Below are 89,511 nucleotides of genomic sequence, written 5' to 3' on the forward strand. Positions count from 1 at the left end.
AGAACACACAAACTAAGCTTTTGACAACAATGTGGTTGAGTTACCGCGTGTGCAGTAACTCGGAATAAAAAAGCTTAGAGAACACACAAGCTAAGCTTTTGACAACAATTTGGTTGAGTTACCGCGTGCGCAGTAACTCGGTATATAAAAAGCCCAGAGAACACACAAACTAGACTTTTTGTGACAACAATTCGGTTAGCGCAAACACTCTCAATGGTGTGAAGCTGTTTAGCTTAAAAGCGCTGATGAGTTAACTTTAGAGTAATCCCTCTAAATCGACAAACGATTAAAATAAACCTGATAGATGAATTTTTTTAATCTATTCACATGTGAAGTCCTTTTTATTGCCATAACAATGCCTTAGTGATTAAATAGGGTGTTTTTTAAACATAATAATTATTTAAAATGGATTTTTATGAAACGCTTGACGCTTTACTTATCACTCATCTTTACAGCTCTAAACTTTAGCCCTTTTGGTGTGAATCTATGTCGCGCCGATGAGGGTCGTACAGTCACTCATTCTGAAATTAATTGGTCTGAACTTGCTATAAAAGATGTTGAAGCGGCTTATCAGTTATCGCTTATCAATCACCCTGGTATGCATGATGTACGTAATCCAGGCTTTGCTAAACAGCTTGAAAAAGCAAAGCAAGAAGGCTTAAAGCTGGCTGTAAAAGCGCATAGTTCACAAGGTTTTGCTGCGGCTATTGCACGTTTTAGAACTGTTCTACAAGATGGTCATGCGGGAGCGGTTGATACCTTACCAAGTGAATTAAAACCACAAAGAAGTTGGCCGGGTTTTTCAACTGTATGGCGCGGTGATGCGTTAAAAGTGTATTACAGCGAATTAGATACAGTTGCCAAGGGTGATCAGCTCGTAAGTTGTGATAATACAGCAATTAATACTTTGCTCGTTGAGCGCGTTTTTCGCTATTACGGCGAAGTTGAGCAACCCGGTAGTTGGTGGAATCATGGCTGGCGACTAACGGTTGATGATGGAAACCCGTTTTTGTCGCCACTTGAAAGCTGCACGTTTGAAAAAGCCGACGGCTCTACTTACAGCTTAAAGTTAAACTGGCGTATTAGGCCTGATAGTGTCAAAGAAAAACTTAAAAATGCTTACAACGGCGATAAGTTACCAATCGAACTTAATTGGCCTTTAAAGGATATTGCTTGGATCAGTATGCCAACGTATGCACCCAATGAGCAGCAACAAGCAGATTACCAAACGATGCTGAGCGCCATTGAACAGCAACATGATAAGTTAATGCAAGCTAAAGCTGTGGTACTTGATCTTCGCCATAATCAAGGTGGCTCATCGATGTGGAGTGAGCAAATAGCCTCAGCACTTTGGGGCAGTGAACAATTTAAATATGGCCGCTATAAGTTACACAAAAATACCCAAGTGTGGTGGCGAACTTCTAAAGGTAATACTGACTATTTTGGCGATGTAGTCGCAAGCTATGATACGGCTAGCCCTTGGTATCAATGGTTAAAGACAACCCACGAAAGTATGCTGGCGGCTTATGATAAGGGTGAACAATTTTATGTCGAGGTAGCCTCAGCAGAGCAACAAGCAATGCCAAAAAACGCCAGTCAGTTTACTACACCCGTTTATGTGATTGTGCCAGGGCAATGTGCCAGCGCTTGTCTAGATGCACTGGATAGTTTTAAGCTGTTTGCAAACACACAATTAGTTGGTGCACCAAGTAGTACAGACTCTACCTACATGGAAGTGAGGCTCGAAACCTTACCTTCAGGCTTTGCTAAAGTGATTCTGCCGATAAAGGTCTATGTAAATAGACCACGTGAAAAAGGCTTTTATTATCAACCTGATATTAAATTCAATGAACTTGAATGGACAACTCAAGCGCTTGTTAAAATGATAGCTGAGTTGTAATTAAGCTGTATCTTTAGCTAAGCGTTTGGGAGACCCAGAGGGGAGTTGAAGTGTTGACCTTGCGGGAAGAAGAGCAACACTTTTTAAATTAAATAGTGTGTTAACAGGCTAATTCAGTCACAGGCTCTTCTGCTAACCAGTTAAGGGCCGCTGTTTTTGACTTAAATACATTCATTACCATGCCTGCTCGTTTATATAAATTGCAGTAGGTATCGCTAAGCAAACTACCGCCTTCAAGCCCTTCTTTTATCACTAAAGCTGTTTTGGCCGGTGCGATGCCTTTTCGTCGAAGCTCAACAAAATACACCATTAGTTTTTCAAGCGCCCCTGGTGTTGCCATGCATGAGTTTTCAAACTCAACCAATTCAAACCATTGACCATAATCAGCGCTGAGCTTGTTGATGTAATCTTTTTGCATAAAAGAGTGCGCGTCAATAATCTCTTCGTTGAAAGGCCCAGTAGCAGTCGTTAAAAGCACATGTTCACGTTGATAAAACTCGACAAGCCCATGGGGTTTAAAATCTTTGAATGGATAATGGTTGGTTGATACTTTTTTATGCATCCGTTCAATCCCTGAATATTTATTGAGCTATTGATAATAGCAATGAAATAAATTTATTCAATCTTTAGGTTTAAATTACTGTTAAAATAATAACAAAAGTATTAGTTTTGGTTACCAAGTAGACCCCGCTTGAATGTAAATTGCGTTTTGTTCAGGGCCATGGGCTACATCTAAGCCAATACTAATTCCGTAATGTTCATCAATTAAATAGCGAAAGCCTGCACCTACAGTATCAATGGTTTCAGCTTTCGATAAGTCAGAAAAGTTATCGGCTGCCCAGCCCATACCAGTAAACACATTGAGCTTTATTTTGTGAGTGATTTTATAGCTCGCTTCTGCTTCGGTAACAAATACATCGAGACCTTGATAGCGAGTTGCAGACACACCGCGAAGGCTAATACTTGGCGGAATATAAACCGGTAAGCGCTTTTCACCACGGTTGTTAACTGAGTCATACTGCATGCGCAGGGCAAAGTTGAATTTATCGGTGTAACGCCAGTAATTTAAGGCGGTAAGCTTTAGACTGGTGTAATCAACCTTACTGCCAATAGCTTCATCATAATATAAATACTCAGCCTTGTAGTTAAAGCCTCGCTCAGGGTTTAGGGGGTTATCTCGGCTATCGTACTCAATTAATGGTCCAATACCTGACGTATTTACATCAAGTGAAAGGTGGTCTTTGATAATATCGTTTTCGAGCAGAAAATCTTCGATAGGGTTTTCGGCTAAGCTTATTTCTACTTTACGATAAATCTGTTTAAAGCCGTAAAAGAAGTTACTGTCGTCATAGCGCAACTTAAGGTTTTGAAACACCGCTGGGCCTTCAATATTCAACGACAATGGTGTGAGTAGCTTGATCTCGTCGAAGGTATAAAAATCAAGGTTTATACTCGCCCAGCCAACAATCCCTTGATAGCGAATACGGTCTTCATCCCAAAAGGTAATGTGGCCAACAGCACCGCCTTTGGTGCCATTTTTAGTGCCCATTAGGCCCACTAAACTAATGCTTTGTGGTAGGGTAGAGCCTTCTTTTTTCTTCTTTTTAGCCTTCTTTTCGTTGTCATGAAAAAAAAGGCCAACAACACCAAGCCCAGGCCCTACAGCTGGCTCTGTAATAAAAGTCGGTATGGGTAAAAATGAAATCGGTTCATCAACTTTTTGTTGTTGATTACTTAATTGCTGTTCTGCAGGTTTTATTGCATATTCATCGTAACTTGATGCAAAGCTTTGTGTGCTTAGCAAACTTGCTGTAAGCATATTTATTAGTACAACTTTTTTCACTTAATCCCTTACCTTGTTGTTTCTTGTTACTTCAAATTTTATAGCTGATAATTAAATTCGAGACGATGATCGCCATCCATAAAGTCAACGTTTTCATTCCAGTTTGCGAAATAGCGTAGATTCATACGCGGGTTAATTTGGTAACTTGCTGCAAATTCATGAGTCAAAATATGGCTTTGGTTTAGACCGTAGTAGTGATCTTTATAGTTATCGCTACCGCCGATAGTTGTTAGCCAAAATGGATTGTAGTTAAGCCAAATTTTATCGTTAATGGTTATTTTTGCGTACATACCGACTAAACCATAAGCACCCATAATGGAATAACCGCTGTCACGACTGCCGTCATCTTCTAGGGTATTTTCACCGAGTGATGCACCCACCCCAGCTAACGGGTAAAACGTAAAGCGCCCCATAGGTTTTAAAGCTTTTATAAAGCTATAAGAAACATCCATACTTTCGTCAGCGACAAGGTTGGCATTAAGGTTATAGTTAGCATCAATTTGCGTTGCGATTGTAGTGGTTAGGTCAACTGAGAAATTACGAAAGCGAAAAGAATCAATAGAATCTGTCGTTTTGCTGTCGCTTTCCCAGCCTAGCGCATCGCCATATATGCCTTTTACTTCAAAAACATTCATACCAGCAGTGGTTGCGATACCTGTATCGTATGCTTGGCCAACTTTAAAGTTGAGCCCTTTGTTTGTAACACCGACTCCTGCTTGTGTATAAACAGCCAGAGGATCTGACATATCCTGTACTTCTTTTTGCTCAGCCGCATGGCTTGAAGCAGCAATCATAAGTGCTAGTAAAGAGGGGAACCGAAGAGAAGTCATGTGTTTTCCTTACACAAAAGGTTGAATAATAAATGTTTAGTTTATTTAAGTTGAATTTAGATACTTTTGGCTTAATAAATATTCGACTTCAGCCTCTAAAGAGGCATCAATTTATTCCTTTCTAAAATAAAAATAGCATAAAAATAGTGACAAAGGCGAGCACAAAAAGCGAACAAGCCTCAGTAAATAAAACGAGGCCATAAAAAAGCACTTAAGTATTGTTTTACTATTGTTTTTCAGTTGTTTAATACAATTGTGTGATTTTTGTGTAAATTTGATTTAAATCGTTTTTGCCGTTTTTAGAGACTAGACTGGGTTGTTTTTTAATCTATACTAAAAGGTGCTTATCAAGAGCAAATGGTACTATTAATGAAAAGGGATGATTTATGAAAAAACTAATAGCGGCGGCTATTTGTGGTTTAGTTTCAACGGTAAGCTTAGCTGCAGATAAACCAAACGTATTAGCCATAATGGTTGATGACGTTGCGCCAATCTCACTCAGTGCATATTCGCATGGTATGACCTACCCAACCCCTAATATTGATCGCATTGCTAACGAAGGTGCATTGTTTACAGACCACTATGCACAACCTAGTTGTACAGCGGGTCGTGCTGCGTTTTTAATGGGGCAATTACCAATTCGAACAGGCCTAACAACGGTAGGCCAACCGGGTAACCCACTAGGTATTAAAGAAGCCGATCCTACCTTAGCTGAATTTTTAAAAGATCGCGGTTATATGACTGCGCAATTTGGTAAAAACCACTTAGGTGATTTAGATGAGCACTTACCAACAAAGCATGGCTTTGACGAATTTTACGGTAACTTGTACCACCTCAATGTATCTGAAGAGCCAGAACAAGCGGATTACCCAAAAGATCCTGAGTTTGTGAAAAAATTTGGCCCACGTGGTGTTATTGAATCTTACGCCAATGGAAAAATCATCGATACTGGCCCGCTTACTCGCAAACGTATGGAAACCTTTGACGAAGAAGTGTTAGAGCGCTCACTTAACTTTATGGAACGTGCAGTTAAAGCCAAAAAGCCATTCTTTATTTGGCATGCAACGAGCCGTATGCATGTTTACACTCACTTAAAACCAGAAAGTCGTCATTTAGCGACGGGCATTAGCTCTGAAGAAGATGTATTTGGTAGTGGCCTGATTGAACATGATGGCCATGTTGGCAAGCTGCTTGATAAACTTGATGAGCTAAAAATTGCTGATAACACCATAGTTATTTACACCAGTGATAATGGCCCTGAGCAATCAAGCTGGCCTGATGCGGGTACAACTGAGTTCCGCGGTGAAAAAATGACAACCTGGGAAGGGGGCGTGCGTGTGCCTTTCTTAGTTCGTTGGCCAAACAAAATACCTAAAGGCTTAAAGCTAAATGGTATTTCTTCACATGAAGATGTTTTCCCAACTGTTGCTGCTGCGCTAGGTGAAAAGAACTTACGAGAAAAACTTAAAAAGTCAGACAAAGTTTATATTGATGGTGAAAACAACCTAGCTTATTGGACAGGTAAGGCGAATAAGTCTGCACGTAATTATTTCTTCTATTACTATGAGTCTCAGCTTACGGCAGTTCGTTTTGGCCCATGGAAAATGCATTTTGCGACTAAACCAAATGGTTTATATTACGAAGACATGGTAACTCACAGCATGCCTAAACTATTTAACTTACGTAAAGATCCATTAGAGCACTATGATGGAGTAACAGGTTTCCACCAAATCATGCGTAAGAGCTGGTTGTTACAGCCAATCATTGCTAAGTTAAACGAACATGTACAATCTTTTGTAGAGTTCCCACCGCGTCAAGAGTCTGCATCTCTTAACGTGAATGAAGCAATCGAAAAAGCAAAATCACTAAACTATGGTCATTAATTATTAACCATAAGTTGAGTTGAAAAGGGCCTACTTGGCCCTTTTTTAATGCTTAATGATTAATGCTATTCATCATTTCCAGCTGTTTCACAAACTGCTCAATTTGCTGGTTACCCGGTACCAGACGGGCTAGATTTCTGGCATAAAACAGCGCTTGGCTGTAGTTCTCTTCTGCTACATACCACTGCGCCAAACTGTAGCTGATATCTGGGTTATTCGGTGTTAGGTTAAAAGCACGCTCAAGGGCTAATATTGCAGCTGGCATATTGCCTAAATCTTGTAATAGCAGGGCGTAGGTAAACTGATAGTTTGCATTTTCTTGTGCGAACTGCGCGGCTTTTTGTAAATGAGTAAGAGCGGTGTCTTTTTGTTTTGTGCGAATAAGGCTCATTGCCAGGGCATAATGAATATCGCCGCTTTGGGCGTTAACGTCTAAGCCTTGTTTTAAAATAGCTTGTGCTGCTTTTTCATCGCCTTGATTTCGGTATAAATCAGCTAAATTGACATAAGCGGGAGCAAAAATAGGCTCAATACTGATTGCTTGTAGGTAATGTGCTTTAGCTTGCGCGGGCTTTTGAAGTGTGAGCGCCAGATTACCTAAATTGGTATGGGAATAGCCACGCTCTGCTTGGTACTCTTGAATGCCTTTGTACTCATCAAGGGCTGAATTTAAACGTTTGCTGTCTTGCTCGTTGAGCCCCGTAGGGAACGGTTGAATTAACATACCTGCAAGTGCTCTTGCAGCTTCCGCTCTGATAGGTAAATGCTCATCATCTAAAAGCGGGTTTAATAAGCGCCAGCGCTGGTTAATATCAAAAGGCATGGCCGCTTCAATGGCTGCTTGGCGTTTTAATGGCTCGCTGTCTTTTACTGAGCGAGCAATCGCAACGACAGCGTTGTTATCAGGGCTTGCGGCTAAACGGCTTAATGCTGAAGCGCGAATAATGTCAGGAAAGCCTTTATCTTGCACGATCTTGGTCAGCATGGTTGAGGCATTAGGTAAACGGTTATCGGCGGTATAAAACGCCTCAGAAAAATGCGCAGTGCCAAGGTGTTTTGAATTTGGATGCCAGTCTTTTATTTTGCTAACCGCCCACTGCGGCGTCTTGTCTTCATGGCAGCTATTACAGGCATTTGGAGCATTTGTTTTTAATGTTAAATCTGGGCGTGGTACCCGAAAGCTGTGGTCGCGCCTTGCATCAACTTGCATATAGGTGGTGGCAGGCATATGACAATCAACACATTGGCTACCAGTACTTGCCACTTTGTGACCGTGATGTTTAGGTGTGTCGAACACCTCTTGGCTATGACATTGCGTACAGGTTTGATTGCCCGGTAGCTTTAATTTACCCGAATGAGGGTTATGACAGTTACTACAGGTAACCCCCGCATTGAACATTTTACTTTGCAAAAATGAGCCCCATACATAGTCTTCATCCCACACTTGACCATCAACATGATAAAGCTCAGGAGTGAGTAAAGAGCCTTGAAAGCTTTGTAAAAAACTATGTGGGTCTTTGCGGTCATCAAGTTGTGAGCGGCGAGCATGACAGGTTGCACACACTTGCACTTGCTCGCTTTTTACCAGTGGCTGCACACTTTGCATACTGCCATCGGCCTGTTGGGTAAACAGCGGGGTTTGCCTTTTAATATTATGAGTAAAACCCTTATCAGTAATACTGCTATCGCCATCAGCCCATTTTAAATGAGCTTGTGTATCGCCATGGCACGCTTTACAGCTCACGTTAATGCTTGAATAAGTTGAATCAAAGCTATTCGTTTTAAGGTCAAATTGCTTTTTGAAATCAGTTGAGTGGCAATCGGCACACATGTGATTCCAGTTTTGGCCTTTTTGAGACCAATGAAATAGGTCGTGTTTTTTCTGCTCCGGGTGCAGTACAAACCAGCGCTGACCGCCGTCTGCTTTACTGCGCGAGTCCCATGCAAATGGAAACAGCTGAATGTGGCCTTGACTCATATCAAACATGTATTGCTGCAATGGCTCATAGCCAAATGTATATAAAACGGGGTAGTCAGTGAGCTTGCCCTCAAGGTTTGGCATGCTTATAAATAGTTGTTGGTCTTGTTGATAAAAGCGCGCTTGCTGGCCTTGATAGTCGAGGGTTTGTTCGTTGAAATTACCAAGCACCGAAGCGGGAGTGGCTTGTTCCATAGCATGAAAATGATGGGATGTTTGCCAGTCTTCAACTTGGCTTTGATGACAGTTCACACATTGAGGTTCTGCAAATGCACTAAATGCGAAAAAGCTGCATAACAGCCAAGCCAATCTCATCACTGAATAAATCCTTTTTATTTTTACCACATGCACTTAGAGTTATATCAGTTTGTTATTGATAAGCAAAGCCAGGTAGGCAAATAGCAGCAATAAAATCAGGGATGTAAGGTGAAATAAAAACAAAAAGCCCGAGAAACTCGGGCTTAGTAAGTTATAAACTTTTTTTCGGTGGCAGCGCGACGTTAGCAAAGATAAGACCCGCTACTAATGACATGAAAATCAAAAATGTTTGCTGGCCAATATGGTCTGCATAAACGAAATCTTGGCCTTCAATAAGTGAGTTCAAGCCAATATAGGTTTTACTACCAGGTACCAATACGATCAGTCCTTGCATAGCTACAATAGAGGCGGGTGCATTGACAACGCGGTTAAACAAGTTACTAAAAACGCCCACGGCTAATGCGCCAACAAATGTGCCTAATGTGTAGTCTAGGTACATGGCTGAACCAATACTTGTGCCATACGCTATAAAGCCAGATGCAATAGACCAAACAGCATGCTTTAGCTTGGTTCTAAAAATCACGATTAGGCTGCTACATAGCATGAATATAGCTAGCCAAGCCGTCCATTTAGGTAAAGGCTCGGGTTGCACAAAGTCACTTTGGCCAAAAATAGCAAAACCAATACCAATACCAATAAAGGCGCCAAAATAGAGCTTAAACAGCAGCATGAATGAGTCCATCACCCGAGCCGTACCAGATACTAAATGTCTTGCCGCTAACTCTGCCAAACCTAGGGCTAACGCTAAGCCGGGTATAAACACAATGATGGCTGAAAGTACCACTAGCCGTATGTTAATTTGCGCATCAATATAGACACTAATAGCACAGGCTATAATCGCCGATACAATGGCTACTAATGGTTCAAGCATATGTGCAACACGTTTAGAGCGTGTTGACCAAAGTACAAATAAATACACCACTAAGGTAATAAGTGCTGACCAAAATACATCATTCCAGCTAGTACCCATCAACATGGCAAATGCACCACCTGAGGTTGCAAACGCAACGCCAGTCATAAATTTATTATATGGGTTTGGCATGGTGTAAATAATATCGAGCTGTTTATCGACTTCTTGTAGCGTCAGCTCACCATTAAGCATTTTGTTTACTAAGTCATCGGTATCTGCCAGCGAGCCTAAGTCATGATCGCCCGGATCAACACGCGCAACATGGGTGTACTCTTCTTCGTGCCCATCTGTCCAAATAACAAATGTCACTGATGTTGGCGACATAACAAAAGATGATTTCAAACCGAGGTAAGTCGCAACTTCCATTAAGTGCGCTTCTAGTCGGTATGCAGGTGTACCGTATTTATGAAGCATTTTGCCAAGCTTCACGATAAATTTTCGTTTTTCAGTAAACGTTGCGGTTTTCAAAGGCGTTTTGAACCAAAGGTTAAATTGTTCAGTTAAGGATAGACCAAAATTCAATAAGATATAGTCTAATAGCTAGGCTATATCGCTTAAATTGACCAGCGCGATTTTAGCGACAAAAGCCGCTATGTCTAGTGTTATTTACGGCAAAATTACTTATTTTTCGCTTCAATCCACTGCGCCATGTATTGGGTCGAACGCATGGTGTGATGTTTGAGCATTTGGCCGGTAAAATTTTGCTGTCTATGCTGCGCTAATGACTCACTAATGGCGGTGATTTTAGCGATTAACTGCGACTGAAGTTTTGATTTATCATAATATTTTTGCAATAACTGCTGGCCATTTTGCTGTGCCTGAGTAAATAACGCTTCATCTTGATAAAGTGCCACTGCTGCGTCTGCAAATTGCTGTGCATCTTCACAGATTGCGCCTGACCAAGGCTCATCTTGATGCATGCCTTCACTGCCAATAGGAGTTGTTACGCTCGGCGTTTGCATGATCATCGCTTCGAGTAACTTACCCTTAATACCAGCCCCAAAACGCAGTGGCGATAAACATACTCGGGCATCTTCCATCACTTGATAAGCATCATCAGCCCAGCCTTTGATCAAGAAGCCGGTTTTTGGATTGTTAATCGCTGTAGCCTTAGGTGGTGGGTAAGAGCCATAAATGTGGAGTTCGGCATCGGGTAATTGTTTGCGGATCAGCGGCCAAATCTGTTGTAAGTACAGCACTGCATCCCAGTTTGGCGCATGACGAAAATTACCAATGGTCATAAAGTGTTTACGTTCTGAAAATGCTTTGGTGCTGGTGGGGATATGCTGTAAATCAACCAAAAATGGTAGGTGGTGAAGTAGGGCGTTATCAACTTTGAAAACGTCATTGAGTAGCTGCATCTCGTAGTGCGAGATAATTAAGCTGATGTCTGAGCGTAAAATAGCGGCGATTTCTCGTTTTGCAATATCACTGTGTAAATCGCTATGGCTGAATGCTCGACCTGCTTTATGGGCGTCGTGGCGGGCATTTCTTAGGCACTGTAAATCTTCGGTATCAAGAATCTTAAGTGCGTTAGGGCAGTATTTATCGACTCGCCAACCGAACTGTTCTTCCATCATAAAGCGGTCAAGCATCACAATATCAGGGTTATACGCTTGTACGTATTCATCAAAGCTAGAGCAGTTCAATGCAATGACCTGCGTGGTAATGCCATCTTCGCTGAGATCCACCATGTGTTCGGTTTTTTGCGCAGGGCTTGCAAATTCAACTTGCCAGTTTTCTGCACGAAAGGCGCGCAGGAGTGACATCATGTGGGTGCCGGCTGCCGACGAATTAGGCTCAGGCCATACATAGCCGATCACTAACACTTTTTTCATTGACTTGAATCTCGTATTTTTAAGTTAACATCCACCAAGGTGCGAACTGGCGGTGTTGATTTATCTAATAGTTCTTTTAGCACCTGACAGGTGCGTTTACCGATTTCATCGGCATTAATGGCGATGGTTGAAAGAGATGGCAGCATTAAGCGCGAATCTTCTAGGTCATCAAAACCAATAACTTTAATGTCTTTACCCGGCTCTAGGCCGTGTTGGCGCATAGCTTCAATCGCGCCGTAAGCAATCACATCATTAAAACAGACAATGGCTTTGGTATTTGGCGCTTGTTTTATAAGGGTATTAAAGGCTTCTCGGCCACCTTGGCGGTTTGTCGGCGCCTGAATAACCGGTTTTTCGTCAGTGATATTAAATTGCTCAAGCGCAGCTAAAAAGCCACTTAAACGCTCATGGTAATCAGATATTTCTGCCGTGCCACCTAAAAAGGCAATTTCTTCTATGCCTTGCGATAAAATATGGCTGGTCGAAATATGCGTGCCTTTTTTGTTATCAGGCAAAATACACGGCGCTGCTGAAAATGGAATTTCACGCATGATATTAATAACCGGAAAACCACTATTTATTAAATCATCTTGCCACTGCTGCTGTGTGCCCGGAGCCGGACACATAATAAACGCCGATACGTTGTATTCTTTTAGGGTTTTCACCACTTGAGTTTGCCTTTCGACACACTCCGCAATATTCACCAGCATTGGCAGCATGCCAAGCTCAAAGATGTGTTTTTCGAGACCAACAGCCAGCTGAGCTGAATACGGGTTGGTTAAGTCATTTATAACCAACGCGACTAGGTTTGAGCGCTTGCTACGAAGTGCTGCAGCATCGCGGTTATACACATAGCCAAGCTTATCAATGGCAGCCAGTACTTTTTCTTTACTTTTTTTACTGACCTTATCACTGTTGGTAAGGACCAAAGACACCGTTGATTTTGAAACTTGTGCTTGTTCAGCTACATCCCAAATTGTGACTTTGCCTGTCGATTTTTTCATTTTTATTAGCAAAAAGTGGCGAATAGAGTGCTTTTATTTTAGCGTAATTTAGCTGTTTAAGTCACTGATTGGCTGCCAAAAGGGCCTAAACTCTTTATGAAATGCTGCAAACATGTTCTACTTGTTTACAGAATCGAAAATAAAAACGAAAAAGGAACGAACATGAAAGCATTTAAACTGCTTTTTGCGCTAGTTATTGGCGCAGCTGTTTGCACACCCAGTTTTGCTAATCAAGGTTATCAAACTCCATCGCCCGCACTGGCTGCTGTGGTTGATGCTAAGCTTGCACCGAGTAGTTATTTATCCAATGATGGCCAGTGGCTGGCGTTATTTGATAGAAAACGCATCGATACCTTACAAGACTTAGCCAAAGAAGAGTTGAAACTTGCGGGTATTAAGCTTAATCCTGCTAATTTTTCGCGCTCACGAGTGCGTAATAAGTTTACATCGTTAGTGCTTAAGCATGTTGAAACCGGTTCTGAAATTGTTGTATCTGGTTTGCCTAATGGCATTTTACGCTCACCAAGTTGGTCAAGCGACAGTCAATACTTGGCGTTTGTGGTTGAACAAGCATCGAGTGCTAACTTATGGGTGTATAATATAAGTACTAAGCAAGCCCGCCAGTTAAGTGATACACCACTAAATTCAGTGCTAACGCGCACGCCTTATACTTGGTTGCCAGATAGCAGCGCCATTGTAGCTAATGCAGCAGTTAATATTGGTAAAGCACGTATCAGCAACGACAGCTCGCAGGTTGTGCCAGTTATTCAGCAAAGTAGTGGTGAAAAAGCGCCTGCGCGTACTTATCAAAACTTGTTAACTAGCCCATATGATGAAGCACAATTTAAGTTTTTTGCACAAAGCCAGCTGACTTATATTCCGCTTAGTGGTCAAGGCCAACCAATTGGTCAACCGGGCTTAATTAAATCGTTTTCGGTCTCACCTGATTCAACCAATATTTTGGTTGGCATGATTGATGAGCCTTTTTCTTATCAAGTGCCTTACAGCCGATTTGCTGCGACTTGGCAAATTTGGGGAATGCGTGGCTATACGCTTGCAGAGCTTGCGAAGCAGCCTTTAGCAGATAACATTCCACAAGGCTATGACAGTGTGCGTACTGGTCGCCGCGAATTTCAATGGCGAGCAGATCAAGGCGCTGAAGTCATTTGGGCAGAAGCACAAGACGGCGGTGATATGAAAACCGACGTTCCTCATCACGATTACCTTTATAGCCTAAGAGCACCTTTTAAACGTGATGCTAAGTTATTTGCTAAAGTTGAACGCCGTTTTGACTCAATAACTTGGGGCAACGGTAATGTTGCTCTGTTATCTGAATGGCGCTTTAGCGACCGACAAGTTCGCACATTTGTTATTCAACCACGTAATGCAGATAAAAACCGTGTGCTATTTTCCGAGCGCAGTTATAACGATGCCTACAAAAATCCAGGTTACCCAATTTATGAAAAAAATGATTTGGGCGCTGATGTATTAAAAGTCGTTGGCGGGCGTTATCTTTTCTTACGCGGTAATGGTGCATCTGAAAAGGGCAATATTCCGTTTTTAGACCGTTATGATGTAAAAACCAATACCACAACACGCATTTGGCAATCAGAAGCGCCATACTATGAGCGTGTGCGTGCAATGCTTGATGATGAAGGCGAGCGTTTAATTACGATTCGCGAATCTAAAACTGAGCAACCTAACTTTTTTATTCGTGATTTAGACGATAAAACCCTGACTCAACTTACGACTTTTGAGCACCCTTACCCAGAATTTAAAGGGGTGACTAAAGAGCTAATTCGATACAAGCGTGATGATGGTGTTGAACTTAGTGGTACGCTTTATTTACCGCCGGGCTATGATTCAACTCAAGGCCCGTTACCGGTTCTAATGTGGGCTTATCCGCTTGAATATAAAGATAAAGCCGTTGCGTCACAAATGCGTGAGTCGCCGTATGAATTTACCTATATCGGTTATTGGGGGCCAATGCCTTATCTGGCAAAAGGTATTGCGGTATTTGACGATCCGAAAATGCCAATTGTGGGTGTTGATGGTAAAGAGCCAAACGACTTATTCCGTAAGCAGCTGGTGGCAAGTGCTAAGGCTGCAGTAGATGTACTTGTTGAAAAAGGGGTGGCAGATAAAGATAACATTGCCATTGCAGGTCACTCTTATGGTGCCTTTATGGTGGCGAATTTATTAGCGCACAGCGACTTATTTAAAACCGGTATTGCCCGCAGTGGTGCATACAACCGCACCCTAACGCCATTTGGTTTCCAAGGTGAAGAACGTGATTTTTGGCAAGCACAAGATGTGTACGCGGCAATGTCACCGTTTTTCCACGCTGAGAAAATCAATGAGCCTATGCTGATGATCCACGGTCAAGAAGATCCAAACTCGGGTACATTCCCAATGCAAAGTGAGCGTATGTATGCTGCATTAAAAGGCTTAGGTAAAGAAGCCCGTTTAGTGATGTTACCTTATGAGGCGCATGGCTATCGCGCTCGTAAGAGCTTGCTGCATGTACTTTGGGAGCAAGAGCAGTGGTTAGATAAATACTTACTAAGTGACGAAAAACCCGCAGAGCCAGTTGCCGCGGAAGGCGTTACTCAGTAATTTGTGAAATGGTTATATTAGGAATCCCCGCCCTTTTAGCGGGGATTTTTATATTGCCTACTTTTATATTTTTATTAAGTGATAAGCGGTTAGTCAATTAATTTAAGCCATTAAAGTGGCAGTTATAATTACAAGGATGCTCATGAATAAGTTTATAATTCTAATATTATTTTTAATATCGTCTTGCTCATTACATGCAAAACAAACCAAAAGTTTAGAATTTTCTAAAGTGCTAGATAAGGAGATCCCTTTAATTCTTGAAAAAAGCAAAGCGCGTGGTATTGCTATATCGATTGTTCAAGGGAATGAGGTGCTTGGTTCATATTCTTATGGCTATGCTGACGCTGAAAATAGAACCCCAATCACACACAAAACTTTATTCAATGTTGGCTCCATTTCTAAAGTGATTACGGCTTGGGGCGCAATGAAACTAGTTGAACAAGGTAAAGTTGAACTTGATAAACCAATTAATGATTATTTAAAAAGCTGGAAAATACCGAATTCTCAGTTTGATGCTAACAAAGTAACTTTACGTAATATTCTCTCTCATACTGCAGGGCTTTCATTAAGTGGGTACAATGGATGGAGCGCTGAAGATCCATTACCTACTCTTGTAGAGTCATTAGAAGGCGATAACACGGGTGATGGAGCCGTTAAAATTATTCATGAACCTGATACTAAATGGTCATATTCAGGTGGTGGTTACACGATAGTTCAGCTGTTAATTGAAGACCTGACTAATCAATCTTTCAGTAATTTTATGACTGAAAACGTTCTTCTACCCCTCGGAATGACAAATTCTTCGTTTGATATCAATAGTATTTCTCCGGCAAACCTGGCTAGTCCTTACGATGAGAATGGCAACAAAACAGCTATGGTGTATTTTACAGAAACTGCTGCCGCTGGCTTTATAACAACTGCAGATGATTTAGCTAAGTTTAATCAGGCAGTGCTAAAAAATGAGCAAGGTAATTATATTGGTTCAAATATTTTATCAAATCAGCTTATTGCAAATATGATTCAAGTTCAGCCTCACACAGAAGGGCGATGGAGTATGAGTTATGTCGTAGACTCTGAGAATAAGAGTCTTGGTTTTGCAGGGTTTAATAGAGGCTGGACATCATTAACTCGCTCTGTGACAGATAAAAATATTGGTTACGTAATTTTAAACAATAGTAGCGTTGGTGGAGTGAATAATGAAATTGATCAACTTCTGCTATCTGTAATTAAAGGTAGTTAAACTGAAGTGCATATAGCAAGCATCTTAGCTCTGCGTAATCGGTTTTAATTGCTCGCTTAACCAATCAATAAACACTCGGGTGCGCCTTGGTAAATGGCGCCTATTTGGGTAGACGATGTTCATAGGCATGGGTGGCAAATTATAGTCAGGTAAAACTTGGATAAGTTCACCACGACTAAGCTCGTCGAGAACACCATGACGTGGCACTTGAATAAGACCAAGCCCAGCTAAGCACGCTGCTTTATAGGCATCTGTATTGTTAACTGTAAGTTGTGATTTCATGGTGAGGGTTTGCCAATCGCCTTGTGTATCTTGGTATTCAAAGCCGGGGTCAAGTTGACCGAGTGTTTGGCTATAGCGAACAATGTAGTGCTTGGCTAAATCGCTAAGTTCTGTGATGTTGCCATAGCTTTTAATATATTCTGGGCTTACACAGTTAATCATCGGGCAGTGGCCAATTCTTTTCGCAATCAGCGATGAGTCTTCTAAATTACCGGCTCGCACTACACAATCAAAGCCTTCTTCAATTAGGTTAACTCGTCTGTCAGAACTACTCAGTTCAATCTCTAACTGCGGGTGTGCAGATAAAAAGCTGTCTAGATTCGGCAGCACTAAACGTCTGCTAATTGGCTGTGGCATATCTACTCTAAGACGCCCTGATAACGCTTCGTTTTTTTTATGAAATAGGGTTTGTAGTTCATCTATATCAGCAAGCATATCTTTGCAGCGCTGATAAAAAACCGTGCCTTCGTTAGTAAGCGTAACTCGTCTTGTTGTGCGGTTTAGAAGCCGAGCACCTAACGTATCTTCGAGTTGTTTGACCAACTGCGAAACAGATGATTTAGGCATGCTCAGTGCAAGTGCTGCAGCCGAAAAGCTTTTTTGCTCTGCAACCTGAACAAAGGTTTTCATGGCATTCAGTTCATTCATGATTGTTTGTTATTTGCGAACAGTTAATTCAATTTTACATGGTTTATCTGAATTTGCAGTGTAAATATACTGATTGCTCACAATTACTTCAAAGCAAAAGGGTCAACACGATGAGCAACAAAATTGCAGTGATCACAGGTGGTAATCGCGGATTAGGTAAAAATACAGTTTTAAGTTTGGCACGTAAGAACATTGATTGCGTATTTACTTACAGAAGCCATAAAGATGAAGCGCAGCAAGTTGTAAAGGAAGTCGCAGCGCTAGGGGCAAATGCCGTCGCCATTCAACTTGATGTGAGCGATATTTTAGGTTTTGCTGAATTCAAAAAAACACTTGAAAGTACCTTGGCAACAAAATGGCAAACATCTCGATTTGATTATTTAATTAATAACGCAGGCCATGGCAGTGATAGTGCATTTGCTGATACCAGTGAAGCTATGTTTGATAATTTGATGAATGTACATGTAAAAGGGGTGTTTTTCGTAACGCAAGCATTGCATGAGATGATCAATGATGGTGGGCGTATTATTAACTTATCTTCTGGGCTGACACGCTTTACATTACCAGGAAAAGCGGCCTACGCCACCATGAAAGGGGCCGTTGAGGTATTGACCAAATACATGGCAAAAGAACTTGCTGGTCGCAATATTGCCGTGAATGTCGTCGCTCCAGGCGCAATTGCCACTGATTTTGGTGGCGGTGCTGTTCGTGATAATGAGCATGTTGCGCAATTAGTGAGTTCATTTACAGCCATGGGACGCGTTGGCCAAGCTGATGATATTGGTCCTATGATTGCGCAGCTACTTGGTGATGAAAACCGTTGGGTGACCGGGCAGCGCATTGAAGCATCGGGCGGTATGTTTTTATAAGCCTGTTAGCAATCGCGTGTTTGTTTGCTTATTTAAGCGAATGTGATTTAATCGCTTTCTCTTTTTAAGCAATAAACATGTGATTGCATTTATGCTCGATTTAGCAGTACTCGCGGTTTTTATTCCGACCTTTTTCTTTGTTTCTATTACACCTGGTATGTGTATGACGCTCGCCATGACGTTAGGAATGAGTGTAGGTGTTAGACGTACGCTGTGGATGATGGTCGGCGAAGTGTTAGGCGTTGCTACGGTAGCCATTGCTGCGGTGATAGGGGTTGCCAGTATTATGCTTAATTACCCTGAGTTATTTGCCTTTTTAAAATACTTAGGTGGTGCGTACTTAATTTACCTAGGGGTTAATATGTGGCGCGCTAAAACCAGCTTTAAACCTAACGATGATACACAGCAACAAATTGGCCGTGGGCAATTGTTTTCGCAGGGTTATATTACTGCCATTGCAAACCCAAAAGGGTGGGCATTTATGATTTCTTTACTCCCTCCGTTTATTAATGTTGATTTGGCGGTTGCCCCACAACTTGCGGTATTAGTGAGCATTATTATGCTGAGCGAATTTATCTGTATGTTGATTTACGCAACAGGCGGTAAAAGCTTAAGGCTGTTTTTGGATAAAGGCGATAATGTGAAGTGGTTAAACCGTATTGCTGGCGCGTTAATGATGTGTGTGGGCGTTTGGCTGGCGCTAGGCTAATACTAATTTGGATGATACCCATCCGAATACGGCAAATGGGTATTATCCTTGTAGCGTCTTAATCAACTAACTCAACTTGCTTAGACACATGGTTAAAGCACAGTTTCAACGTATCAATGGCAGTTTTTGTTTTTGCCGCTAAGCTGTCTCTGGCAGGTGTTACTGCATAGACAGTGTAATTTGGCATTGCCCATTCGGGTGCAATTTCAACCAGCTCTTTCGATTTTAATAAATGCCTGACTTCTGGCTCTGGTAGCACGCCATAGCCAACACCATCACACACTAATTTAATTAAGCTTTGCATATTATTTACGGTGATCTTCGCTTTTGGTAATGGCTTGCTTGCCAGCGTTGACGGGTTAAACGCATTACTGTCGGCGTTGCTATGGGCGATACGGGCAAAGTTGCCAAGGTCATCCCAACTTGCTTTATCGAGTTTGCTAATTGCATGGTCTTTATGAGCGCATAGCTTTAACGGCCAAGTAGCTAATTTACGAGCAACGAGGTTAGAGTCAGTTAATGGGCCAATCGCAATCGCTAGGTCAGCGCCGCATTTGATCATATCAATTGGCTCATCAGTCAAAATTAACTGAATACGTAAATCATCAAACTCGTTAATTAAGCGATCTAATGGCTCGCTTAATAGGCCGCCGCCAAACCCCACAGGCGCAACTAATTTGAGCTCGCCACTGGGCTTATTTTGTAATTGTTGCAATTGCGTACTGGCCTGATCAGCTAGTGCCAGTATTTTTAAACAGCTTTGATAATACAGATGGCCCGCCTCGGTTAACGTGAGTTCGCGTGGGCTGCGGTTAAATAGGCTCAATCCGATTTCTTGTTCTAATTGCTTAATGTGTTGACTGACAGCCGATGTGGTCATCGATAACTCTGCAGCTGCACTGCTCATGTTGCCTGTTTCAACAGTACGAGAAAATACACGTAATGTTTTTATCAGCTTGGAATTCATGGTTCAGGCCTTCTTAATTCAGTTTTAAGAAATCGTAAATTGTGAAAATTGGGACTTCTCATTAGTATGCAAACGCTAATTATTATCATTTATAAACAAAAAGTCACGGAGTATTATTATGACGAGGGTTGTTTCTTCTGTTTTACCACTCACCGCTGCTGTGTTCGCAGGTCTTTCCCATTTTGCATACGCTGATGACAAAAAACAAGACATGGAAGTAATCGTTGTATCAGCTTCTGGTTACGAGCAAATGCTAAAAGAGGCGCCAGCCAGTATCAGTGTTATTGACCGTGAGCAGCTTGAAAAGCGTTTTTACCGTGATCTAACCGATGCGATGACCGATGTTCCCGGTGTGGTTGTCACAGGTGGTGGCGACAGAAAAGATATCAGTCTTCGCGGGATGGCAAGTCAATATACTTTGATTTTAATTGACGGCCAGCGCCAAACCTCACGCGAAACTCGTCCAAACAGTGATGGCCCAGGTGTAGAAGGAGCATGGACTCCACCTATTTCAGCAATTGAGCGTATCGAGGTTATTCGCGGTCCTATGTCTTCACTATATGGCTCAGATGCAATCGGTGGTGTTATCAATATTATTACCCGTAAAACACCAGAAAAATGGTACGGCGAACTGCGTTTAGACAGCACGATTCAAGAATCAAGTGACTCGGGTAATATCAACCAAGGCAGTTTCTTTACTGCGGGTGGCTTAATTCCTGAGTTATTAGGTATGCAGTTATCAGGTCAGTTTTCAAAGCGTGACGAAGACGATTTTGAAGCTGGTTTTCGTGGTAAAGAGCAAAGCAATATAAAAGCTAAGTTTATCTTAACGCCCTCTGATAGCCATGAAATTATGCTTGAAGTAGGCTCTGCAAAACAAAAACTCGACGAAACATTAGGCAAAACAGTTGCTCCTTTAGCTGAAGGTGAAAGCTGTGGTCGACGTGGTTGCCCAGAGTCATCAACCACAGAGTACGACCAAGAAAGCTACTCACTAAGTCATAATGGTTTTTATGATTTTGGTTCATCACGCAGTTACTTAAAGTACGATAAATTCGATAATACCTCTCGTGAAATGTACGTCGAAAATACTGATGCGCAAACAAGCTGGACTTTACCTTTTACCAATCATAATGCTGCATTTGGGGCGTCATATTTAAAAGAAGAGCTGGACGACTACACCAGTAACCGCATTAGTGACTTAACGCATGTTGAGAACGAGCAGTGGTCAGTATTTGCAGAAGATGAGTGGGCAGCAACCAAGCAATTTAAACTCACTACCGGTCTTCGTTATGACCATGATGGCAATTTTTCAGGCCATTTCAGCCCGCGTTTATATGGTGTGTATACAGCGACTAAATCATTGACGGTGAAAGGCGGTATCTCAACAGGCTTTAGAGCACCGAATATTCGTCAATCTACCGCAGCGTGGGGGCAAGTGAGCCGAGGTGGTAATATTTACGGTAACCCAGATTTAAGCCCTGAAAAATCAGTAAACTACGAAATGGGTATCTACTATGATGCCAGCCGTGATTTATCGCTTTCAAGCACCGTATTTTACAACGAATTTGAAGATAAAATTACCCGTATTTCGTGCCCACTCACTCAGTGTACTGATGGGCCAAACCAGTTTGGTTCAATGCCAACGACCTATGTCAATGTGGATGAAGCCGTTACGCAAGGCTTTGAGTTATCAGTATCTTACGACATTACCAGTGAGCTTGATGTCAGTGCCAACTACACCTACACCGACTCTGAGCAAAAAACCGGTGAATACAAAGGCAGCCCACTTAACCAATTACCTAAGCATATTTTACAAACTTCAGTTAATTGGCGCCCGGTTGATAAGCTAGGTACGTGGCTGCGTGTTCATTACCGCGGCGAAGAAAGCCAGCCGACAACAGGCCCGTCGCAAGACAGCTTAATTGCGCCAGATTACACCTTGGCTGATATTGGTGGTAACTACGATTTAAGCCGCAGCATTAAGTTAGGATTTGGTGTTTATAATCTGTTTGATAAAGAAATCACTGAAGATGAATACGGATATGTTGAAGATGGTCGACGTTATTGGGTTTCTCTAGGCTTTAACTTTTAAATAATTATTAAGTTATTCGTATTTGCAGGTTTAACCACTAAGTTAATTGGTGGTTAAACCTTATTTTAGTAAAACTTAGGTTGTTATCTCAACGATAGCGCCGTAGTGCTGAATGACTTGCCCTGCAATATAATTTCCTTGTTTTGCGCATTTTTCAATAGCCTGATCCTGCAGCCAAGCCGACAAAAAACCAGCATTAAATGCATCTCCTGCCGCTGTTGTATCAATGACTTTATTAATTTTATTGGTAGGATAATGCGTTGCATTTTGCTGCTCTAAAGTACTGTATTGGCAACCATTTCCACCATCTTTAATTACAAGTTCTTTAACGCCTAATTCATGAAGCCACACTTTACAAGCTGAAATATCTTTGCAACTCCAAATCATTGCTTCATCATCAAACGTTACCAAAGCCAGGTCGGCTAATTGCGCCATCCGCTTATTAATATCCTGACAGTATTGCATCGAATGCCATAACGAAGGCCTGTGATTGCTATCATAAATTATTTTTACACCTGCGCGTTTTAAGTTTGTCAGCTCGTTAAGTAATGCATAGCAATCATCTGGGGGCAAAATTGCCAAACTAATGCCTGATAAATAAATAGCATCAAACTCAGTTAATTTATTGATGATATTATAAAATTTGGGCTGCTGAACAAGGTGCTTTGCTGCAGAATTATTGCGCCAATATTGAAAAGAACGCTCGCCATGTTGGTCTGTATGAATCATATAAAGGCCAGCGTGTCTTTGCTTATCTTTGAGAACAAAGTCGCAATTTATTTGATAATCCTGCCAACGAGCTATCATAGCTTGGCTTAATGCATCTTCACCCATGGCAGTTATATAACAGACATCGACTTTTTCGCCCGCTAATTTCTTTAGGTAAATTGCGGTATTCATGGTGTCACCACCAAAGTTTTGTTGCATGGCTGTGAACAGCTCGCCAGACAATTCCACCATACACTCTCCAATAATGGCGACTTTTTTAGCCTGCATTACAGAGTGACTCCTTTTTTCCAAATGGCGACTTCACGAATATCATTAACTTCGTTACAAGTTGGCTTACCATTTACTATCTCAACTAATAAATCGACAAATTCCTGATGCACTTCAGGCATGCTTTTACCGCTGACTAGCACACCGGCATCAAAGTCTATCCAGCGCGTTTTCTTATTTGCCAGCTCTGAGTTAGTAGCAATTTTTAAAGTCGGCACAAAGCCACCATAAGGCGTACCTCGACCGGTTGTGAATAGCACAATATGACAGCCTGCAGCGGCAAGTGCGCTGGTGGCAATGGGATCATTACCCGGTGCATTAAGTAAATTTAAACCAGCGACACTTAAGCGTTCACCATACTCAAGCACAGCCTGTACTTTGCTTGTGCCAGCCTTTTGTGTACAACCCAACGACTTATCTTCTAATGTACTAATTCCGCCTTTTTTATTGCCAGGAGAAGGGTTTTCGTAAATAGGTTGATTGTGTGCTTTGTAATAACCTTTAAAGTTATTAACCATGCTGACAAGTTGATTAAAGGTTTCTTCATCTTTACAGCGAGACATGAGTAATGTCTCTGCACCAAACATCTCGGGGACTTCCGTTAGGACTGTCGTGCCTCCTTGAGCAATTAAGTAATCAGAGAAGTAGCCAAGCATGGGGTTGGCTGTGATCCCAGATAGGCCATCACTGCCTCCACACTCAAGGCCAAATTTTACTTCACTGAGCTTGCCGGTTTCTCGCTTATCGTGTTTAACGACGTTGTAGATTTGTTCAAGCAGAGCTACGCCATCTTCAATTTCATCATCAGAGTGCTGTGAAATTAAAAACTTAATTCGTGATTCGTCTATTTCACCTAAACCCGCTTTAAACGCTGCTAATTGGTTATTTTCGCAACCTAGACCAACGATTAACGCGCCACCGGCATTAGGGTGTAAGGCCATATCTTGCAATAAAACTTTTGTGGTTGCTAAATCATCGCCTAACTGAGAGCAGCCAAATTGATGTGGAAATATGTGTACGCCATCAATTTCAAGTTCAGCATGGTTACGTAAAAACTCATCTTTCATTTGTTTGATCATGCCATTCACGCAGCCAACGGTTGGGATCAACCATATCTCGTTACGAATACCAATCTCACCATTGGCACGACGATAAATATTAACCTCAGGTGATGACTCCTCGGGGGCTTGTGCAACGAACTCTGGCTGATATTGGTATGTTAATTCATCATGCAACGTTGTTTTGATGCAATGTGTGTGTACCCATGCGCCAGGATTAATATCTTCAAGTGCAAAACCAATTGGGGCGCCATATTTAATGACTCGCTCACCCTTAGCAATCGGCTTAAGCGCAACTTTATGACCCTTATCTATATCTTCTAACGTTGTAAAAGAAAAGCCTTCAAATTCGATTCTTTCATTTGCATTGATTGGCTGTAAGGCAATGGCCACATCATCAGTATTGTGAAGTCGTAATAGTCTGCTCATGGTTATGACTCCAATAAGTTAACAAGCGTTTGTTCAACTGAGCTTGATAGCATTAGGCTTAGTTGCTCAGTCACTTTATCTGTAAGGCCTGCAATTTCATTTAAGTCTTTATCCCAATGCCACTTAGCAGCTAACACAGAGCTTACTAGCTCATTGGTTGTTATTGATCCTTGCTGATGTTGTTGCCATTGCTCGTTGAATAAAGCCAACCACTTTGGATTGTCGGCTAATTCAATTTTGTCGTCATTTCGCTCGCCACGATAAAACAATATTTGCCCAGCTAAAGCTGTTGCGATGAGTAGTGGTACAGTTTCGTTATCGCTAATATATTGCTCTAATTGAGGTAACAGGCGTGTTTTGAATTTAGTCATGCTATTTAATGAAATAGACATCAGTAGGTGACATATATAAGGGTTTCTAAAGCGGTTTAAAACGTCATTAGCGAAAACCTGTAACTCTTCTTTAGGCAAGGATAGAGTAGGGATGATTTCATCAAATATCAGTTTAGTAACATATTTTTCAAGAAGAGGTGAAGCGAGAGCCTCGCCAACTGAATCAATATTTGCCATATAGGCAAGTGGAACCATAGCAGTATGCGCACCGTTCAAAATAGCCACTTTACGCTGCTTATAAGGCGCAATATCGTCAACAACCTTAATGTTTAAGTCACTGCCTTTAAGGTGTAATACATCAGCTAAATGCTGTGGTCCTTGGATCACAAATAAATGAAAGTATTCTGCTGTTACCATGAAGTTGTCGTAATAACCGCATTGTTGCTGTAAAGCTTGATGTTCATCGCGCGGAAAGCCCGTCACAATACGGTCAACGAGAGATGAACAAAAATGATTGTGCTCGTTAAGCCAGTTCACAAACTCGCTTGGTAAATCCCATAACTGACTGTACTGCAATACAATATCTTTAAGCTTTTCGCCATTATAATCAATAAGTTCACAAGGAATTATGATCATGCCACTACTACTTGCACCATTGAAGTGCTTGAAGCGGTGAAATAACCATTGCGTTAGTTTTGCTGGAAATGCTTTTGCAGGTGTATCAGATAACTTGTCCTCGGGAATGTATTCAATGCCGGCTTCTGTCGTATTCGAAAAAATGACTTTAAGGTAGCTGTTCTCAGCAAGCTTTAAATAGTTATCAAACTCTTTGTAAACAGGGATTTCTTCGTTAACGCAACTGATAATACGCTGCTCAGAAACAGCTTTGTTTTGCTCATTGATACCACGAATAATACAGGTATATAAGCCATCCTGTGTATTAAGAAGCGGCAGCGAGTCGTAGTCGATGGGTCTTATGATAGCAACACCGGCATTTAAACCTGTTTGTTCGTTAAGCTTATCTATTTGCCAATCGACAAATGCACGTAAAAAATTGCCTTCTCCAAACTGCATTATACTCGTTGGATATTTGTTTTTATTAAAGTTTTTACGATTTAAAGTTTGCATTTTTGTGCCCGCTCTTAGCATTGTTACAGTGTATTGCAGAACATAGTAGTTAATTTTGCCACCGGTGGCAAATAAGATTTGACAATTTGCTACCGGTAGTCAAAACTGGCCTTTAACAAATAAGTAATACAATTAACGTTTGTTTATAGCTTTCCATTTAAAACTCACAAAATTTTTTAAATGGATACGCAGGTCATAGCTTGGATTGCCGTGTACCTTAATGAAATATAAAGGATTATATAAGACAACATGAACACACAACTGAACACACAAAGAAGACACAACAATGCATAAAATTCTTCTGAGCACGCTATTTCTCTGCTGCTGTTTATTTTTTATCAGTGCTTGCAGTGACGACAACAAGGTTATTCGCCTAACAATGGCGCATACATTAGATACCCGTCATGTTACCCATCAAGCCATGGAGTATATGGCAGAGCGTTTAGCTTATTACTCTGATAATCAAATGGAAATTGTGATTTATCCCGCAGCACAATTAGGCACGGAAAGAGAGTTAATAGAGCTATTACAAATCGGTAGTTTGTCGATGACAAAAGTATCGTCAAGCCCACTTGAAGGCTTTGTGCCTCAAATGAAAGTATTTGGAGTGCCTTATTTATTTAACGATAGTGAGCACTTTTGGAAAGTACTCAATAGTCAGCTTGGGCAAAAATTGCTTGATGACCTAGCTGTAGCTCGCCTTAAAGGGCTTGGCTATTATGATGCGGGTAGTCGCAGCTTTTACACAACAGATGCAGCTATTAGAACGCCCGATGACTTAATAGGTAGCAAAATTAGAGTTGTAACTAGCCCAATGGCTATTGCTACTGTGCAGTCTTTAGGTGGCGCTGCCACTCCCATTGCGTGGGGTGAACTTTATTCTGCCCTGCAACAAGGTGTTGTCGATGGTGCAGAAAATAACCCGCCTAGCTATTACCTATCTCGTCATTATGAAATTGCGAAGTACTACACCCTAGATGAACACACTTTTGTGCCTGACATCGTAGTTGCTAGTCAAAAGGTTTGGCAGCAATTAACGACTCAGCAGCAACACTGGCTGAAGTTGGCAATGCAAGATTCTGTTACCTATCAACGTAGTTTGTGGCAATCAGCATCTGATCAGGCATTACAGGCCGTTGTTGATGCGGGTGTTGAGGTTATTTACCCAGATAAACAAGTGTTTCAAGAGAAAGTAGCCCCTTTTCATGCCTCATTTAAAGGCACGCCTATCGCCGCACAAATTGCGGCAATAAAAGCGATGCAGGAGGCGTTATGAAAGAGTTTAATGCGAAAATAAATCAGCTCATTGAATGGGTATTAATTGTTGCGATGTTTGCCATTGTTGCAGTCGTTAGTTGGCAGGTGTTCTCACGCTTTATTTTGCGGTCCCCTAACTCTTACACTGAAGAACTTGCTCGTTTTTTACTTATGTGGATAGGCGTTTTAGGTGCTTCGTATGCCTATCGTACCCGAGCACACTTAGGGCTTGATCTTTTCTATCAAAAGATGATTCCAACGATACGTCGTAAGTGTTCATTTTTAATTGAGTTTTCAGTACTGATTACCGCGCTCAGCCTATTAGTTTATGGAGGCGGTATGTTGATGAACTTAAGCTTTGCATTAGATCAACGTTCAGCTGCTCTTGGGATCAATATGGGGTTTATTTACGCTGCTTTGCCAATTAGTGGCGTACTCATCACATTCAATTGCATTGAAAATATCATTTATTTTTTTAGACAAACACAGGAGCAAGAATAATGGAAATGACAGCCATCTTGTTGCTTGTTTGTTTTTTCACACTGCTGCTAATCAATGTGCCGATATCGATTAGTATTGCTCTGTCGACGTTGTTAGCACTGGTTTTACACATGGATTTTACCCCAGCGGCAACGACAATTGCGCAGCAAATGATAGGGGGAATAGACAGCTTTGCACTACTGGCCATTCCGTTTTTTATTTTATCGGGTCTGATCATGGGGCAGGGGGGCATAGCTAGGCGTTTAATTGAATCTGCTATGGCTATGGTCGGTTTTTTACCGGGCGGATTAGCGCTGGTCAATGTGATGTCTTGTATGATGTTTGGCGCAATTTCTGGTTCTGCAGTGGCGGCCACATCGGCGATAGGCAGCTTTATGGTGCCAGAAATGAAAAAGCACGGTTATAGTGAAAATTTCGCCGCCGCAGTTACGGCCAGCGCAGCAACCACGGGTATGCTAATACCGCCAAGTAACATCTTAATTATTTATGCTATAGCAAGTGGCGGAGTGTCGATCGCGGCACTGTTTGTTGCTGGGTATTTACCAGGTATTTTACTGGGATTAACACTGATGTTGGTTTGTGCCATCTATTCTTTAAAAAACAACTACCCCGTAGCAGCACGTTTACCACTTGCTTTGGTTTTAGAAAAAGTGATTGCAGCCATCCCTAGTTTGCTACTCATCATAATCGTTATTGGCGGTATCATAGGAGGTGTATTCACAGCCACAGAAGCAGGGGCTGTCGCTGTATTATATGCACTGGTTTTAGCTGTTTTTGTGTATAAAGAATTATCGCTAGATGAGTTACCTAAACTACTGCTAAAAGCTTGTGAAACAACGGCAATCGTGATGCTTATTATTGCCGCTTCTAGTGCGATGTCGTGGGTTTTATCTTATTCACACATTCCGCAAATAGTGAGTCAATTTTTCTTAACCTTAAGTGATAACCCATTACTGATTTTGTTATTAATCAATCTCATTTTGATATTAGTGGGTGCCTTTATCGATATGACACCTGCAGTGCTTATATTTACTCCGATCTTTTTGCCCGTTGCAGCACAGTTTGGCATGTCACCGGTGCAATTTGGGGTAATGATAGTGCTTAATTTATCAATCGGTTTGGTATCGCCGCCGGTTGGTAGTGTATTGTTTGTCAGCTGCGCAGTAGCAAAAACTTCGCTTCATAAAATCATTAAGCCAATGCTGCCTTTGTATTGTGTGATGTTTATGGTGCTTATGTTGGTGACCTATTTACCTGCCATAAGTGAGTTTTTACCTCGCTTACTAGGGTTGATTGATTAATAAAAACAATTGCTTTGCTAGAGTTAACAGCTTTTATGGATAAAAGCTTGGTGCTACTATAGCTAAGTTAGTTATTTCGGGATCTTCTATGTCAGTGACAATTAATGATATTGCCCGCTTATCGGGGGTATCAAAACGTACCGTTTCTCGTGTAATAAATAGCTCACCTGCGGTAGGTGAAGCAACACGTGAAAAAGTGCTTGAGATAATAAAGCAAACAGGCTTCTCGCCAGATAAGCAAGCCAGGGGTTTAGCCTCAAGCCGTTCGTATTTGTTAGGGCTAATTTATGATAACCCTGATGCACTCTATATTGATGAAGTGCAACGAGGTGCATTGAGTGTCTGTGCTGAATTAGGCTACGAGTTAGTAGTACACCCAGGTTCTGCAAAACGCGAAGATTTTGTTGATGACTGCTTACGTTTTATCGCTCGTTCAAAATTAGATGGCGTCATTATCTTGCCTCCGGTATCAGAAAACAAAGAGCTCGCTGCAGCTTTAAGAGATGTTGATTGTCCTTACGTAAGGCTTGCATCAGTTGATTTGGATGACGCTGATAATATTGTTGTATCTGACGAGCGTGCAGCAATGCGTGATATGGCAGACCATTTAGTCGAATTAGGCCATCAGGACATTGGCTTTATTTCTGGCCCACAAAATTATCGTTCATCAATAGAGCGTTTAGCTGGCTTTTTAGCTGAATTGCAGGTTTATGATGTAAATTTACCCTCAGAATATATTGTTGAAGGCAAAAATAGTTACGACAGTGGTTTAGAGTGCGCTAGGGAGTTGTTAAGCAAACAACCTAGGCCAACAGCAATCGTTGCTAATAATGATGAGATGGCTGCAGCTGTGCTCCGTGTGGCTAACAACCAAGGTATTAAAGTGCCGGAACAGTTATCGGTCGCGGGGTTCGATGACAATATTCTTGCATCTCGGATCATTCCATCGCTGACAACAATACGCCGACCTGTATTTAATATGGCATGCTTAGCCGTACAAAAGTTGATTAATCGCTCTCGTGGTAATCAAGACAAACTACCTATGCCAAAAACAGTAACGCCACATTTGGTGACACGCGAATCAACATCTCGAGTTCCTGAGTAAGCACGACATTATGTCAATAATGCCGTGCTAGATGTTTATAAGTTATACGCCTTTTTAACCAACCCATAAGTCAGTTGATAAGCAAGCTGGTGGGCTGTTTCAATCGTTATTTGATGATTTGTAACAAGCTCTGCTAAGTAGCGGCAATCAACTCGACGTGCTACATCATGCCTTGCTGGAATCGATAGAAAAGCTCGCGTGTCATCATTAAAACCGACGGTATTATAGAAACCTGCGGTTTCAGTTGTTTGCTGACGAAAACGCAGCATACCTGCAGGGCTATCATGAAACCACCATGCCGGACCTAGTTTTAAACTAGGGTAATGACCAGCAAGCGGTGCCAGCTCACGACTGTAAGTCGTTTCATCTAGGGTAAACAAAATGATTTTTAACTTTGGATGATTACCATATTTACTTAAAAGAGGCTTAAGCGCATTAACATACTCTGTTTGGCTTGGAATATCTGCGCCTTTATCACGTCCAAATTGATTGAAAATTGGCTGGTTATGATTACGATGTGCACCAGGATGAATTTGCATCACAAGTTCATCTTCAATACTCATACCTGCCAGCTCCGTTAGCATTTGGCCACGAAATAGTTCTTGCTCTTGTTCTGTTGCGTTACCTGTGCGGCATTTTTTAAATAATGCTTCACATTCAGATAGTGATAAATCAGCAGTAATCGCACTTGGGTGACCATGGTCGGTTGCAGTTGCTCGACCTTCCTTTTTAAAGTAAGCGCGACGAATGCGAACTGCTTCTAAATAACCTTGCCAAGTACTGGTATCTTGATCTGTTAACTCACCAAGCTTAGCGAGATTGTCAGTAAAGTCTTCTCGGCTCGCATCCACAACATCATCAGGCCTAAATGTGGTTATAACTCGTTTGGCCATAGCTGTATCAGCCATTTCTTTATGGTGTTCAAGTGAATCTAATGCACCTTCAGTAGTTGCTATGAGCTCAATGTTAAAGCGGTCCATTAATGCTTGCGGTTTATAAGCATCTGTTGCAAGTTCAGCGGTGATTTTATCGTAGTATTGTTGTGCGTTTTCAGAGTTAAGTTTTTCTTTAAAACCAAATACATCACAAAAAACGGCATCTAACCAGTAGCCACTTGGGGTACCTGCAAATAGGTAATAGTTATCCGCAAAAATCTGCCAAGCTTTTTTTGGATCTGCATTTTTTGATCGTGTTAAATCGCCATCGATACCATGCTCAGGAATACCAAGCTCGGTTAAATCAATACCTTGACTGTAAAGCATTCTAAATACATAGTGATCTGGTTTTATAAAGAGTTCAGTGGCGTTACCAAAGTTAGGGTTTTTATTAAACCACTTTGGGTCTGTATGGCCATGTGGGCTGACTATTGGAAGATCTTTTATTTCTTCATAAAGTTCTCGGGCAACACTAACAATTGCCGGGTCACTCGAGAATAGCCTATCAGGGTGAAGTGAAAGCGGCTGTGATTTAATTGACATAAGGTTCCTCAAAATCTTGCGTTGCCAGCGGTGGCAAAATTTAAATATGTAATGACTAAACTTAATTAGCAGTGAGTAACTTAGGCACGTTAGTTGTTTTTTAATGGCCTAAGGCTGTTATTTATGCAATCAACTTTAGCAAACATTGCCACCGGTAGCAATGTTGTTACGCGTAGATAAATCTAGTCTATCTAAAATGAAAAAAGCACTGACCCTAAGGGTACAGTGCTTTATTTTCTAACTTGATGGGGAAATCAAATAAACCTTCCTTGGTTTTGCTAAACGTAGTTAGAAGCTATAGCGGAACCCTAAGCCGAATGTACGACTATAAATAGAGGCTGAGTCGTTTAGAACAGTTGGTAGTTCGTAGTATTGACGATAAACCTCATCTGTAAGGTTTGTCGCATCAAATGTCACAACTAAGTCTTCAGTGACATCGTAACTTACTTGGAAGTCTAAACTTTGTTCTGGTCGACGATAAACACCTCGTGGATGTGCGAAACGACCTGAGCCATAGCGATTTAAGAATAAGTCACGCCAAACGTAAGAGAGGCGAGTGCTGAAATTTTCTCGTTCATAAATTAATACACCGCTGTAAGAGGTATCTGAAACACCAAATACGCTTCTGTTTGTGTATCCTGTTAACTCACCTTCGTTGCTAAAAATTGGAATGTCTTGATCCGAATCTAAGAAGGTACCACTTGCTTGAAGGCCAATGCCATCTAACCACTGTGGAACAGATTCAGGGAAGTAAACTAAGCCAACTTCAACGCCTTTCAGAACACCATTGGAGGTGTTGCCAGGTTGAGAAAGTATATAATCTTCCATCTCACCTGTTTCTGGGTTTGGAAATTGAGCTTGGCGTAATGAATCAAAAACAAACCCTTCAATATCTCTGTAGAAGTAGGTCGCATACGCTGAGCTACCTTCATTAAAGTAGTATTCTAGTGAGAAGTCATAGTTCGTAGATTCAACTGGGCGTAGGCTTTGATTACCACCGCTTGCGTTGCCGTAGCCAACATTTGTAGTGTCTGGACGTAAATTAATAAAACTATTTAATTGGCCAAACTCTGGGCGGCGTAAGGTTTGTGTATAAGCAAAACGAGTAATTAAATCATCGCTTAAATGATAGCGTAGCGTTAAATTAGGTAAGAACTTTGCGCTACTATTTCGGCCAGTACTCTGTACTATGCCACCAACTTCTCCATCCCAGTGGTAAAAGTCCATGTCAGCGCCTGCGTAGGTATAGCGAAGACCAATATCACCGTCTAATCGATTACCAAAAAGTTGTGTTTCAAATTGGCTTTGCACATATGCAGCCCATGAAGTTTGGTCGATATCGAAGTTCTTTTGTAGCGTCATTCGACGCTCGCCATCGGCGCTATCGTAGAAATTAAACGTATCACGATACTCTGCACGGTTTTGCCATAAATTTTTTGCATTAAAGGCAACCCATGATCTCGGCAAATCACTTTTCCCATCAAAGAAATCACTATTTACGTAGTGCGCTTCTGAGCCTAGAGATGCTAATGGAATAGGGTTAAATCGATTAGAATCACGACTACTGCTATCAGCTGTACGTTTATCATAACGAACACCTGCTTTAGCTTTTGTAAAGATACCCCAGTCAACATAGAAGTCGAGGTCAAGCGTGAATGTTAAGCCATCACCATTATCTTCACCGCCGTTGTCGAACATGGTACTGGTGGTCCATAAGCTTGGATCGGTTAAATCAAGTGGAGTACCAAACTCTTCATCGTAAACAGTCCATGCCATGATGCCGTCTTCATGATTGAAGTCTGCCATGACAAATGGAAAACGAGTATTTGCCTGCATAGCAACAAACTCACGTTCATATTTACTTGTTTGATAGACCAACTCAGATTTTAGTGTCGCATCTTCAGATAGCGCCCATTTACCACCTAATGCAAACATGTAGCTATCAGTTTGGCTCTTAGAAAAGTCGCCGCTGGTAAATGCACCTGAGTCACCCCAAGCACGAGATTTGATGACATTTGTGCCTTCAAACAACACTGGTTGTGTCACGGTTTCTACCCGTGAAGAATCTGCGTATGAGAATAGTAGGTGGTTATTACTTTCGTTGCGGTAGCCATTGTAAAATGCTTCGAAAATATACTCTGATGTATCATTTGGTGCCCATTGAAATGACAGGTTTACTGCTGGGCGTTCACGTTTACCAGTTAGATCTGACTGATTTAGTGCGTCACGACTTAGATAGTACTCAACCTCACTGTCAGTTGCAGGGTCATACATGGTTGCCCCTGGCGTTCTGTCCATACCGTGCTCAAGGCCAGTTGGCCATGGGTAAATACGATTTAAGTTATCAGCTCTAAATGGCACGAAACCACCTGGCGCACTATTTTCATCTCGGTAGCTGGTGCTAGCAAATGAAAGGTTAATTAATGCGCCTACATCACCAACAGATGACTCCCAACGATTGCTGGCAAGCACACTTACGATAGGATCGGTTTCTTCAGATTGGTCTTGATAAACGCCACGGGCATTGACCACAACCTTTGAGCCTTCAAAATTAAATGGACGTTGGGTGCGAACATTAAGCTGACCCGCAATACCGCTCGCTAATTGGCTGGCATTTCGTGTTTTGTAGACTTTTACACTTTCAAGAAGTGCCGCAGGTATGTCTGCAACAGCAAGTTGACGCCCTGCTGCGGTGAACATTTCGCGGCCATTAATTGTTGTTGTTACATCGGTTAAGCCACGGATTGTAACAGTATTTACTTCACCCGATGCGCGGTCTGTTACCTGTACACCCGTTACACGTTGTAGCGCTTCAACAAGGTTATTATCAGGAAACTTACCAATATCTTCGGCAACAATCGCATCAACAACCTGAATTGATTGGCGCTTGATATTAACGGCTTTATTTAAGCTGCTTCGGATCCCAACAACTTCAATTATTTCAAGGGAATCATTGTTGTCATTTGCTTGAGCGTTTTGTGTTTGCTCTGCGGCGTCATCTGCTGCATAAACACATTGCCCAAAAAGGGCCATACAAATTGTGCTGGCTAATGTCGTTTTCTTAAACATTTAAAATAACCTCCAAAATTATTTTAATGCGAATCAATAACAGAAGTTATTTGATTCAGTGTTAAATCAGCATCATTAGAAAAACCTCTAATGTTCGACAAGGTGCTGATATCGTGTGTTTTTTTATTAAGTGTATTTTTCCTGCAATTTTGCCACCGGTGGCATTTTTAGCCAAATAGTTGCACCGCAAGTAAGCATGCCAGGCTTGTTGTGTTGTCTTCATCCCCCTAACCACGCTCCTAAATTTTATAACACAGAAAATTTAGATGTTTAAGTATTATTATATTCTTTTTAATATTTTGTTACATGTTTCTGCTTATTTTCTAAAATAAGTTGTTTTTTATCAGTTGTTTATTTTTTCGGTGGAATTTCGAAAAAAGAGCATGAGAATGTAGTTACATAGCAATTCGTATTATTTTTATGCTTCATAAAGAGAGGGTTCAGTTGTAGTGCAAGGTTTGATTTCTTTTTGGTGCAAGACAAAAAACAAATGACATAATTGTTAATTTATTTATTAAAATTAATGCAGTAGGTCGTTTTTTAGCGTCAAATATGATGAGTAAAACACGCGAACAAGGTGGATGAAACCTCAAAATGCTACCGGTGGCAATTGTATTATGATATGTATATACTTAATGGTAATATTAGCTTGTGTAGACTAAAAATTTTCTAAAAACATTATAATTTCAACAGTTAGAGGAACACATATGAGGAAGGATTATTTTGGCCGGCTTGAAAAAAAGCTAAGGTTAATAAGCAAACCAGCATGGTTTGAAACCAGTATATTAAGAAATGCGTTTATCGCTTGCTTGAGCTTCTTGGTTGTAGCCTGTAATAGTCAGCAAAGTGTTGACATTCAGCCCAATGATGACGCTAAAACAGACATAATGATGTTAAGTGGGACTGGCAGTGATGATGCGGTGAAATGGGACTTTTACTGTAGTGAAGGGCAAAACTGTGGTCAATGGAGCAAAATAGATGTTCCTTCTAACTGGGAGCAACAAGGCTTCGGTAACTATGATTACGGCTACATCCCAGATAAACATAGCGAACAAGGTATTTATCGTCGTGATTTTAGCCTACCTGCTGATTGGTCTGGTCGCAAAATTGAAATTGTTTTTGATGGTGTGATGACAGATGCCACTGTGTTTGTGAACCAACAACAAGTGGGGCCAACTCACCAAGGTGGTTTTTATCGATTCAGCTATGACATAACGCCATTTTTAAAAAGTGGTGAAGCTAATGAGCTAAAGGTTGTGGTAGATAAAGTTTCGGCTAACAAAAGTATTGAAGCAGCAGAACGCGCAGCAGACTATTGGGTGTTCGGTGGTATCTATCGTCAAGTCTTTTTACAGTCTTTGCCACAATCTCATATTGACTGGGTTTCATTAGATGCAAAAGCGTCTGGTGAATTTAAAATGGATGTTTATCTCGAAGGACTTGATAATTCAAATGCTTCTGCTGTTGAAGCACAAATTTTAGATTTAGATGGCAACCCAGTAAGTGAAACGTTTAATGCCAAACTTGATGGTAACAAAGTGCATTTAGCCACTAATGTTGACTCTCCTGAGCTTTGGAGTGCCGAGACGCCTAATTTATATCAAGTACGTATTGATTTAAAAGAAGGCTCTAAAACTCTACATAGTTTCGATAAAACCTTTGGCTTTAGAACTTTTGAATTACGCCCACATGACGGCTTATATTTAAATGGCGAAAAAATTATCCTTAAAGGGGTTAACCGTCACAGCTTCCGTCCAGCAACTGGACGTACTATGACTAAACAAGCCAGCATCGATGACATTAAGACGATGAAAAGCATGAACATGAATGCTGTTAGAATGTCGCATTACCCACCCGATGTGCACTTTTTAGAAGCGGCAGATCGTCTTGGTATTTATGTTATTAATGAGTTAGGCACATGGCAAAAGCCAGTTATTGATACGCCATCAGCGAGACGCCTAGTTGCTCAGCTTGTTAAACGCGACCAAGCACACCCAAGTATTTTATTCTGGGCGAACGGTAATGAAGGCGGTTTTAATACCGATGTTGATGATGATTATCACCTTTATGACATTCAAAACCGTCCAATTCTTCATCCTTGGGAGTTGTTCCGTAATATCGATACTGATCATTACCCAACTTACTCGGAACTAGTAGCTAAAAAAGCCCGTAATGAAGTATTTTTCCCAACCGAGTTCTTACATGGCTTGTATGATGGTGGCCATGGTGCAGGTTTGAGAGATTTTTGGGACTTCATGATGTCAACTCCTGTTGGTGCCGGTGGTTTCCTATGGGTGTTTGCTGATGAGGGTGTTGAGCGTACAGATCAAAATGGCCGTGTTGATACCGACTTTAACCATGCGCCAGATGGTATTGTTGGACCTTATGGTGAAAAAGAAGCGAGCTTTTTTACAATTAAAGAAATTTGGTCACCAATCCAAGTTGAAAACTTAAAGAATGGCCAGTTACTTGCCGGTTCTTTTGACGGTCAGTTGCAAGTTAAAAACCTGTATGACTTTGTTGATCTATCAACTATGTCGCTCGAATGGCGTTTATATCAGCCAGTGACAGCGTTTTCTGATAAAAAGCAACTTGTAGCGAGCAATAAAGCCACACTCCCTGCTATTAAGCCAGACTCGACAGGAACAGTACAATTGAACTTACCTGACAATTGGCAGCAAAATGGGTGGTTAGAGGTTGAATTTTTTGACCAGCAGCAGAATTCAATTTGGACAGATGCTTGGCCTATCCAGAGTGCGGCTAAACTTGCAAAATTAACTCAAGAGCAATTTGAAAATCAGGCATCAGCAACTAAACCAGCTCAAATTGTTAGTCAAAACGAATCTGAGTTAGCGGTTAAGGCTGCTGATAGAAAAATTATTTTTGATGCAACAACAGGTCTATTAAAGTCATACAGTAAGCAAGGTCAAACTGCGGCGTTGACTAATGGTCCTAGGTTACTTCGTTCTGATAACTCACTAAATAAAGGGGTTTATAATGGTATTGGTTCATGGCTAACTCATGATCCAAATGCTGAGAAAGAAGCGCAACAAGATAAAAAACCGACAGAATTAAAGTCTGAAATTATTGCTAATGATTTAGTGATTGAAGTGATGAACCCGCCAGCAGGCATTACAAAGCTAACTTGGACTGTTCACCCTGAAGGTCATTTATCAATGGATGTTGATTACTGGCTTGACGGTGAATACATCCTTCATGGCGTTGGTTTTAATTATCCGAAAAAAGCAATTGAGCATAAACGTTGGTTAGGTGATGGCCCTTACCGTGTATGGGCTAACCGCTTAGAGGGCGTAAACTACTCTGTTTGGGAAAATGATTATAATGAAGGCGTTGCTGGCGAGCGCTGGGAATTACCAGAATTTAAAGGGTACTTCTCGGATATTCAGTGGCTTACATTAAGCTCTCAGCAAAGTGAAATCACTTTCTCTACTGCAACTCCAGATCTTTATGCGCGAGTTATGCAGCCTGATGATGGTGAGCGCCCTGATAATACATTAGCACTTAAATATGATGAAGAAATTAGCTTCTTACACAGAATTAGTGCAATAGGGTCTAAGTTCCATGCAGCCCACCACCTTGGCCCACAAGGTCGACCTGTGGCAGAAAGAGGAATAAACAATATCAAGCTAACGATATACTAATTTACAAAAAGTTACTCGTTTTAGTAAAAGCGCTGCAGAAACCTGCAGCGCTTTTTTGTTTTAATACACTAAAGTGCATTAATAAAGAGTGGTTATTTAGGCTTAAAATTTATTAGTGGTGTAGCACTATAGTTATAGGTCGCTTTTTAAATAGTTCTACTACATTGAGTTAGTCATTAACTGACAGACAACAATGATAACGACTATAAAGGCGATATATGCAAAAAGTAACACAATTATGTAAACGAAAATCAGCGTCGTTTACTCCGCTCGCAGTGCTCTGTGCTGCTATTTTCTCACAGCCAAGTTTTGCAGGGAGTTGGCAGCAAAATGTCAGCATTGGCGGTTTTAATAATGTTCATATTTACACTCCTGATACGCAATCAAGCATAGGCAATGGCCATTCTTTGATGCTTGTACTGCATGGCTGCGTGCAACCCATTAATAACTACTTAACTGCGAATCTCGAAGATGCAGCCGAAGCCCATGGCATGGTAATAGCCGTTCCTGATGCTATGAATAAAGCAGGCTATAGCTGCTGGTCATATTGGCAAGGAGCAATCAATCGCAGCTCTGGCGATTATAAAAATCTGGTTAATTTAGCCAATACATTGAGCGCTGATGCAACGCGTAATATTGACCCTAAACAAGTGTATATTGCAGGCTTATCATCTGGAGCCGCAATGGCTGCACAAACGGCTTGTGTAGCGCCTGATGTATTTGCTGGGGTTGCACCAAGCGCTGGGCCAACCATCGGCACAAGTTCAAGTGGGGCAATTTCGACCTGTGAAACAGTGTCTGAAAACACCTTTGTATCCCGCTGTGAAAGCTATGCTGGCAGTTATAAAGATCATTTTGCCACACAAATAGCGGCAATTGGTCATGGTACTGCCGATACCACAGTGAATACCTGTTACAACCAGCAAAACGCAGATGGCTTTGCTGCCCTTTATGGGGTTAATCAACTTTCAGGCACAACGACAATAAGTGATGATGCAACGCGTAACGCTGAGCAGTCACTTTGGCAAGAGAATCGGGTTGCTATGCTGTGGTTTAATAATTTGGATCATTCGTGGTCGGGCGGGCAAGGTGCGTCTGGCGATTATGTGGCGGCAAACAGTATTAATTTTGCAACCTATCTCGGTGGGTACTTTGCGGCTAATAATAAACGAGTTGATCGTAATGCAGGCCCTGAAATTACTAATTTAACTGCCACAGACAGTAATAATCAGCTCACCATTACAGGCAGTGCAGTCGACCCAGAAGGCAGTGTAACCAATGTTGATATTAACGTGTATAGCCTAGTCAGTGGCGCGGCAAGCTTAATTGAATCACTGAACGTGCAAGTCGATGCGAATAATACCTTTAGCGGGGTGACAAGTGCACTCAGCGATGGACTTTATGAAGTGCGTGTCAGTGCCACAGATAATGAAGCGAAACAAGGTGATGAAGCTAATCTTACGGTACGCGTTGGACCAGAGCCTGCAGCTACAGCACCACTACTGAGTGATACTGCGGCTAGTGTAAACGGGCAGTGCGCTACAGTGACGGGAACGGTGATTGATAATAATCAAAACTTAAGTACTGTAGTGGTCAGTTTTAGCAATGGTGATGTGACAGCTACAGTGAATGGGCTTGAGTATTTTGCTGAGCAATGCAATCTAGCTGGCGGCAATAATAGCGCAGTGATCACCGCAACAGATGATACCGCGCTGACATCAACAGATAGCATTAGTTTTGTCATCGATGCTGGCGTGACAGGCGATTACAATCTTCATATCAACGAAGGCCATATTAGTTGGGGCGAAGGTTATTCTGCCTGTTATTTAGCGTTTGGAACCGCTGCCTTTACAATGCGCGAGTATTCAGCGGGTACAAATCAATGTCAGTGGATTGCTGATGATGATTCAAGTTGTGCAGGGCCATTACAAGCATGCAAAACCACCACTGAACCGACTAATGACGCAGACAACGACGGTGTGCTCGACGGCGCAGATAATTGCCCGAATGTAGCGAATGCTGATCAAGCTGATAACGATAATGACGGGATTGGTAATGTGTGTGACAGCACTCCTGATGGTGAAACGAGTGACTCTGACAGCGATGGTGTTAGTGATAGCCTAGATAACTGCCCGCTGGTGGCCAATAGTGATCAACTGGATAGTGATGCAGATGGTGTGGGTGATGCGTGTGACTCAACACCGAATGGTGATTACCAATGCAGCGAAACTACTTCAAGCAACTATGCACATGTGCAAGCAAATCGCGCAACCACGAATGGTTCTTACGCCTATGCGGTGGGTTCAGGTGATAACCTAGGTCTTTATAACACTTTTTATACCAGTATCTTAGCGCAAACTAGTGCTGGGTATTATGAATTAGGTAATTGCCCTAATTAATAGATGTGTGTCGCCCATTCGGGCGACACTTTTTTCTAAACAGCGTTTAGAACTTATAAGTCAGAGTTAGGCTACCGTTTGTTGGCGCGCCATAATAACCCACAGTTTGTAAGCTATTGATGTATTGCTCATCAGTAATATTATTAACGTTTGCCTGTACTGCAACTTGGTCATTAATATTCCAACGCGCGAAGGCGTTTAGCAGCGCGTAACTACCTTGCTTAACATTGTAATCAGTGCTTTCGATTTTAGATTGCCAACGGCCATTTAAACCAACAACCACTGCATCTGTTAATGCATAGTCTACTGTTACACCAACAACATCGCGAGGTGCCCATTTATTGGTGTCATCACCATTTTCATCTGTTACATCAATATGCGTATAAGATGCGACGATATTCATAGCGTCGGTGATTTTACCTGTGACTTCAAATTCATAGCCTTCTGATTCAATAGACACGCCTTCATAGTAATAAATGCCATCTTCTGTCAGGCCTGCGTATTGCGCAAAGTTATCTTGCTCAGCAGTAAAATAAGCAAATGTTGTCATTAGGGCATCATCAAACCAAGAAGCCTTAACACCGGTTTCAAAGTTAGTGCCTTTGGTAGGTGCTAAGTATTGGCCGTTGTAATCAGCTTGCTCTTGTGGCTGATAAATATCTGAGTAACTAGCATATAAGTTTAAATCATCATTTAACTTATAGGTAAAACCGATATATGGGCTAGTTTCGCTCTCATCATTATCGATAGATGCACCGGCATTCATGCCTGAGCGTTCAAATTCAATAGCGTTAAAACCAACCACAGTAAATAATTTATCCGTAATATTTAACTGAGCAGAGCCAAAGTAACGGGTTAGCTTTTGTTCAATATCTGAATACAGAACCGGCTTTAACCATTCAGGTTCTGGGATCGCATCTAAATCGTACGGGAACGCAGGCGTTGGTCCATAAGCCGGTGTATTTGCAAAATCAAACGGGTATTGATACATCACATCATCACTTTTTGCATGGCTTACCCCAAAGCTTGCTTGGTGCTCTTTACCAAACAATTCAAAGGCACCAAATGCTTTGATTTCAAATAAATCAGCATCTACTTCGCTGTCGTAACGACCCGGCCAACCACTTAGGCCAAGGTTAGTATCTTTATCAATGCTGCCACTGGCATAAAACAGTTTATCTTGCTCTTCAAAACCACGGAAGTTGTAGCTCGCTTGAAGTTGCCACGCGTTTGCAAAAACATAGTTGTATTCAACAAATGCAGAGGTGTTAATGGTGTCCCACATTGTCCACTCTTGGGTGGTTGTGTCGCTGACATCCCATTTAGCTTGCGTACCATCTGTGTAGTTATAAACAAGGCCGCCCCAAGTATTGCCATCGGTATCTGCATCTTGATATGAATAACCAATAGTAACCGTTGAGTTATCTGTAAGCTGACCATCTACCACTGCAGAGAAAAACTCGCGGTTGTTCTCAAGGCCATCTAGGTATGACTCTTTATCTTCTGCAGCAGCCACAAAACGAGCAGCCCAACTACCTGATTCGGTTAGTAAAAGAGAATAGTCAGCTTGTAAACGTTTAAAATCCCATGAACCAACAGAGACGCCGATCTCGCCGCCGTTTTCGTTTTTAGGGCGTTTGCGCACATAGTTAAGCGTACCCGATGCATTACCTACACCAGTGAGTAAGCCATTGGCACCACGAATAACTTCAATTTTTTCGTAGCCGTATGCTTCCATTGCGCCGGTAACGATACCCCAGTCATTCGGTAAGCCAACGCCATCGATTTGTGTATTCTTAATTTCAAAACCACGTGATGTGTAGTTGGTACGGTTAGTTTCCCATTCTTCAACATTGATACCAGGTGCTAAGCGTAAAGCATCATTAATGTTAAAAGCGGAATAATTCTTTAGTTGCTCAGCAGAAATCACACTGATTGATTGCGGCGTTTCATCAATTTCTAGCGCTAAACCTGTCGCTCCTTCACTAATACGGTTTTGTCGAATACCCACAATTTCGATTTTTTCGAGATTAGCCTCTACGTCAGTCGTTTGCTCTGCAAAACTGATTTGAGGGTAAAGTGCACAAAGAATAGCGGTTGCAATAGGCAACTGAGTGAATTTCATTTTTATCTCCGCGTGTTATTAGCAAATTTTTATAGGGTTATTGTTTTTAATAAGGAAACAATCGGCGGGTAAGTTATCACAAGTGATAATAGTTATCATCACCATTCATCTCAAAAGTGATATGTTAATACAAATAAATGTAACAAATTGTTTCAAAGAGTTTTGTCTGTATGAAAAGGCGAGTTTACTAATTGGGTATGAAAAAGGCGCCCTGAGGCGCCTAGATAATTTTATTTATTATTACTCGACATCGAGCTGCCAACGGACGCGGTTATTACTAGTAAAATAGCTAACCATTGCCACACGCTTAAAAACTCACCTAGGATTATAAAGCCAGCTAATGCTGCAATCGCTGGCTCTAAACTCATCATAATGCTAAAGCCTTGCGCTGGCATATTACGTAGTGCCACCATTTCTAAGGTATAGGGCAGTGCACTTGACATGACTGCCACTAAAATACCGAGCGGTAATACTTCCCAACTCAATAGTGCAGCGCCTTGAGAAGCAGCACCATAAGGCACAAGTACAATCGCGGCGACGCTCATACCCATGGCAACGGTCATTCCGCCTGAGCCTTGGTTTCCGGTCTTTTTGCCAAACAATATATAAAACGCCCAACACGCTCCCGCCGCAAGGGCTAAAATAACACCTACAGGGTCAAGGCTGTCTTCGCCTTTCATATCTGGGAGCAATAAAATTATGCCAGCAATGGCGCAGGCGACCCAAAATAGGTCGCGTTTTTTATGTGACGAAAGAAGAGCAACCGCAAGGGGGCCAGTAAACTCTAGCGCTACACCTATCCCTAAAGGAATACGTTCAATCGCGTAATAAAACAGAATATTCATGCCTCCTAAACTCAAGCCATAAACGATGATCGGCATACGTTGCCCAATAGGCGGAAATGCGCGCCAAGGTTTAAACACAAGGCACAAAATAGCTGCTGAAAAGCCTAAGCGCAGTGCTGTGGTGCCTTCAGGGCCAATTAAAGGGAATAATTGCTTTGCAACAGAGGCTCCAGATTGAATGGTAACCATTGCGAGGAGCACGCAAATAACAGCAATAAAAAACGGTGGAATGGTGCGCTGCATCACTGTCCTTATGAAAGTTAATAGCTCAAGTTTGCGGCGATTCTACTGATGTTTTATTGGAGAAGAAATGTTTTTCGTTAAACGGACACAGATTTTCGATAAAGCAAAATTATGGGTATCAAATTGCTTTGATACCCATACTCAGAATGCTTAAGCTCGACTTGCTTGTTCAAAGGCTGGCATGATGTTTTGCGTGGTCTGTTTTTGTTGCTGGCGTTTGCCCATTTTAAAGAAAATAGCAGCAAATACAGCAGCGACAATGTCGACCATATAACTTGAGTAAAAGAGAGTGTTAACGTCACTTGAGGCAAGTTTTAAAAGTGTAGATAACACCATTAACGCACACAGGCTCGCTAGTATGTAAAAACCAGCAGTGGTTGCCTTTTGTACAGGGTTTAAGAAGCTATATATCACAAAAACAAAAAAAGCTGCGTAATAACTGTATAGGGTTGCGTTGTTTGTGTTGCTCACAAGAGTAGGTAGCCATTTTGCAGCAACGAGTGTGAAAGCGACAGCTATCATAGACCCTAAACAAACACCAATAGTGAGCCTAGCCATAAACAAGGTACTGCGTTTATTGGGGTCTTTTTTAAAGCGTTTATCTATCCATAATAAGTTACCTGAATAGAATAAGAAGGCGCCTAGTAACCCCATAATAAAGTAGCCCCAACGACCCCAATCTCCACCATAGGTGCCAAAATGGAGTGAGAAAATACTGGCAACCATGTTACCCCACACCGCATCTTCGCCTTGCGGGTAGCTTGAGTTAACCACTTCTAGCGTGTATGGGTTCATAAATAAGTAATCGGTATCCGGGCCACGTACTACCGCATTATTGTTACTCATCATAAACACCGCAGAAGGTGATGCTGAATTTAAATTACTATAGCGAATGTGGATTGGCTCATAGCCGGGGGCATAGCTTTTCGCTGCGAGTAATTGCTCATCAATACGTGGTAAGTTCTCAATATGAAAACTTTGCGCGGCAGGTGTAGGGCGCTGAAACAATGGCTTACCATCATAAAATTGCGCTAAACCACCATAAATAAAATCATGAAACGCAAACACTACCACAGTAAATGCAATGACTAAGTGAAATGGTAAACTGGCGATACCGATAAGGTTATGGCTATCGAGCCAGAATCGACTAGGCCCTTTTTCCTTACGCAGTGCAAAAAAGGTTTTAACTAATGTCGGCAGTAAAATAATTACCCCAGAGACCAAAGCTAAAAAGTACAAAACACAGGCAATGCCAAGAATATAAACACCAGATTGGTCATGGCCAATTTCGCCTATAAAGCCTGCTGTACGGTGTAAATAATCAACTAAATCGGCAAGTTCGTTTTCGGTTTGTGCGCTGACGTTTAATGTGCCATCAGCATTTAGGTGTGCGAAGTTAAGTTGTTTATCAAGCTCCATGCCTCGGGCATTGCCTTTGATATACCACGAAAGAGGTGCATCTTGGGTATGTAAATCAAGGTTAAAGCCTTTGGCAAGTTGCTCGCCTCGCTCATTAATCGCAGTATCTACCAGCGTTTGGTAGTCATAATTAGAGCTGGTGATTTTAGGAGCTTGAATAGGTGCTGCCCATTGCTGGATTTCATGCTTGAACATGGTCAAACTGCCCGCATAAAAACCAATAAACAGCACTAAACCTGCAATGATGCCTGTCCATGTGTGTACACCTTGATAGGTGCGAAGAATATCCGATCTTACTTTCATGATGCACTCCTTAGCATAAAAAACACCCCATAAAGCAGCACAGTTAAGCTGCCAAGCACAAGCCACGCTTGTTTTGCTGAGTTGAATAAATAACTAAAACTAAAAATGGTTAGCCAAACAGGCGTGATCATCCACATGTTAAATTGCACTTTATCGCGAGCATCAATGCCTCCTGGGCCATACCAAGCAAAAAAAGCAACGAAAATAAATGAGAGTGCCAGCCCTAAAAATACACCTGCTAGGGTTTTTCCTAACCAAGTCGGCTGGCGTTTAGATGAGCTTGTCATGAATTATCCTTTTCTTTGCAGCAGGCTAGTAAAAGGGATCAGCATCAACATTAGCATGATGCTAAAGATGATGAAGAACACGGTTGCCGTGGTTGAAAACTGTTGAAGGGCAAGTATTAGTGCGCAAACGGTTAACGTAATTGAAAGTAATCGCCATTGTTTTTTGATTGGTTTTTTTAAGAATCGCTGCTGCTTTCTGGTGCAGTAGAAAATACTGACAGCGAAAACGACAAGCAGGGTAACGGTAAAAATGAGCATAAGATTATAGTTGTAGTTGATGTTAAATCTTATTGTAAATGATAACTAAACTCAATTGCAATATTATTAGGCTTGTGTTAATTTCCTAGCGCTTTTCTATCAAACTTAATTTGTTTAATTCTAATAATCTCTTACGGGGAAAGGACATTGGCTACTGCATTTAAACTTAATTCACTCACCAAAGTTATGCTTGCATCATTACTTGTTACGCAAGGCTCAGCATGGGCTGACGACGACCAAAGCAGTCGAAAATCCATGGATACCATTGTTGTTACAGGTGAAAAAACAGAGAAGTCACTTAAAGAGACCATGTCGTCAGTGGCGGTTGTTGATAAGTCTTTACTAGAAAACGGCCAACTTGCTTCGATATCTGAAGCACTGTCAGAAATGGCGAACGTCGTTGTGTTAACGGGCTCGGTGCCAGATATGCGAGGCGTATCAGGTAATGGTGGTGCAACGGGTTTTAACTCATTTAGTGGTGGCTCAAAGGCTCGTGTTTCAACCTTGATTGATGGTGTTAGCCAACCGTTTGTAGCCGATTTAACCGGTGATACGGGGCTGTGGGATGTAGAGCAAATTGAAGTTTACCGAGGGCCGCAATCAACCAGTAATGGTCGTAACAGTATTGCGGGGGCTGTCTACATGACAACAAAAGCACCTACTCAAGAATTTGAAGGGGCAGTACGTGTCGGTTATCGCAACCAAGATAGCTACCTAGATACTGCCGCAGTGGTATCAGGGGCGTTAGTTGAAGATGTATTAGCATTTCGTTTATCAACTCAATATGTTGATGGCGAAACGTTTTCAAACCCACCGGTATACGAAACAAATCCAACTGATCGTGAATTAAACAAGTTAAATACCAGCAGCACACGCGCTAAATTACTTTACACACCAAATGAAGATCTTGCTGTACAGCTAACTTATTCAACTTACAGTGAAGAAGGTAATTCGGGTCGTAAATACTTTTTAGCGGATGAGCCATTTGATTATGAGCCACTATATCAACGTATTATGGATACTGAATCTGATACCACGCAAGTAAATGTTGATTACAAAATTAACGATGATTTATCGTTAGATGTTTTAGTTGCTTACATGGATTACAAATGGGGCTTTGAGGCATACGAGCCACTTGAAAGCGCAGAATCTGACGTATCAATGGATGAGAGTAATATCACTGTAGATTCCAAACTTAACTTTGGTTTAAGCAATGATTTTTACTCAGGCTTTGTTGGTCTTGCTTACTTTGATCGTGACCAAGACTTTGAAAGTGTGGGAGCAACCAACTATTACGGCGACGATAGCAGTAAATCGACCGCTGTTTATGGTGAAACAAGCTTTAACCTAAGCCGCGAATTAACATTAACAGCGGGTCTGCGTATTGAGCGTGAAGAACAATTACGTAATTTCAATATGGCATTTCGTGGTGATATGCTCGTTGAGCAACTTGATAATTCACACACACTACGTTTACCAAAGCTCGCGATTCAATATGATATTAGTGACGAAACGACTTTATTTGCCAGTGCACGTCGTGGCTACAACGCGGGTGGTGGCGCACTCGATTTTACCGCTGAAGATTATTACTATTACGACGAAGAAACCGTTAATACCTATGAAGTAGGTTCGCGCAGCGTTTTAAATAATGGCGACATGAATATTAGTGCTAATGTGTTTTACAATAACTTCAACGGTTATCAAGCGCTAAGCTCTGAGCGTAAAATCACTAATATTGAAGATGCTCATAGCTATGGTTTAGAAGTAGAAGCCTACAGCATGCTGGGCGATCAGTGGCAGTTACATGGCGGTTTCGGTTTATTGAAAACTAAAATTGATGAATCATCAGCCTTTCCTGATGCCGTAGGCAATGATTTAAACTCTGCACCGGAGTTAACGGCAAGTTTAGGTCTGTCGCATTGGTTTACCGATAGTTTAAAAGTGAATTTAAGTGCCAATTATGTTGATGAATTTTATGGTGACTTAACAAACACAGAAGAGCGTGTTGCGGGTGATTACACTATTACGCGTTTATCGATAACTTATGATACTGAACAATGGTTGATAAGTGCCTTCATCAACAACGCCTTAGATGAAGAAGCATATACCTCACAAGAACCTGTCAGTGGTCGTTACCCACAAGGCTATGTGGCAGTGGTTAACCCGCAAACTATCGGTGCATCTGTTACTTATCGATTTTAAACTAATCGCTAGTCGCTGAGCTGGATCAGCGACTAGCTTAATTTAAAGCGATTAATTTGCCCGTTTAAGTTATTCGCCAAGTTAGCCAGCTTACTCGATGAGTCCGAAATGCTTTGCGTTTGTTGCTGCGACTTTCGACTGGTATCTTGTACTTCGTTTAAGCGCTGGGCGATTTCTTCGGTCACTTGAGATTGCTGCTCAGATGCAGAAGCTATGGTCATATTGGCATCAGAAATGGCTTTTGCTTGTACGCTAATTTCATCGAGCATAAGGCCCACTTTTTCTGAGTTTATCACCGCTTCTTTAATTTGATTATCGCTAGAGCGTATCCTCTGCGTTACAGCATTGGTTGCAGATTGCAATGAGTCAATTTTATCTTGGATCTCAAGAGTAGAGCTTTGTGTGCGACTAGCTAAAGTTCTTACCTCATCAGCTACAACGGCAAAACCTCGGCCTTGTTCACCTGCTCTTGCAGCTTCGATTGCGGCATTGAGTGCCAATAAATTAGTTTGTTCGGCTATATTACTGATAACACTTAAAATAACCGTGACTTCATTTACTGATGCTTCTAATTGGTTAAGGTCTGTTAGTGATTTGGTGAGTGTATCGGCCACTGACTCAACAGAGCTAACTCCTTGTTGTACAACCTGTAGACCTTCTTGGGTTTTCTGATTAGCTGCGGTGGCACTGCTTGCCGCTTCTGCACAGTTTTGAGAGACTTCTTTAACGGCCGTTGAGTTTTCATAGACTGAGCTTGAAATCACCTCAATCGCTTGGCTTTGAATATCATTTAGCGTTTTAGCTTGCTGTGAAATTTCATCTAGGCTTTTTGCTGCCACTTGCGCTTGCTCTGATTGATCATGTATTTCTTTAAGTAGCTGAGATAGCTTATCAACCATAATATTAAAGCTGCTCGCAAGCTGGCCTATTTCGTCATCAGCTTTGTGATCAATATAACAAGATAAATCACCTTCAGAGATACGCTTTGCTTCATCAATTAAGGCATGAGTTGCTTTAATCACTTTTTTCTCTAATTGCCAGTAACACACTATCAAGGTAGCAATAATTGTCAGGACTAAAGCTGTGCTAATTAAACTTAGAGTGACAACATGATCATGATTGCTTTTAACATCCGCAGCACTTTTTTCCTCGACTGAACTTAAAAATGCTTTTACGGGTTGCTGAATTTTCTCAACTTCGGCCATGTAAGCATCGTTGGTTAAAAGCGTAATAGCTTGTACCCATCTTTTGTGCTCGCTTGTGGTTAAGTTATTTGTATCACGGCCAAGTAAATCATTGACTAAGCTAAACGCTCTTTCTTCTGTTTCAACTAGTTTGAGTGATAAGTCGTTGGATTTTTGCAAGAGAGCTAAATCATCAGCAGCCACATTAAAGGCCTTTAAACGCTGCACATAGCTTTTCTTTTCGCCATTTAGCCAAGCTGCTTTACCTTGAATTTGGTTAACAAGCTCTTGGTATTCTTCTTTATAGCGGTTTTCTAAGGTTACAACATGTTGACGAGCAAGTTCGGTTAGATGAATCGAATTTGAAGATGAAAACTTAGCAAGGTGACTTAGCTCATAGCGCTGTTGAGCCGACTCCATACTTTCATCTTGGCCTGATTGCAAAAATAGAATAATGAGGAGTAGACCTGCTGCAAGGGTAATAGTTGCTGCAAAAACGGATCTGAGTAAAAAGCGAATAGTCAAAATATTACCCTTCTCATTGAAAGTAAATATTATTAACCATAGTACAAAAATCTAATTTCAATAAAAATTACGAGTAAGTTAATTAGAGGTCGTCATTTAAGCTTGTAATGAAGGGGCTAAAAATAACAAGGGCAGTGTTCACTGCCCTTGAATAATGCATTTATTGGTCTGCGGGATACACAACACCAAGTTGGCTTCGTGCTTCATCGAGCACCGCCATAACTTGTTTTGACAGTGTATGAGTATTAACTGATGACTCAATTTGTCCGGCATTGGCAGCTTGAATAAAGTGGCTTACTTCATGGCGCATAAAGTGTTCATCAAATGGCTCAGAGAGCTCTTCAACTGTGCCATCGTTACCGATATATTGCATACGCTTTAATAAAGAGACTGCTTCGATACGAATACGGCCTTTTTCACCTTGGATCTCAGTAAAGTTATCGCCTTGCGAGATTTTCGAATAGCTGATCACCGCTTGCTTATCAGCGTAATTTAATAATACATCGCCAGCTCCATCAACGCCGGTTTCTAGTAACACACCACTGGCTTTTACACTCTGAGGCGCGCCCCATAATCCGAGTAAAATATACAGCGGATAGATACCTAAATCGACTAATGCACCGTTAGCAAATTCTGGCAAGAAAGTATTTGGTCGCTCGCCATTTTTATATTTATCGTAACGTGATGAGTACTGACTATATTGACCAATATATTTGCGGGGTGTGCCAATTTTTGTGATGGCATTTTTTAAGCGTGCAAAGTTTGGTAAATGGGTGGTCATCATCGCTTCCATGTATAAGCGTTGATGTGTTTTTGCCGCCTGAATGATGGCTTCAAGTTCTTTACTGTTAGCAGCTGAGGGCTTTTCACCTAAAACATGTTTACCTGCTTTTAAACACATTACAGCATAGTCTTTGTGTAAGCTATTTGGTGCGGCGATGTAGACGGCATCGACTAATGGGTCTTCGCATACTTGCTCAATATTGGTAAACACTTTTGCGTCTATAGCGTCGTGCTTTGCAAGGAAAGCCTCGCCTGTTTGCTGCTCTCGAGAGCACACACCATATAAGGAGAATTGTTCAATTTGTTTAGCTGCACTCAGTAGTGTATCGCTTATAAAATTGGTACCTACAATCACAAAGTTCATGGTTACTCCTCGTTGTTTTGTGCAAGCCTCGCTTGCCAATCCTGTTCAAATTTTTCCATTTGTTTATGTTTTTTGCTTAACAAATGTTTGTCTTCATCTTCTTGCGCCATGTAAGGACCAACGCGGCATAATGCACAGTGTTTTTCACCTAAATAAGCAGGTAAAGTCAGCTTATCGGTAATGTCATTGTCAGTTTTTTCGCTAAATACATAGGTAATGCCGCTGGTATCTTTAACGTGTTTATCGCGATCTACATTGCGAATTTTATAGCCCGGGAATAAATTAATATCGAATGGCATTTGCCCTAGATATTGGCAAGTCAGCCCTTGATTTAAGCTGCCTTCAATATTCCATTCGCGGTATGGTTTTACATCTTTAGAGGTGATGTAGCAGAGCATCGGGCCGTTTTTATCTAATGCGAACTGGCTTGCGTAGTCTAGGTAGCGATGCAACAAAGCACGGTTTAAAACATTCATACCACCTTGTTGGGTATGTGCTTTAAATGCAGCTTCACCTTTAAACGCTGGTATAAGTGGAAATTGAAAAATAACCACATCGAAACAGGCGCCATCTAAGCGCTGCCACGAGTCTGGCTTTGTGACATCAAACTCGGTGAGTGTTTCAATGTTAAGTTGTTGCAAGGCGCTAAGTGCATTGTCGGCATATTTTTGTTCTATGGTGTTTGCATCATCATAAGTTGAAGCAACAAGCTTGGCAGGTTTTATATAACGAGCAACAGAGTGTGAAAATGATAAATCACCATCGCCAACCGTTAATATGCGCCAACTAGGGTCTAAAAACATGTTGCTATTTGCCTTGTGCTGGCGTTGTTTCTTGCGCGATTTCAGGGCAAAGGGCTAAGCGAGTTTTAAGCCCTTCAATGGCTATTTGCTTAAAGATTAAGTTAAAACTAATCAATACGGCAATAACGATATGAATAGGACCATGGGTAAAACCCGCATCTGTGTCAAAAAGCATTAAGCCGAATAACAAGAACATGGTAGCTAAAAATATTTCAATCAACTGATTAGAATATAGCTTTAAATTGCCTTGGTTTTTATGATCTTTTTTAATGTGAATTGCACAAAAAAATGGGATCACTTTTACCTTAAAGTGGGCGTTTTTTTCTACGTAATTTTCGCCAAGGTGGTCTAGTTTAGCGCGCAGTTGATCTATCATAGCAAGTCCTTAAAAAACTGAGCCGCGGATGTTACCGTAAACGCAAGAAAAGGGCTACTCAGGATAGATACTCATGCCAATTACAAATATGTGGCATACAAAAACCACAGACGTTAAAACAAAACGCATTTTTTGATAATCAACGTGATAGGTTTGCCACTGTGGTGAGCTTTTTTCAAATAACAGCACTAACCAAAAACTTGCTGCGAGCCAAGCCAGTATCCAAGTTGCTGGTAAAAAGCTTAAAAAGCCAATCGGTAAGATAGGAATAATCGCTTTTATAGCATCAGCATGGGTTTGCTGTCCTGCATGCCATAAATTGCCAGCCATAAAGGCTAAAATAGCGATGCTATAAAAAGTGAAAAAGTCTAAGTTGACGGCATTACTTCCTGCAATAAGTGGCCAACCTACGCAGCCTAAAAACGGTAGTAAACCTAAGTAACCAAGTTGAATGTGATTAATAAACTTTTCCATAATGACCTTTAAACCGCTTAAATTAAAAAGCAAATAGGGCGTGTTGACCTTTGTAGATTGAAATTTGTTCACTCTAGGGGCGATTTAATCGCGGCGCGAGATTTGTAACCTAGTGGGCTAAGTAAAAACCGAGCAACAAAGAGTTAATCGCCCCTAGGAAGAACCCGAAGGGCAGCGCGTGTTTGGCATTGATGCTGCGTTATCGCCTATTTATGTGGAACAACCACACTACATAGGCTCTGCCTTGCCTAAATACCAAACACACTGCTGCAAAATTAATCATAAAAGGTTAACACGCCCTAACGGCATGCTTTTATCTTTTAACTATTTTATACCAGTTAGGCGGCTAAAACGATCGCTTTATTATTGGCGTAATTCTCGACGTAGAATTTTGCCAACCGTCGATTTAGGCAATTGTTCCATAAAAATGATTGATTTAGGCACTTTATAAGCACTTAAATTTTCGCGGCAATAGTCACTCACCTGTTGCTCATCAATCTGCTCTTTTAAAGTAATGTAGGCACAGACACGCTCACCGGTTTTTTCATCTTTTGCACCAATAACAGCTGCTTCGCAGATAGCTGGGTGCTGACAAAGTACGTTTTCAACTTCGTTAGGGTACACGTTAAAGCCAGAAACAATAATCATGTCTTTTAAACGGTCTACAATTTTGTAATTACCACTTGGTAGTTTTAGACCCACATCACCGGTTTTGAAAAAACCTCGCTTCATACATTTGTCGGTTTCGTCTTGGCGCTGCCAATAACCCATCATCACCTGCGGGCCTTTAACAACAATCTCGCCAGACTCACCGTCAGCAACAGGCTCGTCGTTTTCATCCCAAATTTCCACAGTAGTGTTTGAGAGTGGGCGGCCAATACTACCAATTTCTTCTTTTTTAAAGTCGTTTAAGGTTGCAACAGGCGAAGTTTCTGATAAGCCATAGCCTTCTGTGATTGTACAACCTGTGGTGGTCATCCACGCATCAGCTGCAGCATGTGTTAAAGCTGCGCCCCCTGAAACGGTCATTTTTAGGTTTGAAAAATTAAGTAACTTAAACCCTGGGTGCATACACAAGCCAATAAATAAGGTGTTAATCCCTGAAAAGTAATTAATCTCAAATGGTTCGATTTGCTTAACTAACGCATCTAAATCACGAGGATTTGGGATCAGTACGTTTAATTGCCCCATGGCAAATAGGCCAACCATATTCACTGTAAAGGCGTAAATATGATAAAGCGGAAGCGGGCAAATACCCGTTTCTTGACCGGGCTTTAAAATATCGTCAAAGCGCTCATTCATTTGCTCGGCATTGGCTAAAATGTTGCCATGACTAAGCATCGCAGCTTTGGCAATCCCTGTGGTACCGCCGGTGTATTGTAAAACAGCAATATCGTCACGACTTGCTTGATGAGCATCAAGAGGGGCGAGTCTTTCACCTTGGCGAATGAGTTCGTTTAACGAAAATTGACCCTCTTGCAATGTTGGCTCAGCAACAGCCGCTGCAACAATAACGGTTTTGATCGACGTATCATTGATAACCGTTGCTAACTTATCGGTAAGAGCATCAAGAATAACAATGGCTTTCACATCTGCATCATTAAACTGGTGTAGCATTTCACGAGCAGTATAAAGCGGGTTGGTATTGACTACGATTAAACCAGCACGAATTGCTGCATAGGTAACGACAGGGTAATCAACAACATTAGGTAGTTGAATGGCTATTCTGTCTCCAGCAACAAGACCACTTTGTTGTTGAAACCACTGTGCCAAATAGCGAGACTGTTGTTCAACTTGGGCATAGCTGAGTGTTTTACCTGCACTGTTATAGGCAGGAAGGTCGGCATAAGTCTGACACGTATGTTCTATTAATTGCGTGAGGTTATCATGTGTGTTCATGGGGATTCCTTAGCGTGTTGTTCTTATTAATTGTTGTTTGATGAGGCGATCCATCACAGAACCCATTATCCAATTCGGTAAGTAACGACTCATGATATAGGTTAGTTTAGATTGTAAGCCTAGGATCACCATTAATTTTTGTTTATCCAAGCTGCGCAAAATGTGTTGTGCAGTATTGGCTGGGTTTGTTACGGCTTTAGATGTTTTGCTTGCGCAAATTAAGCTGATTTTTATGTTATTTGGCTTAAATTTCTTGCGTAGCTTTTTGGCTAAAATCAAAGTGTTTGGCTCTGGCGTAAATTTAGTTGCATCAATAAGGGGGGATGTAATTGCTAGGTGGCCGTTCATGCTTAAGTGTGGCGTTATTAGTGTTGCAAAGTGCTGACAAGCAATACTATTTTCTTTACTTAGTTGCACATTGGTAATGCAGCTAAAAATGGCTAAATCTGGTTTGCCTATCGCTGCGATTGCATTATTTACTTGAGTTTGCAGCGTTTCAGTATCGCAGATATGCGTAGCAAAAAACTCAATGTATTGGTAATCATCAGCAAGATCACTTAACGATTGTTTTGTTTGTTCGTTGAAATGTAAATCGAATAACGCAACATCGTCACCACGGCTAATATATTGCTTTGCCAATTCGAACCCAATGCCACTGTTGGCACCGGTAATAAACACTCTTCTTAACATTGCACGACCACTAATTAGCGAAACTAGCTAGTCAATATATATAAATTGTTAACAGAAAACTTAGCTTTAAACGACCCGTTTTTAACTTTTTGCGCCATTAACTCGAGTGTGTCTTACGATAATCTTTTGGTGGAATGCCATACCAGCGCTTAAAAGCGCGAGTAAACTCGCTGTAATTAGAAAAGCTTAAGATATCTGAGATGTTCGATAAACTGAGGCTAGATTCTGTTAAATATTGGTGTGCTAGATTACAGCGTACATCATCGACTAATTCACGAAAGGTTGTGTCATGCTTTGTTAAGTGACGCTGCAAGCTACGAGCACTCATTGATAATTTTTCGGCTATGAGGTTTACGCCAAACTCTTCGTGGAGTAAGTATTGCTTGATCAGTACTTCAACATGATCTGCAATGTTTTCACGTTTTGTGTCTTGAAGCTGCCCAAGCTGCTGGCTAAGTATAGAAAACAATTGCTTATCTGAGTTCTTAATAGGGAGTTTTAGGTATTTTCTCTCAAATACAATTGCGGTTTGTGCACAGTTAAATACTGGAATTTGGCCTAGCGCTTGGCGATAAACACTTTGGTTGTCATCGCAGCTATGGGGCAGCTCCAAACGAGACAACTTTATTTGATCATCGGTTAACTGCTTTAACAAATTGACCCCAACGCTTAAGGCTAAGTCAGCAGCATGGTAAACACTCACCTTTAAGCTAGTGCGAACTAAAAAAGATAGCTTTATATAGTCTTGGTCTACTTCAAGGAGTAAATCAGCACTATTTTGATGTACATGATAGTACTTAGTTAAGTTCTTTAGTGCCATTTCAAGGGTGTCGCAATTACCCATCAAATAACCAAGAGATCCTAAGATATTTAAGCTTTGCCACCGCCCTAACTCTAGCCCGAAATAGGGCAGGTTTAATTCTTTCGCGGTGAGTTCTAAAAGCTGAATGAGTTGCTGATACTGCACAAAGTTATTGGCATCTTGTAATTGTTTTCTGTCTAAACCAACGCGCGATAATAATGCGTCAGGGTTCACCAATTTACTTTCGATCAGTTCAATATAGCCGTGTAGAGCAGATACTCTAATAAGATCAGGTGCTTGTGTTAAACGGGGCATAGTGTGCTCTTTTTTAGTGCGCTGGCGTAAAAAGTAAAAAAAATTGCGTGAAAAGTAAAGTAATACAAGTCATTAAAGTTTAACAATGTATTAACTGGAGCAATGAGTCGTTTTACAAATACTTAGAAAAGAGGGCACACACATGGCATTACCAGATATTATTAATCATCAAGATTTCTTACTGACTATTCATACAAATGATGAAAAGCTGATTAAAAACGCCTTACCAGGGGTACACATTTATCCACTCATGCTGGATTCAGAGAATGGGGTATGGGTATTACGTGTTTTATTTGAGCCAGGTACGGTTTTGCCAAAGCACTTTCATACTGGTGTTGTACATTTATATACCTTGGCGGGCAGCTGGCACTACACAGAATACCCAGACGATTTACAAGTGGCTGGTAGCTATTTGTTTGAGCCAGGCGGTTCGATTCATCAATTTCAAGTACCAGCAGACAACACTGAAGTGACCGATACCTTTATGGTTGTTATGGGGTCTAACATTAACTTTGACCCAGATGGTAACTATATGAACATTATGGATGCAGGTTGGATTGAGCAAGTGATGTTAGCAGCTGCAAAAGAGCAAGGAATTGAGCCTAACTACATTAAACCAAAGAGTTTATACGGTTTTAGTAAGTAATTTTGTTCCCTGAAGTGAAAGCCCTTTGTTACATAAGTAATTGAGGGCTTTGTAGTTTTTGGTATTTCCATTCTTTCAATCTAAAAAACAAATCGATTTAATCTAAACAATCAATTTTATTTTAATCGCTCACACCTCTATTGTATTAATCAAGCAGACGCAAGGCTGCGTTAATTAAACATTTTTAAATACATCAATGAGGAATACTATGAGCACTTCATTAATTAACACAAAACTACAACCATTCAATGCAACAGCTTACCACAACGGTGACTTTGTAGAACTAACAGAAAAAGACGTGCTAGGTAAGTGGTCAATCTTCTTCTTCTACCCAGCAGATTTCACTTTCGTATGTCCTACAGAGCTAGGTGATGTTGCTGATTACTACGAGCAACTGCAAGAAATGGGCGTTGAAGTTTACTCAGTATCTACTGACACACACTTCACTCACAAAGCATGGCACGATACGTCTGACACAATTGGTAAAATCAAATTCCCAATGATTGGTGACCCGACAGGTCGTATTACTCGTAACTTCGGTGTGATGATTGAAGACGAAGGTCTTGCTCTTCGCGGTACATTCGTAATGAACCCTGAAGGCGAAATCAAAGTAATCGAAACTCACGATTTAGGTATCGGCCGTAGCGCGAAAGAGTTAGTACGTAAAGTACAAGCTGCACAGTACATTGCTAACCACGACGGTGAAGTATGTCCTGCATCATGGCAGCCAGGTGAAGAGACACTTGCTCCTTCACTAGACCTAGTTGGCAAAATCTAATTTGCCACTGCATTAAACGATAGCAAAGCTTGGCTTTGCTATCTCAATGCAACCCTAATTGCCCATCACAACTCACATTAAGCACATTAGCGGGTGGTGGGCAGTTATATTTAAAATTTTTCTAGATTATTTATTCTGAACTCAAGGGCTAAGCCATGTTAGATACGAATATCAAAAACCAATTAACAAGCCACTTTGCTTCTATTACCAGCCCTGTTGAGCTGCTTATCGCCTTGGATGACAGCAATAAATCAACAGAACTTAAAAACTTAGCAAACGATTTAGCTTCGTTAAGCGACAAATTCTCGGTGCGAGATAACCCTAGCCAAGATGTGCGTCGTCCATCTATGGTGGTATCTTCACCTATTAACAATACGCAAATCACATTTGCGGGTGTGCCTATGGGCCACGAATTCACAAGCTTGATCCTTGCTCTACTGCATACAGGCGGTCATCCAAGTAAGGCATCAGAGACTGAAATTGAACAAATTAAATCATTACCAGGGCCGCTTAAATTTGAAGTGTATATTTCATTAAGTTGTCAAACATGTCCGCAAGTAGTGCAAGCACTTAACTTGATGGCGGCACACAATGAAAATATTACGGCGACTATGATTGATGGCGCCTTGTTCCAAGACGAAGTGAACGAGCGTAATGTGTTAGCAGTACCGGCTGTGTACTTAAACGGTGAGTTATTCAGCCAAGGCGCTGTAAACCTGACTGATATCTTAAACAAAGTAGATACAAAAGCGGCTGCACGCCAAGCCGAAGCACTGAACGATAAAGAGCTATTCGATGTACTTGTTGTTGGTGGTGGCCCAGCAGGGGCTTCTGCGGCAATTTATTCAGCACGTAAAGGCTTAAATACGGGTGTGGTTGCAGAGCGTTTTGGTGGTCAGGTATCAGACACATTAGCAATTGAAAACTTTATATCAGTTAAAGCGACCGAAGGTCCTAAATTGGTTGCACAACTTGAAGAGCACGTAAAAGAATACGACGTTGATGTTATGCAAAACCAACGTGCGGCATCGCTTACTAAGCAAGATAATTATCAAATCACGCTAGAAAATGGCGCGGTTTTAAATGCTAAATCAGTGGTATTAGCAACCGGTGCACGCTGGCGTGAAATGAATGTGCCAGGGGAGAAAGAGTATCGCGGTCATGGCGTTGCTTACTGTCCTCACTGTGATGGTCCGTTATTTAAAGGCAAAGCAGTAGCAGTAATCGGCGGTGGTAACTCAGGTATTGAAGCTGCAATTGACCTTGCAAACATTGTTGAGCATGTCACCGTTCTTGAATTTGCTGATACCTTACGTGCTGATGAAGTACTTATTCGTAAAGCAAATAGCTTAAACAACATTACTATTATCAAAAACGCGCAAACGACCGAAGTTGTTGGTGATGGTAAACGAGTAACAGGCTTAAGCTATATTGACCGCATATCTGGCGATGAAAAATCACTTGAGCTTGCAGGTATCTTTGTGCAAATCGGCTTGGTGCCAAACACTGAATGGTTAAAAGATTCAGCGTTATCACTGACTCGCTTTGGCGAAATCGAAATTGATAGCAAAGGTGCAACATCATTACCGGGTGTTTACGCGGCAGGTGATGCAACAACAACGCCGTTTAAGCAAATCATTATTGCTATGGGCAGTGGTGCAACGGCAAGCTTAGGTGCATTTGATTACTTAATTCGCCACAGCGATGAAACTCAAAGCACAGAAGATGCAGCTTAATGACTCTTGATTAGGCAGCTCACACCCATAGCTGCCGCTTTAAAGCCGCCCTCTCCAAAGGCGGCTTTGTTTTTATTAATACAGCTATTGATACTGCGCTGCAGTAATAAACTCCTCAAAACTTTCACACCAAATAACTACTGTATTGTAATCACTGACATCGATACCTTGTGGTACAACTAATTTAAAGCCATTGAACGAACGCACTCCTGCAACACGCTGCATTGTGCCTTTTTGTGCTAAGAAATCGGCTTCGTTATCAATAAAGTTTCGCGATAGATAAAGTTGATAGTCAGGCCCAGGTGATAACGTGCCCTGCATAGAAATAGCATCATTCGTTAGATACACCTTGCCATCACCATAATGTAAGCGATCTGAGCCTTTGAGGTTGGGCTTAAACGTTGCACTAAACTGCGATCGACCTTGGTGCTGCTTCAAAATAGCAATATCGGGTGCTGGTTGTTCAGTTAAAATAGGTAAACTGTACACTCCAGCTATAAAGCCCGCAGCAAAAATCGCCAATGTCATAATGATAATTAGCAGCGCTTTTAGCATGCTTACTCCTTATTTTTTAGCGTTATGATGTGACGTTGCTTTAAAGAAAATTGTTTTTCAACATCACCAAAGTATTGCAAATAGAGCTTCTCAAGTTCACCTGATTGATGCAATTTTTGCATACCTTGTTCTAGTATATCTCTAATGTGTTGATTCTCTTTGCTTAAGTAAAAGTAATAGTCGCTGGGATATTGCAACATAATGTTTGGCGCAATGACAAAATTGAACTGTTTTAGTCTATCCAGTTCGGTGCCAATTGCCAGTACTGAGCGTGGAAAGTAATCACCGAGCCCTGTTTCAAGGGCTTTTATCATCCCTGGGTAATCAAGCTCGCCATTAACTGTTAAACCATTGTTTTTCAGCACGGTATAATCTGACCAACTTTGTTGTTGCAGGCCAACTAAGGGGGTTAATTCAGCAAGGCTTTTAATATTGCTAAACTTTTCTAGGTCTTCATGACGGATAATAAGCAAACGCTTGCCGTGTAACCCTTTATAGAGTGGGATTGTCGTTCTGACTAATGAATCAAGCTGCTTATGAGGTAAAGAAAGCCACGCTAAGGTTATCGTTTTATTATGGCTGAGCTGTTCGATAATTCTTTTATCGTTCATAGGTTTAACGTTATAAAGCAGCACAACATCCACATCCATTGCGGCAAAACTTTTGTTGAGGATATCGTGAATATACTGGTTTTTTACCGCATCGGTATAGCTGGGCTTAGCAAGCTGAATAACGATTTGCTCATGAGCTAAGGCCTGTAGACTCAACAGAGCAAACGTCATTTGTAATATCAGTATTGCTCTGTTCATTATTTCGAGTCTCTGCTTTTTGAGCGCAGTTTTATACGACTATACTTTGAAAACATGCACCTGCTGTTGTAAACGCGAAGCCAATGAAGCCAATTCTTGGCTGGCTTGCGCATTTTGTTGCGAACTTTCGCTAACCAGTGAAATGCTACTACTAAATTCATTAATATTACAGCTTAGTTCGTTTGCAACAGTGGTTTGCTCATCCGTTGCGGTGGATACTTGGTTATTCATATCGGCAATAAGTGTCATTTCTTGAGTAATTTCAGTCAGTAATTGTGATGAGCGCTCTGCGTATTCAACACTTTGTTTAGCACTTTCGTCGGCATTACCCATGGCGGTAACGGCTTGCTGCGCCATTGTTTGTAGTTTACTGATCATTTCGTTAATACTGGCTGTGGCTTTTTGCGTGTTGTGTGCAAGCTGCCTTACTTCATCGGCTACTACTGCGAAACCGCGACCCGACTCACCAGCGCGTGCTGCTTCAATGGCCGCATTTAAAGCGAGTAAATTGGTTTGTTCTGCAACGCCTTGGATCATCATCACCACTTGATTGATATCTGTTGATTGTGTATTTAACTCATTGATTAATTTTGTATTCGCATTAACGATATGTGATAGACGGTTTATTGCGTCGATATTTTCTTGCACAGACTGCTGACCCTGTTTAGCAGTTTTATCAGTGTGAGTGGCTTTTTCTGATGTTGATAATGCATTTGCGGCCACTTGCTCTATGGCACTGCTCATCTGTGTAATGGCAGTGGCAATCATTGCTGATTGATGTTCTTGCTCTGTGGCTGTGCTTGCAACTTGGTCGCTAATTGAGTTCATTTGCTCAGCAGCAGATGAAAGGGTGAGTGTTGCACTGGTTACATCATTTACAAGTGCATGAATGCGCTCCATCATGGCATTAAAGTGATGTGCTGCTTGGGCTATTTCGTCATTACCATGGGTTGTTGCACGTAGACGTAAGTCGGCATTTTCTGAGATAGAGCCTATCGTTTCACTAAGCGATAACAATGGGTTATGGATAGAGCGGTATATAATAAAGGCAATAGCCAATAGTAAAATTATTAATATAGTGATAGAGGCTGTCATTGCAATACTGACTTGAGCAAAATCTTTATCTGCGGCGTTTTTAAACTTGTTAGCCTCATTGATTTGTAAGTTTATTAGCCCTTGATAGCTTTCACTGAGAGGGTCAAACACATCGTAAAGATTTTTTACGAATACCTCGTTAGGTACTGCTTTGAGTTGGTCACTTTTTACTTGGTTTAAAAATGTGCTTAGTTCGCTTTCTACTACAGCGAGATTCTTTTCCACGATATTAACTAAGCGCTGCTCTTCTGTGGTTAGCTTGGTCCCTAAGTAGCTTTTCCATTTGCTATCAGCAACATTTTTTGCATTTTCAACGGCGGCTAGAAAGTCAGTTTTTGAAATTTGCTCAGCGCGGTATTTATGGAATAGATCAACAATGCTAACTGCGTAATTGTCCGATACTGTTTTTATCTGCTCAAGGGGGATGACTCTATCGTCATACAAACTGTCGATGCCTTTTACCATGCCCGACATAATAGACATTGTAAAAATAGAGGTGATCACAAAAACTGTAACCGGTAACAAAGCCAAGACGGCTAATCGCGTACGAACGGTGTAGTTATTTAACATGAGCGTGCAAATTTTTGTAAGGACTTAGTATTAAAACTAATAGAGAAATAGTTTTAAGCAAGTTTTTGCAATTGTTTTGCAGGCTTTTTCTTAAGAGACATATCTATTACGACTTAAAGGTAGCGACAGAGGGCGATACCTTTGGTTAAGATAACAAAGCCAGTATTTACACTGGCTTTGTTTTGTTCCTGTTTTTACATTAATGGCCGCGATTAGGCATTTGTCTTTGTGTATTACGGCGCATTTGTTGACGCTGCATACCTTGCTGACGTGCTCTATTTGCCCTATTTAATTGCTGCATACGATTTTGTTGCCTATTTTGAGTGTGCTGGCGTTGCTGTAATGTTTGCTTCGCTTTACTTTTATCTATGCTTTGCAATTTATTTTGCACTTGTTGGCGGTCAATATTTTGTGCCCGATCTTTGATTTGTTGCTGTTTATCGGTAGGTAATGTTTGCCATTTACCCTCAACACGTTGTTGCCATTTATCGCCATCACGCTTGAGCACGTTACCTTTTTGATCCGCAAACACGTTGTTTGCTTTATCGTGTTGGCTGATGGCTGTTTTTAAATCGCGTTTCACTTGCTGCTTTGAAGCGAGACGAGACTTACTCTGATCGCGTTTATAAATATTATGCCTTGGTTGCTTATTATGGTGGCCAGGTTTATGACCGACATTAATTTTGTTACCAATATTGATATTGCCATTATTAATAATAACTGGGCCGCGGTAACCACCCCCATACCAGCCATTACAGCAATGATAAGGTCGATAATGGGTTGGCCATCCAACATTCCAATTCATACCTAGATTTAAAAAACCATTGCTCCAACTTAAGCCAAACGACCAACCCGTCCAGTTGTTATAGCCAATATTAAAACCCCAAGTCGGTGGGCGAGGGTAATAGTAGCCACCGCCCCAGTATGGCGGGTAATACCAACCCGTTCCATACACTGGCACACCATAATAAGGGTATGACCACATGTAACCTGGGTAATAACCAACATACACCACCTCAGGAGTTGACTCGTAAATATCAACATAAGTGACATTGTAAACGGGGGAACTTGGAGGAATTTTTGCGATGTCATCTTTTGGAATGCTATCAGCAACAAGCCAAGGGCCTTGTGCGGAGTCTGCCTTAAACCACACTGCATTATCGACTGCATAATATTTGCCTTTAATTTGCAGCACTTGTGCATCGGTATTAATGGCATAAGAAACTTGCGTGCCCGGGATCCGTTCAAATTTAGGTTTACCATCATAATACACAGTTAAACTTGTGTCTTTACGGCTGATAGCCGCTGTTTGCGGCACTTTTGCATCTAATACTGCTTCGTCAGCTTCTTCAGTGCCAGCAACTGAAACTCTGAGGCCCCCTAAATCTGATTCAGGTGGAATATTGGCAAAGCTTTCTGGTAGTTCGTCGCCACGTACAAAGGTCCATGGGCCTGTTTGTTGTTTTGCGCGATACCAGCGTCCAGATAACAAGACATACATGTTATTCGTTTGCATTTCACGTAGCCACGGGGTTTCAGTGTTAAACACATACATGAGCTCGCCACCGGTTAAGCTTTTCCATTTAGCTGCGCCATCAGTTGCAATAAGTTCGGTGGGTTTAGTTGTAACAACAATGGCTGGTGGCGCACTTAGATCTGAGCTTTCGGTATCTTTAGGAAGCATTTTTACAAGTTCAGCCGGTGGCGACTGAGTATAGTCATAAGGCCCTTTGGCTTGTTTTGCCTGATACCAAAATTGCCCATCGGTAAGATAACATAGTTTGCTTTTGCTATCTTTAATCACTGTCATGGCAGTGTTTAAAGCGCGCTCATATTGGCTGTTTTCAATTTTACTAAACTTAGGTTCACCATCAAAACTCAATAATACCGACAGTTGCTCTGTGAAAATAATCGTTGGAGGGTCGGTTTTTAACTGCGTTAAACTTTGTTCTGCTGCTTCTGCACTTTCAAGACTAGCGGTCAGTTGCGAAAGCGAGGTTTCGAATTGACTGGTTTTTATTGCTTCATTAACGACAGCAGTAAACTTTTGTTCGCCTGCATCTTTTGACTCAGGCCAGCGTACATCGGTGACTGTCATATTGCGAACGGTGACGGTATCGTTTTCGCGGTCAGTATCTAGTTTAGCGGTAAACCAAAATACGCCAAACACTGCGTCACTACCTGAAACCGAAAATGACATTGCTGCACGGGCTGTTAAAGTATTACCGTTTAGTTTCTCGGGTTGTGGCTGGTAAACAATGAGTGTGCCTTGTGATGTTTGCACTTGTTGAGGCCATTCAATAGCTTGGCTAAAAAATGAAAAAAAACATAGAAAAGAGAGTATTAAAAGCCTGAGGGCAGTGATAAAGGGTAGGGGGAGTTTCATGGTCAATCCTTGGCTAACATAACTCTTTGAAGTATAGCCAATGACCTCGAAAATGCTTGAAGCTTGTTCCTATTTTTAAAGCGTTAGCTTAGGCAACTTGAGTTAAAAAATGTGCACCCGCATTTAAGCCCATTTCATAGCCCGCACTGAGTTTTTCAAATGATTTTGTTGTTCGACCAACTGCAAAGTTGGGTGGTGGTGCAATAATATTAATTTTACAATCGCTTGGCGGGTTGGTAATAAAATCAATGCTTTGATTGTAATTTTCTGCGCGTCTTAAGGTAGCTTCTGCTAATGCCGGGGTCTTCTTATAAATACGTTTTACGAACCAAGGTGCTTTTGAAGGCTTTTTCTTATAGCCAAGAGGCTGAGATAAAATAACGGTGATTTCTTTATTACCCATCTCGTATGCTTTACGAATAGGAATAGAATCTGCCACACCGCCATCCGTAAGTTGCAAATTGTCGAACACAGGAAATTCTCGATAAGCAATCGGCAGCGCACATGAGGCTTTTAATTGCTCTTCAAGATGAGTTGCACTTGCTTTTAAGTACTCAGCCTGCCCAGTTTGTATATTGGTTGTGACAATATAAAACTCACTGGCTTGTTTTTCGAAGGTTTCGAGATCTAGGCGAATATCACGGATGGTTTCTTGCCACAGCCAGTCTAAATCAAATAGGTGGCCACCTTTAATAAATCGAACAAAATCGATGAACTCTGGTCGGCAAGAGTAATCGGTGATCACTGCATGGTTACGTTTGTATTGGGCGCACAAATAGGCGGCAATGTTAGTGGCTCCGGCAGAAACACCATAGCATTGATTAAAAGGTTGGTAATTAGCTTGAATAAAAGCATCCAGTACGCCAGTGGCAAAAATGCCACGCATTGCACCACCTTCTACAACGAGTGCCTTGTTATTGTTCATTTTCGCAACCTTGCTTGTAACCGTGAGTGCTTCTAACCATAGCAAACACGGTTACAAAACTAAATAGAGTTTTGGCTCTAAATGAGGTTTAACTATTGCTGAGTTATACCGCCTCTACCCAGAGTACACCAACTTGTTTGTCGGTTACTTTTACTGTACTACCAGCAGCAATGGGAGACTGACTTTTTAATTGCCATGTAATACCCGAATACTGATGTGTGGTTAACCCTTTATCATCAACATCGGCATTAACGACAAAGGTAAGCTCAGCAAAATCGCTATGTATCGGCTTAGTATCGGTTTTATCCTGCATGCGTTTGAGAGGTTTCCAAAGCACGAAAGCAAAACCAAGAGTAAACACGATATTGCTCCAAAGCGCGGTAGTGTAACTCGTATCAAGTAGACCTATATTCATTAGTAAGCCACTGGCAAATAAAGATAAGCCTAAAAACAGTAATACATAGGTACTCATACCCAGTACTGTAACTTCAACAATTAGCGCGATAACACCTATAATCATCAGTGCTTCGGCTAAATGGGTATCTAAAAATGCCATCAGCCCACCTAACTTTGTTGCTTTTTATTCAAAGAGTTAATAATAGACATACCTTGAGCTACAATCGAGCTTGCGTCAGTACCACTTTCAGGAAGTAATACCACAGATGACTCACGAGCAATGGCTTCTTTAGCGGCAATGGCTTTAGTGGCTAGGTCGAGTTGAATTGCTTTTTGGCCTTGCTCTGTATCGGCGGCTTCACCCACTTTACGTAGTGCATCTGCTTGTGCTTCAGCAACGGCGATAATCGCTTTCGCTTCACCTTCAGCGCGTAAAATTTGCTCGGCTTTTTCAGCTTCTGCTGCAAGAACTTGCGCTTGCTTTTTACCTTCTGCCACGTTGATAGCAGATTGACGGTCACCTTCCGATTCTAAAATTTGCGCACGTTTTACACGCTCAGCTTTCATTTGTGCTTCCATGGCTTCCATTACAGAGTTAGGTGGCACAATATCTTTAATTTCGTAACGTAAAACCTGAATACCCCAAGGCTCAGATGCTTGGTTAATCGCGGTAACTATGTTGGTGTTTAACATGTCGCGCTCTTCAAAGGTTTTATCTAGTTCCATTTTACCAAGTTCAGAACGCATCGTTGTTTGCGATAGCTGAGTAACCGCAAATACATAGTCATCAACACCATAAGTGGCTTTATACGGGTCAAGCACGCGGAAATACAGCACACCATCGACGATAAGCGAGATGTTATCTTTGGTGATAGCAGACTGCGAAGGCACATCTTGCGCTTGTTCTTTTAAACTGCGGTCAGCGGCAATACGGTCGATAAATGGCACAATAAAGTTTAAGCCGGCTTCTTTGGTCGAATGGTACTTACCAAAACGCTCGATTAACCAGGCACGATTTTGCGGCACAAATTTAACGCTACTTTTTAGTAGCACTAAAACAAAAATTAGAAGAAAGACTTCTACATTTAACAACAGGTCTAAAATGCTAGAAACGGGGTCCATGTACTTTCCTTAATACAATTAATATTATTTTTCACTGCTCAGATTACCACCACAAAGCAAAGCGCGCTATTGATTTGTAATCGTTACCTGTTTAAGTGCAGTTTTATTCTTTATGCCTTGTATTAATAATTCAGTGCATGTTTTATCAAATACATATGTTGATCTGCTTGTGCGACAATCTCTTCAGCAGTTTTTTGTGTACCTAAAAACATGGTGACGCCGACACTGGCTGAGCCCTTATAGTTAAGATCTTGGTGAATAAACTCAACTTCGATGGCTGTTTGCAGTTTATCGGCAACGCGATAGGCATTTTGTTTGGCTGTTTGCTCATTTCGGCTTAGCCCTTCAAGTAATACAACAAACTCATCGCCACCAATGCGGGCTAAACAGTCTTTTTCGCGCACAACTGTTTTCATTCTTTGTGCAATCTCAACAAGATAAGCGTCGCCGGTATTGTGGCCATATTGATCGTTTAATTTTTTAAACTTATTAAGGTCGATAAATATTACTGCACCATAGTTTTGGTCGCGCTTGCTCATTTGTAACGCAAGCGATAAGCGAATATAAAAATAGCGGCGGTTTAAAAGTTCAGTTAGCGGGTCGGTGGAGGCAGCGTAGAGGAGTTGTTCTTCAAGGTGTTTTCGTTCGGTAATGTCTGTTGCAATACCTAAAATGCCGATGACTTTGTTAGGCTCTGTGTCGCAAATAATAGGGGTTTTCACTTCCCAGAAAATATATTGGTGTCCGTCGGGAAAGGTAAGCTCAACTTCTTCACGGGTACGCTCACCGCTGAGCACCCGCTTGTCTATTTTTGCTAGCTTTTTTACGTCAGGAATTGGGAAAAAGTCCACATCACTTCTATGTTGTAATTCTTGCTCAGAGCAAGCAAATAAACCCAAGGTAAGCTTATTAGCATAAACGTAATGCCCAAGCTCATTTTTTATGTAAACGTATGCGGGTACGTTATCAAGCGCAAACTTTAATTCAGCAACATGAACGGGCAATTTAGAGTTATTAAGTTCGGCCACAATATGTCCCTATATAACAAGCCATAAATTGATAGTGAACGAAAATATCTTATTAAACAAGACTGACCACAGAGCAAAAATATCTTATTAAACAAGACTGACCACAGAGCAAAAATTATAACTAATGATTTAGGTATAGTTATGAAAAATAAATAAAAAATTAATAGTTAGGATGGGTGATGAACTTTGTTATTAGGTGTATTTTAGACTCGTTTGGTTATCTCAAATTTTAACTATTTTTTATTACTGTGTGATTAAAAACTTCCTTGTTTTTAGTCATCACTTTGGCTTTTATGCTTTGTTGAGAATGGCAAGGTGTTTTGTATGATGCGCGCTAAATAAGCGACAAAAAATATAACCCGTTACAAACATTGATAAGCTATAGGTTGCTCCAGGAATTGCCATGGCGGCATTATTTATTAAGGTACTCGCAATTAAAATGGCAAGGGTGCCATTTTGTAGCCCAACTTCAACCGCAATGCTCATTTGTTGCTTGTGATCTAAGCCCGATATTTTTGCAAAAAACAGCCCTAGTAACAGCGTGCTGAGGTTTAATGTCAGCGTTGCAATGCCACTGGTCGCAAAAAAGTTCAGCATTTGGTCAGCATTTTTATGAATAATGCTAAGCACTATCACAATTAAGAATACACTCGAAAAACGACGTATAAAGGGTTCTATTTTCAAGCTCAAATGGGGTTTAAAGTGATTAAATACCATTCCTAAGCAAACAGGAAGTACCGTTATCATCAGCATTTGCACTATGGTTTTAATCACTGGCAAAGCGAATTCGTGGCCCGGCACACTGAATGTATGCATGGCAAAATGCATAATCAGTGGCAAGGTAAACGGTGAGATAAATGTTGCTAGCGTTGTTAGACTTATTGAAAGCGCAACATCCCCTTTGAATAAATAGGTATAAAGGTTTGAGGTCACACCACCCGGGCAGCAAGCCACTAAAATCAGGCCAATAGCGAGCTCTGGGGATAGGGTAAAACTCATTGCTAATAAAAACGCAACGCTTGGCAATAACAGTAGTTGGCAGCTTAAGCCTATTGAAAGTGCTTTGGGGCTAATAAATAATGCCCTAAAGTCTTGCTTTTTAAGCCCTAACCCCATGCCAAACATGATGATAAATAGTGCTAAAGGCAGCACTATTTTAGTCATGATATCAATTTGCATGGTATATCCTTATTGATCGTAACCCGGACTTTTATTGTCGAGTAAGCGCAGTAAGGCAGGCCAAGCAATTGCGCCGCCCAGTCCCTTAGTAGCAACTTCAGTTTGCCCTTTGATACCCTCAATAATCGCGCTAGGTACTTGTACGAGTTGCTCGGCATTTTGTGAAGTACGAGTTTGTACAGCACATGCAGCTTCAAAAATATACATAAACAAAAATGCATCAGCGACCGTTTTACCCACAGTTAATAGGCCATGATTACGTAGCATTAAAAAGTTATTAGAACCTAGGTCATTCACTAAACGGTCTTGTTCTGCAGGATTAAGGGCAATGCCTTCGTAGTCGTGATAACCCAAACCTGAGTGCACAACAACAGCTTGCTGAGAGATAGGCAATAAGCCGTCTTTGTTAGCAGACACTGCCGTGCCATTGAGTGAGTGGGTGTGAATAACGCAGTGGGCATCATTACGCGCCATATGAATACAGCTATGAATATTAAACCCCGCAGGGTTAACTGGGTATTCGCTGTCATGCAGCTTATTACATTGTTGATCTACTTTGATAAGACTTGATGCCGTAATTTCATGAAACATCATGCCATACGGGTTTATCAAAAATTCGTTGTCTGTGCCGGGAACACGCATTGAAATATGGGTAAAAATTAAATCATCCCAACCATATAAAGCAACTAGGCGATACGCGGCAGCGAGCTCAACACGGGCTTGCCATTCTTGCTCTGATACTGTGTGTTTCATCGTCATGGTGTTTTCCTAAAATGGTACTTTGCGAATAATAATGTCTTTAAACATGACCCAATCACCAATAAAGCTATAAAAAGGGTGTGTAAAAGTAGCGGGGCGATTTTTTTCAAAAAAGAAATGACCAACCCAAGCAAAGCCATAGCCCGCAACTGGGCATAAAATTAGCCAGCTATATTGCTGCTGATAAATAGCGGCAAACAAAATAGCCAAAACAATCCAACTGCCAATGAAATGTAAGCGTCGACAGACTTTATTTTTGTGTTCTTGTAAGTAATAGGGGTAAAACTCTTTAAAGCTCGCGAACTCGCGTTTACTTGCTACAGTGCCCATATTGTTGTCTCCGTTGTTAATTACAGGTTAACAATAGGCTTTTATTCTTTTATTTACTTGATAATATAGGTCATTAAATTGTTTATTTAGGACGCGCATGAGAACCTTATCAAGCTGGTGGCTTCGTGCTATGGCTGAGTCGTTTAAGTGGCAGGGTTTACCAATTAATGAATTGTTTGCAGCGGCAAATATTCCTTTAGCAGAATTAAGTAGCCAAACAGCCCGATACCCACAAGCCAGTGTCAGTATGCTTTGGAAGCAGGCGCAAGCCATGTTACCAAACACCCATTTAGGTCTTTATGTTGGCAGTAACATGAATGTACGCGCTATTCCGGTGGTAGGCATGGCGATTATTCAGTCAACACAGTTATTGAGTGCTTTTCGGCTGATATTGCGTTATCAAAAATTGATGGGCGATACACATAATGTGTCGCTTATCGATCATGGAAGTGAGTATGAACTTCGCTTTAACTTTAGTGATGGTGAGCGTGATATGTCACTGCTAAGCTACGAAGCGCCCATGGCGTTTTGTGTAAAAATAGCGCGCACTGTAAAGGGAAAAGATTGGCACCCAACGCGAATTTGCTTGCAGCGTAAAGAGCCTCACAGTGAGATTAATGCGCACTTTAATTGCAAAATTGAATACGGCGCAACGACCCACAGCCTGTTTTTTAGCGAAAATACCGATAGTGAACCAGTTTTATCAAGCCAGATGAAACTAGTGACGCAAACGAATGTGACGCAGGTATTGAGAATTTTGCTTGAAGAGCATTTAATTCAAGGCCAAACCACCAGTAAAGCAATGGCAAAAGCACTTAATATGAGTGAAAAAACGCTGCAGCGCCGTCTTGCAAAAGAGGGCACAAGTTTTAGTAAAGAATTAGCAAGTTTAAGACAGCAAAAAAGTGTGTCATTGTTAAACGAAACAGATCTTTCAGTTACTGAGATAGCCTTTTTATGTGGCTACTCTGAAATTAGTGCATTTCATCATGCATTTCATCGCTGGTATGGCATGTCGCCAAAAACCTACAAGCAAAAAATGGCAATAATAGCAGAGTCATAATAAGCACGGTTTTATTCAGTGAGGTGTTTGTATCTAGCGTTTTAACTAGTAAAAAGGTACAAGTTGGCGTTTGTTCCTATTCTGTTTGAGTTTGATAATTATTAGTAAAAAAACAACAGTAAAAGCTTAAATAGCAATTGCTTAACACAGACTTGTTACCTAAAATTATTGATAGGACGCAAGGATGATCTAAAACCAAAACTCCACCATTAAGTATGAGGCTTGCTGAATGCGAAATCTATCGCTGCGCACTATTTTTATTAGTTTTGTGTTAATTGCATTGTTTGTTGTCACTGTGGTTAGCGCCTTAATCAATACCAGCCAATTCTCTCGGCTTTATTACCAACAAACAGAAAAGCAATTATTGCCTGACGCTGTGGGTAAAGTTGCTGCCGAAATTGACGCTCAAATGCGTTACCCCATCTCTGTGTCACAGTCTTTAGCTGAAAACCAAATTCTGCATACGTGGATGAACGAAGGTGAGAAAAGCTCGCCAATTCATCAACGTGTGATGGCGTACTTTGCTGACTTACAAAGAAAAAGTGGTGCGTCATCGGTGTTTTGGGTAAGCAAAAACTCAATGAGTTATTACACACAAGACGGCTTTTTCAAATCAATCTCACAAAGTGAGCCAAGAGACAGTTGGTTTTTTGACTTTATTAGCTCAGATAAACGCCAAGCGCTCGCTTTAGATGTAAGTGAGCAGGGCGGACACCTCACTTTATACGTTAACACCTTGGTTGAAATTGCAGGGCAACGCCTTGGTGTTGCAGGGCTTGGTTATGATATTTCAGATATTTCTAGCATTGTTACGTCGCGTAAAATTGGTGAGCAAGGGTATTTATTCTTAATTGATGAGAGCAAGCGAATTATTGCACACGCAAATGATGCTTATATTGGTAAACAAGTCACAAGCGTCGCTTCATTAAGCGCATTACAAAGCTTTTTGAGCAGTAAACATACTGGCTTTACTCTATCGCAAGTGGAGCTCGCAGATGAAGATGTTTATGCTGGGGTTATGCCAATCGAAGGCACTGGCCTTACTCTTGTGGCGGTTCAGCCTAAGCAAGAGATATCAAGCGCGATTAATACAGTCGTTTGGATGTCGATTATCGTAAGTGTCGTGCTTGCAGGTATATTTTTAGTGTTAACACTTTATTTTGCGAATTGGCTAAGTAAGAAAATACGCAGTGTGGGCGACGAACTACTGGGTATGGCAGGCCACGGCGGTGACTTAACAAAACGTTTAGATGACAGTGTTGATAATGAACTGGGGCATCTTGCTAAAGGCTTTAATGCCATCATAGGTAAAGTAGCTGAGTTGGTAGATGAAATCAGTGTCACCGAGCAAGCGATGCGAGAGGGGATTGACGACCTTGCGAGCTTTGCCAACAAAACCTTTGTTGCTACCGAAGATCAGCGCGCGCAAACCGATCAAGTTGCCACAGCTATTACAGAAATGGGGCAAACTATTAATGAGGTGTCTGATATTGCTCATCGTACAGCAAGCGACACGGAAGAAGCGGTACGAGAAACCGTGCAAACCAATCAAAGTATGGCTGCCACAGCACAAACCATGAATGAGCTGAATGATATTTTGATCACGGTTGATAAAAGTATCGGTGAGTTTGCAAATCAAGCGGCTGAGATCAACTCGGTTGTTGAAGTAATCAATGCAATTTCAGAACAAACTAATTTATTGGCACTCAATGCGGCAATTGAAGCGGCAAGAGCGGGTGAGCAAGGTCGTGGCTTTGCGGTCGTCGCTGATGAAGTACGCTCACTTGCACAGCGTACGCAAACATCGACTTCTGAAATTAGGGAACAGATTTCGCGTTTACAAAGCTCATCATTGCAATCACAAGAAGCGATTGCCGAAGGTACGCAAAGTAGTCAAAAAGTGACTGAGCTTACGCATATTGCAGTGTCTGCACTTCAGTCTATTCAGCAGAAGTTTGAGATTATCAGCCAAGGCAATCACCAAGTTGCAGCAGCCACAGAAGAGCAGGGCACGGTGGTTGAGCATATCAATCAGTCGGCTCATGATATTTCAGACAGTGCAATGCAAATACATGATAACGCTGAGCAACAACAGCGTGGTACGCAAAGCTTATTATCGCGTGCTCAGCACCTTAAAGATTTAGTCAGTCAGTTTAAAGTTTAATAGCCTGCTTTTTAAATCTGCTTCGAGTAAAAGGCGTTAACAACATGTGTTGTTAACGCCTTACTGTTTTTTAGCTTACAAGTGAGTGTTTCAGTTTACTTGTTTGCTGCTAATTCCTTTCTTATTAGTAACACATCGTGCAAAAAACTTTCAAAAAGGGACTATTAACTAAGTTTTTAGTGCGTTTAAGTGCGCTGCGTATTACAATTGAGACTTTATATCATTACCGCATTTCCAGCTGATAGGTATTTCACTTCTTCATGACAGATATTACAACACACCAAGCATCTAGACGCCGCTTGTTGATTGCCTTAGCCATAACGTGCTCGTTTATGGTGATACAGGTTATTGGCGCCTATTATTCGAATTCGCTTGCTGTACTTGCTGATGCTGGGCATTTGTTTGTTCATAACAGTTCTTTATTCATCGCGCTTATTGCCTCAAGCATGGCGATATATTTCGCGAAAAACTTTAATGATGGCTACCAGCGAGCAGAGCTCACGGGTGGCTTGATCAATGGCATCTTATATTTAAGCATTAGCTTAATTATTCTTTATGAAGGAGGTGAACGTTACTTCCATCATAGCGATGGTCATGATTTACAAATTAATAGCTATTTAATGTCGGTCATTTCAGCTATTGGTTTTTTGTTTCATGGTGCTGCAGCATGGGTGCTATACAAAGGGCGCAAAGCAAGCATTAATGTGTATGCGGTGTTTTTACACTCGTTTTTTGATTTAATTTCAACGGTTTCAACCTTCTTCGCTGGTATTTTAATCCACCTAACTGGCTGGGCCGAAATTGATATTATTTCGAGTATGTTGATTGCTACCTTTGTCTTGTTTACTGGGGTTAAAGTGATCATTCGTTGTATTCAAGGCTTACTTGAAAATAGAAGTAAGCTGCCGAATGTAGCTGATATTGAACAAAGTATCGCTTCGGTTGAACATGTACAAAATGTTCATAATGTCACGGTAATGCGCCAAGACAAAGACATTATTGTTGGCGCGCACGTTGTTTTAAAACAGCATTGTACCGTTGAAAAGCATGACGAAGCATGTCGCTTAAAGGTCGAAAAACTATTGCAATCGCGCTTTAAAATTGGAAAAAGTGTGCTGCAAATAGAGAGTCATGAATGCCACCATGTTAATTAAAGTGGCAAAAAGTTTAATTTTCTTTTAATTTAAAGGTATCACTATGAAGTTAGGATACCTTTTTTGCTTCAAAATAAGCCTTCATTTTTCAACTTTTTAGCCGCAGTACTGCTTGGTTGTATTGCGGGAGTTGTTAATTTACTACCAATTTGGTTTTTAGACAGCTCAGAATTTCTTCTTGGTCAGTTTTTTGTGATCCTAAGCTTGCTGCTACTTGGTTGGCGGTTTGCAATAATCACCTTTATTTTAAGTACAGGGTTTATTTTTTACCGCTGGGGGCATGCGTGGCCGTCCATAGTATTTGCACTTGAGCTTATTTGCTTACAGGTATACTGCTTATCAAAAGCGCGGCCGGTATTTTTACGAGGCATGCTATTTTGGCTGGTGATAGGCCTGCCACTACTTTGGAGTTTTGGCCATTTCTTTTTAGGTTTACCAATTCTAACGATTGCTATTGCACTTGCTAAGTACTGCTTAAATGCGGCAATTTACTTATCTGTTATTGATTTACTGAGCTTCTTCTTTAGCCGTTATTCGTGGCATAAACATTATTCGTCGCTCTATAAAATACTTAACTATGTTGTTACTTTACTGGTTGTACTGGTAGTCATATTAACCTCTGTAGTACTAACCAATAACCATTATGCGCGCATTGAGTATGAGATAAATTCGCAGTTAAAAGAAAAAGCCAAAGAAATCGCACGCACCATTGATGCTCACCTTGATCATAATAAAAAAGGGGTGGTACTCACTGCCAGAAGCATTGCCAACGGTGTCCCTCGTCAAATTGCTCTTGAAAATATGGCAAACCTATACCCTGATTTTAGAACACAGATAATTGCTGATGCTCTTGCTGATGTCACTCATTTTTATCCACAATCGTTAGCGATTAGTTTGCAGCAGTCAAACATTCGCGCCAATGTGGCAGATAGAGATTACTTTATAAATGCACCTAATAATGAGCTTGGTTATATCTCTACAATATTTAAAGGTCGTGGTTTTGGTTCTTTACCTATAGTTGCAGTATCAGCACCGATTTATATTGAAGATACCTTTACTGGCGTCGTTGAAGGCTCACTGATGTTTGATTATTTTGCAGGCCTCAGGCCCAGTCTATTTAGTCATCAAGGCGAGTTGTTGATTTTAGATGCCAGCAACAAAGTGGTATTTAGCACATTAGATGACTTTACAGAGCTACAACAATTAACAGATGAAGAAATAGATTTGTTTGCAGACGAAGCTCGTTTTAAGATGTTTGATGCTGAGAACGAACAGCAGTTTTACGCCAGAGAAGCTCGCTCAACAGAGCATAACTGGATTGTAATGACCATGCTCAATCGCAAACATGCCAATAATGTTGCGGTGAGTGCATGGGGTCAGTCTTTGGTGATGATATTGTTTATTATTTTATTAACCAGTGTGTTTATCACGCAATTGAGTCGCTGGTTAATTGCTCCTATCGAAAAGTTAGCTGAACAAATCGACAAATTTGAACCTGAGCGGGCAATCACAGATACCGACTTACCACAAACTTGGCTAGAAGTGAGTCGTTTGCAGTCGCAGTTTTCGAGTTTAGCTAATAAGCTAGCGCTTAATTTTAATCGCTTGCATCAAGCGAATCACGAAAACGAAGTGTTGAATAACAAACTGACCGATTTTAATGCCCAGCTCGAGCAACAAGTTAATGATAAAACGAATGAGCTAGTCGAAGCTGTTCGCTTAGCGAATCAAGCCAACCGTACTAAGTCGCAATTTTTAGCGAACATGAGCCATGAAATCCGCACCCCGCTCAATGGTATTTTAGGCATGACTCAACTGCTATTAGAAAACCCTAAACTACCCGAAACTGAGCGTGATGAGCTGGCGATGATCCATCAAAGTGCTAATAACTTATTGTTGATTTTAAATGATATTTTAGATTTCTCGAAAATTGAAGCGGGCGCTCTTAAACTTGAAGACCGTGTTGTTGAAATTAAAGCCTTACTGGCACAATTAGCCAAAGTTTTTAGTAGCACCAGTGTCAAATCTGGCGTTAAATTTAACTTGAGCATTGCAGACAACATACCTGAGTATATCCGCCTAGATCCACTGAGGTTTAGCCAAGTAATCAATAACATTTTGAGTAACGCGGGTAAATTTACTGAGTCTGGTGAAATAAACATGCAATGCCAAATGATCGATGGTGCACTAGCAATAAAAATTCGCGATACAGGTATAGGTATTTCTGCAGATCAGCAGGCTAAATTGTTTACAGAGTTCACTCAAGCCGATATATCGACCACCCGAAAATATGGTGGTACTGGGCTCGGGCTCACCATTAGTAAACGAATTATAGAGTTGATGGATGGAGAGCTCTCTTTAGTGAGCCAAGAAGGTGAGGGCAGTGAATTTACTATTATTGTGCCAGTGATGGTAAGCGATGCAGAAGCAACTGCAGAACAAAGTACAGACAAGCCAATACTTAGTGGCATAAATGTATTAATTGTTGAAGATAACCCTGTAAATCAAATCGTGCTGCAAAAAATGATGCAAGACACCCAGTGTACTATCAAAAAGGCAAACGATGGCTTACAGGCACTTGAAGAGCTTAAAAGTTTTACGGCAGATATTATATTGATGGACTGCCAAATGCCCCACATGGATGGCTATCAATGTACACAAGCAATTAAACAGAACCCTGCGCTGTATGGCGAAGCTATCATTATTGCTATTACGGCGAATGCCTTTGAAGAGGACCAAAAGCGCTGCCTTGTAGCTGGCATGGATGACTTCATCTCGAAGCCCATTAATAAAGATGAGCTTTATCGCTGCTTAAATAAATGGTTTAAAGCGCGTTTAGTCGATCAATGATTGCCTGAATCGTGCTTTCTGCAATTAGATCATCGGCCAACATGGGTTTTGCGAAGTAGTACCCTTGTAAATCTTCGCAGCCCATCTCTGTTAAGAAGCTGATTTGCTCACTTGTCTCAACTCCTTCAGCAATACAATATAAGCCTAAGTTCGATGACAACGCATGGATGGTTTTAATAATCGATTCATTACTTTTATCTTGGCCAATGTTTCGCACGAAGCTTTGGTCAATTTTGATCACATCAATCGGGAATTGACTTAGGTAAGTTAGTGACGAGTAACCTGTGCCAAAGTCATCAAGTAATAGTTTGAAGCCGGCATTTTTAAGTTTTTGCAGCTGCTTAGAAGCTTTTTCTTTATCTTCTAAAAGCGTATTTTCTGTAATTTCAAGACGCAGTTGCACAGGCTTAACCATGTGATTATTCAAAATAAGTAATAAGCGTTCAGTTAAGTTTGATTTTAAAATATGCGTTGGCGACAAGTTTAATGATAAATAAAACTGTGGGTTAGCACGTAGCATTGGCAGCAGCTCTGTTAATGCTCTATCAAGTGCTTGCTCAGTCAACGCATCGATTAGACCTATCTCTTCAGCAATAGGAATGAATTCGGCAGGTGATACAAAACCTTGCTCGTTCTTCCAGCGCATTAAAAGCTCAACGCCGTTTATTTTTTTAGTTTTAGCATTAACAATAGGCTGATAGTTATTAAATAACTCATCGTCTTTAAACGCATCTTTCAAGGCATTTTCAAGTAACAGCTTTTTGGTAAGCTGGTTATTCATCTGCTCTGTGAAATATTTAAAATTGTTACGGCCAGATTGCTTAGCATGCATCATGGCTATATCTGAATTTTTAATTAAATCATCTGCTGTTTTCGCATCAAATGGGTAAAGAGCGACACCAACACTTGCTGAAATGTTGATTGAAAAGTCGTCAATTATAACCTTGCTTGCCAGTTCTTCAGTGAGTTTTTTAACGAGATCACTGAGTGTTTGTGGTGAGTGAAGGTCTTTAATAAGAACCAAAAACTCATCACCACTTTGACGGCCTATTACGGCGTTTTCGGGTAACATTAGGTTTACTCTTTGCGTGATATCGCAAAGTAATTGGTCGCCGACAGCGTGCCCGAATGAATCATTTACTGGTTTAAATTTATCTAAATCAATAAATAATAATGCAGCTAGTTTATTGTATTTTTTGGCGTTATTTATACAGTTGCTAATTTTTGTATACATTAAAGAGCGGTTAGGCAAGCCCGTTAACGGGTCATAATTTGCTAAATAACGCAAATCGTCTTCAGCGCGTTTTTGCTCTGTTAAGTCTGAAATTACAATTACATAATGACTAATTGATTGGTTTTCCTTGGCTACAGCCGTGACACTAATATGAACTGGGTGTGCAGGGCTTTTTAGCGTGCGAATAACAGCTTCTGTTTTCCAGTTTTGCTTTGGTTTAAGTGTTTTTAATACGTCTATATATTCAAGGTATTTTGCACGGCCTATAGCTGCAATAAAGTCGCGACTAGTAAGCTCTGCAACATTGTTTGGCGTGGCGAATGCTTCACCAAAACTGGCATTAGCAGAAAATGGTTTGAGTTGATTGTCTAAAATTAGCAACCAGTCGTTTATTTGCCCAAATGCTTCGCCGAGGACACTGGCTTGCTGGGCATTAGCGCGTTGCTCTGTAATATTGGTATAAATACCGGTTATTTTTAATGGGCGGTTTTTTTCATCGGTTGCAATAGTACGACCAATGTCTTCGTACCAAAGCCAGTTACCATTTTTATGTTTTAAACGGTAAGTGGTATTCCATTGTTGGTTATTTGTTTGCTTACAAAATAGTTGCCACTGGCTAGTTACGTTATTGCGATCGTGCGGGTGCACTAAGCTCACAAACTTGTTGAGGCTTATACCATCTTTATACTCGGCATAGCCCAGTTCAGCAGAAAAGCGGGTCGTTCTTAAAAACTGTTCTACTAGGTTAATCTCCCAAACACCACTTTTAGTACTACTTAAAGCGAGTTCGGTTTGTTGCTGTGATTTTACAGCTTCTGCATGAGCACGACCGATCATTTGCTGGCGAGCACGGTATTGCCAAAATAGGAAAAACAAAACAGCTAAAACAATAATGACATAACTTGCTTTTGCAGCAGGGGATGACCAAGGTGCATGTGCAACATTAAATCTTAGTTGTCTAGACGCTGATATTGCATCGCTTAACTCGATAGACGACGACACTGATAACACATAATCACCAGGCGGTAATTTGGTAAAAAAGACCTCATTGGTTGTTAACTTGTCGTATTGCAGTGAGGTTGGCCCATCAAGGGTCACTCGATACGATGTTTTATCTTTATTAATGGTATCAAAGTTAGAAAAGGTGACTGCTAAGCCCATATCATCATAAGTGATCTGCAGAGGCGTATTTACATATTTATATGGATGGTAGTTAAGCTCTCGCGAAAGCAAAGATACATTGGTAATTTCGGTATTTATATTACCAGCCTCTACAGGCGACGATAAAAAGTCCTCTGGTGAAAGTAAAAGTACGCCTCGGGTACTACCAAATGCAAGTTGTCCGTTATGTAAGGTGGTGTCGGCATCAATGTTGAATTCATTAACGGCTAAACCATCGCGAATAAAGTAACGGTCAAGTTCTAAGGAGCTTAAATCAAGGCGGTAAAGACCATTTTGAGTACCTAACCATAAAAAGCCAAAACGATCTATTTGCAATGCAAAAACAGATTTAGCTTTTAAGCCAGACTGTATATTAATACGATGTTTAACTTCATAAGTTTTAGCATCTATGCCAATAAGCCCTTCGTCAGCTGAGCCAAGCCACAGGGTGTTGTTATAATCCATCACCCAGTCATCAATGGTAGTGAACGCTAATGGGTTATAATTTTCTGTTTGGTATATCAGTGTTAACTTTTGAGTCTGCTCATTGTAGCGGTACAATTTGCCAGACATACTCAGTACGTATTCGTCGGGGTGGTCTGGCAATGGCTTTAAAAAAGCATGGGCATTAACAAGGTCAACTTGTTCTTTCAATCCTTTAATGGTGGTTAGTTCGCCTGTTTTACCATTGTACTTATAAAAATTTTGGTCATCTAAAAATGCAAATTGATCATTGCCCATAGCACGAAAGCCCCAGTTAGGGCCGTAATTTATAAGGTGCATGGTCTCAGCATTGCCTTTTATAGGCACTAATTTGCCTGTCTGTTTATCAAACAAGGCAAGACCTATGTATTTCATTAGCCACAGATAACGGTTGCTGTCATCAATGTTAGCTTCAGTAATACCATAAATACCATGCTCACCATGAAAGGCTTTTTCATCGTTACTAACTAAGTAGGGTGTAATATCTTTAGTAAGTTGGTTGTACTTCATTAGGCCATTATCTGTACCTATCCAAACGGTATCATTTTGATCTTGTAATACCGACCAGACATTATTATTGAAGCGAGCTTGGTTATTTTTTAATTCAATGTGTTTAAAACGTCTTGCTAGTGTTGACCATGTGAAAACGCCCTGTGAGCGGGATGCAAGCCACAGCAAGCCAGTTTTATCAATCATTACATCTTGAATTGAATTGTCAGACATTAAAAACTTACTTTGTTCAAAGTTTAAGATGAACTCAACTGACATGGTTTGGCGATTAAATTCGAACAACCCTTTTTCTGTGACGATATATTCACCGAATGAGCTAACAGAATAATCCCAAATATTTAAGTTAGGGATCAACAGCCTTATCTTATCAAACGCCAGTAAACGGTTAGCGTTAAAAGGGATATCAAACATGCCCTCAACAGTGCCTACAAATAAGCCGAGCTGCGCATCGACCCTTAAAAATTTTACGTTTTTATTATCTTCGGTGACCTGAGATTTATCGGTTAGCGGAATATGCGAGATATGATCATCTGCAAGGTTTTTTGAAAAAAGCCCATTCGATGTGCCTATATATAAAAAGTTGTCGTGCAAGGTGAGTGCCCGCACAATGTGCTCTTCTTTATTGATAGAAAACTCATGCAAAAACTTTTTTGATTGCTTGTTGTATGAATAAACGTGCTGAGCAATAGCGAAGTAAAAAAAGTAATCGTCTTCAGTGATTGCTAAAATGGGCGAAAAGAAAACATCTTCAGGGTCTAGTTTGCCAGAATAGATTTTTTCAACTTTTAGTGTTTTTGGGTCGATCAGAAAAGCACCTGAAAACTCAGTGCTGACGAAAATGTTTCCGTCGTCAGTTTTATGCATTGCGGTAATTTGTCGCTGATCAAGAATATACTCCCCAGCAAAAGGCGCTACCTGATAACCATCATACCTATTTAAGCCTTGGTAGGTACCAATCCAGATAAAGCCTAAATCATCTTGCACGATTTTAGTTACACTGCCTTGCGTAAGTCCTTCATCGGTCGAAATACGCTGCATTTGCAAAGCATAGTTTTGTGCCAACGCCGAAGAGGAAAGCGTGAAGAACAGCAAACTGAAAATCAAAAGAAAAAGTTTAGGCACTGACTGATTAACCCTAAATTATTATTTGCGCATAATTTTTAACAAAATATAGCACAATTATGACCGTAATTAATGGTTCTGAAAAGAAAAAATAGTAATAAGGTCTACTTGGTGCTGAAACTGAAACCTATGCTATAACTAGTTCAATTATCAGCAATTTGAGAACGTGATGCGCCATTCATTTATCAGCCAAAAAAGTAATGCCTTGTTATTAATTATTGACCTTCAGGCAGGGCTTGAACCGGTAATTAACGACTTTGGCTTAGCTGTTAATCAGACCGAAAAGTTAATAAAAGCAGCTAAAGCTTTAGATATTCCCTATTTATTTACCGAACAAAATCCAACCAAGTTAGGTAAAAGTAGTGAACAGCTCTTACCTTTTATAACTGGCACTAACTGCTATCACAAAATACATTTTAGCGCATGCCAAGAGGTTCAATTTAACAACCTATTGGCTGGCTCTAAACGTAAGCAAATAGTGGTAACGGGTACAGAGTCGCATGTGTGTGTACTGCAAACATGTTTAGACTTAATTGCCAATGGTTACCAAGTGTTTGTAGTGGAAGATGCCATTGCATCACGCAACGAAAAACACAAAGAGTTGGCTGTTAAGCAGCTATCGGCAGCAGGTGCTATTATTACTTGTACAGAAAGTGTGATATTTCAATGGCTAGAAAAAGCAGGGACCGATCAATTTAGGGCATTATTGCAATTAATAAAGTGAACCATGATGCGCATCAAACCGTATTGGCTCGATTAATTGTATTTTTGTAAATTATTTAATGATTAAGGCTTTATCTATGACGAGTGTGCGCCGCCTTTTTACTTATTTGTTCCTTTTATTGTTTATTGAATCTTTAGTTTTAGGTTTTATCTATTCGACCCTAATTACCGGTGTGGTAACCGGTTTGTTATTGCTATCTTTACCGCTTTGGATGCTCCATCAATATCCAACGAGCAAATTAACAGCCCATGTTGTGGCTGCCGGTTGCATGATGTTTTCGTTTTTACACATTCAACAAAGCTACGGCCTCATTGAAGTTCATTTTGAAATATTTATTTTAATGGCCGTGTTGATCATGTTTGTCGAATGGCGCGTGTTTATTACTGCACTTTCTTTTGTGGCCGTTCATCATTTGAGCTTTTACTTTTTACAGATAAACGAAGTCGGTTTATACGTTTTTGACCCAGATCGATTATATTTTAGCACCGTACTTATTCATGCCGTGTATGCCATAGTTGAAGCAATTGTAGCGGGTTATATTGCAAAAACCCTGCATCGTGAACGTAGTTCTGGCCTATCGTTAAGCACAACAACAGAGCAGATAATGGCCGATGAAAACAGCATTAATATTAGTTTAAGAGCGGATGATAGCCACAGTGAAGCCGTAGCGGGTTTTAACCGTTTACTGGGTTTTGTATCGAGTGTGATAGGTGATGTTCAAAGTCAAAGTAGTGTTTTAAAAAATCAGTCTAAACAATTGCTTGAAGTACACGACGAATTGCATGAGCAAGCACTTCATCGTGAGCAGTTATCGACGGATATCGCGCAGTCAGGTGAACGAGTCGCCGAAGGCTTTGCTCATGTGGAACAAGAGAGTAATGAACTGCAAACACAATTTGAGCAGCTCCATTTAAGTGCCACAGAGGCATTAAATGAGGTGGCGAATACAGACAGCAAAACGGCTGAGCTTGCTAATAACCTTCAAGAAGCAGATCAAAACATAGGCCAACTGGTGAGTGCATGTTCGCATATCTCAGAATTACTTAATGAAATTTCGTCAATTGCTGAGCAAACGAATTTACTTGCGCTTAACGCTGCAATTGAAGCTGCGCGTGCAGGTGAACAAGGCCGCGGCTTTGCGGTAGTGGCTGATGAAGTTAGAAACTTGGCAACGCGTAGTAAAAACACGACGGATAAAATAACCAATACGCTTGAAAGTTTGATGCAAAACAGCGCCTCATCAACTAAGTCGATGCAGGGTAGTGTTGCGCTTATAGAGCAGTTATCTGCAATTAGTTCGCAGATGAAACTGCAAATTACCGAGATGACAGAGCAGGTGAATGTTGCTGCAAGTAGCTCACAGTCGGTTGCTCATGTAGTGCAAAATCAAGCGGGTAATACGCGTGCTATTGCCGATAATTCACAGGCCTTAATTGCTAACCAAGCCAACGACAACTTGATGATTGAAAAACTCACCGATCGCGTACAGTTAATTGATGTAAGTATCGATGTGCTGGAGCAAGGTATTGCTAAATTCAAATAGCAAATGGCTGATAATGGCAACTCTGGTTTGGGTTGCCTCTGTGGCATTAGCCTTGGTGTTTGCTTATTCTCAACAAGCAAGCACCTTTGATCCAGATAAAAAGCTAGCCACAACAAATTGGTTACCTGCTTTTCAACAAAGTATGGGGCTTGATATCAACAATGCCGATACCTTGTACATTATTGATGAAAATACCTGTGTATGCTCAGAGCGCTCACAACCGCACATAATAAGCCTTAGCAGCTATGCTTCAGAGCAAGGTATTAAAGTAGTAAAACTTAAACCAACATCTGCGGTTGCTGCAATATTACCCGCTCAACCTGCCGCAGTACTTGTTTCAGAAAATCAACAGCTTGTGTATGCAGGGCCATTATCAAAAGGACTCGCCTGTTCAAGTCAGAATGGCTTTGTTGAGTTAGTAATCGCAAACTTACGTGCGGGTTTTAATAGCCAGTTTATTAACTCAGATGCTGAGGGGTGCTATTGTGAGATTAATTGAACTCTTAAAATAGCAGCGCTAAAAATAAACATGAAATTAAAAGAATTTGAGCTGTGGGCCTTTAAACAAGAGCTAGCCGAATGTAGAAAATTTACCTTGTTTTCTCGAAGTGTATACGCCCATTATGAACGGTATTTTTGTCAGATAGAGACTAACGGAATTTACCGAGTAATTATTAAGTTAAGTGAATCGGATAAACGTGATGGGACCACTGAGTTAAGTAGTTCTGTGCTTAAATTTTATCAACCTTTTGATTTTATAGCATTTAATGGATTGGGTGAGAATGAAAAGAAACTATGCCTATTAGATACGTTGCAGCAAGCATTAGTTAAATTAACAGTAATGTATGAATGGCCAATAGAGCCGTTTAATCAAGCATATGCAGCGGTTTTGAGAGATAGTTTTGTTAACCATTATACTTTTCGAAAAAAGCATAACCGTAACAGAAAATTTATTGCAGAATTAGAGTGCCATCACGAATCGACGAGCTTTGATTGTTTTGTAAAAATCAAAAATAAAATCGGGGAAGTGCTGTTTTCAAAACGTTTATTTAGTGCTGAGCCAGATGAGTTTCTGTTTAATGGCTTACTAGGCGATATTAGATGGATTGATAATGAAACACTCGCAGTTTTGAATAAAGATAAGAGTGAATCAGAGCGGATTAGAGTTCAAGATATCATTAACCAATAAAGTTAAGGGTATAACTTTTTATGACGTAATGTTCTCATGCTTAGTCATAAAAGAGGCCAAAAATATTGGCCTCTGACTCTATAAAGTTATTGAATTTGGCCTCGTATCTCACCGCTTGGGTTTGCAGGGGTATGAATGTTTACATAATGACCGCCTGAAGCTAAAACTGAAAAGATATCGGCGTCTATCATTAAGCCCGTGCTGCTCATCCAGCGATTCATATCATCACTGTCTTGTACAAGAGGAGCTAACACAGGGCCATTTTCACCTGCTACGCCAGTATGAATATGGGCTGCACTTGCATCACTTACACCTGATGTTAGTACTTGCAGCTCAACACTGTAATCATTGGTATTCACTAGCGCATAACCATCACCAGATGCATCCGTTGTGACCGCGGGTACTTCTTGTTCACCAGAAAGCGGGAAGGTTACAAACACGTAGTTGTCGGTAAGGATTTGACCACGTAGTTCACCACCTGGGTTAGCTGGAGTATGCACATTAACGTAGTGACCACCTGATGCGAGTACTGCAAAAATATCTGCATTGATCATGGTGTTTTCAGGTGTTTGCCACAGGTTCATGTTATCGTTTGATTGCTCTAACGCGGCAAGAACGTCGCCATTGGTGCCTATACGACCTGTATGAATGTGGGCAGCAGTAGCATCACTCACACCTTCGGTTAACGCTCTTAATTCTAAATTGTAATTATCCATGTTAACTAATGCATAACCACTACCTGATGCCATCGTATCAACGGCTGGAACTTCTTGCATACCGCTAAGTGGGAAAGTAACGAGCTGATAGTTGTCTGTTAGGATCTGACCTCTAATTTCGCCACCCGTGTTAGCAGGCGTATGCACGTTAACGTAATGACCTCCTGATGCAAGTACCTCAAATATCTCTGCGTTGATCATGGTATTTGCTGGTGTCATCCACATGCCTGCGTCAGTTGTTGATTGCTCAAGAGCAACGAGTACGTCACCATTCGTGCCAATTCGGCCAGTGTGAATGTGTGCACCTGTCGCATCATCAACACCCATTGTGTTTACTAATAGCTCTAAGGCATAGTTATCCATGTTAATTAATGCATAGCCTTCACCGCTTGCATCAGATTCGAGAGCAGGAACTTCTTGCTCACCGCTTAGTTTAAAGCTGGTAAAACCATAGTTACTGGTTAGGATTTGCCCGCGAAGCTCGCCGCCAGCATTAGCAGGTGTATGAACATTGACATAGTGACCGCCAGAAGCCAGCACTGCAAAAATATCCGCATTGATTTGCGTGTTGCTTGGTGTCATCCAGACATTGCTATCATCCATTGATTGTTCAAGAGCTACTAATACATCGCCATTAGTCCCGATACGACCTGTATGAATGTGCGCAGCACTTGCATCGTCTAAGCCTGATGTGACAACAGTAAGCTCTACGCTGTAGTCTGTTGTATCAACAAGAGCATAACCATCACCATCAGCCATGGTGCTGACCATAGGCACTTCTTGATCACCACTTAAGTCAAAGGTCGCAACTGCATAGTTGTCTGTTAAGATTTGGCCGCGAATTTCGCCACCGGCAAATTCAGGCGTATGAACATTAACATAGTGACCGCCGTCTAGAAGTACTGCCAGAGTGTCGCTGTCTATCATGGTATCTTCTGGTACAACCCAGTCAGTCATGACTTCGTCGTCTTGTTCTAAAGTCACGAATACATCACCATTTGAGCCTAATTTTCCTGTATGGATGTGAGCTGCTGTAGCGTCATCAACACCCATAGTCACCGCACGAAGCCGTAATTCTGTCGTTGCGCTATCATAAGATGCATAGCCATAACCCATTGCGTCACTGTCGTTCATAGGCACTTGCTGATCGCCATTTAAAACAAACGTGATGATGCTCGTTGTATCAGGCACAATTTGCGCACGAAGTTCGCCGTTTGCATATTGTTCGGTATGAAGGTTAATGTACCAATCGCCATCCATTAAATCAGCAATTAGGGTTTCATCAAGGTCGGTTATTGCGACTTCATACATACCATCGGTAGTGGCCTCAAATGCAAAAGCAACATCACCATTAGCGCCTAAATCGCCGTCGTGTATGTGTGCTGCGCTAAAGCCTTCGACTGAGCTTGCATCAAGTGTTGCACGAAATTGCATTAAACTTTCGTCAAGCTCTACCGTTGCAGTCGCTGTTTGCATTGAGTCATTCATTGGCACTTCTTGTTTGCCACTTAAAGTTACAGAATAGGTTTTACTTGGAGTGAATTCTTGAACTGGGGGAGGGGTAACAACTTCGGTATTATCGTCATCATCATCGCTACACGCGGTGAGAAAAAGTAAGCTGCTAGCCAGGAGTATGTATTTCATCGTTCTTCCTTATATCTTTGAATGTTCGGACGTTACGACGTGTCCATTTCAATAAGGCTTACGGCAGGTGTTTAAAAAGAGATCACAAAAGGTTATTTAAAAGTTAAAAACTGGTTCTTTAGTATTGGTTTGTTGAAAGAGGGGATTAATAGTTAAAGTTTAATATCGCTAACTTTAAAGGAACATACATGCTTAGCAACATAAAAAGTGTTGGGTGGTAAATGGGTACGGATTGTGCATCTATTTTGTTTTCAAAAGGTTTATAGCTAAACGTCAAAAAATTAACGATAGGAAAACTATGCAGCTAACTTCGTACACATCCTCATTCCTAAAAGAGCCATTATTAGATCAGCAAAATAAAAATGAGCTAAACCCAGAAAGTGAAAAAGCAATAAACCTTCAAGGCTCTAAACAACAAGAAGCGGGCGTTGATTCTGATCCACAAGCAGAAGCTCAATCAAAGACATCACAAACACAGCAAGAGCTAGTAGTAAAAATAAAGGAATTACAAAATAAGATTAATAGTTTAAAAAGCAACAAAGACCTAGCTCCAGAACAACGAGAAAGTGAGTTACTAGAGCTTAATAAACAACTTGATGAAGAAATAAATGCAGTCCAGCTTGCCGTAAAAAGTAATGTTTCTACGATGATAAACTCTTTGTTTGCTCCTACTTCTAGTAATCACTCTGGTATGCTGTTTAACAATAAAGCCTAAGTTTAAGGCAAAGCGCTTGCTCGCAGTTGCTTTGCCAATTGCATATTTATAAGTCCGCTAAATTACATACTTTATAAGTGAGTAGATGAGAGTACATATAAAGGTAAATAGGAAGAACCATTTTATGTGAACTGTTATTGGTGACCCGCGTTTGGCTGTTCTGATCATAGTGACTGGGTAATCATACTCAACAAGTGTCTTGAAGAGCTCAGGGTGTTCTAAGCTCCAGTCATTTAAAGGAATTGAATCACCATAGCGAGTTTTAAAAATTACAGAAAATAGATGGGCACGCCTAGGTGTTAGTGCATCATTCTTTCTGTAATTTCGCCTGAGCTGGAAAAGGTGCAGGTCAAAGTTTATCCTTTTGATTTACCGACCAAAGT

Annotated in this window: 65 protein-coding genes; 26 read left to right on the forward strand and 39 right to left on the reverse strand. The window is 41.1% G+C overall.

The annotated features are described in order from the left end of the window. Nucleotides 1-415: 415 nt before the first annotated feature. Nucleotides 416-1,900: a S41 family peptidase gene (locus tag AN394_RS09845; protein ID WP_055021402.1), complete on the forward strand. Its 1,485-nt coding sequence runs from the start codon at nucleotides 416-418 to the stop codon at nucleotides 1,898-1,900. A 100-nt stretch (nucleotides 1,901-2,000) separates the two neighbouring features. On the opposite strand, the gene AN394_RS09850 is transcribed toward AN394_RS09845, so the two are convergent. The 3 genes from AN394_RS09850 to AN394_RS09860 form a co-directional block, all read right to left on the reverse strand. Then, nucleotides 2,001-2,462, reverse strand: coding sequence for a hypothetical protein (locus AN394_RS09850; RefSeq protein ID WP_054562515.1), 462 nt, complete (start codon nucleotides 2,460-2,462; stop codon nucleotides 2,001-2,003). Nucleotides 2,463-2,573: 111 nt separating this feature from the next. Beyond that, nucleotides 2,574-3,743: a BamA/TamA family outer membrane protein gene (locus AN394_RS09855; RefSeq protein WP_235575485.1), complete on the reverse strand. Its 1,170-nt coding sequence runs from the start codon at nucleotides 3,741-3,743 to the stop codon at nucleotides 2,574-2,576. A gap of 38 nt (nucleotides 3,744-3,781) precedes the next feature. Further along, nucleotides 3,782-4,573: a hypothetical protein gene (locus AN394_RS09860; RefSeq protein ID WP_082401607.1), complete on the reverse strand. Its 792-nt coding sequence runs from the start codon at nucleotides 4,571-4,573 to the stop codon at nucleotides 3,782-3,784. 386 nt (nucleotides 4,574-4,959) lie between these two features. Between AN394_RS09860 and AN394_RS09865 the strand changes: the two genes are divergently transcribed. Continuing rightward, complete coding sequence (locus AN394_RS09865; RefSeq protein WP_055021403.1) at nucleotides 4,960-6,456, forward strand: arylsulfatase; 1,497 nt, start codon at nucleotides 4,960-4,962, stop codon at nucleotides 6,454-6,456. 52 nt (nucleotides 6,457-6,508) lie between these two features. On the opposite strand, the gene AN394_RS09870 is transcribed toward AN394_RS09865, so the two are convergent. The 4 genes from AN394_RS09870 to AN394_RS09885 all read right to left on the reverse strand — a co-directional run bounded on the left by AN394_RS09870 (nucleotide 6,509) and on the right by AN394_RS09885 (nucleotide 12,504). After that, nucleotides 6,509-8,749 carry a tetratricopeptide repeat protein gene (locus tag AN394_RS09870; RefSeq protein ID WP_055021404.1) on the reverse strand — a complete coding sequence of 747 codons (2,241 nt, stop codon included), beginning with the start codon at nucleotides 8,747-8,749 and terminating at the stop codon, nucleotides 6,509-6,511. Nucleotides 8,750-8,903: 154 nt separating this feature from the next. Continuing rightward, complete coding sequence (locus AN394_RS09875) at nucleotides 8,904-10,130, reverse strand: threonine/serine exporter ThrE family protein (RefSeq protein WP_082401625.1); 1,227 nt, start codon at nucleotides 10,128-10,130, stop codon at nucleotides 8,904-8,906. A gap of 149 nt (nucleotides 10,131-10,279) precedes the next feature. Then, nucleotides 10,280-11,500 carry a glycosyltransferase gene (locus AN394_RS09880; protein WP_055021405.1) on the reverse strand — a complete coding sequence of 407 codons (1,221 nt, stop codon included), beginning with the start codon at nucleotides 11,498-11,500 and terminating at the stop codon, nucleotides 10,280-10,282. After that, entirely contained in the window at nucleotides 11,497-12,504 is a 1,008-nt protein-coding gene (locus AN394_RS09885) for a LacI family DNA-binding transcriptional regulator (RefSeq protein WP_055021406.1), read from the reverse strand. Before AN394_RS09885 ends, AN394_RS09880 begins: the two co-directional genes overlap by 4 nt. 162 nt (nucleotides 12,505-12,666) lie before the next feature. On the opposite strand from AN394_RS09885, the gene AN394_RS09890 reads away from it, so the two are divergent. Further along, the gene (locus AN394_RS09890; protein ID WP_055021407.1) at nucleotides 12,667-15,120 is read left to right on the forward strand and encodes a prolyl oligopeptidase family serine peptidase; all 2,454 of its coding nucleotides are present in this window, start codon (nucleotides 12,667-12,669) and stop codon (nucleotides 15,118-15,120) included. 142 nt (nucleotides 15,121-15,262) lie between these two features. Next, nucleotides 15,263-16,360: a serine hydrolase gene (locus AN394_RS09895; protein WP_235576253.1), complete on the forward strand. Its 1,098-nt coding sequence runs from the start codon at nucleotides 15,263-15,265 to the stop codon at nucleotides 16,358-16,360. 24 nt (nucleotides 16,361-16,384) lie between these two features. Here the strand turns inward: AN394_RS09895 and AN394_RS09900 are convergent, their stop codons facing one another. After that, nucleotides 16,385-17,290, reverse strand: a complete 906-nt coding sequence (locus tag AN394_RS09900) for a LysR family transcriptional regulator (RefSeq protein WP_082422971.1) — start codon at nucleotides 17,288-17,290, stop codon at nucleotides 16,385-16,387. 110 nt (nucleotides 17,291-17,400) lie between these two features. Between AN394_RS09900 and AN394_RS09905 the strand changes: the two genes are divergently transcribed. Next, entirely contained in the window at nucleotides 17,401-18,159 is a 759-nt protein-coding gene (locus AN394_RS09905) for an SDR family NAD(P)-dependent oxidoreductase (protein ID WP_055021410.1), read from the forward strand. A 91-nt stretch (nucleotides 18,160-18,250) separates the two neighbouring features. After that, the gene (locus AN394_RS09910) at nucleotides 18,251-18,868 is read left to right on the forward strand and encodes a LysE family translocator (RefSeq protein ID WP_054562642.1); all 618 of its coding nucleotides are present in this window, start codon (nucleotides 18,251-18,253) and stop codon (nucleotides 18,866-18,868) included. A 58-nt stretch (nucleotides 18,869-18,926) separates the two neighbouring features. Here the strand turns inward: AN394_RS09910 and AN394_RS09915 are convergent, their stop codons facing one another. Then, nucleotides 18,927-19,835: a LysR family transcriptional regulator gene (locus tag AN394_RS09915; protein ID WP_055021411.1), complete on the reverse strand. Its 909-nt coding sequence runs from the start codon at nucleotides 19,833-19,835 to the stop codon at nucleotides 18,927-18,929. Nucleotides 19,836-19,953: 118 nt separating this feature from the next. Between AN394_RS09915 and AN394_RS09920 the strand changes: the two genes are divergently transcribed. Beyond that, a complete protein-coding gene (locus tag AN394_RS09920; protein ID WP_055021412.1) occupies nucleotides 19,954-21,930 on the forward strand; it encodes a ligand-gated channel protein in 1,977 nt (658 codons plus the stop codon). A 75-nt stretch (nucleotides 21,931-22,005) separates the two neighbouring features. Here AN394_RS09920 and AN394_RS09925 read toward each other — a convergent pair whose 3' ends face one another. From AN394_RS09925 to AN394_RS09935, 3 genes are read right to left on the reverse strand one after another with little or no spacing between them, the layout of a single operon-like run. Further along, on the reverse strand, nucleotides 22,006-22,926 hold the full coding sequence (locus AN394_RS09925; protein WP_054562504.1) for a sugar kinase: 921 nt from the start codon (nucleotides 22,924-22,926) through the stop codon (nucleotides 22,006-22,008). After that, nucleotides 22,926-24,413, reverse strand: coding sequence for a UxaA family hydrolase (locus AN394_RS09930; RefSeq protein ID WP_055021413.1), 1,488 nt, complete (start codon nucleotides 24,411-24,413; stop codon nucleotides 22,926-22,928). The genes AN394_RS09925 and AN394_RS09930 overlap by 1 nt, the downstream gene beginning before the upstream one ends. Nucleotides 24,414-24,415: 2 nt before the next feature. Beyond that, a complete protein-coding gene (locus AN394_RS09935; RefSeq protein ID WP_268795654.1) occupies nucleotides 24,416-25,894 on the reverse strand; it encodes a tagaturonate reductase in 1,479 nt (492 codons plus the stop codon). Nucleotides 25,895-26,159: 265 nt separating this feature from the next. On the opposite strand from AN394_RS09935, the gene AN394_RS09940 reads away from it, so the two are divergent. The 4 genes from AN394_RS09940 (at nucleotide 26,160) to AN394_RS09955 (ending at nucleotide 30,037) form a co-directional block, all read left to right on the forward strand. Next, a complete protein-coding gene (locus AN394_RS09940; RefSeq protein ID WP_055021415.1) occupies nucleotides 26,160-27,149 on the forward strand; it encodes a TRAP transporter substrate-binding protein in 990 nt (329 codons plus the stop codon). Next, nucleotides 27,146-27,631, forward strand: a complete 486-nt coding sequence (locus AN394_RS09945; protein WP_054562500.1) for a TRAP transporter small permease — start codon at nucleotides 27,146-27,148, stop codon at nucleotides 27,629-27,631. The genes AN394_RS09940 and AN394_RS09945 overlap by 4 nt, the downstream gene beginning before the upstream one ends. Beyond that, nucleotides 27,631-28,932, forward strand: coding sequence for a TRAP transporter large permease (locus AN394_RS09950; RefSeq protein ID WP_054562499.1), 1,302 nt, complete (start codon nucleotides 27,631-27,633; stop codon nucleotides 28,930-28,932). The genes AN394_RS09945 and AN394_RS09950 overlap by 1 nt, the downstream gene beginning before the upstream one ends. A gap of 88 nt (nucleotides 28,933-29,020) precedes the next feature. Next, nucleotides 29,021-30,037, forward strand: a complete 1,017-nt coding sequence (locus AN394_RS09955) for a LacI family DNA-binding transcriptional regulator (RefSeq protein ID WP_054562498.1) — start codon at nucleotides 29,021-29,023, stop codon at nucleotides 30,035-30,037. 35 nt (nucleotides 30,038-30,072) lie between these two features. Here AN394_RS09955 and uxaC read toward each other — a convergent pair whose 3' ends face one another. Both uxaC and AN394_RS09965 read right to left on the reverse strand, forming a co-directional pair. Then, the gene (gene uxaC, locus AN394_RS09960; RefSeq protein WP_055021416.1) at nucleotides 30,073-31,515 is read right to left on the reverse strand and encodes a glucuronate isomerase; all 1,443 of its coding nucleotides are present in this window, start codon (nucleotides 31,513-31,515) and stop codon (nucleotides 30,073-30,075) included. A 288-nt stretch (nucleotides 31,516-31,803) separates the two neighbouring features. Then, nucleotides 31,804-34,584, reverse strand: coding sequence for a TonB-dependent receptor (locus AN394_RS09965; protein ID WP_055021417.1), 2,781 nt, complete (start codon nucleotides 34,582-34,584; stop codon nucleotides 31,804-31,806). Between the two features lie 707 nt (nucleotides 34,585-35,291). Between AN394_RS09965 and AN394_RS09970 the strand changes: the two genes are divergently transcribed. Together AN394_RS09970 and AN394_RS09975 are read left to right on the forward strand one after the other, a co-directional pair. After that, nucleotides 35,292-38,246: a glycoside hydrolase family 2 gene (locus tag AN394_RS09970; protein WP_055021418.1), complete on the forward strand. Its 2,955-nt coding sequence runs from the start codon at nucleotides 35,292-35,294 to the stop codon at nucleotides 38,244-38,246. 218 nt (nucleotides 38,247-38,464) lie between these two features. After that, nucleotides 38,465-40,645 carry a PHB depolymerase family esterase gene (locus tag AN394_RS09975; RefSeq protein ID WP_055021419.1) on the forward strand — a complete coding sequence of 727 codons (2,181 nt, stop codon included), beginning with the start codon at nucleotides 38,465-38,467 and terminating at the stop codon, nucleotides 40,643-40,645. A gap of 46 nt (nucleotides 40,646-40,691) precedes the next feature. Here the strand turns inward: AN394_RS09975 and AN394_RS09980 are convergent, their stop codons facing one another. The 4 genes from AN394_RS09980 to AN394_RS09995 all read right to left on the reverse strand — a co-directional run bounded on the left by AN394_RS09980 (nucleotide 40,692) and on the right by AN394_RS09995 (nucleotide 45,867). Then, nucleotides 40,692-42,770: a TonB-dependent siderophore receptor gene (locus AN394_RS09980; RefSeq protein ID WP_055021420.1), complete on the reverse strand. Its 2,079-nt coding sequence runs from the start codon at nucleotides 42,768-42,770 to the stop codon at nucleotides 40,692-40,694. 230 nt (nucleotides 42,771-43,000) lie between these two features. After that, nucleotides 43,001-43,858, reverse strand: coding sequence for a DMT family transporter (locus tag AN394_RS09985; RefSeq protein ID WP_055021421.1), 858 nt, complete (start codon nucleotides 43,856-43,858; stop codon nucleotides 43,001-43,003). Nucleotides 43,859-44,008: 150 nt separating this feature from the next. After that, a complete protein-coding gene (locus AN394_RS09990) occupies nucleotides 44,009-45,580 on the reverse strand; it encodes a PepSY domain-containing protein (RefSeq protein ID WP_055021422.1) in 1,572 nt (523 codons plus the stop codon). Continuing rightward, on the reverse strand, nucleotides 45,577-45,867 hold the full coding sequence (locus AN394_RS09995) for a hypothetical protein (protein WP_054562490.1): 291 nt from the start codon (nucleotides 45,865-45,867) through the stop codon (nucleotides 45,577-45,579). Before AN394_RS09995 ends, AN394_RS09990 begins: the two co-directional genes overlap by 4 nt. Nucleotides 45,868-46,311: 444 nt before the next feature. On the opposite strand from AN394_RS09995, the gene AN394_RS10000 reads away from it, so the two are divergent. Next, the gene (locus AN394_RS10000) at nucleotides 46,312-48,327 is read left to right on the forward strand and encodes a TonB-dependent receptor (protein ID WP_055021446.1); all 2,016 of its coding nucleotides are present in this window, start codon (nucleotides 46,312-46,314) and stop codon (nucleotides 48,325-48,327) included. 32 nt (nucleotides 48,328-48,359) lie between these two features. Here the strand turns inward: AN394_RS10000 and AN394_RS10005 are convergent, their stop codons facing one another. The 8 genes from AN394_RS10005 to AN394_RS10040 form a co-directional block, all read right to left on the reverse strand. Further along, on the reverse strand, nucleotides 48,360-50,036 hold the full coding sequence (locus AN394_RS10005; protein ID WP_055021423.1) for a methyl-accepting chemotaxis protein: 1,677 nt from the start codon (nucleotides 50,034-50,036) through the stop codon (nucleotides 48,360-48,362). Nucleotides 50,037-50,196: 160 nt separating this feature from the next. Next, entirely contained in the window at nucleotides 50,197-51,183 is a 987-nt protein-coding gene (locus AN394_RS10010) for a Gfo/Idh/MocA family protein (protein WP_055021424.1), read from the reverse strand. 2 nt (nucleotides 51,184-51,185) lie between these two features. Beyond that, nucleotides 51,186-51,986, reverse strand: a complete 801-nt coding sequence (locus AN394_RS10015; RefSeq protein ID WP_055021425.1) for a class I SAM-dependent methyltransferase — start codon at nucleotides 51,984-51,986, stop codon at nucleotides 51,186-51,188. 4 nt (nucleotides 51,987-51,990) lie between these two features. Continuing rightward, nucleotides 51,991-52,362 (reverse strand): hypothetical protein, encoded by a 372-nt coding sequence (locus AN394_RS10020; RefSeq protein WP_055021426.1) that lies wholly within the window; start codon nucleotides 52,360-52,362, stop codon nucleotides 51,991-51,993. Nucleotides 52,363-52,416: 54 nt separating this feature from the next. Beyond that, nucleotides 52,417-52,836: a DUF3429 domain-containing protein gene (locus AN394_RS10025; RefSeq protein ID WP_055021427.1), complete on the reverse strand. Its 420-nt coding sequence runs from the start codon at nucleotides 52,834-52,836 to the stop codon at nucleotides 52,417-52,419. Nucleotides 52,837-53,199: 363 nt separating this feature from the next. Continuing rightward, nucleotides 53,200-54,735, reverse strand: coding sequence for an AMP-binding protein (locus tag AN394_RS10030; protein ID WP_055021428.1), 1,536 nt, complete (start codon nucleotides 54,733-54,735; stop codon nucleotides 53,200-53,202). Between the two features lie 9 nt (nucleotides 54,736-54,744). Then, nucleotides 54,745-55,425 (reverse strand): SDR family NAD(P)-dependent oxidoreductase, encoded by a 681-nt coding sequence (locus AN394_RS10035; RefSeq protein WP_082422972.1) that lies wholly within the window; start codon nucleotides 55,423-55,425, stop codon nucleotides 54,745-54,747. 97 nt (nucleotides 55,426-55,522) lie between these two features. Then, entirely contained in the window at nucleotides 55,523-56,542 is a 1,020-nt protein-coding gene (locus tag AN394_RS10040) for an AraC family transcriptional regulator (protein ID WP_054562482.1), read from the reverse strand. Between the two features lie 142 nt (nucleotides 56,543-56,684). On the opposite strand from AN394_RS10040, the gene AN394_RS10045 reads away from it, so the two are divergent. From AN394_RS10045 to ahpF, 3 genes are all read left to right on the forward strand, one after another. Continuing rightward, nucleotides 56,685-57,188 carry a 2,4'-dihydroxyacetophenone dioxygenase family protein gene (locus AN394_RS10045; RefSeq protein ID WP_054562481.1) on the forward strand — a complete coding sequence of 168 codons (504 nt, stop codon included), beginning with the start codon at nucleotides 56,685-56,687 and terminating at the stop codon, nucleotides 57,186-57,188. Nucleotides 57,189-57,396: 208 nt separating this feature from the next. Then, on the forward strand, nucleotides 57,397-57,966 hold the full coding sequence (gene ahpC, locus AN394_RS10050) for an alkyl hydroperoxide reductase subunit C (protein ID WP_054553958.1): 570 nt from the start codon (nucleotides 57,397-57,399) through the stop codon (nucleotides 57,964-57,966). Nucleotides 57,967-58,121: 155 nt separating this feature from the next. Next, nucleotides 58,122-59,702: an alkyl hydroperoxide reductase subunit F gene (gene ahpF / locus AN394_RS10055; RefSeq protein WP_055021430.1), complete on the forward strand. Its 1,581-nt coding sequence runs from the start codon at nucleotides 58,122-58,124 to the stop codon at nucleotides 59,700-59,702. Nucleotides 59,703-59,786: 84 nt separating this feature from the next. Here ahpF and AN394_RS10060 read toward each other — a convergent pair whose 3' ends face one another. From AN394_RS10060 to AN394_RS10110, 11 genes are all read right to left on the reverse strand, one after another. Then, nucleotides 59,787-60,257: a DM13 domain-containing protein gene (locus AN394_RS10060; protein ID WP_055021431.1), complete on the reverse strand. Its 471-nt coding sequence runs from the start codon at nucleotides 60,255-60,257 to the stop codon at nucleotides 59,787-59,789. Between the two features lie 2 nt (nucleotides 60,258-60,259). Further along, nucleotides 60,260-61,066 (reverse strand): ABC transporter substrate-binding protein, encoded by an 807-nt coding sequence (locus tag AN394_RS10065; RefSeq protein WP_055021432.1) that lies wholly within the window; start codon nucleotides 61,064-61,066, stop codon nucleotides 60,260-60,262. A gap of 39 nt (nucleotides 61,067-61,105) precedes the next feature. After that, nucleotides 61,106-62,731 (reverse strand): methyl-accepting chemotaxis protein, encoded by a 1,626-nt coding sequence (locus tag AN394_RS10070; protein WP_055021433.1) that lies wholly within the window; start codon nucleotides 62,729-62,731, stop codon nucleotides 61,106-61,108. 199 nt (nucleotides 62,732-62,930) lie between these two features. Beyond that, nucleotides 62,931-65,015, reverse strand: a complete 2,085-nt coding sequence (locus tag AN394_RS10075) for a carbohydrate-binding family V/XII (protein ID WP_235576255.1) — start codon at nucleotides 65,013-65,015, stop codon at nucleotides 62,931-62,933. A 190-nt stretch (nucleotides 65,016-65,205) separates the two neighbouring features. After that, nucleotides 65,206-66,042, reverse strand: coding sequence for a patatin family protein (locus AN394_RS10080; protein WP_055021435.1), 837 nt, complete (start codon nucleotides 66,040-66,042; stop codon nucleotides 65,206-65,208). A 103-nt stretch (nucleotides 66,043-66,145) separates the two neighbouring features. Next, nucleotides 66,146-66,598 carry an NfeD family protein gene (locus AN394_RS10085; protein WP_055021436.1) on the reverse strand — a complete coding sequence of 151 codons (453 nt, stop codon included), beginning with the start codon at nucleotides 66,596-66,598 and terminating at the stop codon, nucleotides 66,146-66,148. An 8-nt stretch (nucleotides 66,599-66,606) separates the two neighbouring features. Further along, nucleotides 66,607-67,560, reverse strand: coding sequence for a slipin family protein (locus tag AN394_RS10090; RefSeq protein ID WP_055021437.1), 954 nt, complete (start codon nucleotides 67,558-67,560; stop codon nucleotides 66,607-66,609). 122 nt (nucleotides 67,561-67,682) lie between these two features. Then, nucleotides 67,683-68,588, reverse strand: a complete 906-nt coding sequence (locus AN394_RS10095) for a GGDEF domain-containing protein (protein ID WP_055021438.1) — start codon at nucleotides 68,586-68,588, stop codon at nucleotides 67,683-67,685. A gap of 291 nt (nucleotides 68,589-68,879) precedes the next feature. After that, the gene (locus tag AN394_RS10100; RefSeq protein ID WP_082422973.1) at nucleotides 68,880-69,767 is read right to left on the reverse strand and encodes a bile acid:sodium symporter family protein; all 888 of its coding nucleotides are present in this window, start codon (nucleotides 69,765-69,767) and stop codon (nucleotides 68,880-68,882) included. A gap of 9 nt (nucleotides 69,768-69,776) precedes the next feature. After that, a complete protein-coding gene (locus tag AN394_RS10105) occupies nucleotides 69,777-70,526 on the reverse strand; it encodes a class II aldolase/adducin family protein (RefSeq protein WP_055021439.1) in 750 nt (249 codons plus the stop codon). A 9-nt stretch (nucleotides 70,527-70,535) separates the two neighbouring features. Then, a complete protein-coding gene (locus tag AN394_RS10110) occupies nucleotides 70,536-70,856 on the reverse strand; it encodes a DUF962 domain-containing protein (RefSeq protein WP_055021440.1) in 321 nt (106 codons plus the stop codon). Between the two features lie 97 nt (nucleotides 70,857-70,953). Between AN394_RS10110 and AN394_RS10115 the strand changes: the two genes are divergently transcribed. The 4 genes from AN394_RS10115 (at nucleotide 70,954) to AN394_RS10130 (ending at nucleotide 78,087) form a co-directional block, all read left to right on the forward strand. Beyond that, the gene (locus tag AN394_RS10115) at nucleotides 70,954-71,919 is read left to right on the forward strand and encodes an AraC family transcriptional regulator (protein ID WP_054562469.1); all 966 of its coding nucleotides are present in this window, start codon (nucleotides 70,954-70,956) and stop codon (nucleotides 71,917-71,919) included. Nucleotides 71,920-72,148: 229 nt separating this feature from the next. Beyond that, on the forward strand, nucleotides 72,149-74,083 hold the full coding sequence (locus AN394_RS10120) for a methyl-accepting chemotaxis protein (protein WP_054562468.1): 1,935 nt from the start codon (nucleotides 72,149-72,151) through the stop codon (nucleotides 74,081-74,083). Between the two features lie 260 nt (nucleotides 74,084-74,343). Then, entirely contained in the window at nucleotides 74,344-75,237 is an 894-nt protein-coding gene (locus tag AN394_RS10125) for a cation diffusion facilitator family transporter (RefSeq protein WP_054562467.1), read from the forward strand. Nucleotides 75,238-75,300: 63 nt separating this feature from the next. After that, complete coding sequence (locus tag AN394_RS10130) at nucleotides 75,301-78,087, forward strand: response regulator (RefSeq protein ID WP_235576256.1); 2,787 nt, start codon at nucleotides 75,301-75,303, stop codon at nucleotides 78,085-78,087. Here the strand turns inward: AN394_RS10130 and AN394_RS10135 are convergent. Further along, nucleotides 78,062-82,513 (reverse strand): EAL domain-containing protein, encoded by a 4,452-nt coding sequence (locus AN394_RS10135; RefSeq protein ID WP_082422974.1) that lies wholly within the window; start codon nucleotides 82,511-82,513, stop codon nucleotides 78,062-78,064. The two genes, AN394_RS10130 and AN394_RS10135, sit on opposite strands and share 26 nt — an antisense overlap. 253 nt (nucleotides 82,514-82,766) lie before the next feature. Here AN394_RS10135 and AN394_RS10140 point away from each other — a divergent pair, with 253 nt between their 5' ends. From AN394_RS10140 to AN394_RS10155, 4 genes are all read left to right on the forward strand, one after another. Next, nucleotides 82,767-83,321, forward strand: a complete 555-nt coding sequence (locus AN394_RS10140) for an isochorismatase family protein (RefSeq protein WP_055021443.1) — start codon at nucleotides 82,767-82,769, stop codon at nucleotides 83,319-83,321. A 76-nt stretch (nucleotides 83,322-83,397) separates the two neighbouring features. Next, nucleotides 83,398-84,864 carry a methyl-accepting chemotaxis protein gene (locus AN394_RS10145; RefSeq protein ID WP_055021444.1) on the forward strand — a complete coding sequence of 489 codons (1,467 nt, stop codon included), beginning with the start codon at nucleotides 83,398-83,400 and terminating at the stop codon, nucleotides 84,862-84,864. A gap of 13 nt (nucleotides 84,865-84,877) precedes the next feature. After that, nucleotides 84,878-85,363 (forward strand): DUF6436 domain-containing protein, encoded by a 486-nt coding sequence (locus tag AN394_RS10150; protein WP_055021445.1) that lies wholly within the window; start codon nucleotides 84,878-84,880, stop codon nucleotides 85,361-85,363. A gap of 30 nt (nucleotides 85,364-85,393) precedes the next feature. Then, nucleotides 85,394-86,053 (forward strand): hypothetical protein, encoded by a 660-nt coding sequence (locus AN394_RS10155; RefSeq protein WP_054562461.1) that lies wholly within the window; start codon nucleotides 85,394-85,396, stop codon nucleotides 86,051-86,053. Nucleotides 86,054-86,139: 86 nt separating this feature from the next. Here the strand turns inward: AN394_RS10155 and AN394_RS21655 are convergent, their stop codons facing one another. Continuing rightward, nucleotides 86,140-88,413: a CHRD domain-containing protein gene (locus AN394_RS21655; RefSeq protein WP_082422976.1), complete on the reverse strand. Its 2,274-nt coding sequence runs from the start codon at nucleotides 88,411-88,413 to the stop codon at nucleotides 86,140-86,142. Nucleotides 88,414-88,711: 298 nt separating this feature from the next. Here AN394_RS21655 and AN394_RS10165 point away from each other — a divergent pair, with 298 nt between their 5' ends. Further along, the gene (locus AN394_RS10165; protein ID WP_054562460.1) at nucleotides 88,712-89,128 is read left to right on the forward strand and encodes a hypothetical protein; all 417 of its coding nucleotides are present in this window, start codon (nucleotides 88,712-88,714) and stop codon (nucleotides 89,126-89,128) included. The last annotated feature ends 383 nt before the right edge of the window (nucleotides 89,129-89,511 follow it).

It is taken from the genome of Pseudoalteromonas sp. P1-26 (genome assembly GCF_001401795.1).
In the GTDB taxonomy this organism is placed as follows: Bacteria; Pseudomonadota; Gammaproteobacteria; order Enterobacterales; family Alteromonadaceae; genus Pseudoalteromonas.

Bases quoted from the DNA above. Each gene is read 5' to 3' on its own strand.
- AN394_RS09845 (WP_055021402.1), top strand. From the start codon at position 416: ATGAAACGCTTGACGCTTTACTTATCACTCATCTTTACAGCTCTAAAC.
- AN394_RS09850 (WP_054562515.1), bottom strand. From the start codon at position 2,462: ATGCATAAAAAAGTATCAACCAACCATTATCCATTCAAAGATTTTAAA.
- AN394_RS09860 (WP_082401607.1), bottom strand. From the start codon at position 4,573: ATGACTTCTCTTCGGTTCCCCTCTTTACTAGCACTTATGATTGCTGCT.
- AN394_RS09865 (WP_055021403.1), top strand. From the start codon at position 4,960: ATGAAAAAACTAATAGCGGCGGCTATTTGTGGTTTAGTTTCAACGGTA.
- AN394_RS09870 (WP_055021404.1), bottom strand. From the start codon at position 8,749: ATGAGATTGGCTTGGCTGTTATGCAGCTTTTTCGCATTTAGTGCATTT.
- AN394_RS09880 (WP_055021405.1), bottom strand. From the start codon at position 11,500: ATGAAAAAAGTGTTAGTGATCGGCTATGTATGGCCTGAGCCTAATTCG.
- AN394_RS09885 (WP_055021406.1), bottom strand. From the start codon at position 12,504: ATGAAAAAATCGACAGGCAAAGTCACAATTTGGGATGTAGCTGAACAA.
- AN394_RS09890 (WP_055021407.1), top strand. From the start codon at position 12,667: ATGAAAGCATTTAAACTGCTTTTTGCGCTAGTTATTGGCGCAGCTGTT.
- AN394_RS09895 (WP_235576253.1), top strand. From the start codon at position 15,263: ATGAATAAGTTTATAATTCTAATATTATTTTTAATATCGTCTTGCTCA.
- AN394_RS09900 (WP_082422971.1), bottom strand. From the start codon at position 17,290: ATGAATGAACTGAATGCCATGAAAACCTTTGTTCAGGTTGCAGAGCAA.
- AN394_RS09905 (WP_055021410.1), top strand. From the start codon at position 17,401: ATGAGCAACAAAATTGCAGTGATCACAGGTGGTAATCGCGGATTAGGT.
- AN394_RS09910 (WP_054562642.1), top strand. From the start codon at position 18,251: ATGCTCGATTTAGCAGTACTCGCGGTTTTTATTCCGACCTTTTTCTTT.
- AN394_RS09915 (WP_055021411.1), bottom strand. From the start codon at position 19,835: ATGAATTCCAAGCTGATAAAAACATTACGTGTATTTTCTCGTACTGTT.
- AN394_RS09920 (WP_055021412.1), top strand. From the start codon at position 19,954: ATGACGAGGGTTGTTTCTTCTGTTTTACCACTCACCGCTGCTGTGTTC.
- AN394_RS09925 (WP_054562504.1), bottom strand. From the start codon at position 22,926: ATGCAGGCTAAAAAAGTCGCCATTATTGGAGAGTGTATGGTGGAATTG.
- AN394_RS09930 (WP_055021413.1), bottom strand. From the start codon at position 24,413: ATGAGCAGACTATTACGACTTCACAATACTGATGATGTGGCCATTGCC.
- AN394_RS09935 (WP_268795654.1), bottom strand. From the start codon at position 25,894: ATGCTAAGAGCGGGCACAAAAATGCAAACTTTAAATCGTAAAAACTTT.
- AN394_RS09940 (WP_055021415.1), top strand. From the start codon at position 26,160: ATGCATAAAATTCTTCTGAGCACGCTATTTCTCTGCTGCTGTTTATTT.
- AN394_RS09945 (WP_054562500.1), top strand. From the start codon at position 27,146: ATGAAAGAGTTTAATGCGAAAATAAATCAGCTCATTGAATGGGTATTA.
- AN394_RS09950 (WP_054562499.1), top strand. From the start codon at position 27,631: ATGGAAATGACAGCCATCTTGTTGCTTGTTTGTTTTTTCACACTGCTG.
- AN394_RS09955 (WP_054562498.1), top strand. From the start codon at position 29,021: ATGTCAGTGACAATTAATGATATTGCCCGCTTATCGGGGGTATCAAAA.
- uxaC (WP_055021416.1), bottom strand. From the start codon at position 31,515: ATGTCAATTAAATCACAGCCGCTTTCACTTCACCCTGATAGGCTATTC.
- AN394_RS09965 (WP_055021417.1), bottom strand. From the start codon at position 34,584: ATGTTTAAGAAAACGACATTAGCCAGCACAATTTGTATGGCCCTTTTT.
- AN394_RS09970 (WP_055021418.1), top strand. From the start codon at position 35,292: ATGAGGAAGGATTATTTTGGCCGGCTTGAAAAAAAGCTAAGGTTAATA.
- AN394_RS09975 (WP_055021419.1), top strand. From the start codon at position 38,465: ATGCAAAAAGTAACACAATTATGTAAACGAAAATCAGCGTCGTTTACT.
- AN394_RS09980 (WP_055021420.1), bottom strand. From the start codon at position 42,770: ATGAAATTCACTCAGTTGCCTATTGCAACCGCTATTCTTTGTGCACTT.
- AN394_RS09985 (WP_055021421.1), bottom strand. From the start codon at position 43,858: ATGCAGCGCACCATTCCACCGTTTTTTATTGCTGTTATTTGCGTGCTC.
- AN394_RS09990 (WP_055021422.1), bottom strand. From the start codon at position 45,580: ATGAAAGTAAGATCGGATATTCTTCGCACCTATCAAGGTGTACACACA.
- AN394_RS09995 (WP_054562490.1), bottom strand. From the start codon at position 45,867: ATGACAAGCTCATCTAAACGCCAGCCGACTTGGTTAGGAAAAACCCTA.
- AN394_RS10000 (WP_055021446.1), top strand. From the start codon at position 46,312: ATGCTTGCATCATTACTTGTTACGCAAGGCTCAGCATGGGCTGACGAC.
- AN394_RS10010 (WP_055021424.1), bottom strand. From the start codon at position 51,183: ATGAACTTTGTGATTGTAGGTACCAATTTTATAAGCGATACACTACTG.
- AN394_RS10015 (WP_055021425.1), bottom strand. From the start codon at position 51,986: ATGTTTTTAGACCCTAGTTGGCGCATATTAACGGTTGGCGATGGTGAT.
- AN394_RS10020 (WP_055021426.1), bottom strand. From the start codon at position 52,362: ATGATAGATCAACTGCGCGCTAAACTAGACCACCTTGGCGAAAATTAC.
- AN394_RS10025 (WP_055021427.1), bottom strand. From the start codon at position 52,836: ATGGAAAAGTTTATTAATCACATTCAACTTGGTTACTTAGGTTTACTA.
- AN394_RS10030 (WP_055021428.1), bottom strand. From the start codon at position 54,735: ATGAACACACATGATAACCTCACGCAATTAATAGAACATACGTGTCAG.
- AN394_RS10035 (WP_082422972.1), bottom strand. From the start codon at position 55,425: ATGTTAAGAAGAGTGTTTATTACCGGTGCCAACAGTGGCATTGGGTTC.
- AN394_RS10040 (WP_054562482.1), bottom strand. From the start codon at position 56,542: ATGCCCCGTTTAACACAAGCACCTGATCTTATTAGAGTATCTGCTCTA.
- AN394_RS10045 (WP_054562481.1), top strand. From the start codon at position 56,685: ATGGCATTACCAGATATTATTAATCATCAAGATTTCTTACTGACTATT.
- ahpC (WP_054553958.1), top strand. From the start codon at position 57,397: ATGAGCACTTCATTAATTAACACAAAACTACAACCATTCAATGCAACA.
- ahpF (WP_055021430.1), top strand. From the start codon at position 58,122: ATGTTAGATACGAATATCAAAAACCAATTAACAAGCCACTTTGCTTCT.
- AN394_RS10060 (WP_055021431.1), bottom strand. From the start codon at position 60,257: ATGCTAAAAGCGCTGCTAATTATCATTATGACATTGGCGATTTTTGCT.
- AN394_RS10065 (WP_055021432.1), bottom strand. From the start codon at position 61,066: ATGAACAGAGCAATACTGATATTACAAATGACGTTTGCTCTGTTGAGT.
- AN394_RS10070 (WP_055021433.1), bottom strand. From the start codon at position 62,731: ATGTTAAATAACTACACCGTTCGTACGCGATTAGCCGTCTTGGCTTTG.
- AN394_RS10080 (WP_055021435.1), bottom strand. From the start codon at position 66,042: ATGAACAATAACAAGGCACTCGTTGTAGAAGGTGGTGCAATGCGTGGC.
- AN394_RS10085 (WP_055021436.1), bottom strand. From the start codon at position 66,598: ATGGCATTTTTAGATACCCATTTAGCCGAAGCACTGATGATTATAGGT.
- AN394_RS10090 (WP_055021437.1), bottom strand. From the start codon at position 67,560: ATGGACCCCGTTTCTAGCATTTTAGACCTGTTGTTAAATGTAGAAGTC.
- AN394_RS10100 (WP_082422973.1), bottom strand. From the start codon at position 69,767: ATGCAAATTGATATCATGACTAAAATAGTGCTGCCTTTAGCACTATTT.
- AN394_RS10105 (WP_055021439.1), bottom strand. From the start codon at position 70,526: ATGACGATGAAACACACAGTATCAGAGCAAGAATGGCAAGCCCGTGTT.
- AN394_RS10110 (WP_055021440.1), bottom strand. From the start codon at position 70,856: ATGGGCACTGTAGCAAGTAAACGCGAGTTCGCGAGCTTTAAAGAGTTT.
- AN394_RS10115 (WP_054562469.1), top strand. From the start codon at position 70,954: ATGAGAACCTTATCAAGCTGGTGGCTTCGTGCTATGGCTGAGTCGTTT.
- AN394_RS10120 (WP_054562468.1), top strand. From the start codon at position 72,149: ATGCGAAATCTATCGCTGCGCACTATTTTTATTAGTTTTGTGTTAATT.
- AN394_RS10125 (WP_054562467.1), top strand. From the start codon at position 74,344: ATGACAGATATTACAACACACCAAGCATCTAGACGCCGCTTGTTGATT.
- AN394_RS10135 (WP_082422974.1), bottom strand. From the start codon at position 82,513: ATGCAGCGTATTTCGACCGATGAAGGACTTACGCAAGGCAGTGTAACT.
- AN394_RS10140 (WP_055021443.1), top strand. From the start codon at position 82,767: ATGCGCCATTCATTTATCAGCCAAAAAAGTAATGCCTTGTTATTAATT.
- AN394_RS10145 (WP_055021444.1), top strand. From the start codon at position 83,398: ATGACGAGTGTGCGCCGCCTTTTTACTTATTTGTTCCTTTTATTGTTT.
- AN394_RS10150 (WP_055021445.1), top strand. From the start codon at position 84,878: ATGGCAACTCTGGTTTGGGTTGCCTCTGTGGCATTAGCCTTGGTGTTT.
- AN394_RS10155 (WP_054562461.1), top strand. From the start codon at position 85,394: ATGAAATTAAAAGAATTTGAGCTGTGGGCCTTTAAACAAGAGCTAGCC.
- AN394_RS21655 (WP_082422976.1), bottom strand. From the start codon at position 88,413: ATGAAATACATACTCCTGGCTAGCAGCTTACTTTTTCTCACCGCGTGT.
- AN394_RS10165 (WP_054562460.1), top strand. From the start codon at position 88,712: ATGCAGCTAACTTCGTACACATCCTCATTCCTAAAAGAGCCATTATTA.